The organism is Streptomyces sp. NPDC091292 (genome assembly GCF_044757265.1).
Lineage (GTDB): Bacteria > Actinomycetota > Actinomycetes > Streptomycetales > Streptomycetaceae > Streptomyces.
The window spans coordinates 1-113,558 of record NZ_JBIVUQ010000007.1 but is presented as its reverse complement, the minus strand read 5'-3'; the positions used below and the strand labels follow the sequence as shown (position 1 = coordinate 113,558).

100 protein-coding genes, 2 tRNA genes and 4 pseudogenes (1 of these 106 running past the window's edge) are annotated in these 113,558 nt (G+C 69.6%); 51 read left to right on the top strand and 55 right to left on the bottom strand.

The features are described from left to right. Window positions 1-117: the 5' portion of a hypothetical protein gene (locus ACIQNU_RS20820; RefSeq protein ID WP_401368316.1), read on the bottom strand. The gene continues 576 nt to the left of window position 1, outside the view; the window shows 117 of its 693 coding nt (coding positions 1-117); the start codon lies at window positions 115-117; its stop codon lies beyond the left edge, outside the window. A 173-nt stretch (window positions 118-290) separates the two neighbouring features. Between ACIQNU_RS20820 and ACIQNU_RS20815 the strand changes: the two genes are divergently transcribed. The 3 genes from ACIQNU_RS20815 (at window position 291) to ACIQNU_RS20805 (ending at window position 4,799) form a co-directional block, all read left to right on the top strand. Beyond that, entirely contained in the window at window positions 291-1,517 is a 1,227-nt protein-coding gene (locus ACIQNU_RS20815) for a HupE/UreJ family protein (protein ID WP_401368313.1), read from the top strand. 146 nt (window positions 1,518-1,663) lie between these two features. After that, window positions 1,664-3,646 carry a fibronectin type III domain-containing protein gene (locus ACIQNU_RS20810; RefSeq protein ID WP_401368311.1) on the top strand — a complete coding sequence of 661 codons (1,983 nt, stop codon included), beginning with the start codon at window positions 1,664-1,666 and terminating at the stop codon, window positions 3,644-3,646. A gap of 82 nt (window positions 3,647-3,728) precedes the next feature. Further along, window positions 3,729-4,799, top strand: coding sequence for a WxL protein peptidoglycan domain-containing protein (locus ACIQNU_RS20805; RefSeq protein ID WP_401368308.1), 1,071 nt, complete (start codon window positions 3,729-3,731; stop codon window positions 4,797-4,799). A 16-nt stretch (window positions 4,800-4,815) separates the two neighbouring features. On the opposite strand, the gene ACIQNU_RS20800 is transcribed toward ACIQNU_RS20805, so the two are convergent. The 7 genes from ACIQNU_RS20800 to ACIQNU_RS20770 all read right to left on the bottom strand — a co-directional run bounded on the left by ACIQNU_RS20800 (window position 4,816) and on the right by ACIQNU_RS20770 (window position 10,773). After that, complete coding sequence (locus tag ACIQNU_RS20800) at window positions 4,816-5,283, bottom strand: hypothetical protein (protein WP_401368305.1); 468 nt, start codon at window positions 5,281-5,283, stop codon at window positions 4,816-4,818. Window positions 5,284-5,404: 121 nt separating this feature from the next. After that, window positions 5,405-6,055, bottom strand: coding sequence for a hypothetical protein (locus tag ACIQNU_RS20795; protein WP_401368303.1), 651 nt, complete (start codon window positions 6,053-6,055; stop codon window positions 5,405-5,407). Then, window positions 6,052-6,753: a hypothetical protein gene (locus ACIQNU_RS20790; protein WP_401368300.1), complete on the bottom strand. Its 702-nt coding sequence runs from the start codon at window positions 6,751-6,753 to the stop codon at window positions 6,052-6,054. The genes ACIQNU_RS20795 and ACIQNU_RS20790 overlap by 4 nt, the downstream gene beginning before the upstream one ends. Next, window positions 6,743-7,111 (bottom strand): hypothetical protein, encoded by a 369-nt coding sequence (locus ACIQNU_RS20785; RefSeq protein WP_401368298.1) that lies wholly within the window; start codon window positions 7,109-7,111, stop codon window positions 6,743-6,745. The genes ACIQNU_RS20790 and ACIQNU_RS20785 overlap by 11 nt, the downstream gene beginning before the upstream one ends. Before the next feature lie 149 nt (window positions 7,112-7,260). Next, window positions 7,261-8,547, bottom strand: a complete 1,287-nt coding sequence (locus ACIQNU_RS20780; protein ID WP_401368295.1) for a putative T7SS-secreted protein — start codon at window positions 8,545-8,547, stop codon at window positions 7,261-7,263. Between the two features lie 47 nt (window positions 8,548-8,594). Further along, the gene (locus ACIQNU_RS20775; RefSeq protein WP_401368294.1) at window positions 8,595-8,912 is read right to left on the bottom strand and encodes a hypothetical protein; all 318 of its coding nucleotides are present in this window, start codon (window positions 8,910-8,912) and stop codon (window positions 8,595-8,597) included. A gap of 346 nt (window positions 8,913-9,258) precedes the next feature. Further along, window positions 9,259-10,773: an MFS transporter gene (locus ACIQNU_RS20770; RefSeq protein ID WP_401368291.1), complete on the bottom strand. Its 1,515-nt coding sequence runs from the start codon at window positions 10,771-10,773 to the stop codon at window positions 9,259-9,261. A gap of 480 nt (window positions 10,774-11,253) precedes the next feature. On the opposite strand from ACIQNU_RS20770, the gene ACIQNU_RS20765 reads away from it, so the two are divergent. After that, complete coding sequence (locus tag ACIQNU_RS20765; RefSeq protein ID WP_401368289.1) at window positions 11,254-12,168, top strand: DUF2382 domain-containing protein; 915 nt, start codon at window positions 11,254-11,256, stop codon at window positions 12,166-12,168. 85 nt (window positions 12,169-12,253) lie between these two features. On the opposite strand, the gene ACIQNU_RS20760 is transcribed toward ACIQNU_RS20765, so the two are convergent. After that, entirely contained in the window at window positions 12,254-13,342 is a 1,089-nt protein-coding gene (locus tag ACIQNU_RS20760; RefSeq protein ID WP_401368979.1) for a glycoside hydrolase family 19 protein, read from the bottom strand. Window positions 13,343-14,012: 670 nt separating this feature from the next. Here ACIQNU_RS20760 and ACIQNU_RS20755 point away from each other — a divergent pair. From ACIQNU_RS20755 to ACIQNU_RS20725, 7 genes are all read left to right on the top strand, one after another. Beyond that, a complete protein-coding gene (locus ACIQNU_RS20755) occupies window positions 14,013-14,243 on the top strand; it encodes a hypothetical protein (RefSeq protein ID WP_401368286.1) in 231 nt (76 codons plus the stop codon). Then, window positions 14,221-14,733, top strand: a complete 513-nt coding sequence (locus ACIQNU_RS20750) for a DUF6879 family protein (protein WP_401368283.1) — start codon at window positions 14,221-14,223, stop codon at window positions 14,731-14,733. Before ACIQNU_RS20755 ends, ACIQNU_RS20750 begins: the two co-directional genes overlap by 23 nt. Window positions 14,734-14,764: 31 nt before the next feature. After that, window positions 14,765-15,610, top strand: coding sequence for a helix-turn-helix domain-containing protein (locus ACIQNU_RS20745; protein WP_401368281.1), 846 nt, complete (start codon window positions 14,765-14,767; stop codon window positions 15,608-15,610). 212 nt (window positions 15,611-15,822) lie between these two features. Then, window positions 15,823-16,092, top strand: coding sequence for a hypothetical protein (locus ACIQNU_RS20740; RefSeq protein ID WP_401368279.1), 270 nt, complete (start codon window positions 15,823-15,825; stop codon window positions 16,090-16,092). Continuing rightward, window positions 16,089-16,358: a hypothetical protein gene (locus tag ACIQNU_RS20735; protein WP_401368277.1), complete on the top strand. Its 270-nt coding sequence runs from the start codon at window positions 16,089-16,091 to the stop codon at window positions 16,356-16,358. The genes ACIQNU_RS20740 and ACIQNU_RS20735 overlap by 4 nt, the downstream gene beginning before the upstream one ends. 140 nt (window positions 16,359-16,498) lie before the next feature. Next, window positions 16,499-16,687, top strand: a complete 189-nt coding sequence (locus ACIQNU_RS20730) for a hypothetical protein (protein WP_401368274.1) — start codon at window positions 16,499-16,501, stop codon at window positions 16,685-16,687. Window positions 16,688-16,747: 60 nt separating this feature from the next. Continuing rightward, complete coding sequence (locus tag ACIQNU_RS20725) at window positions 16,748-17,044, top strand: hypothetical protein (RefSeq protein WP_401368271.1); 297 nt, start codon at window positions 16,748-16,750, stop codon at window positions 17,042-17,044. Between the two features lie 354 nt (window positions 17,045-17,398). Here ACIQNU_RS20725 and ACIQNU_RS20720 read toward each other — a convergent pair whose 3' ends face one another. From ACIQNU_RS20720 to ACIQNU_RS20690, 7 genes and pseudogenes are all read right to left on the bottom strand, one after another. Further along, window positions 17,399-18,883: a UvrD-helicase domain-containing protein gene (locus tag ACIQNU_RS20720; protein ID WP_401368269.1), complete on the bottom strand. Its 1,485-nt coding sequence runs from the start codon at window positions 18,881-18,883 to the stop codon at window positions 17,399-17,401. Next, window positions 18,870-21,146, bottom strand: a complete 2,277-nt coding sequence (locus tag ACIQNU_RS20715) for an ATP-dependent nuclease (RefSeq protein ID WP_401368266.1) — start codon at window positions 21,144-21,146, stop codon at window positions 18,870-18,872. Before ACIQNU_RS20715 ends, ACIQNU_RS20720 begins: the two co-directional genes overlap by 14 nt. Window positions 21,147-21,235: 89 nt before the next feature. Beyond that, a pseudogene (locus ACIQNU_RS20710) lies at window positions 21,236-21,680 on the bottom strand (GNAT family N-acetyltransferase); the annotation flags it as partial. 172 nt (window positions 21,681-21,852) lie between these two features. Further along, complete coding sequence (locus ACIQNU_RS20705; protein WP_401368264.1) at window positions 21,853-23,196, bottom strand: hypothetical protein; 1,344 nt, start codon at window positions 23,194-23,196, stop codon at window positions 21,853-21,855. An 81-nt stretch (window positions 23,197-23,277) separates the two neighbouring features. After that, window positions 23,278-24,120 (bottom strand): hypothetical protein, encoded by an 843-nt coding sequence (locus tag ACIQNU_RS20700; RefSeq protein ID WP_401368261.1) that lies wholly within the window; start codon window positions 24,118-24,120, stop codon window positions 23,278-23,280. Continuing rightward, window positions 24,117-28,682, bottom strand: a complete 4,566-nt coding sequence (locus ACIQNU_RS20695) for an AAA domain-containing protein (protein ID WP_401368259.1) — start codon at window positions 28,680-28,682, stop codon at window positions 24,117-24,119. The genes ACIQNU_RS20700 and ACIQNU_RS20695 overlap by 4 nt, the downstream gene beginning before the upstream one ends. Window positions 28,683-29,447: 765 nt before the next feature. Then, window positions 29,448-30,044, bottom strand: a complete 597-nt coding sequence (locus tag ACIQNU_RS20690; RefSeq protein ID WP_401368256.1) for an IS3 family transposase — start codon at window positions 30,042-30,044, stop codon at window positions 29,448-29,450. Window positions 30,045-30,097: 53 nt separating this feature from the next. On the opposite strand from ACIQNU_RS20690, the gene ACIQNU_RS20685 reads away from it, so the two are divergent. Beyond that, window positions 30,098-30,415, top strand: a complete 318-nt coding sequence (locus ACIQNU_RS20685) for a tyrosine-type recombinase/integrase (protein ID WP_401368976.1) — start codon at window positions 30,098-30,100, stop codon at window positions 30,413-30,415. A gap of 190 nt (window positions 30,416-30,605) precedes the next feature. Here the strand turns inward: ACIQNU_RS20685 and ACIQNU_RS20680 are convergent. The 3 genes from ACIQNU_RS20680 to ACIQNU_RS20670 all read right to left on the bottom strand — a co-directional run bounded on the left by ACIQNU_RS20680 (window position 30,606) and on the right by ACIQNU_RS20670 (window position 31,488). Next, window positions 30,606-30,678, bottom strand: a tRNA-Arg gene (locus ACIQNU_RS20680). Between the two features lie 61 nt (window positions 30,679-30,739). After that, the gene (locus tag ACIQNU_RS20675) at window positions 30,740-31,354 is read right to left on the bottom strand and encodes a hypothetical protein (RefSeq protein WP_401368253.1); all 615 of its coding nucleotides are present in this window, start codon (window positions 31,352-31,354) and stop codon (window positions 30,740-30,742) included. Further along, window positions 31,351-31,488, bottom strand: a complete 138-nt coding sequence (locus ACIQNU_RS20670) for a hypothetical protein (RefSeq protein ID WP_401368250.1) — start codon at window positions 31,486-31,488, stop codon at window positions 31,351-31,353. The genes ACIQNU_RS20675 and ACIQNU_RS20670 overlap by 4 nt, the downstream gene beginning before the upstream one ends. Before the next feature lie 196 nt (window positions 31,489-31,684). Here ACIQNU_RS20670 and ACIQNU_RS20665 point away from each other — a divergent pair, with 196 nt between their 5' ends. Next, window positions 31,685-32,260: a response regulator gene (locus tag ACIQNU_RS20665; RefSeq protein ID WP_401368974.1), complete on the top strand. Its 576-nt coding sequence runs from the start codon at window positions 31,685-31,687 to the stop codon at window positions 32,258-32,260. 426 nt (window positions 32,261-32,686) lie between these two features. Here the strand turns inward: ACIQNU_RS20665 and ACIQNU_RS20660 are convergent. After that, window positions 32,687-32,974, bottom strand: a pseudogene (locus tag ACIQNU_RS20660) (histidine kinase); the annotation flags it as partial. A 754-nt stretch (window positions 32,975-33,728) separates the two neighbouring features. On the opposite strand from ACIQNU_RS20660, the gene ACIQNU_RS20655 reads away from it, so the two are divergent. From ACIQNU_RS20655 to ACIQNU_RS20645, 3 genes are all read left to right on the top strand, one after another. Further along, the gene (locus ACIQNU_RS20655) at window positions 33,729-40,022 is read left to right on the top strand and encodes a DNRLRE domain-containing protein (RefSeq protein WP_401368971.1); all 6,294 of its coding nucleotides are present in this window, start codon (window positions 33,729-33,731) and stop codon (window positions 40,020-40,022) included. Window positions 40,023-40,124: 102 nt separating this feature from the next. Further along, window positions 40,125-40,646, top strand: a complete 522-nt coding sequence (locus tag ACIQNU_RS20650; protein WP_401368247.1) for a hypothetical protein — start codon at window positions 40,125-40,127, stop codon at window positions 40,644-40,646. A gap of 17 nt (window positions 40,647-40,663) precedes the next feature. Continuing rightward, the gene (locus ACIQNU_RS20645) at window positions 40,664-41,182 is read left to right on the top strand and encodes a hypothetical protein (RefSeq protein ID WP_401368244.1); all 519 of its coding nucleotides are present in this window, start codon (window positions 40,664-40,666) and stop codon (window positions 41,180-41,182) included. Window positions 41,183-41,205: 23 nt separating this feature from the next. On the opposite strand, the gene ACIQNU_RS20640 is transcribed toward ACIQNU_RS20645, so the two are convergent. Next, a complete protein-coding gene (locus ACIQNU_RS20640; RefSeq protein ID WP_401368241.1) occupies window positions 41,206-41,979 on the bottom strand; it encodes an FHA domain-containing protein in 774 nt (257 codons plus the stop codon). Window positions 41,980-42,146: 167 nt separating this feature from the next. On the opposite strand from ACIQNU_RS20640, the gene ACIQNU_RS20635 reads away from it, so the two are divergent. Continuing rightward, window positions 42,147-42,596 carry a hypothetical protein gene (locus tag ACIQNU_RS20635; protein ID WP_401368238.1) on the top strand — a complete coding sequence of 150 codons (450 nt, stop codon included), beginning with the start codon at window positions 42,147-42,149 and terminating at the stop codon, window positions 42,594-42,596. Here ACIQNU_RS20635 and ACIQNU_RS20630 read toward each other — a convergent pair. From ACIQNU_RS20630 to ACIQNU_RS20620, 3 genes are all read right to left on the bottom strand, one after another. After that, window positions 42,593-44,551, bottom strand: a complete 1,959-nt coding sequence (locus ACIQNU_RS20630) for a protein kinase (RefSeq protein WP_401368235.1) — start codon at window positions 44,549-44,551, stop codon at window positions 42,593-42,595. The two genes, ACIQNU_RS20635 and ACIQNU_RS20630, sit on opposite strands and share 4 nt — an antisense overlap. Before the next feature lie 92 nt (window positions 44,552-44,643). Further along, on the bottom strand, window positions 44,644-45,414 hold the full coding sequence (locus tag ACIQNU_RS20625) for a hypothetical protein (protein ID WP_401368232.1): 771 nt from the start codon (window positions 45,412-45,414) through the stop codon (window positions 44,644-44,646). A gap of 104 nt (window positions 45,415-45,518) precedes the next feature. Beyond that, entirely contained in the window at window positions 45,519-45,971 is a 453-nt protein-coding gene (locus tag ACIQNU_RS20620) for an NUDIX hydrolase (RefSeq protein WP_401368229.1), read from the bottom strand. Between the two features lie 376 nt (window positions 45,972-46,347). On the opposite strand from ACIQNU_RS20620, the gene ACIQNU_RS20615 reads away from it, so the two are divergent. Both ACIQNU_RS20615 and ACIQNU_RS20610 read left to right on the top strand, forming a co-directional pair. Continuing rightward, entirely contained in the window at window positions 46,348-46,929 is a 582-nt protein-coding gene (locus tag ACIQNU_RS20615) for a TMEM165/GDT1 family protein (RefSeq protein ID WP_401368226.1), read from the top strand. Window positions 46,930-46,970: 41 nt separating this feature from the next. Beyond that, window positions 46,971-47,870, top strand: a complete 900-nt coding sequence (locus ACIQNU_RS20610; protein WP_401368223.1) for an alpha/beta fold hydrolase — start codon at window positions 46,971-46,973, stop codon at window positions 47,868-47,870. Between the two features lie 89 nt (window positions 47,871-47,959). Here the strand turns inward: ACIQNU_RS20610 and ACIQNU_RS20605 are convergent, their stop codons facing one another. The 9 genes from ACIQNU_RS20605 to ACIQNU_RS20565 form a co-directional block, all read right to left on the bottom strand. Next, window positions 47,960-48,940 (bottom strand): thiopeptide-type bacteriocin biosynthesis protein, encoded by a 981-nt coding sequence (locus ACIQNU_RS20605; protein WP_401368220.1) that lies wholly within the window; start codon window positions 48,938-48,940, stop codon window positions 47,960-47,962. Further along, the gene (locus tag ACIQNU_RS20600; RefSeq protein ID WP_401368969.1) at window positions 48,925-50,148 is read right to left on the bottom strand and encodes a lanthionine synthetase C family protein; all 1,224 of its coding nucleotides are present in this window, start codon (window positions 50,146-50,148) and stop codon (window positions 48,925-48,927) included. Before ACIQNU_RS20600 ends, ACIQNU_RS20605 begins: the two co-directional genes overlap by 16 nt. Before the next feature lie 8 nt (window positions 50,149-50,156). Next, window positions 50,157-53,177 carry a lantibiotic dehydratase gene (locus ACIQNU_RS20595; RefSeq protein WP_401368217.1) on the bottom strand — a complete coding sequence of 1,007 codons (3,021 nt, stop codon included), beginning with the start codon at window positions 53,175-53,177 and terminating at the stop codon, window positions 50,157-50,159. 131 nt (window positions 53,178-53,308) lie between these two features. After that, entirely contained in the window at window positions 53,309-53,500 is a 192-nt protein-coding gene (locus ACIQNU_RS20590; protein WP_401368214.1) for an FxLD family lanthipeptide, read from the bottom strand. Further along, window positions 53,497-54,780 (bottom strand): methyltransferase, FxLD system, encoded by a 1,284-nt coding sequence (gene fxlM / locus ACIQNU_RS20585; RefSeq protein WP_401368212.1) that lies wholly within the window; start codon window positions 54,778-54,780, stop codon window positions 53,497-53,499. Before fxlM ends, ACIQNU_RS20590 begins: the two co-directional genes overlap by 4 nt. Window positions 54,781-54,992: 212 nt before the next feature. Next, a complete protein-coding gene (locus ACIQNU_RS20580; RefSeq protein ID WP_401368210.1) occupies window positions 54,993-55,385 on the bottom strand; it encodes a hypothetical protein in 393 nt (130 codons plus the stop codon). Between the two features lie 315 nt (window positions 55,386-55,700). Beyond that, window positions 55,701-56,213, bottom strand: a complete 513-nt coding sequence (locus tag ACIQNU_RS20575; RefSeq protein WP_401368208.1) for a hypothetical protein — start codon at window positions 56,211-56,213, stop codon at window positions 55,701-55,703. 141 nt (window positions 56,214-56,354) lie between these two features. After that, window positions 56,355-56,525 (bottom strand): DUF5999 family protein, encoded by a 171-nt coding sequence (locus ACIQNU_RS20570; RefSeq protein ID WP_401368205.1) that lies wholly within the window; start codon window positions 56,523-56,525, stop codon window positions 56,355-56,357. 135 nt (window positions 56,526-56,660) lie between these two features. After that, the gene (locus ACIQNU_RS20565; RefSeq protein ID WP_401368202.1) at window positions 56,661-57,230 is read right to left on the bottom strand and encodes an ATP-binding protein; all 570 of its coding nucleotides are present in this window, start codon (window positions 57,228-57,230) and stop codon (window positions 56,661-56,663) included. 175 nt (window positions 57,231-57,405) lie between these two features. Between ACIQNU_RS20565 and ACIQNU_RS20560 the strand changes: the two genes are divergently transcribed. The 7 genes and pseudogenes from ACIQNU_RS20560 (at window position 57,406) to ACIQNU_RS20530 (ending at window position 62,408) form a co-directional block, all read left to right on the top strand. Then, window positions 57,406-58,896, top strand: coding sequence for a helix-turn-helix domain-containing protein (locus tag ACIQNU_RS20560; RefSeq protein WP_401368200.1), 1,491 nt, complete (start codon window positions 57,406-57,408; stop codon window positions 58,894-58,896). Then, the gene (locus ACIQNU_RS20555) at window positions 58,893-59,597 is read left to right on the top strand and encodes an HAD family hydrolase (RefSeq protein ID WP_401368198.1); all 705 of its coding nucleotides are present in this window, start codon (window positions 58,893-58,895) and stop codon (window positions 59,595-59,597) included. The genes ACIQNU_RS20560 and ACIQNU_RS20555 overlap by 4 nt, the downstream gene beginning before the upstream one ends. 15 nt (window positions 59,598-59,612) lie before the next feature. Further along, complete coding sequence (locus ACIQNU_RS20550; protein ID WP_401368195.1) at window positions 59,613-59,909, top strand: Scr1 family TA system antitoxin-like transcriptional regulator; 297 nt, start codon at window positions 59,613-59,615, stop codon at window positions 59,907-59,909. 32 nt (window positions 59,910-59,941) lie between these two features. Continuing rightward, window positions 59,942-60,148, top strand: a complete 207-nt coding sequence (locus ACIQNU_RS20545) for a DUF397 domain-containing protein (RefSeq protein ID WP_401368193.1) — start codon at window positions 59,942-59,944, stop codon at window positions 60,146-60,148. A 137-nt stretch (window positions 60,149-60,285) separates the two neighbouring features. Continuing rightward, window positions 60,286-60,411, top strand: a pseudogene (locus ACIQNU_RS20540) (DUF397 domain-containing protein); the annotation flags it as partial. 281 nt (window positions 60,412-60,692) lie between these two features. Then, window positions 60,693-61,478, top strand: coding sequence for an aminotransferase class IV family protein (locus ACIQNU_RS20535; protein WP_401368190.1), 786 nt, complete (start codon window positions 60,693-60,695; stop codon window positions 61,476-61,478). A 12-nt stretch (window positions 61,479-61,490) separates the two neighbouring features. After that, on the top strand, window positions 61,491-62,408 hold the full coding sequence (locus ACIQNU_RS20530) for a formylglycine-generating enzyme family protein (RefSeq protein WP_401368187.1): 918 nt from the start codon (window positions 61,491-61,493) through the stop codon (window positions 62,406-62,408). Between the two features lie 236 nt (window positions 62,409-62,644). On the opposite strand, the gene ACIQNU_RS20525 is transcribed toward ACIQNU_RS20530, so the two are convergent. Beyond that, complete coding sequence (locus ACIQNU_RS20525; RefSeq protein ID WP_401368184.1) at window positions 62,645-64,948, bottom strand: peptidoglycan recognition protein; 2,304 nt, start codon at window positions 64,946-64,948, stop codon at window positions 62,645-62,647. Between the two features lie 257 nt (window positions 64,949-65,205). After that, window positions 65,206-66,489 (bottom strand): M6 family metalloprotease domain-containing protein, encoded by a 1,284-nt coding sequence (locus tag ACIQNU_RS20520; protein ID WP_401368182.1) that lies wholly within the window; start codon window positions 66,487-66,489, stop codon window positions 65,206-65,208. 290 nt (window positions 66,490-66,779) lie between these two features. On the opposite strand from ACIQNU_RS20520, the gene ACIQNU_RS20515 reads away from it, so the two are divergent. Beyond that, window positions 66,780-67,424: a TetR/AcrR family transcriptional regulator gene (locus ACIQNU_RS20515; protein ID WP_401368180.1), complete on the top strand. Its 645-nt coding sequence runs from the start codon at window positions 66,780-66,782 to the stop codon at window positions 67,422-67,424. A 194-nt stretch (window positions 67,425-67,618) separates the two neighbouring features. After that, window positions 67,619-69,166 (top strand): MFS transporter, encoded by a 1,548-nt coding sequence (locus ACIQNU_RS20510; protein ID WP_401368177.1) that lies wholly within the window; start codon window positions 67,619-67,621, stop codon window positions 69,164-69,166. A gap of 264 nt (window positions 69,167-69,430) precedes the next feature. On the opposite strand, the gene ACIQNU_RS20505 is transcribed toward ACIQNU_RS20510, so the two are convergent. After that, the gene (locus ACIQNU_RS20505; protein ID WP_401368967.1) at window positions 69,431-69,928 is read right to left on the bottom strand and encodes a MarR family winged helix-turn-helix transcriptional regulator; all 498 of its coding nucleotides are present in this window, start codon (window positions 69,926-69,928) and stop codon (window positions 69,431-69,433) included. A gap of 112 nt (window positions 69,929-70,040) precedes the next feature. Between ACIQNU_RS20505 and ACIQNU_RS20500 the strand changes: the two genes are divergently transcribed. After that, complete coding sequence (locus ACIQNU_RS20500; protein ID WP_401368175.1) at window positions 70,041-70,829, top strand: dioxygenase; 789 nt, start codon at window positions 70,041-70,043, stop codon at window positions 70,827-70,829. Window positions 70,830-70,833: 4 nt separating this feature from the next. On the opposite strand, the gene ACIQNU_RS20495 is transcribed toward ACIQNU_RS20500, so the two are convergent. Beyond that, the gene (locus tag ACIQNU_RS20495; protein WP_401368172.1) at window positions 70,834-71,352 is read right to left on the bottom strand and encodes a GNAT family N-acetyltransferase; all 519 of its coding nucleotides are present in this window, start codon (window positions 71,350-71,352) and stop codon (window positions 70,834-70,836) included. A gap of 162 nt (window positions 71,353-71,514) precedes the next feature. Between ACIQNU_RS20495 and ACIQNU_RS20490 the strand changes: the two genes are divergently transcribed. Together ACIQNU_RS20490 and ACIQNU_RS20485 are read left to right on the top strand one after the other, a co-directional pair. Next, a complete protein-coding gene (locus tag ACIQNU_RS20490) occupies window positions 71,515-72,516 on the top strand; it encodes an RNA polymerase sigma factor RpoD/SigA (RefSeq protein WP_401368170.1) in 1,002 nt (333 codons plus the stop codon). 239 nt (window positions 72,517-72,755) lie between these two features. Next, a complete protein-coding gene (locus ACIQNU_RS20485) occupies window positions 72,756-73,829 on the top strand; it encodes a glycoside hydrolase family 5 protein (protein ID WP_401368168.1) in 1,074 nt (357 codons plus the stop codon). 41 nt (window positions 73,830-73,870) lie between these two features. Here the strand turns inward: ACIQNU_RS20485 and ACIQNU_RS20480 are convergent, their stop codons facing one another. Continuing rightward, complete coding sequence (locus ACIQNU_RS20480; protein WP_401368165.1) at window positions 73,871-74,854, bottom strand: helix-turn-helix transcriptional regulator; 984 nt, start codon at window positions 74,852-74,854, stop codon at window positions 73,871-73,873. Between the two features lie 63 nt (window positions 74,855-74,917). Here ACIQNU_RS20480 and ACIQNU_RS20475 point away from each other — a divergent pair, with 63 nt between their 5' ends. The 5 genes from ACIQNU_RS20475 to ACIQNU_RS20455 all read left to right on the top strand — a co-directional run bounded on the left by ACIQNU_RS20475 (window position 74,918) and on the right by ACIQNU_RS20455 (window position 81,255). After that, window positions 74,918-76,456 carry an MFS transporter gene (locus ACIQNU_RS20475; protein ID WP_401368163.1) on the top strand — a complete coding sequence of 513 codons (1,539 nt, stop codon included), beginning with the start codon at window positions 74,918-74,920 and terminating at the stop codon, window positions 76,454-76,456. Between the two features lie 134 nt (window positions 76,457-76,590). After that, the gene (locus tag ACIQNU_RS20470) at window positions 76,591-77,352 is read left to right on the top strand and encodes a DeoR/GlpR family DNA-binding transcription regulator (protein ID WP_401368160.1); all 762 of its coding nucleotides are present in this window, start codon (window positions 76,591-76,593) and stop codon (window positions 77,350-77,352) included. Between the two features lie 50 nt (window positions 77,353-77,402). Continuing rightward, window positions 77,403-78,374: a 1-phosphofructokinase gene (pfkB, locus tag ACIQNU_RS20465; protein WP_401368964.1), complete on the top strand. Its 972-nt coding sequence runs from the start codon at window positions 77,403-77,405 to the stop codon at window positions 78,372-78,374. Further along, on the top strand, window positions 78,371-80,863 hold the full coding sequence (locus ACIQNU_RS20460) for a fructose-specific PTS transporter subunit EIIC (RefSeq protein ID WP_401368158.1): 2,493 nt from the start codon (window positions 78,371-78,373) through the stop codon (window positions 80,861-80,863). The genes pfkB and ACIQNU_RS20460 overlap by 4 nt, the downstream gene beginning before the upstream one ends. A gap of 149 nt (window positions 80,864-81,012) precedes the next feature. After that, the gene (locus ACIQNU_RS20455; RefSeq protein ID WP_401368156.1) at window positions 81,013-81,255 is read left to right on the top strand and encodes a hypothetical protein; all 243 of its coding nucleotides are present in this window, start codon (window positions 81,013-81,015) and stop codon (window positions 81,253-81,255) included. Window positions 81,256-81,349: 94 nt separating this feature from the next. Here the strand turns inward: ACIQNU_RS20455 and ACIQNU_RS20450 are convergent, their stop codons facing one another. The 3 genes from ACIQNU_RS20450 to ACIQNU_RS20440 form a co-directional block, all read right to left on the bottom strand. Then, entirely contained in the window at window positions 81,350-82,099 is a 750-nt protein-coding gene (locus ACIQNU_RS20450) for a DUF6227 family protein (RefSeq protein ID WP_401368154.1), read from the bottom strand. A 234-nt stretch (window positions 82,100-82,333) separates the two neighbouring features. Continuing rightward, window positions 82,334-83,584, bottom strand: a complete 1,251-nt coding sequence (locus ACIQNU_RS20445; protein WP_401368962.1) for an Ig-like domain-containing protein — start codon at window positions 83,582-83,584, stop codon at window positions 82,334-82,336. Window positions 83,585-83,730: 146 nt separating this feature from the next. Continuing rightward, window positions 83,731-84,651: a DUF6891 domain-containing protein gene (locus ACIQNU_RS20440; protein WP_401368152.1), complete on the bottom strand. Its 921-nt coding sequence runs from the start codon at window positions 84,649-84,651 to the stop codon at window positions 83,731-83,733. 52 nt (window positions 84,652-84,703) lie between these two features. Here ACIQNU_RS20440 and ACIQNU_RS20435 point away from each other — a divergent pair. Beyond that, a pseudogene (locus ACIQNU_RS20435) lies at window positions 84,704-84,790 on the top strand (SAM-dependent methyltransferase); the annotation flags it as partial. A gap of 83 nt (window positions 84,791-84,873) precedes the next feature. Here ACIQNU_RS20435 and ACIQNU_RS20430 read toward each other — a convergent pair. The 3 genes from ACIQNU_RS20430 to ACIQNU_RS20420 all read right to left on the bottom strand — a co-directional run bounded on the left by ACIQNU_RS20430 (window position 84,874) and on the right by ACIQNU_RS20420 (window position 87,887). Then, complete coding sequence (locus tag ACIQNU_RS20430; protein WP_401368960.1) at window positions 84,874-85,959, bottom strand: P1 family peptidase; 1,086 nt, start codon at window positions 85,957-85,959, stop codon at window positions 84,874-84,876. A 180-nt stretch (window positions 85,960-86,139) separates the two neighbouring features. Next, a complete protein-coding gene (locus ACIQNU_RS20425) occupies window positions 86,140-86,514 on the bottom strand; it encodes a VOC family protein (RefSeq protein WP_401368150.1) in 375 nt (124 codons plus the stop codon). A 110-nt stretch (window positions 86,515-86,624) separates the two neighbouring features. Beyond that, complete coding sequence (locus ACIQNU_RS20420; protein ID WP_401368149.1) at window positions 86,625-87,887, bottom strand: low temperature requirement protein A; 1,263 nt, start codon at window positions 87,885-87,887, stop codon at window positions 86,625-86,627. A gap of 98 nt (window positions 87,888-87,985) precedes the next feature. On the opposite strand from ACIQNU_RS20420, the gene ACIQNU_RS20415 reads away from it, so the two are divergent. Next, window positions 87,986-88,168, top strand: a complete 183-nt coding sequence (locus ACIQNU_RS20415; RefSeq protein ID WP_401368147.1) for a hypothetical protein — start codon at window positions 87,986-87,988, stop codon at window positions 88,166-88,168. A 13-nt stretch (window positions 88,169-88,181) separates the two neighbouring features. On the opposite strand, the gene mscL is transcribed toward ACIQNU_RS20415, so the two are convergent. The 6 genes from mscL to ACIQNU_RS20385 form a co-directional block, all read right to left on the bottom strand. Further along, window positions 88,182-88,664 (bottom strand): large conductance mechanosensitive channel protein MscL, encoded by a 483-nt coding sequence (gene mscL, locus ACIQNU_RS20410; RefSeq protein WP_401368957.1) that lies wholly within the window; start codon window positions 88,662-88,664, stop codon window positions 88,182-88,184. 174 nt (window positions 88,665-88,838) lie between these two features. Next, window positions 88,839-89,204, bottom strand: coding sequence for an RcpC/CpaB family pilus assembly protein (locus tag ACIQNU_RS20405; protein ID WP_401368145.1), 366 nt, complete (start codon window positions 89,202-89,204; stop codon window positions 88,839-88,841). Between the two features lie 588 nt (window positions 89,205-89,792). Next, window positions 89,793-90,650, bottom strand: coding sequence for an S-methyl-5'-thioadenosine phosphorylase (locus ACIQNU_RS20400; protein ID WP_401368142.1), 858 nt, complete (start codon window positions 90,648-90,650; stop codon window positions 89,793-89,795). A 153-nt stretch (window positions 90,651-90,803) separates the two neighbouring features. Beyond that, a complete protein-coding gene (locus ACIQNU_RS20395; RefSeq protein ID WP_401368139.1) occupies window positions 90,804-91,184 on the bottom strand; it encodes an FmdB family zinc ribbon protein in 381 nt (126 codons plus the stop codon). Between the two features lie 67 nt (window positions 91,185-91,251). Then, a complete protein-coding gene (locus tag ACIQNU_RS20390) occupies window positions 91,252-92,532 on the bottom strand; it encodes an MFS transporter (protein WP_401368136.1) in 1,281 nt (426 codons plus the stop codon). A gap of 326 nt (window positions 92,533-92,858) precedes the next feature. Next, a complete protein-coding gene (locus tag ACIQNU_RS20385; protein ID WP_401368954.1) occupies window positions 92,859-94,361 on the bottom strand; it encodes a potassium/proton antiporter in 1,503 nt (500 codons plus the stop codon). A 224-nt stretch (window positions 94,362-94,585) separates the two neighbouring features. Here ACIQNU_RS20385 and ACIQNU_RS20380 point away from each other — a divergent pair, with 224 nt between their 5' ends. Continuing rightward, window positions 94,586-97,357, top strand: a complete 2,772-nt coding sequence (locus ACIQNU_RS20380; protein ID WP_401368133.1) for a penicillin acylase family protein — start codon at window positions 94,586-94,588, stop codon at window positions 97,355-97,357. A 114-nt stretch (window positions 97,358-97,471) separates the two neighbouring features. On the opposite strand, the gene ACIQNU_RS20375 is transcribed toward ACIQNU_RS20380, so the two are convergent. Next, a complete protein-coding gene (locus ACIQNU_RS20375) occupies window positions 97,472-97,711 on the bottom strand; it encodes a hypothetical protein (protein WP_401368131.1) in 240 nt (79 codons plus the stop codon). A 61-nt stretch (window positions 97,712-97,772) separates the two neighbouring features. Then, on the bottom strand, window positions 97,773-98,435 hold the full coding sequence (locus ACIQNU_RS20370; RefSeq protein WP_401368129.1) for a 5-formyltetrahydrofolate cyclo-ligase: 663 nt from the start codon (window positions 98,433-98,435) through the stop codon (window positions 97,773-97,775). Between the two features lie 92 nt (window positions 98,436-98,527). On the opposite strand from ACIQNU_RS20370, the gene galU reads away from it, so the two are divergent. From galU to ACIQNU_RS20330, 8 genes are all read left to right on the top strand, one after another. After that, the gene (gene galU / locus ACIQNU_RS20365) at window positions 98,528-99,442 is read left to right on the top strand and encodes a UTP--glucose-1-phosphate uridylyltransferase GalU (protein WP_401368126.1); all 915 of its coding nucleotides are present in this window, start codon (window positions 98,528-98,530) and stop codon (window positions 99,440-99,442) included. 4 nt (window positions 99,443-99,446) lie between these two features. Beyond that, window positions 99,447-100,793 (top strand): gephyrin-like molybdotransferase Glp, encoded by a 1,347-nt coding sequence (glp, locus tag ACIQNU_RS20360; protein ID WP_401368124.1) that lies wholly within the window; start codon window positions 99,447-99,449, stop codon window positions 100,791-100,793. Between the two features lie 155 nt (window positions 100,794-100,948). Then, window positions 100,949-101,497, top strand: a complete 549-nt coding sequence (gene moaC / locus ACIQNU_RS20355) for a cyclic pyranopterin monophosphate synthase MoaC (protein ID WP_401368121.1) — start codon at window positions 100,949-100,951, stop codon at window positions 101,495-101,497. Continuing rightward, entirely contained in the window at window positions 101,482-102,105 is a 624-nt protein-coding gene (locus tag ACIQNU_RS20350; RefSeq protein ID WP_401368951.1) for a molybdenum cofactor biosynthesis protein B, read from the top strand. The genes moaC and ACIQNU_RS20350 overlap by 16 nt, the downstream gene beginning before the upstream one ends. A gap of 26 nt (window positions 102,106-102,131) precedes the next feature. Further along, window positions 102,132-102,737, top strand: coding sequence for a GNAT family N-acetyltransferase (locus ACIQNU_RS20345; protein WP_401368119.1), 606 nt, complete (start codon window positions 102,132-102,134; stop codon window positions 102,735-102,737). Window positions 102,738-102,941: 204 nt separating this feature from the next. Beyond that, window positions 102,942-104,336: a gephyrin-like molybdotransferase receptor GlpR gene (gene glpR / locus ACIQNU_RS20340; RefSeq protein WP_401368117.1), complete on the top strand. Its 1,395-nt coding sequence runs from the start codon at window positions 102,942-102,944 to the stop codon at window positions 104,334-104,336. Window positions 104,337-104,474: 138 nt separating this feature from the next. Further along, window positions 104,475-104,548, top strand: a tRNA-Ala gene (locus ACIQNU_RS20335). 98 nt (window positions 104,549-104,646) lie between these two features. Beyond that, complete coding sequence (locus tag ACIQNU_RS20330) at window positions 104,647-105,405, top strand: GntR family transcriptional regulator (protein ID WP_401368114.1); 759 nt, start codon at window positions 104,647-104,649, stop codon at window positions 105,403-105,405. A 30-nt stretch (window positions 105,406-105,435) separates the two neighbouring features. Here the strand turns inward: ACIQNU_RS20330 and ACIQNU_RS20325 are convergent, their stop codons facing one another. After that, window positions 105,436-107,097, bottom strand: a complete 1,662-nt coding sequence (locus ACIQNU_RS20325; RefSeq protein ID WP_401368111.1) for a TauD/TfdA family dioxygenase — start codon at window positions 107,095-107,097, stop codon at window positions 105,436-105,438. Between the two features lie 327 nt (window positions 107,098-107,424). Then, window positions 107,425-107,934 (bottom strand): GNAT family N-acetyltransferase, encoded by a 510-nt coding sequence (locus ACIQNU_RS20320; RefSeq protein ID WP_401368109.1) that lies wholly within the window; start codon window positions 107,932-107,934, stop codon window positions 107,425-107,427. Window positions 107,935-108,016: 82 nt separating this feature from the next. On the opposite strand from ACIQNU_RS20320, the gene ACIQNU_RS20315 reads away from it, so the two are divergent. Further along, window positions 108,017-108,820, top strand: a complete 804-nt coding sequence (locus tag ACIQNU_RS20315; RefSeq protein ID WP_401368106.1) for an exodeoxyribonuclease III — start codon at window positions 108,017-108,019, stop codon at window positions 108,818-108,820. Here the strand turns inward: ACIQNU_RS20315 and ACIQNU_RS20310 are convergent. Then, on the bottom strand, window positions 108,808-109,491 hold the full coding sequence (locus ACIQNU_RS20310; protein WP_401368103.1) for a MerR family transcriptional regulator: 684 nt from the start codon (window positions 109,489-109,491) through the stop codon (window positions 108,808-108,810). The genes ACIQNU_RS20315 and ACIQNU_RS20310 overlap by 13 nt on opposite strands. A gap of 371 nt (window positions 109,492-109,862) precedes the next feature. Here ACIQNU_RS20310 and ACIQNU_RS20305 point away from each other — a divergent pair, with 371 nt between their 5' ends. Genes ACIQNU_RS20305 through ACIQNU_RS20295 form a run of 3 tightly spaced genes read left to right on the top strand, consistent with a single transcriptional unit; the run spans window position 109,863 to window position 113,238 of the window. Next, entirely contained in the window at window positions 109,863-111,404 is a 1,542-nt protein-coding gene (locus tag ACIQNU_RS20305; protein WP_401368100.1) for a flavin-containing monooxygenase, read from the top strand. Then, on the top strand, window positions 111,401-112,360 hold the full coding sequence (locus tag ACIQNU_RS20300) for an alpha/beta fold hydrolase (RefSeq protein WP_401368097.1): 960 nt from the start codon (window positions 111,401-111,403) through the stop codon (window positions 112,358-112,360). Before ACIQNU_RS20305 ends, ACIQNU_RS20300 begins: the two co-directional genes overlap by 4 nt. Then, window positions 112,357-113,238 (top strand): SDR family oxidoreductase, encoded by an 882-nt coding sequence (locus tag ACIQNU_RS20295; RefSeq protein ID WP_401368095.1) that lies wholly within the window; start codon window positions 112,357-112,359, stop codon window positions 113,236-113,238. The genes ACIQNU_RS20300 and ACIQNU_RS20295 overlap by 4 nt, the downstream gene beginning before the upstream one ends. Window positions 113,239-113,558 lie beyond the last annotated feature (320 nt).

Here is a 113,558-nt window from a genome sequence, read left to right as displayed (position 1 = left end):
CGCGGGGTGCTCCCCGGACCAGTCGTCGCCCGAACCGCATCCGGTGAGCAGGGTGGTGACCAGGGTGGTGGTCAGGGCAACGGCCAGGACGGCCGCGGCGCGGAGCGGGGGGCGCAAGGCGATCGACCTCCGGGTGGTAAGGGCACGTGCGTCCGAATTCTGCACGCCTGAATCCGGCCAAGGGGCCATGTGGCCGGGGTTCGCACGCTTGTTGTCCAACGGTTCGCCGACCGGCCGGGGACCGTTCACCCGTGACATGCACCGTGCACTCGCTACCCGAAGGAGTCACGATGTCCGCACAAGTCCGCCGCGTTCTCATAGGGATCACCGCGGCGGTGATCGCCGTTCTGGGCACCGCGCCCCAGGCGTCCGCCCACGGCTTCTCCTCGACCGTGTACGCCGAGGTCACCACAGGTGTCACCAAAGACGCCGGTGACGGAACCCGCGTACGGACCGCGCTGGAGCTGGAGTACGACCTCCTCGTCGTGTCCGCCGCCGACGCCGGCCGCGACGACGACCTCTTCGAAGCGGGGACCGCCGCGTTCGAGTCCGGCGACACCGCCGAGCAGGCCGCGGCGCTCAACTCCCACGTGGAGTCCGTCGTCCGGTACGTCACGAAACGTTTCTCCGTGACCTCCGACGGCGGAAAGGCCTGTACGCCCGAGCGGAGCGGCGACATCACGATGGGCCGGCGCCAGGACGTCCCGTACGCCGATCTCACGCTCGACTGGGCCTGCCCCGGGGCGGGCGACGAGGTGCGCGGCGGGCTGTTCCCCGACTCCGAGGGCTATGTCAAAGGCACCGAGACGATCGTCACGTACGACATCGACGGCCGCGCGGGCAGCGCCGTACTCGACGCCGGTCACCCGTCGTTCGCGATCGGTCAGGCGTGGTACGAGCGTTTCTGGGAGTTCTTCCGGCTGGGCGCCGAGCACCTGCTCGGCGGGATCGACCACATCCTGTTCCTGCTCGCGCTGATCGCCGGGTCGCGGCGGCTGCGGGAGATCGTGCTCGCGGCCACGAGCTTCACGCTGGCGCACTCGGTGACGTTCCTGCTCGCCGCGCTGGGCCTGGTCGAGGTGCCGGCCGCCGTCGTCGAGCCCGTCATCGCGCTGTCGATCGCGGTGGTCGCGGGGTGGTACCTGTGGCGAATCCGGCGGGGCGGGGGAGACCCCGCGGATGATGTCTCCCTGGAGGCGCGCGGGCACTTCGGCCTCGACCGGGCGGGTTGGCTGCGGCTCGTGGTCGTCTTCTGCTTCGGTCTCGTCCACGGCCTGGGCTTCGCGGGCGCGCTCGGCATCGACGAGTCCTGGTCGTGGACGCTGCTCTGGTCGCTCCTGGTGTTCAACGTCGGCATCGAGGCCGTGCAGTTGGCGATCATCGCCGTCGTCTTCCCGCTGCTCGCCCTCCTGCGCCGCCGCGCGCCGAGGGCCGGGCTCTGGGCGACGGGCCTGGTCTCGGCGGGCGTCGCGGCGATGGGCCTGATCTGGTTCGTCCAGCGCGTGGCCGGTGTCTGAAATCTCTCGGCGCCGGGTGTCTGAAACTCGCCCACGTCCCGGGAAGTTCAACCGGCCCGAAGATCACATTCGTGACCGGTTCACCAAGTGAAGAGACCGTGTGCATCTCCATTCGCGCACCTCTGTGCACAAAGGAAACGAAACAGATGAATCTGAGACCCTCCACGCAGGCCTCCGGGCCTGTGCGGCGCCGCGTGGCCCGGGGTGCCGCCGTGGCGTTCCTGGGCCTGGCCGTCGCCTTCGGCAGCGGCCTGTCGACCCCCGCGGGGGCCGCCGAGCCCACCGCGCTCACCGGCATCATCCTCGGTGTGGGCGCCAACGAGACCCAGCGCACGGTGACCTGGTACTCGTCGGACGACACCGCCCAGAAGATCCAGCTCGCCCCGACCGCGCAGCTCACGGACGGCGCGTTCCCGGCCGGCGCCGCCACCTTCGACGCCATCGGCGGCGCCAACATCGCGACGAGCGGTGGCTACAACCGCCACGCGACGATGACCGGCCTCAAGGAGCACACGGCGTACTCGTACCGTGTCGGCTCCGAAGGCAACTGGTCGGCGACGTACTCCTTCAAGACGCAGGACTTCGAAGGCGACTACGACTTCCTGTTCTACGGCGACCCGCAGATCGGCTCCTCCGGCAACATCCCGAAGGACCAGGCGGGCTGGCAGGACACCCTCGACGTCTCGCTCGCCGCCAACCCGAACGCCGAACTCCTGGTGTCCGGCGGCGACCAGGTCGAGACCGCGAACACCGAGTCGCAGTGGAACGCCTTCCTGGCGCCCGACAAGCTGCGCCAGTACCCGTGGGCCGCCACCATCGGCAACCACGACGTCGGCGGCAAGGCGTACGAGCAGCACCTCTACACGCCGAACACCGACCGCTCGGCGCCCCTGTACTCGAACGGCAACCCGGCGTCCAACACGTCGGGCGGCAACTACTGGTACATCTACAAGGACACGCTGTTCATCGACCTGAACAGCAACAGCTACGCCACCTCGCAGGGCGGCGGCGGTGACGCGGCGCACGTCAACTACGTGACCGACATCATCAACAAGCACGGCTCCGAGGCCAAGTGGAAGGTGCTGGTCTACCACCACGCCATCTACTCGCCGGCCGCGCACGCCAAGGACAGCGACGCCAAGGTGCGCCGCACGGACTTCCCGACGACCTTCTCCAAGCTGGGCGTCGACCTGGTCCTCCAGGGCCACGACCACAGCTACTCGCGCAGCTACCTGATCAAGAACGGTCAGAAGGCGAACGCGGCCGAGCAGCCCGGCGCGGCGGACGTGTACCCCGGCCCCGGTGGCGTGCTGTACGTGACGTCCAACTCGGCGTCCGGCTCGAAGTACTACGACATCTCCAAGCCGGACAGCACCGGCACCAGCGGCACGGGCAACGGCGCCGACCCGCTGAACCCGGAGAGCTACTGGTACAACTCGTCCCAGAACCAGGAGCACGTCCGCTCCTACGTCAAGGTCGGCGTCCGCAACGACAAGCTCGTCGTGGAGAACGTCCGCAGCGGCACCTGCGCGGCGCCCAACGCGGCCGTCGAGCTGGGCCAGGTCAACTGCGTCAACACCCCCGGTGGCCAGCCGGTCGGCTCGGTCACCGACAAGGTCACCGTGCACCCGTACCACGGTGACGGCCAGGACCTCGCGGTGAAGGTCCCGACCGCCGCGCCCGGCGAGTTCGGCTGGACGATCGACGGCTACAACGGCCTGGTGGACCTCGGTACCGCCAAGGAGCAGGGCAGCGGCGACTACTTCCAGGCGGCCGGCCAGATCAACCCGATCCTCGTGTCGGACAGCCGCCGTTCGCTCGCCCCGTGGTCGATATCGGCGAGCGTCGGTGACTTCCGGGACGCCGACAAGAAGTTCTCCGGCGCCTACCTCGGCTGGACGCCGCAGGTCCTCCAGGACGGCGCGGGCGCCAAGGCCAGCGGCACGGTCGCCTCGGCCTGGGACGACAACGGCGCCGGTCTCTCCGTCTCGCGCGGCCTCGGCTGGGCGGACCAGGGCCACGCCAAGGGCAAGGCCAAGCTCGGTGCCGACCTGGATCTGAAGATCCCGGGCAGCGCCGAGAAGGGTGACTACCGCGCCACCCTCACGATCACTGCGCTGAGCAGCTGACCGTACCTTTCCGGCGGGGTGGGCACCTCCGGGTGCCCACCCCGTAGCCCGTACCCGCTCTGCCCACCCCGAGGACCCCGAGATGCAAGCGCCCCTCGCACCCCGAAGAATCACGGTCACCGCCCTCGTCCGAACCGTCGTACTGGCCCTCCTGACGGCCCTCGCGCTGACCACGCTGCCCGCGGGCCCGGCCCACGCGGCGACGGGCGACGTCACCTGGACGGTGCGGACGGCCCCGAACGACTACGGCGCCGACCGTTCCAGCTTCAGCCACGCGGTGAACCCCGGCGGGCAGATCAAGGACGCGATGGTCGTCGCCAACCGCGGCAAGGACCCGCTGACGCTCGCGGTGTACGCGGCCGACGGCTACACGACCGGCACCGGCCAACTCGACCTGCTCACCCGGGACAAGAAGTCGGTCGGCGTGGGCGCCTGGCTGCACGCGGACCGTGCGAGCGTGGTGGTACGCCCCGGCAAGACCGTGACGGTCCCCTTCACGATCACGGTCCCCGACAACGCGACCCCCGGCGACCACGTGGGAGGCATCCTCACCTCCCTCAAGCAGCCGGACGACGAAAAGGGCATCAACGTCGACCGCCGCCTCGGCATCCGCGTCAAGCTGAGGGTGAGCGGCGAGGTGAAACCAAGCCTGAAGGTGGAGAACCTGAAGGTGGCCTACGAGGGCAAACTGACGCCCTTCGCGTCGGGCGACGCAACGCTGACATACACGATCCACAACACGGGAAATGTGGCCCTGTCGGCGACGCAGAAGGGTTCGGTGGCGGGCCCGTTCGGCTGGTTCGAGAAGGCGGCGGGCGCGATATCCCCACCACCGGAACTACTCCCGGGCGAATCCTGGAAAATGCGTGTCCCGGTGAAGGGGGTGACCCCGGCATTCACCCTCACAGCAACAACAACCCTGACCCCCGTCCTCACGGACGCCTCGGGCTCGACCTCGTCGCTCCCACCGGTCGAGGCAACGGCGACCGGCTGGGCCGTCCCCTGGACCCTGCTGGTCCTCGCCCTCCTACTGATAGCGGCAGCGACCACAACAACACTCCTAACCCGCCGCAACAGAAGGCGCCGCAAGGAGCGGGAGGACACACGGGTACGGGAGGCGGTGGAGGAGGCTTTGAGTACGGGGAAGTCGTAGGGGGTCGCGTCACCGCTCAGGGCCATGCGTGTTTGGGGCCCGTAGAACCTTCGCGGGCCCGCCAGTTCACGTACGAGACGCCCGCCTGGACCGCGATGCTGATCACCACCCCGGGCCAAAGCTGCCAGTAGCCGCCGAGCGTCGCTCCCAGGAGCGCCATCAGAAGGTAGATACCGCTGATGACCCTCAGGTCGAATTCGAGGGTGCCGCTCCGCTTCCAGATGTCCGGGCGCCGGAACCGGATCAGCACCACCAGAGGGCTGAGCGCGGCGGCGTCCAACCACCAGGAGGGCAGGGGCACTTGCGGTCCGGCCGTGTCCTGCCCCTGTAAGGCGAGGATGAACCAGTGGACCATGGCGAGCGCGATGGCGAGCAGTACGTAGCCCGCCATGGGCGCTCGCCGGAGTAACTTCTCGTCCGCCGGGGCGGATGCGGGTGCTCCGGATCCGGTGGCTTCGGTCAACAGGGTGAGTCTGCGGTTCATGGAGGGCTCCCGGTGGGGCGGGTGTGCCGGTGAGACTATCGGCAGATGCGACAGGGGCACCGGAGGATGGCCTGAATCTCCTGGGACGACGACATCCTGCTGGCCCGGGGCGTCCTCGCTTCTACCCGTTCCCCTCCGAGTCGGATTCCCAGACAGCCACGCTCAGCGTGTGGGCCAGTTCTTCGATGTCCTGTGCGGCCCGGATGACCTGGGCGGTGTCGTGGGTGGCGGTCCACAGGAGTACGTCGGCACCGGACTTCTCGTGGCGCCAGGCGTAGCGGAGGGCGGCGATCACCTCCGGGGTGTCGTCGTACCGCAAATAGCGGAAGGCCCGTAGTCCTTCGCCGAGGGCGTCGGTGTGGAAGGGTTCCACGACCGGAGGTTCCAGGGCGTCCGGGTCGTCGTCCGCTCCGACGAGGGTGCGCAGGGTCGCCTCGCAGTCACCTTCGGCGGGTCTGACCATCGTGCAGACCTGGAGGGGCATGGTCGTCGGCTCCCACATACGCAGTAGCACCCGCGTATCGAAGGGTTCCGGCGCGAAGGCTTCCGCGAAGTGCTTCAGTCTGCCCGCGAGGAAGGCGATACCCGAATCGTCGGGGTCCGACCGGTACGCCCGCCAGAACAACTCGGCACACGTGCCCGCCCACACGGAGATGTCCGGCCACTCCTCGGTGTCCCAGCGCGGCGGAAGCTCCAGCCATCGCAGGGGGTCGCACCCGATGTCGAGGCTGAACGGATGCTCCAGGTCGACCTCGAAGAGCGGTTCGGTCACGTCCAACTCCACCGGAAGGTCGTCATCAGCGCGTCGAACCACTCGACCATCGCATCGGCCAGATCGTCGCGCGGGTCCCCGGCTCCGACGGTGGAGAAGGCCACCACGAGCCACCGGCCGGCGTCACCGGGCACCGCCACAAGGTGCTCGACCCTGCGACTGGCCAGCTCCATCCCCCGCTCCGGATCGGCCGGCACGACCCGCTCCCGCCGCACCGCCAAAGCCCCGTCGATCTCGCCACTGCTCAACTCCACGTCCGCGGCCCCCGCCGCACCGTCGCCGGCCAGCAGTTGTACGGCGATCTCCGCGGAGTCGGACACCGGGCGGGTGCCACCTTCGGGGTCGGCGCCACCGCCGGGTCCGGTTGTGCGGGAGGGGATGCGTGCAGGGGAGACGGTGAACGATGCCCCCAGATTCACCTCGCCCGCCAGCTTGACCGGCAGATACATCTCCAGCGCCCCGGCCCCGCGAGCCTCGGCGACGGCCTTGCGCAGTCGGCGCTCCAACTCCAGCCGAAGCGGCGTCAGTCTGTCGCGCGGCACGTCGGAGGGCACCTGTGCGAACGCGGAGGCGACGAGGGACCGTACGGCACCGTCCGGATCCCCGTACCGGACCGGGATCCGCACCCAGTCCTCGGGGAGGAGGAAGGTGTATCCGGTCGGTGGGCCGTCGGGTGCGATTCCCGGATCAGCCGTCACGTTCGGCACGCCTGTTCAGGTACGAGAAGCCCGCGATCCCCGCGACGCCGAACGCTACCCCGAGCCACAGCTCCGGGTGTCCGGCGAGCGCTCCCAGGAGTGCCATCGCGAAATAGAGACCGCTGACGATCCTCACGTCCGAATCGAGCATGCCGCTCCGCTTCCAGACCTCAGGGCGCCGGAACCGGATCAGCACCACCAGAGGGCTGAGCGCGGCGATGTCCAACTGCCAGGTGGGCATGGGAGGGTCGATCCAGTTCTTGCTTCTCCCGTCCAGAGCGAAGATGAACCAGGCGGCCATGAGAAGGACGATGGCGATCAGGACAAGGTTCGACCAGGTCCATCGCGAGGAGAGCACTTCCTCTTCCGGGACGGACGCGGGCGTCTCGGATCCGGTGGCTTCGGACCCCGTACCCTCTGTCGCGCGGACACGTTCCTGAGCCCGACGTGCCTGCCGGGTGCGCGCGCTCCGGGGCAGTCCTGTTCTCCGCTTCTCCGAGCGAGACCTCACCATTGTGATCCGACTCCTGCGCCCGGTGCCGTCATGTTTCCCTTGGCGTTCACGTAGTCACTGGACAACATGTCCCCCAGCCTTCCGCCGGCGTCGAGTGCCGCACTCGTCCCCCAGTAGGCCTGTGAGATGCCCTTCTGGCGGGCCGCTTCCGAGGCGATCTCACCCAGCCGCGGGTCTTCCGGGTACCTTCCGCCCATACGCTTGATGTCCTTCACCTGCTCCGCCATGCGTTTGTTCCCGAGGGCCCGGACCTTCTCCATCCACGTCACCTGAGGCAGGGCCTCGTCCCGGGTCCGCACCCCAGCCGCACGCCCCTGCTGGTTGTCCGCGGTTCTGCGCAACCGCCCCAGCCGTCCGCCCCCGGTCCGGCCGTCAGCCACGCGGTTCCTGCGGGCCTGCTGCTTCGCCTCTCGCTCCGCGATGCCCTTGGCGACGGATCGCCCCTCCTTCTGCAACCCCTGGATCGCTTTCGCCGCTTTGATGCCGTTCTTGGCCATCTTGAACGCCGCGATGTCGGTCACCACGTCGAACCAGGAGCCGTTGCCGGTCAGCGCCATGAGGAGATGGATACCGACGATGACAGCGGTGAGGATTGCGGCCAGCACTCCGAGGGCGGGGAAGAAGATGGCGGCGATCGTGAGGATGCTGGTGACGTTGCTCAGCACATCGGCCAGCTCGCTCAGCCAGGCTGCGTCCCCCACCCAAGCCTTCACCTCATTCCACCAACTGTCCTCCAGGTCGTCGTCGATCGACGACCGGATCCTGTCGGCGTAGTGGTCGGCGCGTTCGCTGTAGAAGGTGACGGCCGAGTTCAGTCGGGTCCGGGCCTCCTCCAGGTCCTCCCTGGCTCGCCGTACGACGGGATCGTCGTCGTCCGTACCGCCCGTACCGGATTCCTGGCCCCCGCCCCTTCCGGAGCCCTCCGGCCGATGACGGTCGATGATCCGCTGGGCGTCCTTCGCGCTGTCAAGGGCCCGGTCCGCCCTCCCCTGGGCGGTCTCCATGTCGTCCGCCCATCCGTCGAGGTGCCCCTTCACCTCGCGGTACCGGTCCTCGGCGAGGTCCAGCCTCCGGCCGAGCCCGCGTGCCTTGTCGCCGAGTTCGTCCGCGTACTTGCCCTTCAGCCCGTCGCACTCGGCGATGGCCTGCATCGCCTTGGCCTGCGTGCGCAGCTTCTGGGCGATCCTCTTCATATGCGTGACCTCGCGCCGAATCCCTTCCGGATCACCCGGAACGGGATCGGTGTCCGCGAGCGGAGCCCAGTCGGTCGGCCGAGCCATGAACGTTCCCCCTGCGCAATGCCGTCGGTCCGCTTACGCCCAAGGCGCTACGTGCTCTTCCCCTGCTTCCCTTGCTTCCCCTGTATGGCGTCGGCGAGTTGACGGTCGAGTCCCTTGAAGGCGTGGCTGGTCGTCCTGACCATCGCCCCGACCTCCTCGATCTCCTTGACCAGCCGCTTCCGGTTCTTGTCCCAGTTGTCCACGAAGTCACCCATGGCACCCTGAACACGGCGGTCACCGAGCAGTGGTTGAAGGTCCTGCTTCCAGTTGTCCAAACCCCTGAACTCGCTGCGAATCTGCGCGAGTTGCTTGGCGCTCGTGGACAGAAGGTCGTGATCGACCTGGAGATCCGAACCCTTGGACATGCTCGCTCCTTGCACGCGGTACGTACGCTCGCCCGCGTGGTACGGAGGGCCGGACCGGTGCAGGGCGGCAGCAGGCATGGTTGGCATTGCGGCTGCGAACCAGGTCGGTCGGTGCCTCAGGATGGCTCCCGGTGGGGCGGGCGTATCGACACTATCGACGGGGTTTGCGTGGCACCAATCGTGTTTGCGTCAAGTACGGGTCCTATGCGGCGAGATCCTTGCGTCTGGTGGTCCGGCGCCTTTGTCGCTGTCGTGGCTGTCGTCGGTGTCGCACGACGGCCCGCGTCGCCGGAGAAGCAGGCGATGCGGGCCGTTCGTACGGACGGAGTGCCCCTTTACCCGTTGGCTACCGTGCTGACGGTGACGCGACCGCCGCCAAGTCGGTCGGTGATTCCGTTTCGGTGGCGGCGCCATGCCGGCCGAACAGCAGCACGCTCGCCAGGGAGACGAGCAGGGCCACCGCGAAGATGACGGTGGTGACGGTCAGACCCTGGCCGACCGCGACCGCCACATCGCCCCGGTGCTCCTGCAACGTACTGAAGTAGAGCGTCATCGCGAGCGGGACACCGATCGAGGAACCGACCCGGAGCCCGGTCTGGTAGACACCGGCGGCCGTGCCGCCCTCCCGGCGGGGGATCTCCGACATCACCATCGTCTGGTTCGGCGCGATGACGAACCCGGCGCCCAGCCCGGCAAGCAGCAGCGATCCCGCCAGCGGCAGCGTGGTGCCGTCGGTTCCGGATCCGGCCAGCATCGCGGTCAGGCCGAGGCCGACCGTGGTGACCAGCGCCCCTCCGACGATCAGCCAGCGGCCGAAGAGATGGACGATCCGGCCGCCGACGACGGCCGCGACGGCGGACCCGATCGCGTACGACATGGTCGCCATGGCCGCCTGGAGCGGCGAGTAGTGCAGCCCGCGCTGGAAGTAGATCTGACAGAGGATGAAGATGCTCGGCTGTGCGGCGAAGAAGCAGAAGCCGGTCAGCGCGCCGGCGGAGTAGGTACGGGTCTTGAGCAGGTTCAGCTTCACCAAGGGGTGCCGGCCGCCCAGTTCGAGCCGCCGCTCCCAGGCCAGGAACCCCGCGAGCCCCACGGCCGCGACCCCGAGCAGCCACCAACTCGGCTCCGTCTCCGCCTCTCCCGCCTGCGTCACCGGCAGCATGATCGCGACGACGACGACTCCGAGCAGCGCCGCGCCGACCAGGTCGAGCCGGGTCCGCTCACGGGCGACGTGCTGTTTGGGCAGCAGCCGAGTGGCGAGTACGAGGGTGGCGATGCCGATCGGAAGGCTCACGTAGAACACGTATCGCCAACCCGACGACGGACCGGCCAACTCCATGATGCCGCCGCCGATCAAGGGGCCGACCGCGGTCGAGATGCCGACGGTCGCGGCGTAGAAGCCGAACGCCTTGCCGCGCTCCTTCCCCGCGAACATCTGCTGGATCAGGCCGACGATCTGGGGGTTGAGCAGGCCGGCGGTGGCTCCCCTCGCGATCCGGGAGATCAGCAGCCAGGTGCCGTTCTGGGACGCGCCGCAGAATACCGAGCTGACCAGGAAGAGCACGAGGGCGATGAGGAACATCTTCCGGCGGCCGTGGTCGTCGCCGAGCCGGCCGGCCGTCACCAGGGTCAGGCCGAACGCCAGGATGTAGCCCGACACGGTCCAGGTCACCTGGGTGGGGGTGAGGTCGAGGCTGCGCTCCACCGATGGCAGCGCGACGTTGATCATGCTGCCGTCCAGCAGCACCATGAATCCCGCGGCGAGACAGACGGTGAACGCCAGCCAGCGCCGGGGGTCGGGTCCAGCTGATTCGGGCGGTTCGGGCGATCCGGGCGGGGATCCCTGAGCTGATGTCGTCATTGCCATCAACGTCCTTCACGTCGGGGTGGTTCCACGGATGGAGGTCGTTCCACGGGGAGTGGGGGGTGGGTGAGCGACTTGGAGCCGGCCGTTCCGCCGTTGCTGCCCATCAAGAAACCTTCTTAGTAGGTTTGTGTCAAGGTAGGTGGCGAGCTTTCCTTTGGTAAACCTACTAAGTAGGTGAAGTGGCGCCGACTGACTGGCTGGCGGACCGGCTGGGTGAACGAGTTGCGCGAGGGGCCGAACTGCGATGAGACGGCGGCCGGTGGCCCCGAATTCACCCGAATGGCGTATGGCCCCGAGGCTTCCGTAGCGGCGATGAGCGGTGGTGGAGCATGCCGTAGTGGCGTCGTCGTCGCAGGAGGGCGCTCCTCCCTGGTTGCTGCGACCGCCGTCCGGATGCGCGATGGAAACATGCGCGCCTGACAGTCGGGGGCCCGATCCCGTGGACGCGCTTCCCCATGCGAGGAGTGATCGCCGATGTCAGTCGAAGGTTCGTTCGACAACCCCAACGCTCTGAGCGGTCGGACCATGTACGACCAGGCGGGCGAGAAGATCGGTACGGTCAGCCGCGTCTACGTAGGCGACAACAGTGGCCGCGCCGAGTGGGTCACCGTGAAGACCGGCCTGTTCGGCATGAACGAGAGTCTTGTGCCGCTGGCCGGCGCCCGTCGCGTCGGCGACGACATGCACGTCCCGTACACCAAGGACACCGTCAAGGAGGCCCCGCGCGTCAACGCGGACGAGCGTCTCGACGCCAGCCAGGAGAAGCAACTCCACCGGCACTACGGCCTGACGGCTCCGGGCGGCACCCGTACGACAACGGGCACGACCGGCACCGGCACAAGGTCAGCGGCTGGTGCGGGTGCCGGTGCGGGCACGTCCGCCGGTATGGACCGGCCCACCGGACGCCCGGCCGCCGCCGCGTCGGGTACGGGTCGGCCCCTGGCCGGAGTGCGCGGCTCCGCGCCCACCGAGGGCAAGGACCTGCACACCGAGGAACTCATCAGGTCCGAGGAGCAACTGCACGTCACCACCGAGGAGCGCGAGGTGGGCCACGCCCGGCTGCGCAAGGTCGTCGTGACGGAGAACGTGACCACCTCGGTCCCCATCAGCCATGAGGAGGTGCACGTCATCCGCGAGGAGATCACGCCCGCGGAACGCGCCGGCATCCGCGACACCCGCATGGGCGACGCGCAGGCCGAAGTCACCCTCCACGCCGACCAGCCGGTCATCAACAAGGAATCGGTCCCGGTCGAACGCGTCCGCCTCGAAACGGAGAAGGTGACCGAACAGCGCGAGGTGTCCGCCGAGGTCCGCAAGGAACAGATCGAGTACGACACGGATCTGGGCGATCAGCGGGACCGCGGCAGGCGAGGCGGCCCCAACCGCTGATCCACGGCGGGCGGAACCACTCGTACCAGAGGCTGTCCCCGGCGGCGGAAGCACCGGGGACGGCCTCACTGGGTTCAGTCTGGGCTCAGCAGGTGAGGTTGCCCCCCGGGTCGGCGCCGAGGATCTGGGCGAAGCCCACGTAGGAGTCCACGCGGCTCTGCACCTGGGCGGGGTTCTTGCCGTCGCACTCCAGGGCGCCGTTGATGGAGCGGATGGTCTGGCCGAAACCGGCGTCGTTGGCCATGGCGTCGTGCGGTGTCATCGAACCCGGGCCGCCCTGGGTGTTCCAGTACCAGAGGCCGGTCTTCCAGGCGACGGAGGAGTCGCTTTCGACCAGACCCGGGTTGTTCAACAGGTCGATGCCGAGCGCGTCGCCCGCGGCCTTGTAGTTGTAGTTCCAGCTGAGCTGGATGGGGCCGCGGCCGTAGTAGGCCGCTTGGCCGGCCGGGCAGCCGTAGGGCTGGGAGGCATCGCAGTACGCGGGGTAGTTGGCGGTGTTCTGCTCGACGATGTGCAGGAGACCGCCGGTCTCGTGGCTGACGTTGGCGAGGAAGGCGGCGGCTTCCCGTTTCTTCACGGTGTCGTTGCCGGAGTTGGCGAAGGCGGAGTAGGCGCCGAGTGCGGCGCGCAGACCGTCGTACGTGTAGACGGAATTGCGGTTCGGGAACATTTGATTGAACTGGGCTTCGCTGACGACGAATCCGTCCGGGGACCCGCCGTCGCCCGGCGGGGCGGGAACGGGTTCGGTCCCGGGGATGGAGGGGGTCCCGCCCGTGGACACGTTCCACTTCTCGTTGGCGGCGCCCTGGCAGGGCCAGATCTGGAGGGGAGTGCGGTTGGCGCTGTTGTACGCCCGCACGTCCAGGCACTTGTCGGCGGCCGGGTTGACGATGTCCTTGGCCTCGGTGATCACCCACTGCTGGGCGGGAGTGCCGTTGCAGTCGTAGAGCTGGACGTCCGCCGCGTCGGCGATGCTGCCGTGCCGGACGTCCAGGCACTTGCCGAACGCCCGCAGGGTTCCGTCACCGGGGTTGGTCCACTGCTGGGCCGGTGTGCCGTTGCAGTCGTAGAGCTGCACCTGCGTGCCGCTCGCGCTGTTGCCGTCGGCCACGTCGACGCACTTGTCGGCCAGACCGGTGATCTGACCACTGACGGTGCCGCCCGCCGCCGACATCCCGGACGGCTGCGACAACACGACCCCAGCGGTGACCGCACCCAACACAAGCCCGATCGCCGCACCGAGCCCGAGGGAGCGGCGGGTCGCGCGCGCGGTGAGGCGGGGGATGGCGAAGACCATGTATGTCACTCCTTGACGGGCTGGGGTCGGGCTGCGGATGGGGCTGGGGCCGGTCGGCGGTCGGGCTGCGGATCGGGCTGGGATCGGGCTGCGATGGGGCTGGGCTGGGCGGGGCGGCGGTCTGCAGGCCGCCACGGATTCCGTCCCCGAGGCCAACGGGCCGGCTCCTCCCCGCCCCACCACGACCTCACACACACGTCCGCAAACATCGCAACGGACTCCGGGGAGGAACGGTTCAACGGTGGGGGAGGGGCGACGGGGTGCCTGACTCGGTATGGCGGGGGCGATGGGGCCGCTGAGGGCGGCAGTCTGACCTGGTGCACCGGCTTCCGGCCGGCCCCCTCTTGCTTTGCACGGTAGGTCGGCCGGCGATTCGTATCCGGTCAGCCCTGGAGGCCGAGAGCGATCCGACAGTCGCCGTGATCACTCCCGCGCCATAAGGTCACCTCGCCAATTCCGGGCAAGTTCCGGCAAGTTCCTCGCCCCTCAGCCCGACCGCAGGCAAGCTCTGGCATAGCGACCGTGACCGGCATCCGAGGAGGACATCATGTCCCTGATCAAGCTCGGCAAGGACCCGGAGAGCCCCAGCGGCGGCTCACCCACTGTCTACCTCGACGACGAGAAGGACAGCTACCTCGTGCAGGGGCTGAAGGTGGAAGACGCCGAGCGCCTCGGACAGATGGACATCCCCGACCACGAGTCCGTGGTGGAGATCCCCCGGCGCATGGTGCAGTTCTTCTTGGAGGTGAAGAACGATGATGAGGACCCCGACATTTGAGGAGCTGTTCCGCGACTGTCGGCGGACTGCGGTCCACCTGGAGATGCGCGACGCCTACATGAAGTCGGACCCCGCCTTCATCGACTGGAAGGCCGGTCGGGTCCTTGACCCCGCCGAGCGCTGGGCCGACTGGCACGCCATCGTCACGGAGGCCACCTCCCGAGGTGTCGAGGTCCGGCGGGCACGAATCGTCTCGACGCCCGTCAGCGAGTACATCCGCTTCGAGTACGACGTGACGGACGGGCTGAACATCGCCGCTGGCGAAGACGTGCGCTGGCTCCCGCGACGCAGCGCGACCGACCTCGCACTCCCGGGCAACGACTTCTGGCTGTTCGACTCCGGCCTCGTCCTCGTCAACCACTTCGACGGCGAGGGCGAGAACATGGCGCTGGAACTCACGGAAGACCCGGAAGTGGTGAAGCTCTGCGACGCGGCTTTCGAGGCCGTGTGGCAGCGGGCCACGCCGCACGCCGAGTTCGAGCCGGCCTGACCGCTCGAACGAACAGGACCGTCTTACCGACATGACATCGCCGTCTTCGAGCGTCCAGGAAGCCCGCAGGGCGCTCGGCCAACGCCTCGCCGAAATCCGGCGAACGGCCGGACTCACCAAGCGAGCGCTGGCCAACAGTCTGGGCTGGCACGAGTCGAAGGCTTCGCGCTTCGAGAGCGGCACCCGCTCGCCCTCGGAGCGCGACCTTCACGACTGGTGTTCCGCATGCGGCGCCGAGGGGGAGGCAGAAGATCTCATCTCGGCAGCCCGCGGAATTGAAGGCATGTATGTCGAGTGGCGGAAGATGGAGCGCCACGGGCTGAAGTGGGCCCAGGAGTCCGTTCTCCCTCTCTGGGAACGCACCCAGCGATTCCGTATATATTCACCGTGGCTCATTCCCGGCCCCGTGCAAACGGCCTCGTACATCACCGCGCTTCTGACCTCTCTTCGCGACCGCCGGGGACTCATCGACGATGTGCCGGCGGCCGTCCAGGTACGGGTGGAGAAACAGAAGGTCGTCTACGGGAGCCACAAGTTCGCCATCCTCTTGGAAGAGAGCGTCCTGCGCTACCGCATCGGTGGCACAGACGTGATGGCCGGCCAACTCGGGTATCTCCTCAGCGCCATGGCCCTTCCCCAGGTAAGCATCGGCATCATTCCCCAGGACGCCGACCGTTCAAGCCTGTGGCCCGTCGAGGGCTTCTTCCTGTATGACGACGAGTTGGTGAACGTCGAACTCATCTCGGCCCATCTGACCGTCGTCCAGAAGCACGAACTTGCCATGTACGCCTGGACATTCAGCGAGCTGACCGAACTTGCCGTTTACGGCCCCGCCGCCCGTGAAATCATCACCGCTGCCATCGAATCTCTAGGATGAAGGCCGGGCAAGTTCCGGCACATTCGTAGAGCCGTACCCTTCCCCTCTCCTAGCTTTATGGGCACGGCTGAAAGCGTGCTCCGGAGGGGCCAGTGATGAATATGGCAAGCACCGGCAAGGCATTAAGGACGGCAGAGGACACCGCGGCCGACAGTTCCCCCATCGACGTAGAAACAATCTCCTCGCAATCGGATACCGTCCTCGGTTTACGCATGGACACCACGACCCGCGCGGCCATGGACAGGCACTTACCGAAGATGGTCCTTCAACTGAACGGACTACTCGATGAGGACTTGGGCGCCCAGAAGGACGGCGACGTAAGGGATCTCCTCCGCAAGGGGGCCAGACTGGTCGACCTCACCAATCGACCGACCTCTGAGACTCCGACGTTCGGGGCTTTCCGGTACCTCCGCGACGTCGCCCTTCTGACGCGGCGGCTCCTCTGGATCTACGCCGAGCGGAACGGGCTGGATGCGCCGTGAGCGTCCGAGAGAACCAGATCGTCCGGGGACGTATGGACCCAGCCGGCGCCGACGACGGCCCGTTCCCTGTCGACGTGACCACGCCGGACCGGCACCGGTACGGACCCCGCCTGCGGGTCGGCATCCGCTACCTCTTCCGTGCCCCCTCGGGCGCGCTCTTCCCCTCGATGGTCGAGACGGGCGCGGCGGCCTGGGTGCCCCTCGGCGAGATCGACATCCCGCGTGTACGCAGTCGCGTTGAGCACCACCTGATCGGAACCCGATGAGTCCCCACAGCCAACAAGTCGCCTACGTCCTGAGCGTCTTGGCCCTCGGCGGCGCCATCGTTCTGGGCATCTGGATGAGCTGAATGTACGAGCGCAGGGCCAAGAAGTTGCCCTCCATATCTCCTCCGCCGATCGGAACGGTGGGATCCACCAGATGGCCGACCGATGTCCGCGTCGGCGACTTCATCCTCGTCGGGGGCACGTATCAGCGCGTCCGCGACATGAGGTCCGTCGGCGCCACCTCGGCGCGCATCCTGCACTTCGCCGGACGTGCCCCTTTGATCATGCGAGAAGCGCGGACCATCTACCGGCCCGCCGAGTACCGCTGACCACAGCCCCGCTCGGGCATCGCACCATCTCCCTCACCTCCCCATACGAGGAGCTTCGCCATGCGCTTCCGCAAGATCCACGGCGCGGGAAACGACTTCGTTCTGTTCTCCGATCTCGGACCGGACGGCGACGGGAAGGACTGGCCCAAGGACGCGGAGCGCCTGTGTGCCAGGCGCACCGGCATCGGCGCGGACGGGCTGATCGTCAGCAGGCTGGTCAGCGACAAACCCGCCGGCCTCGACGTCACCTGCTTCAACGCGGACGACTCGATCGCCACCATGCGGCTCGACGGGCTGGAGACCAGCTTCTGGAAGGCGATGGCGAACGTCGGGCTGTCGCCATGTGGCGCCGCGTAGACCTCATGAAGCGCGCGCCGGGAGATGATCTCCCGGAAATCCCCTAAACGATCACAGGAAGGCCCCGGACCAAGATCGGTCCGGGGCCTTCTGCCTGGTGCCCCCGGCAGGATTCGAACCTGCGACACCCGCTTAGGAGTGGGACGGAATCCGTGATCGGTGGTGCTTGTCCATGCCGCGCGGTGCTGTTCTTACTGGTCAACACCACGCGGCAGGTATGTCGATCCTGCGTGAGACCGCTTGTGGTTTGCCGTCCGCTCACGCATTGCTCACGCATGCGGGGACGTAGTCACCTGCGTTGAGCAGATGCTGCTGGGGTGGGAGACGACGACCAGATAGCGAAGTCACGAGCATTTACACCGCGAGGCTGAGGTGTCGCGCCCTGGTGAGTGCGACGTAGAGCGAGCGATGATCTTCGTTGCTAGGGTCGAGGCCGTCCCGCAGTGCCGCCGTGTCGGTTTCCGCCAGCCTCACGCCGACCTTGTCCCACTGCCGTCCCTTCGCCTGGTGGCACGTCAAGCCAGGGACTAGCCGTTCGCGGGCGACGTGCAGTCTTGCCCGCAGATTCTTGAGGCCGGTTAGAGGCGTTCGCTCGTGCTTTCCCGACGGTTTGGTGGGCATTTTGGTGATCAGTGTGTCGGCAAAGGTGCTCCAGATGCCGCCGAGATCGTGCTGGCCAGTCAGGCGCTCAAGGGTGGCCTGAAGATGCGGACGTAGCTCTGCCAAGGTGTTGCCGTCGTTGATGCCCAAGGTGGTTCGGGCCTCGTTGAGGAAGATGGCCTGCTGACCGAAGGTGCTTTGGACGAGTTCGTTGAGGAGCAACGTACAGGCGGCCTCCTGGAACTGGCCGGCCCGAGGCTTTATGGCGAGGGGAAGGACATGGGGGTCTGTATCCCACAGCATCTTCCACTGTCGGGCGAGGACGACGTTGACGTTCCGCGCGCTGCCTGTGGGAAGGACCGCCCGCTCCTTGCGGCGTAGTTGCAATGCCAGCAATTCTTGGGCGCTGTCGCACCATCGGAACGAGGTCCGAAGATTGCTGCGTTTGAAGCCTCGTCGGCTGATGAGCCGCGGTACGTCTTCAGGGCGGGCACCGCGAAAACCGTAGAGAGCCTGCCAGGGATCTCCCACCAGGGTGATGTTGAGGCCCGCATCTGCGGCGAGGCAGATGATCTCCAGGTCCAGGTCGTTTGCGTCGTAGATCTCGTCCACGAGCAGGGACCTGATCGTGGTGGAGAAGAATCTGACGACGGAGGCACTGACGCTCTCGATGCAGAGCGCGAGTTGCAGCACCTCTCGCACGTTGTCGTGCGTGCACCGCCCTTGGCCAACGGCCGTGGCGAAATCGTCTGCAGCAACTTGGCTTCCGGGCCTCGCTTCCCGTACGGAGCTCGTGATAACCCGCGTACCTTCCAAGGCGAGGACCGGCTTCCGACGTGTGGAAGTGGTGGGCAGGTGGGTCCGCCACGTGTCCAGCACCTCAAGTTCCTGGTGACTCCCCGGCCACTGGAGGAGCCCGGCCTGCAGGAGGTGGGTGAGTAGGTCATACAGCACCGTGTCGAGAGTGACGATGCGATGGGGCGACGCGAGTGCCGAGGGGCCCCATCGCCGCAGCACTCGGCTGCGTATCTCCTCGGTGGCCGAGCGAGTAAAACTGACCGCCACAACCGCCCGGTGATCGGTCGTGCGCGAGTAGCGGTGTAGCCCGAAGCGCTGGGTCGAGACGGTGGTCTTACCCGAGCCTGGGTCGGCTTCTATGTACAGGAGGCGGTGCGGACTTGCGACCGCGAGGAGCTGTTCGCGTGTGAGGCCGTTGACTCCAGGTTCAGAACTTCTCATGATCAGCCGAGTCCGCTTGCGGTGGGGCTGTTGGCCAGCGCACGGGCCGTCGTGCCCCCGCGACAGGCCAGGCGCCCCGTGCCGTGGCCGCCGACTGGAGGCCAGCGGCGGGCCGCTCAAGGTGCAGATCCTCCCAGGGGGGTGCGTCCGGATCCGGTACGTCTGGGTTCGCCTCGTATCCAGACTCTGCAGTGGGCGGTTCGAGGCTCCCCCAATCGTGCGGCCAGTGGAGGTCCCCCAACTCGACAGCAGGGAGGTCCATATCCCATCTGGTGTCTGCTATCAGCCAGGACGGAGGCTCAGGGAGGCCGTCATCGGGCTCGTCGCCGAGGTGGTCGATGCCCTGCTCAACGATGGTCTGCTCTGTCGGGGCTGACGGATACAGGAAGTCGAAGAGCTGCCGCAAGTGGTTGGGTACGGTTATGGAGCCATCGTTGTTCTTGTGGCCAGCTTCGTTGGCCTCCATGAGGCGACCCGCGAGAGCCAACGCGAATTCTGCCTTCTTACCGGCTCCCGGTCCGGCCTTGGTCCCAGTCTCACCTTGCTTGCCCGCGCGTTTGCTGCGGAACGTCTCATACACAGTCCGAGTTGTGACGTCTTGGACTTCCAAGTCGATGTCGCGGAGTGCTGCGGCGATCAGAGGTTCGTTGCCCTCGGTGATGGCCGGTTCCAGGGTCGGGTGGCTGATGAAGGCATCGACGACTGAGGGATCGTGGTCGGAGAGCCATGACGGCTTGCTGCGTTCTTCACTCTCGAAGGGCAGGTCACTGTCGACGAGGACTGCCAGTCTCGTGCACAGTTCGTTGTCCCGGGTTGCCAGGAGATGAACGGGCCACTGGCCGACCTTCCACCCCATCGGCACGATGCTTAGCGCATCGATGAAAGCCTGCTTGAGGTTATCCTTCCCGGCCCACGTTCGTCCGAACTCCCGCACAACGGCGGCATCGGTAATTCCCTCTACCAGTACGAGGCGTTCGGCGAAGAGGGCGGCCGACCGGCTCGCGTCCAGGTGAAGCCGAGCCTTCCGTAGAGCGGTCTCGCGCTCCTTGAGCGGCACAACGTTGGCGACAGTACGGCAGACCCTTCCCTGCGTCGTCTGGCGCACGACGACCAGTTCTTCCGGGGCACAGGATGTGATGACATCAGTTGCGTGGCTGGAGAGGATGACCTGCAACTCTGGCCGCTCTTTCACGGTCCTGCGTAGGTAACGGACAAGAGCGTGCTGCAACTGCGGATGAAGATGTGCCTCCGGCTCCTCGATGACGACGGTCGCGTGGAAGGGGGTTGTCGGGAAGAAGGAGTCCTCCTCCGACTCGGCGTCGGCTTGCGCCTGGACGAGGTTCTCAAGCGCCTGTTGTACCTGTTCTTCCTCCGTCGGGGGTGGGAAATCGGGGGCTGCCCGGTGAGGCTCAGTATCATCCTGCGCAAGCTCTACAGAGTCGGGTATCGCCGCAAGGGTCACGGCGATGTGGAGCAGGTTGACGTATCCCAGCCCGGAGACCTCCAGCGGTCGGGCATCTGTGCGTCCCTCCATGACGGCGAGCATCAGTTCCAGGACCCGGGCTAGATAGGTGTCGTTGATGACCTGACCGCGTATGTAGGGCCACTGGGGGCTCACCCCTGCCGACAGATCGGCAAGATAGCTGCGGATCCTGGCTTCGATGGCATCGATGAGGCTGTCCTTGGCCAGTTCCTCCAGTAGATGGGAGGCGCGTGCCCGCAATTCCACCAGGCTCCGGTTCCCGCGCTGGCGCTGCTGCTCGGCACGCAGCAGCTCCACGAGGATCCGGGCCTCGCGACGGGCTAGCTCGTCCAGCGGATGACGCCAGGCCGGCAAGTAGATCAGTTTGTACGGGTCGAGGTTCCGTGATACGCCGTGTACTGCGTTGACCTTCGCGGCGACGGTCCCGAGCTTGCGGCTCAGGGAGACGTTCCAGCTCTCGGCGACCTCGCCGAGGTGACGGTGTCTGGCCTCGTGCAGGTGCCGCCCAAGACGTCCTTCGGTGGCAAGGCTGTCGCCCAGTTTGTACGTCACCTCTATGGTGCGGTTGGCGTCCATGGGCGCGAGTGCCGAGGAGCCGTACCGTGGCAGGACCGGAAAACGGCTGCCAGGATGAGCCAGGTAGAGCGCGTCCGTGAGGGTGGTCTTTCCAGCGCCGTTCGCTCCAATCAGCACACTGAACCGTCCGGGCAGGTCACAGGCCATCGGGTTCTCCGCGCTCGCGCGGAACCCGCTCACCGTGACACGACTCAGATGCACCATGCCTCCCAGGGACCAAAGAGCACGTCAACCATCATCGCTCACAACGCGAACTGAACCGCCCCCGTGTCGAATGGAGATGTGGCGGCCGGTCAGCGGCTGGCGCGGATCACCACGGTGAGGACCGGCGAGGGCTGGCTCTGCCCGAGGTGCTCGTACTCCACGACTCGCAGAGGGCGCGGACCTTTCCGTCGCCCGCGGCCGGCTTGACAATGAGAGTGACGAACGGCTCTTCGCGTGTGCCGAGGAGGGCGTCATGCGGCGGGCGGTACCGGTCTTCCGCCAGTTCGGTCGGACGCCGATCTCCTTCAGGGCCGCGGCCGTGCGCTCGGTGTACTTCTCCGTCAGCGCCGGGCTGGTGCGCTGCCAGTAACGGTCGCCGTGCTCGGCGGTGTTGCCGTAGGCGTAGCCGACCAGATACCCGTCTGTGCACGCGAGGGTGGCCGTGAACCCCGGCTCGGCGTTGCGCCGTTCCAGGCGCTCACCCACCGCGATGACCGCGTAATTTGGTATGTGGATCAGCGGGGCGCGCACATCGACGGCGGGCGCCGAACTCTTGCTGCATGTGTGTTACCGGGTGTGCTGGGTAGCGGCATCGGTAAGGACCTTCATTGGGCCAGGGTTGAGGTCCGTTTCGGTGCTCGTGGGCCTGTTCCGCGTACCAGATCAGACCCGCGAGATGCGCCATGAAAGGGACGTACGACGTGGGCTAATCGCGCAGCAGGCGCATTGCCAGCACGGAACCGTCTGGATGTATTGAGATGGGACCGTTCCAGATGGGGGCCCAGGCGTCGCGTGGCCAGGTGGACCGGCGCGCGTAGATTTCGCGACGGTACTGCTCCACCCGCCCCTCCTCAAGGTGGCGGAAGAGATCCTCCGCGACTCCGGAAAATGCCTCGACTCGCTTCCGGTTAAGTCGGTAGACGTGGTCTGTGCCGACGAAGTCGATGCCGAAGAACCGGTGCCGTGCGTCCTGGACGCTGTCCGTGGCCGCGTGCGTAATGCCTGCGAAGTTCCGTTGTCCTTGTCGTTTCGTCAGGTACGGGGCGGTCGCCCTTGCGTCTCCGGCGAAAGCGGTAAGACCGGCTGCGGCTGTGCGGGAGAGTGCGTGTTGGAACCATGCGTAGAGGTCCGGGCCTACGTGATAGCCGGGTTCGGGCTCCACGGGCTGGTCGCCTTGCGTAGGTGGCTGGATACCGGGATAGACATTTTCATCCTCTAACGCGTGATCAAGAACGCGACCCGGAGCGTCCAGCCAACCTCCATTTCCGCCTGCCTCCAGGGTGTGGACCGTCAGAGGGCCGTCGAGAGGGAGCTCCGTGCTGAACAGTAGACACGGTGTCTCGCCCCACGCTCCGATGTGGACCGCCTCGACGTGGGCGGAAGCCGAGGCGAGTTGAATGTGCGAACTGGAACGTCCGCTGTGGTTGCCCTTGCACGCGATCGGGAAGACGCGAGAGGGCACGCCGGGCTTCCATACCTCGGCGAAGAACTGCGGACGGTACCGGTAGCCCGACCTCGGGCCGGAATCCCTACTGGTCAGGGCCCACCCTGCACGCAGGGCTGTGTCGGCGGGCACGATCGAGACGACGTGATCCGGGTAACGCCTGATCAGGAGTCGTGTGGCGAGCGCCAGTGCGACACCGGCGCCGAGTTCTCCCGACTGAAGTGCCTTGTAGTAGTCCGCGGTCTCCCGGCCCTCGGGTGAGAGGGCCATGAAGGCGTCAGAGTTCCCGGTCAGAGCTTGGTTGTACTTCAGGCAGCCCCAGTGCTCGGCGAGGCCGCGTCCCGCTCCGCGCCGGGCCAGGGCAATCGACCGTCCCAAGGTGTGCAGAACCTCCCAGGGAGTGAGTTGGGCGAGTTGGTTGAGGTCCGTCGCCGGTATGGGCTGCAGTTCCGGCTTTCGGCGGAGCGGGTCGAGCTCCTTCTCCTTTCTCTGCTTGTCGTCGTCCGCCGCCGAAGCGCTCACGTCCCCGGCCAGCTCTGAGTTCGAGTGGACTGCGATGTTCGACGGCTGCGCAAGGTCCCTCAGCACCTCTGCCGTGAGCTTCAACCTGCTCTCCCTCGTGATCTGTCGTCCCTGGTCTGACTGCGGGGCTCGGTAGGCATGCACTGGCTTTCGTAGGTGCCCGCTCTACGCGCTGGCTTCGGGCTGGCTGGCGGAGAGGTCGTTGAGGGCGCCGTTGACGACGTACCAGGACACGGTGAGCGTGTCGCGGTCGGGAGTGTGCGCCTCACGGAACTCACGTCGTGGGTGTACGAAATTGCGGTACTTGCAGACAGCCTGGCTGAAGCGTTCCATGTCGATGTCGATCCAGCCCGCCTGGTGGCAGATGTCGATCAGGGCCTTGAGGCCGATGAAGTTGGGGTCCTTGTTGCTCAGCAGGGAGGCGTCGCGTTCCTCGATCACCGTGAGCAGGACGCCTTCGAGGAGGCTGCCCAGCATGATGATGGCCGCGACATGAGCGCCGTTGGCATAGCAGGTACGGGCTTCGTCCAGGCGTCGCTGGAGCAGCGTGGCCATCTGCGGTTCACGGATGATTTCGGCCATGGTCGCCTTGAGCTCGACCGGTGCCTGCTGGCCCGGGTGCGCGATGGCTGGGTCGCAGACGACAACCCTGGGCCGGCCGCCAGGGTTCTCCAGGCGGAAGCCTTCGTGGACCAGGAAGGTGTTGACCGCGTTAACGACGGTCGGGAGGAGGCCGGGTTCTTCGAGGTACTCGCGCGCGTCGGCGAGCCTGAGGAGCACCTTTTCCAGCTCAGTGAGGTTCTCGCGTCTTTCCGTGAGTAGCTGGAATGTCCACTCGCCCCGGTACTCGCCGTCGTACTCGGGCACGTTGCGCCATCCGGCGTTCTCCAGGAACTGGGCGATCTCGAAGCCCCTGCGGTAGTAGAGGTGATCGTCGCCGCAGATTACGCGAGCCAACTCCTTCAACGTGTTGCCATCAAGCGGACTCAGAACGGTGTCCTGCATCATGCGGCGTCCTCCGTGGCGTCGTCGTCGGTCTGTTCATCCCCAGTGCCCTCGTCATCGGTGAGCTCGTCGTCCGAGGAGAGATCGAGTGGTTTCCACTCAGCGTCGGAGCCAACCAGCGTGGTGGCTGTTGTGGATCGCTTATAGTCCGCAGGCCGGATCCCCTGGCGGTCGAGTTCTTCCCACAGGCCGTCGAGTGCCGTGACGGGATCGAAGCGGAAGTCGCTATCTCGCACTCGCCAGAACGTCCAGCCCACGCGCTTCAGTTCGCGGTCCCGCCGTTGGTCGTTCTCGATCTGCTCCCGCGTGGCGTGGTGGAAGGCGTCGCCGTCGCACTCAACAGCGAGACGGCCGCGGGCCCCTATGACCACCAAGTCGATGCGTTTGCTGCCGGCCGGGAACTGGGGGACCACGTGGTAGCCCCGATCCTTGATCCTCAAGTACACCTGCTGTTCGAAGAGCGAGTCGAAGGGAGCTCTGCGGACATCAGTCAGCACCGGTCCGATGTCGGCGGCAGCCTCCAGCCCGGCGGGCGGGTTCTCCATATATGTCAGGAGATTGAGCCGCAGATCGTGTGGCTTGAGACGGTCCGGCGGGACCGAGTAGAAGAGCCGCATCTGGTCCTGGGCTCGGCTGGCGGCGACGTTGTACGCCTGCTGCTCACTCTTGTTCCCGCCCGCCGCGCGCGGCGGGTTCGTCACGACCATGGACAGCAAGATGACGTGGCGCTCGTCTCCCTGGAACGAGGCCGCGTTGCCGACGCGTATCTGGTGCTGCTCGCGCACGGTGACCGGCAGTCGATGCTCGATGAGGTTTTCCAGGAGCTTGATCTGCCCAAAGCCCTGGAGCACGATCACACCCATGGTCTTGTCCTGGTAGGCAGGGTCCTTGGCGAGGTGGGCCAGGCAGTCGACGATCGCCTCGGCTTCTTTGGGGTTGTGGACACGGCTGTCGCGGCCCGCGACAACGGCGCCTTCGACGAAGTGGGTACGCAACGGGTCCAGCCGTTCGGCGCCGTACTGGCGTAGGGGCAGAAGCTTGTTGTCGTAGAAGGTGCCGGAGGACCAGTTGATGATCTCGGGCACGCAGCGGAAGTGCTCTTCGAGGCGGATCACCTGTGGGAAGAAGGTGGACAGCAACTGGTAGAGGTTGGTATGCGGTGTGTAGAGCTGGCGCAGTCGGGTGGGCATGTCCGGCAGATGGGCGGCCAGCTTGTCTTGGATGGCCTGATGACGGCCCTTGCCCGTAACGGCGGGCGCGCATTGCTTGTCGTCACCGACAACGATCACGCGGGGAGCCAGCCACAGGAGAAACAGCGCGTCCATCCCCGCTTGGCTGGCCTCGTCCACGATCACCACGTCGAAGGCGTTCCGCTTCGCCTGCACCATCTCGGCGACCTGAGGGATGGGCATGACCCAAGCGGGAACAGCGTCCTGGGCCACGGACATCGCATCGCGCGCCGCAGCTTTGAAGAGTCCCGAGCTCCGCCCCTTGCCCTTGCCGAGGGACGCCACGTGCGTCCGGTATGCCTGGAGCGCCGAGCGCTGTTCCTGGGTCATCCGCTCCAGGCAGTGCAACCGTCCCCAGGCGGCGGCGAGTTCGCCGGTCACATGCTCCAGCCGGGCTTCATGCTCACTCAATTCGCCTTCGAGCTTGTGCTCCAGGCCAGGTGTGCGCTGCGTGTCCAGGAACAGCGAAGCCTTTCCCCACGCCCATGCCCGTTCCAGGGAGCCCAGACGCTCCTCCCAGCCGGGAGTACCCGCGCTGTCCACAAGGCGGCCTGCCAGCAGAGGATGCGCAGCGCGTAGGACACGCAGCAACTCGGCGCACCGACGCTTGTGATGCTCCCTCTGGTGCGCGGCGGCCAGTGCTTCCAGGGCCTCGCCATAAGCATCCACGTCCTGGTTACGGAGGGACTGGATGAGGGCCATGGACTCCGTAGATGGCTGCGTGCCATGCACGGGGATACGAAGGAGTTCGTCCCACGCGGCCAGCTGGCTGACCGCCTCGTCGGCGGCCCGTCGGCCATCGAGCGCGGCGACGCCGGCGTTGAAGTCCTGCCACGTCCGGCGAGAGACGATTGTCAGGCGTACACCGTGGCGCACGAGAAGCTCGTCGATGCGGTCCCTGGCCGAGCCGAATACCTGTACGTGCTCAAGACACTCAGCGCGTGCTGTCAGTTCGGCCAGCCGTACCTCCACGTCCCCTGGGGGGACCGTCACATTCACCCGCTGCCAGCGCGTGGCTGCGCCAGCGAGCGCTGCGTGGGCCCGGAGGTGCGCCAGCACGGCGTCCAGGTCCTCGGTCGTCTGCGGCGTACGGCCATTGACGGTGCAGGAGTCAAGCAACTCCCGTGCGTCCTTCTGCGCCCTGCTCGGAAACCGGGGTCGTAGGGACTTGCCTCTGGCCAGATGGGCTTGGAGCGCGGTGCCAGCGGTCGCCAACTGGCCGGCCTTCTGGGCGGTCAGGTCCTCAGGCACGATCACCAGGCACAGGCCAAGCGCGTCCACATCCCGCGCGACCTCACGGATATCGTCGGCGACGGCTGCTACGCGCTGCCACAGTCCAAGCTCGGACCGGGAGAGCCGGTCCGCCAACGCCCGGGTGACCCAAGAATCCGGATCCCAACGCGTTGCATCGGCTGGCACTCCGAGGTGGTGAAGAGCCATCTCGCAGGCATCGAGCAGCGAGGCCAGTTCGGCGGTCACCGATGCGTCGAGAGGGGCGAGTGCGTTCCGGAACTCAACGGCCTCCGCAGACAGACCCTCGTCGTTGAGGCGGCTGGCCGCGAGAACCTCCGCCACGAGCTGGGACGAAGGAAGCCCGTCAGGGATGGGAAGCGCGCCGCCCGCGCGCGGCTCTCCCGCGCCGTCGCGCAGCAGCAGGAGGAGTTCCTGGGCTTGCTCGGAGGTAAGCGGAGGAACGGCCTCGGCGGAATCCGGAAGGGGGCTGATCCACCCGAACTCCTGAGCGCCTGCGTGAACCCGCTCCACGATCTCGGCGAGCGTTCCCGCGTACCCCGGTGCCACGCTCCGATGCCGGTACTCGGCTTCTCGGAGCGAGATCACCTGCTCCGTGAGTGTCTCGATCCGTCCCCGCACCTCGTCTCGTTCGCCGACGAGGCGGCGGATCTCGGCACGAAGTTCATCGCGGTCGTTGGCGGCCACCTGATCGGTGAGCGCGTTGATGGTGCGTTCCAGCTCGCCCGCGCCATCGCGGCGAGTGGAACTGAGCAGCAGGACACACAAGTCTCTTACCGCAGGCGGAAGTTTGTCCCGAAGCACGGTCAGGGCCTGGTCGCGGGCGCTGGTGACGAGCACCCGCTGGCCCTGTGCGAGCAATGCGGAGACAAGGTTGGCGATCGTGTGGGTCTTGCCCGTGCCGGGCGGCCCCTGGACGACAACGCCGGTTTCGTGCTCCAGACGCCCCAGCACACTGCGCTGCTGTGCGTTCGTCTTGCCTGGGAAGAGAGGATCGTCACCGAAGAGCGGCGCCCTTTGAGTCCCGTCCCAGGTGGATCGGTCGCCAGCCTCGATCGTCATGGCCATTTGGGCCAGACCGAGCGGCGCGCGGCCCTCGGAGGCCACTGCTTCCGCGATCTGGTCGTAGAACCGCAGCAGAGAGTTGAGGTTCCGGGGGCGCATGACCAGGGCGGGGGCGTACGTGAGACGCGCACCTGACTCAGGTGCGCGGGGTGGCTCCCACGCCGCGCTGAAGCCCATGGGACGCGTGGTCGCCCGTTCCTGCCACTGCGCCAGCTGCTCCAGTGCCTCGGGCCCCAGAGGATCCATCCCGCGCGCGGTGATCTCTTCCGAGAGAGCGGCTCCGCGCTCGCGTACCCATCCGTCGTCACTGTCCAGGAAATCCTGGTCTTCGAGACGCAGGGCGCTCTCCGACGACAGCCGCACCGTCAACTTCGCCGTGCGCCGGTCCATCGAGGTGTCCACCCGATGGGTGAACAGATGGCGGTGCACCGTGTCCTCGCTTGGACCGGTCCAGGTCAACAGCCCCACGCCCAGGACGAGTTCGGTCTGGTCATCCTCCTGGGCCAGCTTCTGGTGCCACGCGTAGACCCGGTCGTAGAGTTCGCGGAGCGGCCGTTCCGCGCGCTCCTGCTCCGCCCACCTGCGCCAGCGGTCCAGCCAGGTACCGTAGGCCCGCAGCACGTCACCGGCCTCTTCACGGCGCAGGGTGCCGTCCTCCTCCAGCGGCTCTCTCCCGTCCGCGACGCGCACCAGCTCGCGCCCCGGACCCTCGTCCGCAAGAGGTGGATCACCCCCATCGGGGTCCAGGCAGCGTGTCGGCTCGACCCAGCCGTCGAGCGAGGCGGGGAGGTCGGGCGGCGCACTCTGCGGCACATGGTCGAGAGTCAGCAGGACGCCGTCATCGCGCGGCGTCGGCCTACGGACGGGCTCCGGCAGCCGACCCAGCCACAGACGGTCGCGACCTCGATCATCACGCTGTCGCTGGTGGCTGCTGTGGACCACGTCGCGGAGGAAGTTGACCAGCCCTGCTGTTTGCGCGATGACGTCGGGATCACTCGCATGGCTTCGCGGAACGTTCACCGTTCTCCTTCTCGGCTGCTGACGAACGTTCCAGGATGAGGGTCGACCAAGGTCACGACAACGGCTTCGCGCAGGATGACTGATTTCGCTTCATAGCCCGGCGCTCGGCACGCCGCCCGACGAGCCGGTCGCCCCGTGCCGATTGGACTGGCGAAACTCGCACGGCGGGCTTGCCTCAGACGCTTCCATGCAGGTGGAAGGGCACATAGTGAGATCGTCAGGAGAGTCCCCATCGCCAGCACATGTAGTGGGATCGAGTCCTTACTGGGTGGCACTCGCTGACGTTGGGTAGTGACGTCCTTGCAGGTCAGTGACCACATCGTGATATCTGGTCCCGGCCATGACGCTCGTCTTGATGGTGGCATTCTGGGCAGCGGTATGGCCGAATCTAGTCGGCAAAGTCGTACTCGACAGCGCCTCCGTCGGTGGGCGTTGGCTGTGGCGTACCGATCGATTCGTCAACGGTGATGATCAGCAGGGGCGGTGGCGATCGTCGCGGCCACGACGCACTTCGGGGGGCGGTTGAGCTCGCCACGGAGAACGGCATCCTCGCCGACCACCGTGATCATCTCGGGTTGTGGAGCAACGGCGCCTCGCTGGTGTCGCTGGGTGCGGTTACGACTCGGGGCAGGGGACCGGCGGCATCGGGAGCGGTGGAGAGAGGTACGAGTAGGAGGTAAGGACGGCTGGAAAGTTTCGGTGCAGGCGTAGGTGGAGTGGCCAGTTTGGGGTGTCTGGTGAACCGCCCCGGGTTCGGTAGAGATCTCAGGTTGGGGTTGTGACCTGGGGCTTCGTGGACTTCGTGTTGTAGTTGGTCTCGTACTCGACGGGTGGGACGTGGCCTGTCTCACCGTGGAGTCGGCGGTGGCAGTACCAGTCGATCCACTCGGCGGTGGCGAACTCGACCTGGGAGAGCGTCTTCCAGGGTCGGCGGGGTTTGATCAGCTCGGTTTTGAACAGGCCGATCATCGATTCCATCAGGGCGTCGTCGTAGGCGTCACCGACCGAGCCGATCGATGCCGCGATGCCTGCCTGGTCGAGATGCTCGGCGAGCGCGAACGATGTGTATGGCGACCCCGCGTCCGAGTGATGTGTCAATTGGCCCTGCGCGTGCGGGAATCCGTGCCGGTCGCGTTGCCGCAGCGCCATCTTCAGGGCGTCCAGGACGAGCTTGGACTCCTTGGTGGCAGCGGCGGACCAGCCGACGATGCGATGGGCGAAGGTGTCCACGACGAAGGCGACGTGGACGACTCCGTTCCAGGCGGCGACATGCGTGAAATCGGCGATCCAGCAGCGGATGGGGGCACTGGCGACGAAGTCGCGGTCGAGGAGGTCCGGGGCACGCTTGGCGGCACCGCGCACAGCAGGACAAGGACCGCGAGAAGTGGGAGAGCACTTGGGCGGAGACCGGAAGGATCTTCACCAGCGAGAACGGACAACTGCGTCAACCCGCCAGCGTCACAGGGCGGTTCATCGAGTTGTACGAGGAGGTCGGCCTTCCGCCGGTCCGGCTCCACGACCTCCGCCACGGTGCCGCGACCCTCGCCTACGCGGCCGGAGCCGACCTGAAGGACATCCAGGAGATGCTCGGCCACTCCTTGATCACCATCACGGCCGACACGCACACGAGCCTGCTCCCCGAAGCGGACCTGGGCGATCGCCGAGGCCGCAGCCCGGCTCGTACCGCGCGCCCACGTCACCTCCGAAAACACCGCCACCGAAGCGGAGGCTGAGCCCGACGGCGCGGAGCATCCTGGCCCGGAGTCCGTGCCGGATGATGCTGATCCGTTGGGAGGAATTTCGGAGATCAACTGTCCGTCCGCTCACGCACCGCTCACGCAAACGGCCCCGGACGAGTTGTCCCGGGGCCGAACAGAACTCCTCCCTGGGGAGAAAACCCCAGGTCAGAGCGGTAATGCGTCGTGCCCCCGGCAGGATTCGAACCTGCGACACCCGCTTTAGGAGAGCGGTGCTCTATCCCCTGAGCTACGAAGGCGGAGGTTGTGGTGGCAGGGATGGTGCCCAGCCGTGCCACCAGCCACAGTGTAGCGGCTGGGTCAGGGGTCGTAGATGGTCAGGGATCGGGCCAGGGATTCCAGGTCCTTCGCTGCCTGCATGATCCGGGTGACGTCCTCCGTGGCTGTCCAGATCACGACGTCGGCGCCGTACTCCTCGACCTGCCAGGCGTAGCGGACGCAGGCGAGGAGGTGGGGGGAGTCTGCTTGGGGGAGGTAGCGGAAGACGGTCAGGCCCTCGCCGAGGTGGTCGGACTTGAACCGCTTGACCACCGGAGGTTCCACCGAGGACGGGTCGTCCGCGAGGGTCAGGGCGCGCAGGGTCTCCTCGCGGGGACCGGCGGACCGGCCGATGGTCGCGCAGACGGGGAGCGGCAGGTCGGTGGGGTGGTCCTGGTGGAGGAAGAGCCAGTGGTCCGTGCCGGGCGGGGCGAACGCCTCGGCGCAGCGCAGGAGGGTGCCGGCGACGAAGTCGACGCCGTTCGGGCCCGGGTCCAGTTCGCGGTCGGCCCACAGGTCTTCGGCTTCTGAGCGGCACCAGGCCCCGATGTCGTCCCATTCCTCGAACTGGCCGAGGTCACTGGAGCGAGGGGGAAGTACAGCCCAGGGGTAGGGGTCGATGTACTCGATGTCGATCACTGCGAAGAAGTCGCTCATCCACGCCTCCACCGGAAGGTCGCCATCACGGCATCGAACCATTCGACGAGGGCATCGGCCAGGTCGTCCCTCGGGTCGCCGCCGCCCACGGTCGAGAAGGCGGCCACGAACCAGCGCCCCGGGTCGTCCGGCACCGACGCGGTGTTGCTCGGCGAGTCAGCGCTGTGCCGAGAGGCGCGGACGGCGGTCCGCCCTGGGCCCGCGCCAAGGCCGGGGAGATCCCGGTGGGCACGGCGGCTAGCCTGGCCCGTGTGGGATCCGCGTTCGGGAGTCCCCGTTTGGGCTGGTCAGGGGGTTGGTTTGGTGGTTCGGGTGGTGGTTGTGGAGGACATGCTTGTGGTGCGGGCCGGGGTTGTCGCTCTGCTTGACGGGGAGTTCGGGATCGACGTGGTCGGGCAGGCCGGGGATGCGCCGGAGGCGTTGGGGGTTCTTGAGCGGGTTCCGGTCGATGTCGCGCTTGTCGATATTGATCTGCCGGGGATGGACGGGCTTTCGCTCGGGCGGGAGCTGCGGCTACGGGCGCCTGGCTGCCGGGTTGTCATGCTGACCGCGCTTGATCGGCCCGGTCATGTTCGGCGGGCGCTCGACGCCGGTGCTTCCGGGTATCTGCTCAAGAGTGTTTCGCCTCGGGAGCTGGCGCAGGCCGTGCGTTCCGTCGCTGCCGGGGGGCGGGTCGTCCTGCCGTCCGAGCTGGTCGACTCCGCCGGTTCCGTCACGCCGCTCACCCACCGCGAGGCCGAGGTGCTGCGGCTCGCCGCCGGTGGTGCGCACGCCCGTGCCATCGCCGCCGAACTCTTCCTCGGCGTCGGCACCGTCCGCAACCGGCTCTCGGCCGCCGTCGCCAAACTCCACGCCCGCACCCTTGTCGACGCCATTCGCATCGCTCAGCGGGAGGGATGGATCTAGCGGGACGCTCGCGTGGAGTGTGAAGGTCGTTCCGTTCTTTATCGTTTCCAGCGTGCCCGACAGGGTCAGGAGTCTCAGGCGTAGGTTCGCCACGCCGTTTCCCGGGGGCACGGAGACACCCGGGGCCGCTGGGCCCGCCGCCGCCTCGTCGTTCGTGATCCTCAGATGGACGCTGTCCAGATGGACACTGTCCGCCCCCGCCCTCCCCTCCATCGTCAGCTCTATGTCACACCTCGTCGCCCTGCTGTGCCGCAGCACATTGCTCATGCCCTCCCGCAGCACCGCCCCCAGGCAGTGACTCACCGGCTCCGGTACCCGTAGCTGCGGCGGCAGTGTCGTACGCGTCGTGATGCCCGCCCGCGACAACAACGCCTGCGCGTACGTCAGTTCCGTGTGCAGGTGGGCGGTGACACGGTCGCCGACTATGCCCCGTACCTCCTGATGCGTACGCCGCGCCAGTTCCGCGATCTCCGTCAGGGCCCGATGCGCCCCGGCCGGCGGGTCGCGCAGTGCGCTCTCGCTCCGTACCGCTATCGACACCAGCGACGAGCCGACCAGATCGTGCAGGTCCTGGGCGATACGGGCCCGTTCGCGATGCCTGGCCAGGCGCGCCGCCTGGCTGTGCGACGCCTGTAGGCGGGCGGCGAGCAGGGAGAGATGGACGACCGCGTACACGCCACTGCCCGTCACCACCGTCGACACCAGCACACTCATCCCGCTGCGGTGCGTGTTCACCAGGCTGCTGTGTACCAGCAGCGGGCCGCTCGCCGCCACCGCCAGCGCGATCACGACCGACATCGGACGCGGCACCGTCAGCAGCACCGCCCCCGCCAGGAACCCCAGCAGGCTCAGCCACTTGTACTCGAAGACCAGGACGGGGAGGTAGGTGAGCAGCGCCTGGAGGGCCAGCAGGGCCCAGCGCCAGTGGTACGGGAGCCGGTACGGGGGTGGCGCGTACTGGCCCAGCAGGACCGCCGGGAGCAGGATCAGCAGGATCAGGCCCGTGATCAGCGTGCCCCGGGAGAGGGGCTGCGCCAGGACGTCCACCGCCAGCAGCGTCAGCGAGCCGATGACCAGCAGCGCGATCGACAGTGCCGCGACACCCGTGGCCTGCGTCGCCTCCGACATCCGGGTACGGCTCCGCCCCCACCACCCCGGTACCCACCCCGGTACCCCCACCGCACTCCCTCTCCCGACTCCCGACCGACCGTCACGCCGAGGAAAGATTCTGCACCGGATCGGTGAAGATCTCACTTTTACGGTGATCACATAAGTGATCGGATCGGGCGCCCGTATGTTCCGACCCGTTAGGGATGCCCGCTCGATGACCCACGCCAGACACCCCAAACGCACCAGACACCCCGAACACACCAGACACCCCGAACACACCAGACACCCCGAACGCACCAGACACCCCGAACACACCAAATACAGACGCGCCCTCCCCTCCATCGCCCTCGGCGCCGCCATGCTCCTCGCCGCCGAGGCCGCCCTCCTCGCCGCCGACTCCGGCGACGCCGTCGCCCTCGGCTTCGACAGCCGCGTCCGCCAGGACACCCCCGCCGAACCCAAGCCACCCAGCGCCCGCGAAGCCGCCGACATACCCTCGGCCCGCGTCGCCGCCCGGCTGAACGGACACCGCGTCGAGGCCCTCGGCGAACGCACCGAGACCTCCACGACCTGGGTCAACAAGGACGGCAGCCTCACCACCGAACTGGCCGCGGGACCCGTCCGGTTCCAGCGCGACGGGCAATGGGCCGACGTCGATGTCGACCTCCGCGAAGTCGACGGTGGCGTCGCACCCAAGGCCCACCCCGAAGGGCTCCGGCTGGCCGGGAGGACCGGTACACCGGCCGCCTCGCTGAAGGCCACCCGTACCGCCAAGGCCACCGACCTCGTCACGCTCGGCGAGGGCGATCAGCAGATCACGCTCCAGTGGAAGGGCGGCCTGCCGAAGCCGAAGCTCGACGGCGCCCGCGCCGCGTACGCCGACGCCGTCCCGGGAGCCGACGTCGTCATCGAAGCCACCCGCACCGGCTTCGAGCAGTACGTCGAAATCAAGCAGCGCCCCACCGGAACAGAAACCAACGGCACCGCCTACTCCTACACCCTCCCCCTCAAAACCAAGGGCCTCTCCGTCACCCAACTCCCCGACAACAGCGTCCAGTTCACCGACCGCAAAAACAACAAGCGGGCCGTCATGCCCGCCCCCGTGATGTGGGACGCCACCGTCGACCCCCGCTCCGGCGAACACACCCACCGCGCCGCCGTCGGCCTCAAGGTCGTCCGTAAGAGCCACGGCTCCGTCGATCTGGTCGTCACCCCGGACGCCGCCTTCCTCGCCGACCCGGCGACCCGGTACCCCGTCACCGTCGACCCCTCCACCTCCTCGCTCGGCAACGTCTTCGACACCTACGTCCAGCAGGGCGAGACCGTCGACTGGTCGAACGACACCGAGCTGGACTTCGGCAACCCGGGCACCACGAACGCGAACGGCACCCCCCGTACCGCCCGTTCCTTCATCTCGTGGAACACCACACCGATCCAGGACGCGCTCGTCCTCGACGCCAAGCTGAGTCTGTGGAACTTCCACTCGGGCAACACGGACTGCAAGGCGTACCCGTGGGAGGTGGGGGCGGCCGGCGCCGCGTCGACGTCCTCGCGCTGGACCGCGCAGCCCGCGTGGACCGCGACGAAGGCGACCTCGACGCAGACCACCGGCAACGCCGGGTGCGCGACCCAGCCCGACGGGTGGATCAGCGCGGACGTCACGACGCTGACGCAGGAGTGGGCGTCCGCGAAGGCGACCCGCGGCCACATGGGTCTGCGGGCCGCGAGCGAGAGCGTCGTGGCGCAGTGGAAGCGGGTCAACTCGGCCAACGCGGCCAAGAATCCGCCGAAGCTGGTCGTCACGTACAACTACCGGCCGCGCACCGGCACGAAGCAGGAGGCCGGGCCGCCGTACTTCTCCTACGGTGGCGCGTACATGGTGAACACCGTGACGCCGACGCTGCGGGACACCTTCGTCGACGCCGACGGTGACAAGGTCAACGGGACCTTCCAGATCTTCGACAGCGCCACCGACGCGCAGGTCGGCAATGTGCTCGTGTCGAAGTTCGTGCCGTCGGGGCAGGTCGCCTCGGTGACCGTGCCGGCCGGGGTGCTCGCCGACGGCAGGACGTACAAGTTCCGCACCTCGCCGTACGACGGGACGCACTACAACAACGGCTGGTCGGCGTGGAAGACGTTCACCGTCGACACGAAGGCGCCCTCCGCGCCCACGAAGATCACGTCCACGGACTATCCGGTGGGCAAGTGGGTCAAGGGCAGCGGGCAGTCCGGCACCTTCACGGTCACCCCGCCCGGCACCGACCACAACTGGCTGGAGTGGTCCCTCGACGGCGTGACCTGGACGAAGGTCGCGACCGGCGGGACCAGCGGTGACAAGGGCATCGCGGTCGCCCCGCCGAAGGACGGCACGCACACCCTTCAGGTACGGGCCGTGGACAAGGCGGACAACAAGTCCGAGGCGGTCGAGTACACCTTCCACGCGGGGCCCGGCGGTTTCGTCCAGCCGTCGGACGGTGAGCGCACCGCGCGCCGCCTGCCGCTGGTCGCCGAGGCCGAGGCGGGCAAGTACAACGCCGTGTCGTACTCCTGGCGGCGATCCGAGGCCGACGCCTGGGTGCGGATCCCGGTCGCCGACGTCACCGCGAGCGGGCAGCCGCTGACCGCGTGGCCGGTGCCGCTGACGGCGGGCCGCAACGCGCCGCTGGTGTGGGACGCGGCGAAGACCGTCGACCCCGACGGGACCGTCCAGATCAAGGCCGACTTCACCGGCACCGGCGGCGCGTCCGGCGCCACCGAACCCCTCACCGTCGTGGTCGACCGCAACGCCGACGGCGCCGCCACCGCCGAGGCGGGCCCCGGCACCGTGAACCTCCTCACCGGCGACTACACGCTCTCCGCCACCGACGCCTCCGCGTTCGACCTGTCGGTGTCGCGCACCGCGTCCTCGCGGGCCCCCGAGAAGGGCGCCCAGCAGGAAGGGCAGGCCCCGATCTTCGGCAAGGAGTGGGTCGCGGGCACCGCGGCCGAGATGACGGACTCCGACTTCAGCCATGTCCGCCGGATCTCCGACACCGCCGTGGCCGTCGTCGACGCCGAGGGCGAGGAGACCCACTTCACCGCCAACGCGGCGAAGTCGGCGTGGATCCCGGAGCCCGGCTCCGAGGACCTGACGCTCAGGGGCAGCGTGGGCGGCAGCTTCACGCTCGCGGACACCGAGGGCACGGTCACCGAGTTCAGCAAGCCCGACCCGGCGGCCACCACCTGGCAGGTCTCCAGCACCCTCCTCGACGGCCTCGCGAACTCGACCACCACCGTGATCTCCGAGACGGTCACGGTCGACGGCAAGAAGCTCGCCCGGCCCCGCCGGGTCATCGCCCCCACCTCGGCCGCCACCACCGCCGCCTGCACCGCCGACCCGGCGACGAAGGGCTGCCGGGTCCTGGAGTTCGTGTACGCGACGACCACCACGGCGGCGGGCAGCGCTTACGGGGACTTCTCCGGCCAGGTCAAGGAGGTCCGGCTCTGGTCCACCGCCCCCGGCGCGACCGCCGCCACCTCCAAGTCCGTACAGATGTACCTCTACGACACCTCCGGGCGGCTGCGGCAGGTGTGGAACCCGCAGATCAGCCCCTCGCTGAAGACCGAGTACGGCTACGACACGGCGGGCCGCGTCACCAAGTTCTCCACGGCCGGCGAACTGCCCTGGACCTTCAGCTACGGCAAGGCCGGCAACGCCGCGACCGCAGGTGACGGCATGCTCCTCAAGGCGTCCCGGCCCGGCCTCAAGCAGGGCACCGCCGACGTCGAGGAAGGCACAGCGGCGACCAGCGTCGTCTACGACGTGCCGCTGACCGGCGCCACCGCCCCGCACAAGATGGGCGCCGCGGACGTACGGGCCTGGGGCCAGCTCGACGCCCCGACCGACGCGACCGCCGTGTTCCCCGCCGACGCCGTACCGGCCGCCCACTCCGGCGGCTCCCTGGCCGCAGGCGCCTACCAGCGGGCCCAGGTGCACTACCTCGGTGTGTCCGCGCGCGAGGTCAACGCGGCCTCGCCCGGCGGGCATCTCACCACCACCGAGTACGACCGCTTCGGCAACACCGTCCGCGCACTGGGCGCCGCCAACCGGGCCGTCGCGCTCGGCCTCACCGCCGACGACCGGGCCACCCAGGCCGACCTCGGCATCGAGCGGCTGACCAGCGCCGAACGCGCCGACCTCCTCGCCACCCGCTCCGTGTACAACGACAACGGCACCCGGGAGCTGGAGGAGTTCGGGCCGCTGCGCCGTATCGACCTGACCGCCGACCTCAAGCAGGGCGCGACCACGCTGGTCCCCGCGGGCACCTCGGTCACGGCACGCACCTGGAAGGTCAGCGAGTACGACGCGGGGCGGCCGACCGACGGCACCGCGAAGGTCAAGGACCAGGTCACCCGCTCCACTGTGGGCGCCCAGGTCCGTGAACACCCGTCCGTGCACGGCGAGACCCGCGTGACGCAGACCGTCTTCGACTGGGCCAAGGGCCTCGCCACGAAGACCGTCGGCGACCCGTCGGGCCTGGCCCTGACGACCACCACCGAGTACGACGCGCAGGGCCGCACCGTCAAGCAACTGCTGCCCGGCGCCACCGGCACCGACGCGGGCACCCGCGTGACGGCGTACTGGTCCGCGACCGGCACCGGCGCCTGCGCGGGCCGCCCCGAGTGGGCGGACCTCGTCTGCTCCGTCTCGGCGGGCGGCGCGATCACCGGCGGCGGAGCGAACCCGGCCGGACTGCCCACGTCGACCACCGAGTACGACTGGTGGGGCAACCCGAACAAGGTCACCGAGACCGCGAACGGCACCACCCGCACCACGACCACCGGCTACGACGACGGCGGCCGGCAGACCAAGGTCGCCGTGACCGGCGGCGTCGGCCAGGCCGTCCCCGAGTCGACCACCGAGTACGACCCGGCCACCGGCCAGACCGTGAAGACGACGTCCCCGACCGGCGGCACCCTCAGCAAGAAGTACGACGCGCTGGGCCGCCTGACCTCCTACACGGACGCCGACAACGGCACCACCACCACCGAGTACGACCTGCTCGGCCGGCCCGTCAAGGTCACCGACAGCGTCCCGTCCACCGTCACCTACACCTACGACCACACCGCCGAACCCCGTGGCCTCGCCACCAGCACCACCGACTCGGTGGCCGGCACGTTCCGCGCCACCTACGACGCGGACGGCTCGGTGGCCACCGAGAAGCTGCCCGGCGGATACACGCTGCGGCAGTCCGAGGACACCACCGGATCGACCGTGGACCGCACCTACACGCGGGACAGCGACGGCGCGCTCGTCTACTCCGACACCGTCACCGAGTCCATCCACGGACAGGCCGCGAGCCACAGCGGCTGGTCGGACCAGACGTACCGCTACGACGCGACGGGACGCCTCACCACCGTCCTCGACACCTCGGAGACCCTCTGCACGCGCCGCTCGTACACCTTCGACGCGCGCGCCAACCGCAAGTCCCTGACCACCGCGGCCGGCACCCCCGGCGCCGACTGCCCCACCACCGGAGGCACCACCACCACGTCCACGTACGACAGCGGTGACCGGATCATCGACTCCGGCTACACGTACGACGGGTTCGGCCGCACCACCGCGCTGCCCGGCGGCACCACGCTCGCCTGGTACGCGAACGACCTGTCGTACCAGCAGACGGCGAACGGGCAGCGCCAGACCTGGCAGCTCGACGCCGCCCAGCGGTTCCGCTCCTGGAAGGTCGAGTCCGGCAGCGGCTCGACCTGGGCGCAGACCGCGGCCAAGCTCAACCACTACGACGGCGACGGCGACAACCCGCGCTGGATCGTCGAGGACACCGCGACGGGCGTCCTGACCCGCAACGTCGACTCGGCGTCCGGCGACCTCGCCGCCACCACCACGAAGACCGGCGACACCGTCCTGCACCTGTCGGGCATCCACGGCGACGTCGCCCTGCAACTCCCGCTGGACAGCGCCAAGGCGCCGGTCGCGCTGGACACCGACGAGTACGGCAACCCGCGCGCGGGCCGTACCGCCGCCCGCTACGGCTGGCTCGGCGCCAAACAGCGCTCCAGCGAGACCGTCACGGGCCTGACCCTGATGGGCGTCCGCGTCTACAACCCCGCCACCGGCCGCTTCCTCAGCCTGGACCCGGTCTACGGCGGCAGCGCCAACGCCTACGACTACGTGTACGGCGACCCGGTCAACCGCTTCGACCTCGACGGCAAGTGGTGGAGCTGGAAGAAGGTCAAGCGCGCGGCCCGCAAGGTCGGCCGCAATGTCCGCAGGAACTGGCGTACGTACGCCGGGTACGGGGCGACGGCCGCGTGCATTGTGGCGTCGGCCGGGGCGTGTGCGGTGGCGAGTGTGGCGGTGTTCGCGGCGACCGCGGCGGCCGACGGCCGGGGCGGCAAGTGGCGGACCAAGAGCTATTGGAGGTCCACCGCCAAGTCCGCCGCCTGGACCGCGGTCGGCGTCGGAGCGGGCCGCTTCGCCGCCGGATCGTGGTGGAAGTCCAGCCGTGGTTTCTCGGCCGGTGGGCGACATGCGGCGGGCCGGGGTCGGCACGCCCAGCGTTTCTCGTACCGGCGCACCGCGTGGAACTATGCGGGCAACGTCTGGACGGGCACGCTGACCTGCGGCATGAGCTGGAAGATGCGCTACTGCTAGGGCCTGTTCTCGTTCAGGCCGGGACGAGGTCGGGGTGCCGTGCTCACGGGTGCGGCACCCCGCCGTGCGGAGAATCGGTGTGTCATGCGGGACGAAGAAGCTGTGACCTTCTACAGGAACCGGCCGCTGTTCGCCGTATCGGTGGCCATGACGGTGCTCATGGTCGCCGTCGCGGTCTACTTCCTGTTCATCGACGCGGGCGTGGCGCGCGACCCGTGGGACGTGGTCCTCGCGCTTGCCCTCCCCGGTCTGGTGGCGTGGGTGGTGCTGCGGGTGGGGCTGATCCCGTCCGTGGAGTGGGGCGAGGGACGGCTCACCGTCCACAACCCGTTCCTGACCTGCACCGCGCCCCTGTCGGACGTCCGTCTGCTCGGCCGCGCGGACAAGGGGGGAGCCTTCGAGATCCGGGGCATCGGCCCCGTCACGCCCTTCGCGATGTCACGTTCCGTCTTCGACGGACGACGCGCGAACACCGCGCGCCGGGCCCTGCGGGACGCGGTACGCCAGACCCCGCCCCCGACGGAGGAGCCCCCTGCGACCGCCCGCCGCACCCCACGCATCGGCTGGTACGACCTCCTCCTCCTGCCGTTCGCCCTGTCCTCCGTGTGGGCTTTTCTGCCCTGACGGCCGGGGAGGACCACGTGCAGTACAGGAACCGCATGGTGTTCGCCGCGTCCCTGGCCGGGACGGTCGCCTTCCCGCTCGCGGCGGTCGGCATCCTGGTCACCGGTACCGGCTCCGCCGACCGGCTGGTCGACGCGGCGGCGATCGTGTCGCTGACCTCGTTCGTGGTGTGGGTCCTCGCCCGCGTCGGCGTACAGCCGCTGATCAGGTGCGAGGAGGGCGTCCTCACCGTCCACAACCCTTTCCTCACCTACCGCGCGCCCCTGTCCGAGGTCCGGTTCCTCGCCCGGGGAGGCGAGGTCGGGCTGCGGATCGAAGGGGTCGGTGCGGTGCGGCCGTGGGCGCTGTCCAAGTCGGTGTTCGACGGGAAGCGGGCGCGGGCGGCGCGTAAGGAGCTGCGGGAGCTGGTCGCCGGAGCGCGGGAGGCGGCGCCCGGACCCGGCGCCGCCCACCGCCGCCTCCGTTACGGCCTCACGGACCTCCTGCTCCTCCCCCCGCTGGCCTTCGCCGTCTGGAATGTCGTCGACATGTTCTGACGCGGGGCCCGGCGGGCGGGAGTTCAGGCCGGGGGCTCGTCGTCCAGGAGGTTCAGGTCCGGGGGGACCAGGGTCGTGGATTCGACCAGGCCGCGCAGCAGGTTGTGCAGGAGGCGGTTGTCCGTGGGGGCGCCCGCCTCCTTGTCGTGGAGGAGTGGGTACGGGAATCCGGCCTCCTTCAGCCGGTGCCGTACCGCCACGATCTTGTGCTCGATGCGGCGCTCGCTCCACTGGTCGTCCGGGCGGAGGTACGCGAGTTGGGCGGCGGCCCGCCGGTACGACAGGGGGCGCGGGCCCTCCTCGTACCACAGGTAGTGCTGGCCGATGACGACGAGGAGCAGGCGTTCGTCGTCGTCCAGGGGCCAGACCCTGGGCGGGAGGGTGGCCGCCTGGCGGCGCGGTACGAGGCCGGGCTCGTCGTGGCCCGTCACGTACAGCTCGACCAGGTGCCTGCGGTAGCCCGAGCCGGTCACGAACAGCGGGGTGTAGCCGGGGGACAGTGGGACCGGTTCGGAGGTGGTGTGCATCAGCAGACCGTGCGGCAGCCGGACGAGCTGCTGCCCGGTGTTCCGCAGCCACCACCGCTGTCCCCGGTACGTCAGTTCGCCGTGCCGCCGGCTCACCCGCAGGTCGTCCTCGCCGACCGCGAGATCCACGTCCGGCTCCTCGCCCCGGCCGAACCGGACCGTCGCACCGGGGCGGGGCGCCACCTTGACACCGCCGGTCACCGAGCGCGCGTGGAGCGTGCCCGGCCGGGCGGGGGCCACACCGCGCGCCAGACTGGCCGGGCCGGTCATCGTCCGCGCCCCCTCATCGACCGCGCCCGTCCCGTCATCGCCCCTGCCTCCCAGCCGCCTTCGGCTTCGCCGTCGTGTCGCCAGTGTGCTCCCGTGCGCCCGGGACCCGTCCCCGCTCCGGCCCGTTAAACAGGATGCACGCGTCGCCTACGGGACGGGATCTGCCCATGACCTCCACGAACGGCATCCGCCGCGCCGCCGCTCTGCTTCTCACCGTCGGACTGGGGGCCGGACTCGCCGGGTGCGAGTCGGGTGGGTCCGGGGGATCCGGTGGGTCCGACGACGGCTCGGGGCGGGCGGGAGCGAAACCCCCGTCCACGGTCTCGACCCCGGCTGTCACCCCCTCGCCCCACGGCCCCTGTTACGACGGGCGGTGCCGGATCACCGTGGAGTCGGGCACCCGTATCGCGATCGACCGGAGCTTCGGGCTCGGCGGTCTCAAGATCGTGGACGTCGGGCCGGGCGGCCTGGCCCTGGAGGCGACCGGCACCGAGGGCGTCTACCTCGGTACGGCGGTCAGCGAGGGCGGGACCGGCAGCCTCAACAAGCTCGGCTTCGAGGTCGTGTCGATCAGCGGCGGAAAGGCCGTACTCGACATCCACCCGGCGCGGTCCTAGCGGGCGCTCTGACGGACGGCGGTCGTCGCCGCCGTCGCCAGGTCCGTGGCCAGGCGGCGCAGCCCCTCCGCCGAACGGTCGCCGCCGACCGCGAGGTTGAGCGTCTCGACGATCGTGTCACCGGACTCGGTGCGGAACGAGCGGTGGACCACCCGGATCAGACAGCTCCGGTCGCCCTCGCCGTCCGGTTCGACGGCGGCGGTGCGGCCGGCGATCCGGGTCGGCGTGCCGTCCTCGGCGGACAGGGGCCGGCCCCGGTCGAAGCGCAGCTCGACCCAGAGATCGCCGGTGGTGCTCTCCCACTCGCAGTCCCAGTTGCCGAAGCCGATACGCGGATCGCGCGCGTCCACCCCGGGGACGGCGTCGAGCGCGTCCGCGTCCAGCAGCGCGCAGGCGTCCCGGTGGGCGAGCGAGTCGGCGGGTGGTGGGGGTGAACGGCGGTCGATACGGCCCGAGTTGAGCGTGCGCACCGCGTGGTCGGTGGCGGACCGCGCCATCGCGCACAGCGGCGCCGTGGCCTCGTCCTGCTTGGCGATGACCGTGATGTTCACGTCGGGGTCCCCGGCGGGCAGCAGCGTGTGGCCGCAGGTGCCGCTCTCGGCGGGCTCGTCCACGACGGCGACGTCTCCGACGGTCTGCCGGGGCGTCGACAGCTCCGAACGGCCACCGTCGCCGAAGTGGAACTCGACGTCCACCAGGCTGTCGCGGCCGGTGTCCACGAGGATGTCGCAGCGGTCGAAGTTGCCGTAGGCGCGGTCGAGTTCGGCGTCCCCGAAGCGGGCGAGTACGGCCGGGTCGGCGAGGGCGCAGGGGTCGGCGGTGCGGTGGTCGCCGAGGACGGAGGCCGAACCGCCGCCGTCACCGCCGCTGTCGCCGTCGCCGTCGCCGAGTTGGGTGACCGCCAGGACGACGGTGAGGACGAGGGCGAGTACGAGGGCGAGTCCCGTGGCGGTCGTCACCGCGACGGTGGCGGGGGAGCGGGCGTCCCACGCGTCCCTGGCCCGGTCCCACCGCTCACGCGACCAGGCGGGTCCACCGGCCTCTTGACCGCCTTCCGGTACGGGCTCCGGCTCCGCCGCCGTCACCGCCGGGGCGAAGGGTTCCTGCGGTCCCGCCATCTCCTCAAGGAGCCCGCGCGCCCGCGCCGCGTCGGGCCGTGTGCGCGGGTCGCGGTCCAGCATCGCGGCCAGCAACCCGCCCAACGGGCCCACGGCATCGGAGATCTCGATCTCACCGCGCGCCGCCTGCCGCTCCGCGAGGTACGGATCCGGGTCCTCGCCGGTCTGCGGGGATCCGTCGGCGAGGCCGGGGCGCGGGGGTCGTCCGGTGACCAGGGTGTGCAGCAGCGCACCGAGCGAGAACACGTCGGACGCAGGCTCGGGCCGCCCTCGTACCGCCTCGGGCGCCGCGTAGTCGGGCGTGTAACTCAGGGCGCCATTGGGCGTGATGGTCTCGGCGCCGCCGACGCGGTACGCGGCGCCGAAGTCCGCCAGCTTCGCGAGACCCTGCGGGGTGACGACGACGTTGCCCGGTTTGACGTCGCCGTGGACCAGGCCCTCCGTATGCAGGGCGGCGAGTGCGTCCGCGATCTGGGCGCCGACGCGGGCCGCGCGGGCGGGCGTCAGCGGCGCCCTGTCGGCGAGGCTGCCCCCGGACACGTACTCCATGACCAGCCAGAACGTGGCCCGTCCGCCCCGGCCCGCCTGTTCGACGCCGTACAGCGTCACCACGTGGGGGTGGCTGAACCGGGCGAGTGCGCGGGCCTCGGCGCGCAGCCGGTCGAAGGCGCGCTGCCGTTCACCCTGGTCGGTGGGGCCGTCGCCCGCCAGGACCCGCTTCAGCGCGACCTGCCGCCCGAGAGAGAGGTCACGGGCCGGCCAGACCTCACCCGTACCCCCGCGCAGCGGCCCCCGCAGCAGCCGGTACCGGCCCCCGACCGTCGTGCCCAGGCGCACCGCGCCTCCCCTCACCCACCGTCCGCGCCCCCGGCGACCACCGCGCGCGCGAAACCGAACCTATGGGGTACGGGGAAGGCGGTACGGGGCCTTCACGGGATGTCCGCGTTCCGGGTGCCGTGGGTGTCGCGGGAGCGGATGAGCAGGTACGTCATCGGGCACACCAGCAGCGGCACGACGAGGATCAGCATCGGGCTCAGGACGTCCCCGAGGACTCCGTCGACGTCGTCCAGGGCGCCGCTGAGCACCAGCGCGACGATGAGCAGGCCCGTGAGGACGGCCGAGCCGCCCGCGACCATGACACTGACGATCCAGGCGCGGGCGCGGTCCGAACGCCGGTGGGCGCGGGCGACCTTCGCCGCGACCTCCGGCAGCGGGGCCCAGTCGTCACCGCGCAACCGCTCCCACAGCTCCCGCAGTTGCCGTACCTCCTCCTCGACCGAGAACACCGTCTTGTCGTTGAGGTGCGGCAGCATGGTCGCGCGGCCCGTGCGGTCGTAGACGACGACGTACTCGCGTACGGCCTTGGCGTCGGCGACGCCCGCCGCGTTGGACACGACCTCGATGGCCTGGACGTCCTGCCACGCCGTCACGCGGTGGGCCAACGGCCCCTGGACCACGATGTTCTTGGGCCCGGTGAGGGTCGCGGTGCGCTTGGCGGCGAGCCACAGCCCGCCCAGCAGGACGGCGAGTACGACCGGCAGGCCGAGCAGGACCCACAGGGGCGCCCCGTTCCGGGCGAGTTGCGCCAGGCCGAAGGTGATGCCGACCAGGCCGATGCCGGGGGCGCCGAGGCCCATGGGGCTGCCAGCTTGGGCGCGGTATTCGGGGAAGTGCGGGTTGGGGTGGTCGGGGTCAGTCATGGGTCATCGCCTGCCAGCGTCCGCGTCGGAAGGGGGTGGTGCACCGAGGCGTCACGCTAGGGCGGGGGTCCCGGGACCCCTCCCGAGCCCATCAGCTCACGGACTCACGGGTTCTGGTGGGGCTCCGCGAGCCGATACCGATGTACGGGCGGAAGCTCCCCCACGCACCCCGGCCGCCAGGTCTCCAGGACGTGCGCGGACGGTGTGAACAGCGGGCGGGGCAGATTCTCGTACGGATGCCAGGCCCACTCCGCGATCACCTCGGGCTCGGTGACGCGGGGCGTGCCCTCGAAGGAGGTGACCTTCGCCGCAGCGGAGAGCCGGGGCACACCGCCCGTACCGTCCAGGAGTACGGCGAGCACCGCGACCCGGCCCGGGTCGGCGACGAGCCCGGTCTCCTCGTACAACTCGCGCACCGCCGTCCGCTCCAGCGACTCCCCGGCGTCGTTCTTGCCGCCGGGCAGCTCCCAGTGACCGTGATGATCGCGGCCGAGGAGAACGCGCCCTTGATCGGTGACGATGACGCCGACGCCGATCATGGCGTGCGGCACGGGCACCCGCCGCCCATCGGCCCCACTAACCCCATGCGCCCCATCAGTCCCGGTCACCCGTACTCCTCCCGCCGCCGCTGCCACCGCACTCACTCTCGCACCCCCCGGGGCCGCGACCGGGATGCCCGTTGGGGCGCCTGGTACCCTCGGCGGCAGCGAAGGGGAGTAGTCCTGCGAACCGCTGGTCGACATACTGAACGCCCTCCGGGGAGTTCCGGCCATCGGGTCGCCGTGCGAGACGCGGCGACGGACGAGACCTTCGGCCAAGGCATGACGCGGCCCACTCATTGTGGGCTGTTCCGTTGTGCCGGGCCGATTGGTTCTCCCGTCGCCTCCTGGGTGCCGCAGAGCTGAAGGCCCGGCCCCAGCAGAAAGCACAGCGATGACCCTGGACCCCCTGGCGATCCTCACCGCCTTCGGGCTGATCTTCCTCGCCGAACTCCCCGACAAGACCATGTTCGCGTCGCTGGCCATGGGCACGCGTATGCGCCCGCTGTATGTGTGGTTCGGCACGTCGACGGCGTTCATCGTGCACGTGGCGATCGCGGTGGGCGCCGGAAGTCTCCTCAGCCTGCTGCCCGCGATGGCGGTCAAACTCGTCTCCGCGGCCCTCTTCGCCTTCGGCGCCTTCGTGCTGCTGCGCGGCGGGGGCGATGACGACGAGGAGGGGGCGGCCCGTACGGTCACCGGGTTCTGGCCCGTCTACACCACTGCCTTCATGGCCGTCTTCATCAGCGAGTGGGGTGACCTCACGCAGATCACCACGGCGAATCTCGCCGCGACGAACGGCTGGCTGCCGACCGCGATCGGCTCCGCCGTCGCCCTGATGTCGGTTTCGGCCCTGGCACTGCTGGTGGGCCGCTTCATCGCGCAGCGCGTACCGCTCAAGAACGTGCAGCGTTTCGGGGCGCTGTGCATGGGGGGTCTGGCCATTTGGACGCTGATCGAGGCGTTCACCGCTTGATGAGCGGAGGGGGCGGCGGTGTTTCGGATACGGGAGGACACATGACCCACGACTACCGGCAGTACTTCCCGGCCTGGGCGCGGGCGGCCTCGGCGGGCCGGACGGAGTCGCAGTGGTGGCCCTGGCGCGGTATGGAGGTCCACCTGGAGCGGCTGGTGGACCCGGCCGCGCCGGTGAAGCTCGTGATCCTGCACGGGGCGGGCGGTCACGCCGGGATGCTGATGCCCTACGCGCAGCTCATGGGCGGGGTCGAGGCCGTGGCACCGGACCTGCCCGGATACGGGCGTACCCGGTGCGGCCGGCAGCCGGTCGACTACCCGCTGTGGGTGGACCTCGCGGCCGAGCTGATCGCACGGGAGCGGGAGCGGGACGCGCGGCCCGTCCTGGTGCTGGGGGCGAGCCTGGGCGGGATGCTCGCGTACAGCGCGGTGGCCCGTGCGGGTGCCGCCGGGCTGGCGGTGACGTGCCTGCTGGACGTCCGCCGCCCCGAGGTCCGCGAGGCCGCCGCGCGGATGGCCCTGCTGGGAAGGCACTCCGGCCCGGTCATGAACGCGCTGCGACCGCTGGACCGGGTCCGGGTGCCCGTCCGGTGGGTCGCCCGGTTGTCGGCGATGTCGCATCGGCCGGAGTTGAACGCGGCGGTGGCGCGGGACCGCATGGGTGGCGGCGGGCGGGTGTCTCTTCGGTTTCTGCGTACGTATCTGGCGTCGGCGCCGGAGGTCGAACCGGACCGGTTCGACGCGTGCCCGGTATTGATGGCGCATCCCGCGGAGGACCGGTGGACCCCGGCCGCCTTGAGCCTCCCGTTCTTCGAACGCCTGCCGGCGGACAGGGATCTGACGCTGCTGGAGGGGTGTGGACATATGCCGGTGGAGGATCCGGGGCTTGGTCAACTGGCGGGGGCGTTGCGGCGGTTCGCGGCTGGGGGGTTGAGCGGGTAGGTGCCTGCGCGTCGATACCGCGGTGGAAACTGGCGGCTCCTACGGCACTGGGGCGTACGAGGTTGTCGCTGCACGGGCCCGGCCAGGTGCTACACGTCGGGCGGCGGGTCGAGGATCGCTTCTCGGGCCGCCAGTGCCAGAGCGCTTTGGGCGCCGAGGGAGAGGCCGATCCGGTTCCAATGGAAGATGACGTGATAGGCGAGGACCCGGCGGAGTCCTCGTTCCAAGGCCCCTGTCCGAACGCTCTCCTGCAGCGCCTCGCCCGCTCGTCGGAATGCTTCGGCCCACTCCGCGACCGGGTGCAGTGGGGCGCCGTCGCCGAGGAGTTGACCGTTGGGCCTTGTGTCGCCGACCAGGAGCTGGCGGATCTGGCGGGTCAACGCTTCCAGGCGTCCTGCGGGGACCTTGCTCGTGTCGGAGCGGTGTTCCTCGTTGATCACCCGGTCCCAGACGTCGCCCTGCTCGTACCACTCAAGGCCCGCCGCGCGCATCATGGTCGTGCAGAGGACGACGGACAGTTCGCGGCGGCCGAGCGGGGTGCCGGTGTGGTTCAGAATGTGGTGGCTGTCCGCGGCGAAGAGGCGATGCGCGGTCTGCATGCCGGTGTCTCCGCCGAACGCGGCGGTCTCCGGTTCGTAGATGCCCGGCCACCAGCAGCGCAGGTGCCCTGCTTGGACCAGCTTGTTCAGCTCCGTGTGGATCAGGGCGTCGGGTGAGCCGTACAGGCGGAGGCGCCAGCACGGGTACTTGCGGATGAACCACCATGGCGGGGCTGTTTCAGCGCCTTCCGGCCGGTTCACCATGGGTACGAGGTGGGAGGCCGCGATCTGGTCGGCGGCTGTCCAGTCGGAGAACTCGACGTAGAACTGCGACCACCGGGTGGGCTGCTCATGGCGGGAGAGGGCGTCGTTTCCGGCCTGGGTGAAGACGTCGACCGCGTCCGTGAGGGCAGTGGGCTGCATGCCGATGCTGCGGGCGGCGTTGTCGACGGGGTCACCTGCCAGCACAGCCAGGACGGCCCGGCCGACTTCCTGGGAGGTGGGCGGCGCGGGGATCAGATCAGCAGACATGCGTCCCATTCCGTGGCCGGGGCCTGGTTGGCGGAAACGGTCATGAGGGAGAGCGCGCATCCGGCGGTGCCGTCCAGGAAGCCGGGGCTGAGGGGCGCGGTCGCACCGGCTTGCGCGATCAGGAACTTGGCCAGATCGGGGAGGTGCGTGGCCAAGTGCGGGCTGTGGGCCTCCTGGGCGGCGCGGTACACGGTCTGATACAGGCCCGCCCAGCCGTGGCACAGGCTTGTGTCGGTGACCCGGGAGAGTTGCACGGGGTCGTTCAGGCAGTGGTGCAGGGCGTCTTCGTAGATGTGCTGGAGTGCGGTGTCGCCGAGGGCGATTGCGGCGAGCTGTCCGGCGCGAGTGATGCCCGGGGTTCCGTAGCACCAGGAGGGCCGGGCGGGGCCGTGCTGGTGCGGTCGGCCTGTCTTGAGGTCGGTGTGCGTGAGGTGTTCGGGCCACCACGGGCCGGTGTCGGTGTCCTGCCGCCAGGTGTCGAGGTGGTCGCAGATGGTGCGGATTGCTTCGGTCTGGCCGTCGACCTGGATGCCCCGGCGTTCGGCTTGGGCGAGAAGCAGGAGTGGCCCGGTGATTCCGTGGGCGACGCCGAGGTTGCTGTGGCCGCCGGGCAGACCGTGCGTACGGCGCAGGTCGTGGTCGACCCACCACCCGGGCGTGGTGGGCCGGCGGCTGTCGAGGGGGTGGGTCAGCGAGACGAGGTAGCGCAGGACCCGTTCCATCGCGCTGCTGCCGGGGGCGTTGCGCAGCAGGTAGGCGCCGATGCCGGTGAGTCCGTAGAGGGTGTCGTACTCGGCGAAGGTGGCCTGCGCGCCACGGTGGATGCGGGCGAGGGCGGTGTCGACACGGCGGTGCGTCAGTTTCATGACGTGGTCGTGCAGGACGGTGTGTGCATGGCGGTAGAGGTGCTGCATGGAGTCCGGGGTCGTGTGGAGCACGTAGGCGATGGCTGGGGCTCCGAGGTACAGGCCGGTGTTGTCGTGGGCTGTGATGTCTCCGGTCGTGGCCTGGCTGATCCAGTGGTGCGCGCGGTGCCAGGTCGCCTGGCCGGTGGCGGCGTTCTCGATGTGGAGCAGTGCGATGCCGGCCGCGCCGGTGGCGAGGGACTGCCCGGCCCACGGTTCGTCGCTCGGGGGTGCGAAGGGCTGCGCGAGGGTGGTGGTGAAGGCCTGTACGAGTGCGCGGGCCTGTTCCCTCATACCAGTCATCGCGTCCGTCATCGGCGCGCCTTGATCGGCTGGTGGCGCAGGGCCACGGTGCGGGCGAGGTGCAGGGTGGCGGCCTCAGCTGTGGGGTCGACGCCCAAGGCTCGTACGTGGTGCTGGTGCAGCAGCGAGCGCAGCACCGTGTCCGGGGCGTGCTCCTTCGCGGCGAGGGTCTGCCGGTACGCGGCGAGGGTGCGGCCTCGCTTCGTCCATACATCGGCGAGGTCGGCGCCGCCTCCGGCTGCGTAGAGCTGGAGAGCTTGGGCGCGGTCGGTCCGGTCGGGGCGGCCATGGGCGGGTGCGTTCTGGATCAGCCATCGCCATCCATCCTCGGTGGAGGGCAGGAGACGGGTCGCGAGGTCGACCAGGCTGGCGCCTGTCACTGCTTGGGGTGCGATGCCGGTGCGGGAGGTGAGGCGGATCTGCGCGAGGGCTGCCGCGGAGTCCGCGGCGAAGGCGTCGTGCGCGGCGTCCATTGCGGTCCGCGTGCCGTAGCGGCCGGTCTGGGGCCGGTACGGCTCCAGGGTCATGCGGGCGATGAGGCGCTGGTGGTGCAGTTGGGTCGCCCAGCGGTTCACGGCGGCTGTCACGGTCGCGTGTTCGGCCGGCGCGACGTGCAGGCTCAGGGCGAGGTGGTGTCCGGTCTCGGGGCGGGCGAGGCGCCGGTGGCGGGTGAACCACCAGGAGGGCTCGGGGTCGAGCGGGGTCAGCAGCAGTGGGAGGTGGCGGTCGAGGATCTCGTCGAACCGGTCGGGGTGCGTGTGCAGGTGTATCCGGAGTACCGGGCCCGCTCCGGGTAACTGGACGGGCTCGACATCTTGGTGGGGGTGCAGCGTTGGCGGCTGTGGACTGGTGGGGGCGGTGCGGGCGAAGGACATGACGACCTCGTGCGCGCGGCCGATCCAGCCGTGAGCGTCCGGCTCTGCGGCCTGGCGAAGTTCCAGGCCGGGTCCCTCATACATCCGGGAGCGCACGAGGCGGCGGTGAACCGGGTGGTCGAGGTCGAGCGGGAGGCGCTGGTCGTACTCCACCAGGCAGACGTGGCGGGGGGCGTTCATGTGCTCACGCCAGGCCGCGAACGCCTTCTCCCACTTGTCGTGGGGTGCGGTGCGGCCGGGCATGCCCCGGTTGTCGAGGAGCCAGCGGGCGGCCACCAGGGTGGTGCGGCCGAAGCGCACGCGGGGCAGGTACGGCAGGCGGGAGGCGGCGCCGAAGTCGAACGGCTTGTAGACCGCGTGGCGGGCGCCTGCGACCTCGGACAGGAAACGTGCCAGGGGCGGGGTCTGGATACCGGCCTCCAAGGCGTGGACCACGCGCGCGTCGATCGGGCGGCCGGTGGAGAGCTGCACCAGGTGGAGGTTGCGGGCGTCGGCGGTGACACCGATGTCGTCCAGGGCAATCGAAGTGGCGCAATCGGCGGGGTGTTCGGCGAGCGGGATCACGGCGGACAGCAGCCGGGAGGCGCGGGAGACGTTCTCGTTGCGGCGGCGGCGCGGCGGGAAGGAGAGCTGCGCGGTGACGGCGTCGCGCCGAGTCGTGAAGGAGTCGGCGATCAGGCGCTGTTGTTCCGTGGGCAGCAGGTGGGCGAAGCGCCCGAGCATGCTGCTCCCAGGGCGGGGTACGCCGGTGATGCCGAGGCTGAACTCACCTCGGGCGAGGGCGTCGGTCGACGGAGAGTGGACCTCGAAGCCGAGTTCGCAGCGGTCCGCGTGCAGCGGCTCGTCGATGCCGGCGGCTTCGACGAGTTCGGTGATCGTGGCCTGGTCGAGGACGAGTTCATCGTGGCCGGTCTGCTGGATCAGCCGGAGGATCAGGGCGTCGCGGTCGGTGAACAGCCTGGGGGCTTTGCGGCGCTCCCCGCCGATGTATCCGGCGGGCCAGCCCAGGCCGCTGTCGGCGACAAGGTCAAGGACGGGCACGCTCGCGCCGACTCCGTACTGGGCACGGAACCGGCGGTGGTAGTCCCGCCAGTGGTGAGAGCCGTAGGGCAGCGGGCTGAGGCGGTGCATGACGGCGGCGGCGTTCTGCGCTTCGGTGACGACATCCGGAGGCAGGCGCACCAGCCCGTCCAGGGCGGTGTCCACAAGCAGCGGAACGGGCGCGACGGCCGATCGGGTGGCCATGCGGGTGGTGAGCGCTTGCAGGTCGGTGGAGGCGGCGGGCTCGTCGTGCGAGGCCAGGTCGTCGCGCAGGTCGTACAGGCCGCTCACATAAGCCCCGATGTCGGGCAGGGAGTGCGCGTCGGCTTTCTTCAGTTCGGCGCACATGTGGTCGAGTGCGTCGATGACTGTCATGGGTGGTCGCAGGCTGGTGATGAGGAGGTTCTGCGTGAGCAGTTCGCGCAGGACCCCGTCGATCTTCCCTCCGGCTCCGGCGGGGAACAGGTCTGCCAGGTGGTCGCGCACGTCCTTGTAGCGGATCGGTGTCCGGGCGGCGTCCATCGCTGCTTTCACCGGCCGGGTGAGCCGTACGGATATCTCGACGGGTGCCATGAGCAGGGCGTGGCCGTCGGCGGGCGGGCCGGGCGCGGTGAGACGGTCACCGCGGATGCAGGCGGTGTTGTTGGCGACGACCGGGAGGCGTTCGAGGAGTTCGGCGTCGTGCTCCAGGTGCTGGATGACGTCGCTGATCCACTCGCTGTCGGCACGCAGCCGGACACGGTGGTCGTTTCCCCACCGGGCATGGGGTGCGGTGCCGAAGGTGAGCGGGGCGGCGCCGGCGAACAGCCCGAAGGGGGTGGGTCGTTGCTGCCAGCGCAGGAGGTAGGAGACGACGGACATGGCTGCCCGGCGGATCTGCCGGGGCGGCGGGGGCATGCCGTGAACGGTGCTGTCCACGGTCCGGGCGAGAACGGGACTGGCGGTGGTCAGCGCGTTGCGTACGTCGGGCCGCTGCCAGATCTCCGTGAGCCACGAGCGGGTGCTCACCGCGTCGTCCAGGCTGAGGCCGTGGGGGATGTCGGCGGGGCTCGGGACGGTGGTCGCGCGGAGCATGGCTGCGCCCGTCCACTGGTACCTGACGGCGTCGGACATGTGGGCTCGGTCCTTCCGGCGGATGGTGGCGGCTGGGGCGGGGCCAGGGACGCGGGGGCGCCGACTGCTCGACGCCCCCGCTCGACGGGCCGTGGGTCAGGTCAGGCCAGGTCAGGTCGGGCCAGGTCGCGTCAGGCCGGGTCCTCGACGTAGCTGTTGCAGGCGGAGGCGTTGGTGGCGCAGGTCCCGCCGCAACCGTCGCCGGTGGTGCACATCAGCTTCCCGATGGAGTGGGTGGCGACGACCACCTTGACGTCCAGGGGTGCGAAGTCGTCGTCCATGGCCGCCTGGTGGGTTTCCAGAACGGCGGGGGTGGGGCTCATGTCGATCCTCCTTGTGTGACGGGTGGTGCCTGATGGACCCGGCTCGCGGAGGCTTGGGCCGCGGGCCAGGAGAGCGAGATCCGGCTGTGGACCTTGTCGATGACCCGGTCACCTGAGATCTGGTCATCGGGGGTGCCTGCCGGATAGACCCGGATGTCCGGGCCGGGGCCGCCGCGCCGGGTGGCTTCCCAGTCGCGCAGTACGTCGGCGATCTTGCGGGCGAACTGTTCCGCGTTGGGGCCCAGGGCGTGAACGCCGTACTCGACATGCTTGTTGTCCTGGGTGCGGCGGGTGACGAGGTAGGCGAACGTGTCGTCCTCGACGGCGGCGAGGGCGTGCCGCTTGTTCACCGGGGCGACCAGGCCGGTGTCCAGATCCTCGTCGACGGCCATCGTGCAGAAGCCCGGCAGGCTGATCGCAAGCTGCATCTGGAGGGTGTCGAGCAGTTCCCGGAGACCGACGGTGACGCCGGTCCACAGCTCGTGGCGCGGCGTCGTGACGGCGTTGTCGAGCTTGCCGGGCTCGGAGGGAAGGCCGTCGTCGAAGCGCAGGGCGATCTCCTCCGTGCCGTTGACCAGGAGGAGCTTTTCGTGGTGCTCGGTCGAACCCTGCATGGGAACGAAGCCGCAGATCTTCGCGGACTCCGATTCCAGGTGGTGACCGACGCGGGTGAAAGCGACCGAGCGGGTCAGGCCCCGCATGCGCAGTGGCACGACCAGGCGCCCGCCGGGCTTGAGCTGGTCGAGCCAGGCCGGCGGGATGTCCCAGGCGCCTGCGGTGACGAGGATGACGTCGACCTGGCCGAGGCCGGGGATCGGTTCGGCGGCGTCGGCGGTGACCACGCGGATCTGGCCGTAGCCCATCTCGCCGAGGAGGCGTTCGGTGCGGCCGGTGACCTCCGGGTCGATGTCGACCGTGGTCACCGACCCGCCCGGACCGACGAGCTTGAAGAGGTAAAGGGCGTTGAGGCCACCCGAGCCGACCTCCAGGACGTTCATACCGGGACGAAGCGTGGCCTGCTCCAGCATGAGGGCCTGGATCTGCGGGGCGGAGACACTGCTGAGCTGCACGCCGTACTCGTCGGTCTTGGTGATCACGGCGGAGTACGGGTCGTAGACCTGCTCCAGCGGTGTGTCGGCGGGAGTGAACAGATGACGGGGGACGTCCCGCATCACCTTCTCGACCTCGGGAGAGGCGATCCAGCCCTCGTCGCGCAACTGGTCGACAACCTTGTTGCGGAGCTGAGTGGCCCTGTCGGGGTCGGCCGGCACATCGTTCATAGCAGGGGTAGTCCTTTGCGAGTGGTCGCACAACTGAGCGGAAATAAAGGCGTGTTGGTGGGTCGGTCGCCTGTGACGCTAGCCAGGGCGCCGCCCCTTGAGTACGGCTACGCGCCGGGCTTCGGAGTTCGTCTGAAAAGGACTCCCGTGGCCCGTCACTGTTGTTCGTCCTCCTCTCGTTCAGGAGTTCACTTGGGTGCGGGCGGTCGCCGTCAGCCGAGTCTTGGGGTGGGGCAGGGTCCGGGGTGGCCGGTGTAGAGGGGGCAGGCGTGGTCGGGGGTGGTGGAGTGGGGGCAGTCGGTGAGGGGGAGGAGTTCGCTTTTGCTGTGGGGGTCGTGCCAGGTGATCCATAGGGCTGTGTTGTGGGTGAGGTAGTGGAGGAGGGCGTGGTGGGGGCCGGGGTGGTGGGGGTGGAGGAGGCACCAGGACCGGGGGGTGAGGTCTGGGTCGTCGGCGAGTAGGGCGGTGTGTTGCGGGGTGAGGTGGTAGTCCTGCCGGGCGCAGGTCGCGGGGATCTCGCCTGTTTCGATGAGGTGTGTGGCGAGGGTGGTCATGTAGGCGGGGTCTTTGAGTGCGCGCCGGATCATGTCGGTGGTGATGTCCATGTGCTGGGTTACCGGCCGGGGTGGGTGTGGGCGGCGAGGACGGCGGTGAGGAGGGAGGCGACGCTGAGGTAGGTGGCTAGTACGTGGATCAGTACGGGGTGTTGTTGGCGGTCGGGCGCTGCCGGTAACGGGTGCGGGGGCTGGGTTCCGTCTCCGTCCATGAGGATGTCGAGGAGGGTGTGGGGTTCGTGGTCGTGGCGGTGGGAGCGGTGGGTGCGGATGCGGTGGGCGGTCCAGAGGTGAGACATCGTCAGTCGGCTTTCCCGGTTGGAGGGGTGGGTTGGTGTGTGTCGGCGAGGGTTTCGTACGGGCCGGTCAGGTGGCGGGTCCGAGGTCGTCCAGGTGTACGGCGGTGAAGGATTGCAGCGTGCGTACGAGCTGGGAGGCGAGGAACCATCGCAGGGCGGGGTCTCCGTACGGCACCGGAATGTCGGTGCCCGCCAGGACTTGAAGGCCGCTGCCGGTGTACGCGTACGGGGTGCCGATGACCCCGTACAGAGGTGCGCTCTGTGCGAGCAGCGCGACGCTTCCGTGTTCGGCGAGGTAGGGACACCGCTTCGAGGCCACGCGGGCGTGGCGTCGGCAGACCGGGGGCTGAGCGGTGCGGACCGTGGTACCCGGCGTGGGCACGGCGCCCTTCCTGCCTTCCAGGAACAGGACTCCCTCGGGAGTCCTGGCGTCATCGACGCACACCTGGCACCGGAGTCTGAGCATGGTCTCGCGCTGCCGCGCGGGATGGACCAGCCGCCATTTCGGCTCACCGGCCGGCAACCGGTCGTCTCCGATCGACTGGGACACGCGGGACCACAGGACGCCACGCACGGTCACGGTCCTCCCTGGTCTCGTCCCAGTAGCCGAGGCGTGCGACACCGGTGACATCGAAGGTCGCGCGCAGGGAGAAGAACGAGTCGGCCTCCTCCCCCTCACGAGCGGTGATGTAGGGGATCAGGCGGCTTTGCTTCATCGCGGTCATGCGGCTGCTCCCGTCGTGCCGTCCGGCAGCAGCTCGCCGGTGTCCTCGAAGAGCAGGACGCCGTTACGGAGCGATGTCCAGCCCATGATGTGGTTCCGGGCCCTGGGCTTTGCCGCTTCGCGATCCGACTGATCCGCCGTCGGGCAGGGGGGTGTGCGCGGATACATGCGTATTGCTCATCCTCTCGGTCGCTCGGTGATTGCCGAGGAGGTCGTCAGGGGGCGCGGTGCACGGATGGCCCGTCGCCGTGGCCGCGAACAGGGATGGGCACGGCGGTCCGCTGGGGTTGTTGTCCGGACGCATCAGCCACTACCGGGAATCTGGAGGGCGCACCACAGCCGGGTGCGTTCGTCCGAGAGTCCCCAGGAGTCGGCAACCGCGTCGACCAGGCCCAGGCCCCGGCCGGTTTCGGCGAGACCGCCGTCACCCGGCGTCTTGATCTGACTCTCGTTGAGCTGGATGACAGAACTGCCGCCCACGACGAGCCAGAGGTGCGTGGCTGTACGCCACATGCGCACAGCGACCGGGCCTCTGCCGTGGGCAAACGCGTTGGTGACAAGCTCCGTGACCAGGAGATCAGCGGCTTCGATGAGGCTTTCGATTCCCCAGTGCCGAAGGTGCGCCCGTTCGATACGCCGAACCTGACGGGGCCGCGACCTGTCTTCGTCGGAGAGGGAGTCGCCCGGACCCGTGGTGCGATCGAGGATGATCTCGAAGCCCTTCACCGACAGATTGCGAAGGCCGGGACACATCTCATCCGGCCCGGTTGACTGCACAACTGCAGCCGGGGCAGCAGTGCGGACGGTTGGTGCAGCTTGCGCGTTGGCCAAGAGGGCGACGCGCTTCGAACGCTTCGACGTGCGTGCGGTCACTGAGTCTCCTCCGAACTCGCGATGCCGGACGGCCTGTGCCGAGGGCCGTGGGAGGAGTCTGTGGGTGACGCAAGCTCGGAGGGACCGCCGGAGCGATATCGCTACTGCGATACCGAAATGCCAATAGCCTTATGGAAGCCGAGGATTGAGATGGGGCAATGCGTCAGGGGCAGTTATGAAATCGTCGTCTCGGGAGTGCAGCAAGTGTGGGAACAGACTGAGTCAGTACAACTCTGAATCACTGTGCGCTCCGTGTTCCCGGGTCGGTGACGCACCACGCATCCCCGACCGGGCGTGGCGGGACGATCAGGTCCACAGGGCCCTGGCTGCTTGGGACTTCGGCGAGTTACTGCGCCTTCTGCGCCGCCGGTCCGGCCTCTCTCAGATGGCTGTTCGCTCCATGACGGGACTCACGCAGTCGTTCATCTCAGATCTGGAACGGGGCCGTAAGCAACTGGGCGGAGGCGATGCCATCATCGACGTCCTCAACGGGCTCGGACTGCCGGCAGACCTGAGCCCCTTGCTTCTGACGCCCTTCGGCGAAGCGGAGCGGGAGCCCTCTTTGGGGCACATCGACCCGGCCTTGCCGTGGAGTGCCGACCGTATGGTGACGTCACTGGACATGGCTATCGGAGGTGTCATGAAACGCCGTGGAGTGCTGACCTTGAGCGGGGCCGGCCTGATGCAGTACGTGCTGCAGTCCACCATTGCGTCCCCCGAAGCGATGGCTTCGACGTCTGCGGACGGCGCCAAGGTCACCGCCCCTCTGATCGCCTCCTTGCAGGCGACGACGGACGAACTCCGGATGGCGGACGCCAGCAGCGGCAGCGGCAGTCTGGCCAGCACGTCTCTGTCACACCTGAAGATCCTGCTCGGGCTGATGAAGCACGGCGCCTACGACGAGGCTCTGGGCCGTCGGCTGGCGGCGGTGACCGCAGACGCGGCTGCGCAGACGGGTTGGTACACGTTCGACGGCGGTGACCACGCGAAGGCTCAGAAGCTGTTCCTCGCCGCGCTGCGAGCGGCCCATGCTTCCGGAGACCCCCGGCTCACCGCAGGGGCTCTGTCGTACCTGGCCATCCACGGCTACTCCGTCGGAGACCCACGAGACGCGGTCACTGCGGCCCGCACCGCGCGGCAGACCATCAGCAACCAGGATGCTCCAGCCCTCCAAGCGATGCTTTTGACCCGGCAGGCCCGGGGCCATGCCCGTCTGCGCGAGGAACGAGCCGCCCGTGCAGCTCTTGAAGAGGCCCGGACGCTGTGTGCTCAAGGCAAGGGCGAAGACGACCCGTACTGGTTGTACTGGATCAAACCCGGTGAAATCCTCGGCCAGACGGCTAGCTGCTTCCTCGACCTGGGCCGCCCCGCAGAGGCCGCAGAAGCATTCGATGCCGCCCGCGGTGAGCTGAGCCGCGATGAAGTCCGGACCACCGCACAGTTCCTCTCCCGAGCGGCCACCGCCCACATGCAGACAGAGAATCCCGACGCCGGCTGGGCCACCGGGCAGGAAGTGCTCAGCCTGGTGAACGGTGTCCATTCCGCCCGCCTCGACGATCACCTCCGCTCCATGCTCAGGGAGGCCCGCCGATTCGAAGCCTCCCCATCCGCGCGTGCCCTCCTGGAACGAGGCGAAGCCGTCATGAAGAGGCGCGCGGCGGCATGATCCTGGTGCTGTGGGACATCGACCGGACGCTTCTCTACGTCGGCGACATCGACCGGCTCGTCTACCGCACGGTCTTCGAGGAAGTGGTCGGCCGCGCCCCGGAAAAGCTGCCTGCGAAGGGTACCGGGGTCACCATGCCGGTCGCCGTGAGGGAACTCCTCACCGCCAACGGCGTTCCCGCCGGTCGAATTGGGGAACTCGCGCGGCAGATCGTCACCCGCCTCCCGGACGAACTGGCGCGTCACCGCGCGGCAATGCTCACCGATGGGCAGTTGCTCCCCGGTGCTGTCGAGGCCCTTACCGCCGTACGGAGATCCCCGGGGCTTCTGCCGTCCATCGTCACCGGAAACCTTCGGGACAGCGCCATGATCAAGCTCTCGGTGTTTGATCTGATCAGCCTTGTCGATCCTGCGGTCGGCGGGTACGCATCGGACGACTCATATCGTCCGGCCCTGGTGGGTATCGCGCAGCGGCGAGCCGGAGCCGCGTACGGATACGCCTTCGACCGGAGCAACACCGTCATCGTGGGCGACTCGCTGGAGGATGTCCGCACGGGTCGCGAAGGCGGAGCCCGCGTTGTCGGAGTCGCCTCCGGAACGACGTCGGCCGCGGCCTTGACCGCCGCGGGCGCCGACGGCGTCATGGCCGACCTGACCGAGGTGTCCCGGCTTCTCCATCTGATCGAGCGAAAGCCTGCCTGAGCGGAGGGGGCAGGCTTGGTCGGGGGTGGTGGGCTCGCTGCGCTGGACCATGTCACGGTGCAGATATTGCCGGCGTCGTCGAGCGGCTACCGGGCCAGTCAGAACTTCGCCTTGCTGGAGCAGCACGATCCTCTGCCCAAGTTGCTACAAGCCGACCACGTGAACGGTCAGTGCTGGGTGACTGACAAGAAACCCGAGGTCGGAAAGTTCTCCCGCAGGTTTGAAGCCTTGCGGGCTGCGGCTCTCGGCCCGAACGAGACGTCGCGCGTCCTGAAGGAAGCTGAGAAATTCCAGAATGAACGGAAGTCGTAGCCATCAACACACAAGCGAACCAGTCCACTGACTTGGCGCCAGAAAGCGCCTGGTTCAAGTCGTCGTACAGCAGCGGTGCTGAAGGTAACTGCATCGAGGTCGCCGACCTGGATACCGAGATCGCCGTTCGGGACTCGAAGTGGAAGGAGGGACCAGCTCTCAAGGTTCCCCCCGCCTCGTTCTCCGCTTTCATCGGCATAGTGAAGAGTGGCGCAGCGCGCTTCGGTGGCATCGTCTGATCACCTGCAAGGTGATGGTGGTGCGGGTCCTCCCCGGGGTCTGCGGGGAGGACCGCCTCTGGTGATCCTGCCGGGCCCAAAAGCCCTCATACCGCGGAGGCGGCGAAGGGCAGCACTTCGAGTGCGCCGACGTCACCGGAACGCACTCCGGCGTCGCCGTGCGCGACTCCAAGAACCCAGACGGCCCCGCCCTGCTGCTCACCACCGAAGCGTTCCACGGATTCATCGGGGCCATGAACCGGAACGAGTTCGCCCGGCCCTGACCCGATCCTCGTACGAGAAGTGGCCTGTCTCTCCCGCCCGTAACAGGGGGAGACGGGCGACATTCGTCGGCTGCGTCAATGAGGCGGAGGGAGCTTCACGATCCTCGGCTCATGGAACGCCCGCGCTTCGACGCCACGCGCGACAGCGGCGGGCCCCGGCTCGGACACCGGAGTCCCTGCACCAACTGACACGAGAGTGGGCGCGTAGCCAACAACACCGACATCACAGCCCACGAAGTGGCCCCCGAGTCCAGCCGGACCGTCCTGACATGCTGGGCGGCATGGTGACTCTCGATGGAAAACCCGTGTCCGCAGAGGAATTGCTCCCCCTGGCCCTGACGAACACGGGCCACTTCACGTCCATGCGTGTCAGTGCCGACGGCAGCATTCGCGGCCTGGCGCTGCACATGGAACGCCTTGTGCGGGACAGCAAGGTCGTCTGGGGAGCCGACCTGGACACCGGGCGCGTCCGCGAGTACGTCCGCCAGGGGCTGGAAGGGCGGAGCGGCGGCCCGTGCGTGGTCCGCGTCACCCTCTACGACCCGCAGATCGACATGGGGCACCCGGCGGACGCCGACGACCCGCACATCCTCGTGTCCGTGCGCGACGCCGGCGCTCTGCCCCCGGAGCCACTGCGGGCCAAGAGCGTGACGTACGAGCGGGAGCTGCCCGAGGTGAAGCACGTCGGCCTCTTCGGCGCCCTGCGCGCGCGCCGCACGGCACAACTCGCCGGGTTCGGCGACGCCTTGTTCGTCGGCCATGACGGGCTGGTCAGCGAGGGCGGGACCTGGAACGTCGGGTTCGTGGACGACGAGGGCACCCTCGTGTGGCCGCAGGCCCCGGTCCTGCCGGGCGTCACCGTGGCACTGCTTCAGCAGCACACGGAGCACCGCACCGCCACGGTCACCCTGGAGCAGGCCAAGGACATGGCGGCGGCCTTCGCGACGAACACCAGTATCGGAGTCCGGCCCCTGGCAGCGATCGACGACACCGAGTTCCCCGTCGAGCACCCGGTTCTGCTCCACCTCCAGGAGACGTACCTGGCCATCCCCGGCGAGAGCCTGTAGGGCGACGCGACCATGACGGGGGTGACCAGGTGGACCGGCCGCGAAGCTGAGCTGCTGCGCCGGGCCATGCGGAAGAAGGGCAAGGAGTTCGCCGAACTGGTCGGCGTCAACCCCCGCCAGATCCCCCGCTGGAAGCTCCGGGGCGAGACCATCGAACTCGAACTCGACAACCAAGCCGCGCTGGATACGTTGCTCGCCCGCGCTGACCCTGCGGTGCAGCAGCGGTTCGCCGCGCTGCTCACCGAGCGGGCCGCCGTCGAGCACGACGAGCGGGCCGAGGAACTGCTGCGCACGGACCCGCGCACCCGCAGGCACCCCGTCGACGGGGCGGTGATGACCCTCGTGGAAGAGGGCATCTACCTCTCCGGCCCCGACAACCGTTCGGTGTGGCTGGAGCCGTACCTCATCGACGTCTACCCGACGACGAACGGGGACTACGCGCGGTTCGTACTGGCCACCGGACACCGGCCACCGCAGGACTGGCCCGCAGGCCGTTGTCCCGTCACCCTGGCCAACCATCCCGTGGTCTGGGTCACTTGGCACGACGCCACCGCTTACGCCCGCTGGGCGGGCAAGGCGTTGCCCACCGGGCAACAGTGGGAGAAAGCGGCGCGCGGCCCGCGCGGACGTGTCTACCCGTGGGGTTTCGAGCCGACCGCCGCGAAGGCCAACACGGCCGAGGCCGGCATAGATGCGACGACCCCCGTGTCCCGGTACCGGTCCGGTGTCAGCCCGTACGGCGTCTTCGACATGTGCGGCAACGTGTGGGAGTGGTGCTCGACCGAGGAAGCGCCAGGCAACGGCCGGTACGAGCTGAAGGGCAGCGCCTTCACTTCCCCGATCGAGCGTGCGGCCCCCTCCCTGCGGAACGCCGCCAACAGCGGGATGAAGGACAACGACACCGGATTCCGCTGCATCGCCCCCGCATAAGGCGCCCGCCGACATCCTTGCGCGACAGCTCCGTTCGTCGTGGTGTGGCACTTCGACCGGGCCTCGCCGGACGACGTCGAGTCATCAGCCCGTATGGCCCGGCGAGATGCTGACCGACTACTGGTCGGTCAAGGGCTGACCCGATCACGGAAAAGGGAACGCCCGGGGTGCCGGGAACCGTTCGTCCCCCGTACCCCGGGCTCAGCCCGCCTCAACCCCCCCCCGCGGGGCCCCGGCTACTTCAGATACACCAGGCCGTCCGTCGTCACCGTCGGACGACCACTCGTGCCGACCACCACGATCTTCACCGTGTGCTTCGCGCTCGACGACCACGTCTTCGTCCAGATCGCGTCGCGGTACTTCGTGGTCGTGGACTTGAGGTCCACCGTGGCCACCTTGGTGCCGTCGACGTACACGTACGCCTGGCCCGACGACGAGGCCCGGGAGACCACCCACGCGGCCGAGCGGCCCGTGAACGTCCACGTCAGGGACGCGTTCTTCGAGGACGACGAGTACGACTTGCCGCCCAGGTAGCTGGACGACGACTTCGTGGTCCAGGTGCCCGACTTGGTGGCCGAGGTCTCCTGGAGGATCGTCGGCGTGCCCGCGACGGACGCGGTGCCCTTGTTGCCCGCCTGGTCGTACGCGGTCATCGACCAGGTCGTGGCCGCGGCGGACTTGGCGGTGTGCGAGGCGCTCGTCGTGGTCGGGCCGTACGTCTTGGCGACGGGCGCCGTGAGCTTGACCTCCTTGAGGGCCGCCGTGTCGGTGGCCTTCCAGGACAGGGTCAGCGGGACCGCCGTCGTGTTCACCGTGCCCGTCTTCAGGGCCAGTGACGGCTTCGTCGTGAAGGTCGGAGCCGTCTTGTCCGCCACCACGGTCGCCGTCGCCGACACCGAGGTCTTGCCGGAGATGTGGGTGGCCCGGACCTGCACCTTGTGGGTGCCGACCGCGAGCGTCGCCTTCGCCGAGGTCGCCGTACCGGTCGCGGTCGCCGCCACCTTGCCGTCGACCAGCAGCTCGTACTTCGACACGAACGCGGACGGAGTCGTCGCCGACCAGCCCACCGTCACGTCGCCCGTGGTGTAGTACGTCGAGCCCGAAAGCCCTGCGCCCGTCACGGACTTGATGGCGAGTCCGGCCACCGGGCCCGCCGCGTACGACCGGATGGCGGGAAGCTGCGCGTACAGCTTGTCGCCGGGGCACTGGGTGTTGAAGCCGTCACGGTGCCCGGAGATCCGCTGGAACGGATAGACCGTGCCCGCCGTGAACTTCTTGCCGAAGAAGTTGTTGCCGGTGGCGCCGGCGAGGAGGTTCACCGTTCCGGCCGGGTCCGCCTTGTACTGGCCCAGCTTCCACGCGGCGACCCGCGCCACGGACTGCGTCGCCACAGTGGCCGCGGCGGCATCCGTGTACGTACCGATGACGGCGATACCCGTCGACTCCCGGTTGAAGCCGTAGGTGTGCGCGCCGAACACCGGCAGGTCCACACCGCCCTTACGGCCCTCGAAGATCGTGCCGCACTTGTCGACCACGAAGTTGTAGCCGATGTCGTTCCAGCCCTGGCTCTTGACGTGGTACGCGTACAGGCTGCGCACGATCTCCGGTGAGTCCGTGCACGCGTAATCGCTGGTCTGCGCGGTGTGGTGGACGAACACGGCCTTGATGTCGGTCAGGTAGTCCGACGGGTCCGGGCTCATCTTCTCGTCCGCGCCCCAGCCCGCGCGCGACGTGATCGGCGGCCGGGGAGCCGTCGACGGCGGCGCGGTGGGGATGGAGGTGGACGGGGACGGCGACGCCGTGGGGCTGGACGAGGAGGGGGCCGACGCGGTCGGTGACGTGGACGCCGGGGGCGTCGTCGGCGCGGAGCTGGTCGGCGCCGGGTCCTGCGACGGGCTCGCGGTGGTCGGGTCACCCGGCTCGGCCGGCGCGCCGGTGTCCGTGGCGCCCGGCTCCGGACTGTTGCTCGACTCCTCGGTGGCGTCCGGCTCCGCGGGCTCCGCCACGAACGCCGCCGGCTCCACATCCGCCGTACCAGACGTCGCGCCCTTGCCCGGGTCGATCATGTCGAGCCGCAGCCCGGCCGGCAGCTTCCCGCCGGTCGACGTGCCGTCGAGACGTACCTCGACACCGTTCGACGGGCCCACCCAGCGGGGCTCGGTGGCGCCTCGGACGCCCCCGCTCTCGCCTTCCATGCGGCTGTCGATCTCGGTGTCCAGGTCGAGCCAGTCCGACCACTGCCCGGTCTTCGCGGACCGCGTCCGCACCTCGACCTTCCCGGCCACCTTCGCGGCGGGATCGGTCCAGGTCACGCCGAGCATGCTGTACGGCTCGGTGTCGCGGCGCGGCAGCGCGGCCGTGCGGCCGTTGTCGGCGACCTTCAGTGCGGCCCTGTTGACGTCGGTCTCGACCGGACCCGACTTGGCGTCGGGTTTGCCGTCGCCCTGGTCGGAACCGGTCACTCCCTGGAACACCAGCACTCCGGCGACGGAGGCCGCCGCGACGGCGCCGCTGATCCAGATTCTTCGATGCGCTCTCAAGTTTTTTCCCCGCGTGTGAGGACGAAATCGCCGGTGGCGAGTGGTCTCGCGTGTCCGGCGAGTGCTGAGGACAGCCGTGGGGGGCGACCTGTGCGGGGTGATGATCTCAGGTGAACATGACAGCCGACTCACAGGGTGCAGAATTCACCGCCGCCCCAGCAACCGTAAACAGCCCCAGCAACCGTAAACAGCCCCAGAAACCACAAATAGCCCCAGCGACCGTAAGTAGCCCCCGCAGCCCCCGCAGCCCCCGACCTTCAGGGGCGGGTGACGCTCACCCGGTAGTTCCCCGACACGTCGATCCCGGTGACCGCGACCCTGGTCCGCGACTTCTCGTCCGTGAACGACTCACCCGGCGCGAACGGCGCGTCCGACAGTTCGGCGTGCACATTGGGCCGCCGCGTACAGCCCCCGCTGTCCTTGGTCGAGTCGTAGACCGTGACGGGCCCCCGGCCGGTGTCGACGTCGGCGTCGACGCGGTAGACGAGGACGCCCGGCTTGCACACGGCCTCGTCGTTGCCCTCATGGGTGCGGACCTCGACGGCGAGGCCCGTCCTGGTGTCGAGCGGGACGAACGCCAGCTTCTGGCCGCCCTTGCGGGCCAGCGGCGAGAGCGTGTAGTCGGTGGTGCCGCGCTTCGACGCGCAGGCGATCTGGTCGTCGTCGAGCCAGCCCAGTTTCCACTTGTGCCAGCCGAGCAGATCGTTGTTGGCGCCCCAGTCCTCGCTCATGATGTCCCAGTGCCCTACGGCCCCGCCGCCGTCCTGGGTGTAGAGGTCGGGCAGCCCGAAGACATGGCCGTTCTCGTGCGGCAGGACGCGGTAGCCGGTCTCGCCGTAGGAGCCGGAGCCGTCGTCCTGGCGGCTGTAGACGAACGAGGCGTTGGACACGGGCACGCCGTCGGCAACCGGTGCCTCATGGTTGCCCGCGAAGGTCACCGACAGGACGGTGTCGAGCGCGGAGGGGCCCGCGTTGGGCGTGGCCAGGACGTTCAGCAGGTCGTAGTCGCGGAAGTCGACGTCGGAGTCGGCGGCGGTCACGATGTCGTCGACGAGTTTGCGGTACCCCGGGTCGAAGGGGGCACCGCGCTCTATCCCGTACTCCTTGAACGGCTTGGGCATGCGCAGCCATTTTTTTACGGGGGTCTCGGGGCGGTAGTCGAGACGGCCGTACGAGCTGGTGCGGAACCAGTCCTGGGTCTGCGGGAAGAACTCGCCGTAGCGGTCGAGCGCCGTGCCCTCGCCGGGGGCGTCGGGGAAGTCGACCATCAGGTTGAGCGCGCGGACCACGCCGGTGGAGCGCGTGTATCCGGGCGCGGTCGGCACGCCTTCGGACATCTGCACCCCCATCGCGCCGCTGATCATGCAGGGGCCGAGGGTCGCGCTGCGGGCCGACAGGGAGGTCGGCCCCGCTGCGGTGCGCGAGCCGTGCGTCAGTCGTCCGGTACTGGCCGTCGTGGTGACCGCGAGGGTGAGGGCGGTGAGCGAGGCGAGGACCGTGCCGCGGCGCGGGCCGCGTATCCGACGGCTGGACGGCTGCATGCGGTGGCCTTCCGGTCCCGGCAGCCGCAGGTTCTGGCCGCCCCCTGGTGATCACCCTCCGCCGGGGGGTGGGGGAGCGCGCGCCGGGTACGGCCGATCGGGCAACGGCCCCCTTCCGGCGGGCGTGACTCAGGTCACAAGGGGAGGGGGAAATATCTGGGGAGTGGATCCCCGTTTGGAACTTGTGTCCGCGCGAAGCGGGGAAGTATTCCCCGCTTCAAGGGACGGTAAAGAGACAGGAAAGAGACACCGGTACCCATACCGGTGCCGACATCGCCCAGGAGGGCCCCGTGGAGACCGCAACCCCCGCGCAGCGCCGTGTCACCCGGCCGAGGGCCGATGCCCTGCGCAATCGGGAGCGGATCGTCGTCGCGGCACGCGAGATGTTCGTCGAGTACGGCCCCGAGGTGCCGCTCGACGAGATCGCGCGCCGCGCGGGCGTGGGCAACGCGACCCTCTACCGGAACTTCCCCGACCGGTCCGCGCTGGTGCACGAAGTGGTGTGCCACGTCATGGGCCGCGCCGCTTCGCAGGCCGAGGCGGCGCTCGCCGAGGGCGGCGACCCCTTCGAAGGGCTCCGCCGGTTCGTCCACCAGGCGGCCGAGGAGCGCATCGGCGCGCTCTGCCCGATGCTCTCCGGCGACTTCGACACCCACCACCCGGACCTCATGGCGGCCCGGGACCGGATCGAAGGGCTCGTCACGGCGCTCATGGAGCGGGCACGCGACGCGGGGCAGCTCCGCGACGACGTCGATGTCGGCGATCTGATGGTCGCCCTCTCGCAGCTCACCCGCCCGCTGCCGGGTACGGGCTGCCTCAACTTCGACCGCTTCGTGCACCGGCACCTTCAGGTGTTCGTCGACGGTCTGCGCGCACCGGCGCACTCCGTACTGCCGGGGAGCGCCGCCACCTTGGAGGACCTGCGACAGCACTGACCAGCACCGACCTGTACCACCAGCACTGACCAGCACATCGACCGGCACACCGTCCAGCACCGACCCTTACGCCGCCGTGGGCCGCACCACACCCACCACTCCATACCCGGCGTTTGTCCTCTTCTTCTCCTTCTTCACCTTCTTCATCCCTTTCGCACTTTTCGTTTTCTCGAAGTCCTGAGGTGGGTTCACGCATGTCCGAAACAGCTTCTCCGGCCCGTACGGCGCCGCCGCCGGCCGATCCCAAGCGGTGGAAGGCGCTCGTCTTCATCGCTCTGGCGCAGCTCATGGTGGTGCTCGACGCGACCATCGTGAACATCGCGCTGCCGTCCGCCCAGCAGGATCTCGGCATATCCGACGGCAACCGGCAGTGGGTCATCACGGCCTACGCCCTCGCCTTCGGCGGGCTGCTCCTGTTCGGCGGCCGGATTGCCGACCTGTGGGGCCGCAAGCGCACGTTCGTCACCGGTCTCATCGGCTTCGCGCTGGCCTCCGCGCTCGGCGGTGCCGCGCAGGGCGAGGCGATGATGCTCGGCGCCCGCGCCCTCCAGGGTGTGTTCGGCGCGCTGCTCGCGCCCGCCGCCCTGTCGCTGCTCGCGGTGATGTTCACCGACGGCAAGGAACGCGCCAAGGCGTTCGGCATCTACGGTGCGATCGCCGGTGGCGGTGGCGCCGTCGGACTGATCCTCGGCGGATTCCTCACCGAGTACCTGAACTGGCGCTGGACCTTCTTCGTCAACATCCCGTTCGCGATCATCGCGGCCGTCGGCGCGTACTTCGTGATCCGCGACCCGGCCGGCAGCCGCAACCGCTCCTCGCTGGACATCCCCGGTGTCGTCCTGTCGACCCTGGGTCTGGTCAGCCTCGTGTACGGGTTCACGCGCGCCGAGTCCGTCGGCTGGTCGGACGCCTCGACCGTCGGTCTGTTCGTGGCGTCGGCGGTCCTGCTCATCGCGTTCGTGGTCACCGAGTCGCGGGTGAAGTCGCCGCTGCTGCCGCTGCGCGTCCTGCTGGACCGCAACCGGGGCGGGGTGTACCTCTCGCTCGGGCTCGCCGTCATCTCGATGTTCGGCCTGTTCCTGTTCCTGACGTACTACCTCCAGATCGTGAAGGGCTACTCGCCGGTCAAGACCGGCTTCGCCTTCCTGCCGATGATCGCGGGCATGATCACGGGCTCCACGCAGATCGGTGCCCGGCTGATGACGCGCGTCCCGCCGCGGCTGCTGATGGGCCCCGGCTTCCTGGTCGCGGCGGTCGGCATGCTGATCCTGACGCAGCTGGAGATCGGTTCGTCGTACGCGGGTCTGCTGCTGCCCGGTCAGCTGCTGCTCGGCCTCGGCATGGGTACGGCGTTCATGCCGGCGATGTCCCTCGCCACGCACGGTGTCGAGCCGCGTGACTCCGGGGTCGCGTCCGCGATGGTCAACACCTCGCAGCAGGTGGGCGGTGCCATCGGTACGGCACTGCTGAACACGATCGCGGCGTCCGCGACGACGTCGTACCTGAAGGACCACCTGGGTTCGGCGACCTCCAAGCCGGCGCAGCAGCTCGTGCAGCTTCAGGGCATGGTCCAGGGCTACACCAGCGCGATCTGGTTCGCGGTCGGCATCCTGGTCCTCTCGGCCGCGATCGCCCTCGGCCTGATCACCACGGGGCGCCCCGGCGCCACGACGGTGACGGGTTCGACGGCGTCGGGCGAGGGGGCGGAGGAGGACGTGAAGATGCCGGTGATCGCCCACTAGTGCCTCCGGCGGTCGACCGGTGTTCTGCCTCCGGCGGTGCCGATCCCCCTGCGGGTGGGGTTGGCACCGCCGGTTTGGTGTGGGGTGGCTGAGCGCCGCTGCGGCGGACAGAAATGAAGGGCGAGCCCGCCCTTCGCGCGGCCCGAGGACCGGACCTTCAGGTCCGGAACTCTTTCCGCCGCAGCGGTGAGAAGGCCCGTGGAGGGTGTCCGGCGGTGTGGGGCGCATGCGTGTGGGTGGGTCCGGGCCGGAGGCCCGGTTCAGTTACCGGAGCCAAGGCAAATCCGCTCCCGCTTCCGAGGGCTGCAAGCCTTCCGCCACCACCCTCATGATCTCCCCGAGGGACTTCTGCTGTTCCGGGGTCAGACGGTCGAAGAGGGCTTGGCGTACCGCATTCACGTGGCCCGGGGCCGTGCGGCGCAGCACCTCGTAACCCTCGTCGGTCAGTACGGCGAACTGGCCCCGCTTGTCGGACGGGCAGTCCTCCCTGGTCACCCATCCGCTCTTCTCCAGCCGCGCCACGGCATGCGACAACCGCGACCGCGTGATCTTCGCGTCCATCGCCAGCTCGGTCATCCGCAGCCGCCGCCGAGGCGCCGCCGCGAGCTTCACGAGGAGGCCGTAGTAGATGTGCGGCATCCCCGCGTCGCGCTGAAGCTGCCGGTCGAGATGGTCGTCGAGGAGCGTGGTCGCGTGGAGATACGCCTGCCACGTGCGCTGTTCCTCGTCGTCGAGCCAGCGCGGCCCGGGTTCCGTCGTCATGTCGTCCACTCGTCCACTGTACGAACCTCCTCCTTGAATCTTAAACAAATCGGAGCTAAGGTCCAGTACCAAGAAAGCTTGAGGATTCAAGGAACTGTCGGGAGCCGCAGCCATGACCGCCACCGCCGCACCGGAGCGCATGCCCGCCCTCTACCTCAGTCACGGCGCCCCGCCGCTCGCCGACGACGCCCTCTGGCCCGGCCAGCTCGCCGCCTGGTCCGCGCGGCTCCCGCGCCCCAAGTCGATCCTGATGGTCTCGGCCCACTGGGAGGAGGCCCCCCTCGCCCTGGGCGCCACCGCGACGCTCCCCCTGGTCTACGACTTCTGGGGCTTCCCCGAGCACTACTACCAGGTGCGGTACGAGGCGCCCGGCGCCCCCGAACTCGCCGACTCCGTACGGAAGTTGCTCCGCGCCCCCGGCGTCCCCGTACAGGACGTCCCGGACCGGGGACTCGACCACGGCGCGTACGTCCCGCTCGTCGAGATGTACCCGGACGCCGACATCCCGGTCCTCCAGATCTCACTCCCGACACTCGACCCGCGCCGCCTGATGGACATCGGCCGCAAGCTCGCGCCCCTGCGGGACGAGGGTGTGCTGATCGTGGGCAGCGGATTCTTCACGCACAACCTCGCGGCGCTGCGCCACCAGGGGGTGCCCGGGTGGTCGGCGGAGTTCGACGACTGGGGCCACCGGGCCCTGGACGCTTCCGATGTCGACGCCCTCCTCGACTTCACCCACACCTCCCCGGCCGGCGCCCTGGCCCACCCCCGTACCGAACACTTCGCCCCCCTGTTCGTCACGCTGGGCGCGGCCGACGCGACCGGTGACCTCGGGGCGCAGCGGAGTGTGATCGACGGCTTCTGGATGGGCCTGGCCAAGCGATCGGTCCAGTTCGGCTGACGGCCTACATCGGGCGCTCGTACCAGGCGACATCCCAGTAACGGTCGAACTTCCTGCCGACCTCGCGATACGTGCCCACGTGCTGGAAGCCGAAGCGGGCGTGGAGGCGGGCCGACGCCTCGTTCGGCTGCGCGATCCCCGCGTACGCGCGGTGCAGGTCCTCGCCGGCCAGGGCCTCGAACAGGGCCTTGTAGAGGAGCGTGCCGATGCCCCGCCCGGCGGCCTCGGGGGCCAGGTAGATCGTGGTCTCGACCGAGGTGTCGTACGCGGTTTTCCACCGGAATGGGCTCGATGTCGTATATCCGAGTATCGTGGTGGATTCGGCTTCCTGAGCAACCAAGAGGCGGTACGGGCCGTCTTCCGGGTGGGAGAGCAGCCAGGGCCGGCGCTCCTCCGGGGTGAACGGGGCGGTGTCAAAGGTGATCGCCGTCTCACGGACATAGTGGTTGTAGAGGTCCGTGAGCGCCGTCAGATCACCCTCGGTACCCGGCCTGACCTGTACTTCTGTGGGATCCGACGACATCTGGCCTCCTTGTGGCCGGGCAGGATACTGCATGATCACAGAAATGGACGGGCGCGGTGGGAATTCTGTCCGGATTCCAGTCGTTGTTTCCTTCGGACGCCGGACATCCGGAAGGGTGCCCCGGCCCCACCCAGGACCCGCCCGAATCGTAAGGGAGCACGCATGGCAACCCGTGCCGTCGCCCGTCGTCAGTCCGCCACCGGCCGGACCGATACGGCAAGCGGTGTGCGCGCCGTAGGCGGCGAGGTCGCCGACCGCGACCTGGTCGGCATGTACCTCGACGAGATCGCGCGCACACCACTCCTCGACGCCGCCAAGGAAGTCGAGCTGTCACAGATCATCGAGGCCGGAGTCTTCGCCCGCCAGATACTCGACGGCGAGACGGAGACCACCAAGGTCGGTGACGCCTCACGCGAGGAGCTGGAAGCGCTCGTCGCCGAAGGCGAGCGGGCCAAGGACGTCTTCATACGGTCCAATCTGCGACTGGTCGTCGCCGTGGCCCGCCGTTATCCGCGCAGTGGTCTGCCCCTGCTCGACCTGATCCAGGAGGGCAACGCGGGGCTGGTCCGCGCGGTGGAGAAGTTCGACTACCGCAAGGGCTTCAAGTTCTCGACCTATGCCACCTGGTGGATCCGTCAGGCGATCACCCGCTCGATAGCCGACCAGTCCCGCACCATCCGCCTCCCCGTCCACCTGGTCGAGGAGCTGGGCCGGATCCGGCGCGTGCAGCGCGAGTTCAACCGCGAGCACGGCCGCGAGCCGGAGCACACGGAGATCGCCACCGAGCTGGGCTCGACCCCCGAGCGCGTCAGCGATGTCCTCGACTGGGCCCGCGACCCGGTCTCGCTCAACATGTCGGTCGACGACGAGGGAGAGACCCAGTTCGGCGACCTCCTGGAGGACACCTCGGCGGTCTCGCCCGAGCAGTCCGTCATGACCCTGCTGCGCAGCGAGGAGCTGGACGACCTGATCGGCCGCCTCGACCAGCGCACCGCGTCGATCATCAAGATGCGGTACGGCATAGACGACGGCCGGGAGCGTACGCTGACAGAGGTCGGCAAGGAGCACGGTCTGACGCGGGAGCGGATACGGCAGATCGAGAAGCACGCGCTGCTGGAGCTGAAGCGGTTGGCCCGGGACACCGGATTCGACGCGGTGGCTTAGCAGCCGACCCCACCGGGTAGGCGGGCCGCCAGACGGCGGCCCCCGCCCCCACATACGAGCCCCGGCGCCCATCCCCCCCCGGCGCCGGGGCTCCCCTTTGTCCACGGCGGGTTGTCCACGGGCGGGAAAACACTTGACCAACCCTTGACTGGGAACTGGAAACAAACCTAACTTTCAAGGACCACACCCCCCGTGGAGCGCGCCGCGCCCATGGAGCCTCGGTTTGTCATGCTCGCCTCATGAAGGGTATGTCTGTCATGTCCTTACGGCTCCTCCAACGACTGCGTCCCACCGCCGTCCTCACCCTGGCCCTGACGCTGTTCCTGACCCTGTTCCTGGGGTTCGGCACCAGGGCCGACGCCGCCCCGGACGCCGCGCCCCGCGCCGCCACCCCGGTCGGCGTCAACGGCAAGGTCCGCGTCTGCGGCACGAAACTCTGCAACGCCTCCGGCACCCCGATCCAACTGCGCGGCATGAGCACCCACGGCACCCAGTGGTACGCGCAGTGCGTGACCGACGGCTCGCTGGACGCCCTCGCGGGCGACTGGAACGGCGACATCCTCCGCGTGTCCACCTATGTGCAGGAGGGCGGCTACGAGACCGACCCGGCCAGGTTCACCGACCTCGCGAGCCGCATCGTCGACCAGGCCACCGCACGGGGCCTGTACGTGATCGTCGACTGGCACCAGCTCACCCCGGGCGACCCCAACGCCAACACCGCCCGAGCCCGTACCTTCTTCACCGAGATGGCCCGCCGGCACAAGGACAAGGTCAACGTCCTCTGGGAGATAGCCAACGAGCCGAACGGCGTCTCGTGGCCGAGGATCAAGAGCTACGCCGAGACCATCATCCCGGTCGTCCGGGCCCAGGACCCCGACGGCGTCGTCCTCGTCGGCACCCGCGCCTGGTCCTCGCTCGGTGTCTCCGACGGCGCCGACGAGACCGAGGTCGTCAACAATCCGGTGAAGGCCGACAACATCATGTACACGTTCCACTTCTACGCCGCGTCCCACAAGGCGGAGTACCTGAACACGCTGTCCCGGGCCGCCGACCGCATCCCCATGTTCGTCACGGAGTTCGGCACCCAGAACTACGCGGGTGAGGGCGCCAACGACTTCGCCCAGTCGCAGCGGTACATCGACCTGATGGCCCAGAAGAAGATCAGTTGGACCAACTGGAACTACTCGGACGACAACAGGTCGGGCGCCGTCTTCAAGTCGGGTACCTGCGCACGCGGCCAGTGGACCGGCACCTCGGTCCTCAAGGAGGCCGGAGTCTGGATCCGCGAACGGATCCGCAGCGGCGGCTTCTGAGGGGTGAAGCGTGGACGCCACGGCCCGCCGGGCCGTGGCGTCTATGGATGGCCGGCGGATGGTGCCGTCGCCCCGGTGAGCCGTTCGGCCAGCGTCCGCATCGCGGTGGCCAACTGCCGCGGCTCCTCCACCGTGAAGGGGTGGCCCAGGTCGGCCAGCCGGAAGGCCAGCCAGTTCAGCGGCGCGTCGGTCGTGGCGCGCAGCCGGCAGGACGTCTCCGTCAGTGGTTCCGGGGTGCCGAGGAACGACCCGAGCTTCCGGCCCACCACGTCGGCGGGCGCCGCGAACACCACCACCAGGTCGTACGCCTCCCGCCCCCGGCCGTACATCGACCGCCGCAGGAACTCGGCCGCACTCCCCTCCGGCATCTCCCGCGAATCGAACCGCGCCCCGGTCGCGAACGGCTCGGTCACCCGGTCGACGCGGAAGATCCGCCAGTCCTCGCGGCCGAGGTCGTACGCCACGAGGTACCAGCGGCGGCCGGTCGACACCAACTGGTACGGCTCCGTCAGCCGCCGGGACTCCGTGCCGTCCGCCGCCCGGTACGCGAACCGCAGCCGCTCCGTGCCCGCCACCGCCGACGCCATCACGGTCAGCGTCTCGGGCGCCACCAGCGCCCCGTCCCCGGAGGTCAACGGCACCGTCGCGGCCTGCAAGGTCGACACCCGGTGGCGCAGCCGCGCCGGCAACACCTGTTCCAGCTTCGCGAGCGCCCGTACGGACGCCTCCTCCACGCCCTCCACCGCGTGCCCGGCGCCCGCGCGCAGCCCCACCGCGATGGCCACCGCCTCCTCGTCGTCCAGGACGAGCGGCGGCATTGCCTTGCCCGCGACCAGCCGGTACCCGCCGTCCGCGCCGCGTGTCGCCCGTACCGGATAGCCCAGCTCACGCAGCCGGTCGATGTCCCGGCGCAGCGTGCGGCGCGAGACCCCGAGCCGCCCGGCCAGCTCGCCGCCCGGCCATTCGCGGGGGGTCTGGAGCAGGGAGAGGAGGTGGAGGAGCCGGGCCGGAGTGTCCGTCGTCATGCCTCACAGAGTGCCGTACACAGCGGTCAGGATCTGACCTAATGGGCTCCTAGAGTCTTCCTCATGACCTCACCGACACCTCAGGTCGCACCTGGGACACCCGACCGGCGCCGCTGGTTCGCGCTGGCCATCGTCATGACGGCGGCCTTCATGGACCTGGTCGATGTCACGATCGTGAACATCGCCATCCCGTCCATCCAGCGCGACGAGGGCGCCACCTTCAGCCAGATCCAGTGGATCACCGCGGGATACGCGCTCGCCTTCGCGGCCGGCCTGATCACCGGAGGCCGCCTCGGCGACATCCACGGCCGCAAGCGGATCTTCCTCATCGGCATAGGCGGCTTCACCCTCGCGTCCGCGCTCTGCGGCTTCGCCGCCAACCCCGAGATGCTCGTCGCCTCCCGCATCCTCCAGGGCGCGATGGCCGCCCTGATGGTGCCGCAGGTCCTGTCGATCGTGCACGCCACCTTCCCCGCGCACGAACGCGGCAAGGTCTTCGGTCTGTTCGGCGCGATCGTCGGACTCGGCGCCGTCTCCGGACCCCTTCTCGGCGCCCTGCTCACCGAGTGGAACCTGTTCGGCCTGGAGTGGCGGCCGATCTTCCTCATCAACCTGCCGGTGGGCATCGCCGGACTGATCCTCGGCCGCCGGTTCATCTCCGAGTCCCGCGCGCCGCGCGCCCTCAAACTTGACCTGGTGGGCGTCGCCCTGGTCACCCTCGGCCTGCTGATGCTGCTCTATCCGCTCACCCGGGGCCGCGAACTGGACTGGCCGGTCTGGGGTTTCGTGTCGATGGCGGGCGCGCTTCCCGTCTTCGGCGCCCTCATCGCGTACGAGCGGGCCAAGGCGCGCAAGGACGGGTCGCCGCTCCTGGAACTGTCCCTGTTCCGGGTGAAGAGCTTCGCCGCCGGTATCGCCGTACAGACCGTCTTCGGTATCGCCCTCGGCATCTTCTTCCTGGTCTGGACCCTCTACATGCAGGTCGGCCTCGGCTGGAGCATCCTGCGCGCCGGGCTCACCGGGGTGCCGTTCTCGATCGCCGTGTCGGTCGCGGCCGGTCTGTCCGTGCAGAAACTCGTCCCGCGCTTCGGCCGCAAGGTCCTCCAGGCGGGCGCCCTCACCATGGCGGCCGGCGTCCTCACCTACATCTGGGAGTCCGAGCGGTACGGCGCCGCGATCACGTCCTGGCAGATGGCGCTTCCGCTCGTGGTCATGGGCGTCGGCATGGGTCTGATCGTCGCGCCGCTGACGGACGCGGTGCTGTCCGACGTACCGAAGGAGCACGCCGGGTCGGCGTCCGGCCTGATCAACACGGTCCAGCAGATGGGCAACGCGCTCGGGCTCGGCCTGGTGTCCGTCGTCTTCTTCGGCGTCATCGACGAGAGGGTGGCGCCGGGGGCGATCGGGGCGGAGTTCGTGAACGGGTTCCAGCACGCGCTGTGGTGGGTGGCCGGGGTGCTCGTGGCGATCTTCCTGGTGATGTTCCTGCTGCCCCGGACGGCTTCGGGGGCGCGGGGCGCGGAGGCGGCGGAGGTGCCGGGACCGGGGCCGGAGGTTCCGGGATCGACGGCTCCCGAGCGCGAGAAGGTGCTGGTTCCCTGAGCCGCCATGCTTGAGTACTTCCGTTCATGTCTGCCCCGTGCCTGAATGTGTTTACTTTCCTCGAACGTCGCCGTAACATCCGACGGAAACCACACACTCGGGCATGGTCAGACATGAAGCGGAGGTACTCGGACATGTACGCGCCGGAGCGTCAGCAGGAGATCCTGCGGCTCGCCCGCGACGGCGGCCGGGTCGACGTCCTGTCGCTCGCCGACACCTTCCAGGTCACCGCCGAGACCATCCGCCGCGACCTGAAGGCCCTGGACCGCGCGGGCCTCGTCCGCCGCGTGCACGGCGGCGCCATCCCTTCCGGCCGCCTCGACTTCGAACCCGACCTCGCCGAACGCGAAGGCACCGCCGCCGACGAGAAGGACCGCATCGCCCGCGCCGCCCTCGCCGAACTCCCCACCGACGGCACCGTCATCCTCGACGCAGGCAGCACCGTCGCCCGCCTCGCCGCCGAACTGCCCCTGGAGTCGACACTCACCGTCGTCACCCACGCCCTGCCCATCGCCGCCCGCCTCGCCGACCACCCCGGCGTCCAGCTCCACCTGGTCGGCGGCCGGGTACGGCACCGTACGCGCGCCGCCGTCGACGCCTGGGCCCTGCGCGCGTACGCCGAGATCCGCGCCGACGTCCTCTTCCTCGCCGCGAACGGCTTCTCACCCGCGTACGGACTGACCACCCCCGACCTCGCCGAGGCCGCCGTGAAACGCGCCGCCGTCGCCGCCGCCCGCCGCGTCGTGCTGCTCGCCGACTCCGCCAAGTACGGTCAGGAGCACTTCGCCCGCTTCGGCGACCTCACGGACATCGACGTCCTCGTCACCGACAGCGGCCTCGGCGCCGACGACGCCGCCGCCATCGAACGCACCGGACCCGAGGTGGTCCGCGCATGACCCCCCACGGCCCCCGTACGACCCCCCACGGAAGCGACACCGGTACCCGCATGATCCTCACCGTCACGCCCAACCCGTCCCTGGACCGCACCTACGAGGTGCCGTCCCTGGACCGAGGTGAGGTTGTCCGCGCCACCACCGACCGCATGGACCCCGGCGGCAAGGGCGTCAACGTCTCCCGCGCGGTCGCCGCCGCCGGCCGCCGCACGGTCGCCGTCCTGCCCCTGGGCGGCGCGCCCGGCGCCCTCGTCGCCGAACTCCTCGACGCCCAGGGCATCGAGGTGGCGCCGGTCGCCGTGGCCGGACAGACCCGGTCCAACATCTCCCTCGCCGAACCCGACGGCACCCTCACGAAGATCAACGCCCCCGGGCCCGAACTCACCGCCGCCGAGGCCGAGGCGCTGCTCACCGCCGTCGGCGGACAGTCCGCGGGCGCCGACTGGATCGCCTGCTGCGGCAGCCTCCCGCGCGGCCTCGCCCCCTCCTGGTACGCCGCGCTCGTGGCCCGCGCCCACGCCGCCGGCGCCCGTATCGCCCTCGACACCTCGGGCCCCGCGCTCCTCGCCGCGCTGCGCGAACGCCCCGACGTCGTCAAACCGAACGCCGAAGAACTCGCCGAGGCCGTCGGCCGCCCCCTCGCCACCGTCGGCGACGCCGTCAAGGCCGCCGACGAGCTGCGCGCGCTCGGCGCCCGCGCCGTCCTCGCCAGCCTCGGCGCCGACGGGCAGCTCCTCGTGGACGACAGCGGTACGTACTTCGGCAGCGCCCCCGTCGACGCCGTACGCAGCGATGTGGGCGCCGGGGACTCCTCGCTCGCCGGTTTCCTGATCGCGGGCGGCACGGGACCGGGCGCCCTCGCCTCCGCCGTCGCCCACGGCGCCGCCGCCGTACGCCTGCCCGGCAGCGCCATGCCCGCCCCGTCCGACCTCGCACCCGACGCGGTGACCGTCACGGCGGACGTACCGCTGGACCGCGTACTGACCACAACCGTTATGACCGCTGCGCAAAGGAGCCCGCGATGAGCGACCTGATCACCGCGGACCTGGTCGATCTCGAACTCGACCTGTCCGCCGACACCAAGGAGGCGGCGGCCCGCGCCCTCGCCGAGCGGATGGTGGCCCTGGGCCGGGTGACCGACCTGGAGGGTTTCCTCGCCGATGTCGCGGCCCGCGAGGCCCAGATGCCGACCGGCCTCGACGGCGGCATCGGCATCCCGCACTGCCGCAGCGCCTACGTCACCGAGCCGACCCTCGCCTTCGGCCGCAGCGCCCGGGGCATCGACTTCGGCGCCCCGGACGGCCCGGCCGACCTGATCTTCCTGATAGCGGCCCCGTCAGGAGCCGACGACACCCACCTGACAATCCTGTCGTCCCTGGCCCGCCACTTGATGAACACCGAGTTCAAGACGTCCCTACGCGGGGCGACGAACCCGGGAACGGCAGCGGCACTGATCCGAGGCGAAACCCCCACGAAGCCTGCGGCGCCCGCATCCGGGACCCCTGCTGAGGGGGCTGCTCCGGCCACCCGCGCTGCGGAGGCCGCCCCCTCCGCCGCTGTTCCGGCAGAACCTGCTGCGGTCGCCGCTCCGGCTGACCCCGCTGCCACCGCTGCTGCGGCTGTTCCTGGTGCGTCCGCTGAGCCTGCTGCCGCCGGGGTTCCGGGTGCTCCGGCTGGCGCCGCTTCCGCTGAGCCTGCTGTTGCCGCGGTTCCGGGTGCCCCTGCTGCCGCTGCGTCTGCTGCCGCCGCCCCCGCCGACCCCGCTGCTTCTGCTGCCGCCGCCCCAGCCGAACCTGCTGCCACCGCCGCTGCCGCCGCTCCCGCCGACCCCGCTGCTGCCGCAGCCGACACGCACCCCGACCCTGCTGTGGGCAGCTGTTCCGCTGGGGCGATGGGGGTCCCCCCGGTCGAGCGAAGCCGAGACTGGGGGAGGGTGGGCACAGCCCCAAGTGCCGGGGACCCGGAAGACAACGGCACCCAAGCACCGCCCACCCCAGCACCCCGCTTCCGCATAGTCGCCGTAACCTCCTGCCCCACCGGAATCGCCCACACCTACATGGCCGCGGAAGCCCTCGAATCCGCAGGCCGCGAGGCCAACATCGACCTGGTCGTGGAACCCCAGGGCTCCGCCGGCTTCACCCGCATCCCCGCAGAAACCATCGCCGCCGCAGACGCCGTGATCTTCGCCCACGACGTCCCCGTAAGAGAAAAGTCCCGCTTCGCGGGCAAACCCACCATCGACGTCGGCGTCAAGGCCGGCATCAACCGCCCCGCCGCCCTCATCGCGGAGGCCCGCGAGAAGGCCGCCCGAGGCGACACGACGGCCACGGCCCCCACCACCCCGGTGGACTCCGCAGGCGAAACCACCGACGGATACGGCACAAAGCTCCGCAAATGGCTGATGTCGGGCGTCAGCTACATGGTCCCCTTCGTAGCCGCCGGAGGCCTCCTCATCGCCCTCGGCTTCGCGATCGGCGGCTACGAGATCAACAAGGCGCCGTCCGTCGCCGAACACTTCGCCTGGACCGACCACACCAGTTGGGCCGCCCTGATGTTCCAGGTCGGCGGCCTGGCCTTCAGCTTCCTCATCCCCGTACTCGCCGGCTACATCGCCTACGGCATGGCCGACCGCCCCGGCCTCGTCCCCGGCTTCGTCGGCGGCTCGGTCGCCGTCACCATCAACGCCGGCTTCCTCGGCGGCCTCGCCGCGGGCCTGATCGCGGGCGGAGTGGTCCTCGGAATCCAACGGTTCCGCATCCCCGCACCGCTGCGCGGGATCATGCCGGTGGTCGTGATCCCCCTCGTGTCGTCGGCGATCGTCGGCTTCCTGATGTTCCTGGTCGTCGGCAAACCCCTGGCCTCGCTCCAGAGCGCCCTCACCGACTGGCTGGAGGGCCTCAGCGGAGCCAACGCGATCATCCTCGGCGTCATCCTCGGCCTGATGATGTGTTTCGACCTCGGCGGCCCCCTCAACAAAGTGGCATATGCCTTCGCGGTCGGCGGCCTCGCCAACCCCACCGACGGCTCCCTCAAGGTCATGGCCGCCGTGATGGCCGCCGGCATGGTCCCGCCGCTGGCCATGGCGCTCGCGACGACCGTACGCGGCCGGCTCTTCACCCGCGCCGAACGCGAGAACGGCAAGGCCGCATGGTTCCTCGGCGCCTCCTTCATCACCGAGGGCGCCATCCCCTTCGCGGCGGCCGACCCGCTGCGCGTCATCCCCAGCGCGATGGCGGGCGGCGCGGTCACCGGCGCCCTGTCCATGGCCTTCGGCTGCACCCTGCGCGCCCCGCACGGCGGCATCTTCGTGGTCCCCCTCATCGGCCAGCCTCTCCTCTACCTGGTCGCGATCGCGGCCGGGGTGTGCGTGTCGACCGCACTGGTCGTGGCGCTGAAGGGCGCCCGGAAGACCACCCCGGGCAGCACTCCCGGCGCCGGGGCCGCGACGGAGGGCGCGGAGGCCGCCGACACCTCTGTCGCCGCCCAGTCGGCCAAGGAGCCGGCGGTCGCCTGACACCCGCGACACCCGCGACGCGCGCGCGGCGAGCGAGACCCGGGTCACCGTGAGGCGACCCGGGTCGCTGTGCGAGATACGTCACTTGAGGGGCTTAAGTCCGCTTCGGCCCTGTCGGACATGCCCCGGCATGGGGTCTACTGGGCCGCATGTCCGAGCACCTGTCGATCGTCCAGCAGCTGGGCGTGGCCGCCCTCGTCCTGGCGTCCGTCCTCTGGGTCGCCGGTCTGGCCAGGATGCTGCGCCGCGACCACGCCGCCCTGATGACCGACCCCCGGTCCCTGCGCGCCCTGCCCCGCCAGTCGCCCCCGCTCGTGGAGTGCGTGGAACTCTCCCCGCACGAACGCGACGCCTTCGCCGGTCTGGTACGCCAGTTCAGCAAGGGCCACTGAGCGGACACCGGCACCGGCACCGTCACCGATACCGGCATCGACACCGGCATCACCACTGGCACCACCGCCCGCTCACGGTCGCCCCGCGCACCGCCTACTGCGCCCGGGAAGCCCGCCGCCCCATCGCCTCACGAGCCGCGCCCTCACTCCCGTAGACCTCGCACATGTGGCGCCCGTCCGGCGTCGCCGTGTGCTCGACCTCCCACAGGCTGACCTCGCTGCCGTCGCCGAGCAGAAACGCGTGCTCGTACAGCGAGAAGCCGATATTGCTCTCCCCGCTCGGCAACGGCCGCCCGAACGCCTGCGTGATCTGATGCGCGCACGCCCCGCTCAACAGCAGCGCCGTCTCCGGGCCCGGCCCGTCCGCGTTCTCCGCGCGCCGCAGCAGTCTGCGCGCGTGATCCGCCGAATCGTCCGGCGTGTACGCGTGCCGGGGACGCGGCACCGGCGGCAACTGCACCGCCGGCGGCAGCTCGAAGTCCGGCGTCTCGGCCGGCAACGGCAGCCGCGACGTCGCGACCCGCAGCTCGTCCTCGTCCGTGTACACCTCGTGCAGCAGCCGCTCCGGGATGTCCGGGCCCGTGTTGTGCACCAGCTCCCACAGCGTCACCGCGCTGCCGTCGGCGAGCAGCCAGGTGTGCCGGTACGTCTCACGGTGCAGGCCCGCGCTGTGGTGCGCGGAGTGCAGCGAACTGTCGTGCGCCAGGGCGCAGTCGAGGAGCCGTATCGTCTCGTCCGGCAGTTCGAAGGAGTTCAGAGCACGCCCGAGGAGCCGGTCCAAGTGCTCTTCTGGAGACTCGGACGACTCGGGTGGCTCGTGCGCTGTCTCGTACGGAACGCTCAAGGCACCTCCCCGTGTTCGCTGCATGTCACTTCGTGGGTGCATACCGTAGCCCCTTGGCCGGACATCATGCCCGGGTTCCAGAAAAACGTACGGGCCGCGCGGAAGGTTCCCGCGCGGCCCTCGCCTCCACCAGGTCAACTGCCGTGTGACGGGTGGTGTTTGTGCGATTCCTTACACCCGTCCGACAGCCCCTGGGGCACCCTTCTCCGTGGCACCTCACATCTCAGTGGCACCTCACACGGCGCTGCCCGCCTGCCAGTCGCTCCACGAGAGGTTCCAGCCGTTGAGCCCGTTGTCCGGCGCGATGGTCTTGTCCGGCGAGTTCTTGACCGTCACGACGTCCCCGATCAGGGAGTTGTCGTAGAACCACTTCGCCGGTGTGTCCCCCTGCGCGCCCTGCACATCCGCAAGCCCCACACACCCGTGGCTCGTACCCGCCCGTCCGAACGGCGGATTCCCCCTCGGGTACCAGTAGTTGCCGTGGATGAACGTCCCCGACGACGACAACCGCATCGCGTGCGGCACATCCGGAATGTCGTACTCCCCGCCGAACCCGACCGTCGACCCGTTCATCCGCGTCTGCTTGAACTTCTCCGAGATCACCATCTGCCCGTTGTACGTGGTGTTCTGCGGGCTGCCCGCCGAGATCGGGATCGTCTTCACCGTCTGCCCGTCCCGGACGACCGTCATCGTCTGCGTCGCCGCATCCACCGTCGACACCTGCGACCGGCCGATCGTGAACGTCACCGTCTTGTCCTGCACCCCGAAGACACCGTTCGCCCCCTCGACACCGTCCAGGGCGATCCGCATCGTCACCTTCGACCCGGCCTTCCAGTACTCCTCGGGCCGGAAGTCCAACCGCTGCGCCCCGAACCAGTGCCCCACCACCTGCTGGCCACTGCTCGACGTCACCGTGATGCTCTTCTGCACGTCCTTCCGCGCGGTGATCGCCTTGTCGAACGTGAACGACACCGGCATCCCCACCCCCACCGTCGTCCCACCGTCCGGCGCGTACGTCCCGATGAAGCTGTTGTCGTTCGACACCGTCGTGAAGATGGAGTTCGCCGCCGACGTACGCCCCTCGGCATCCTTCGCCGTCGCCGATATCCGGTACTTCGTCCCGCGCTCCAACTGCTCCTTCGGCTTCCACCCCGAACCGTCCGCCGAGATCGCCCCCGCCACGGCCTTCCCCGAAGCGGACTCCGTCATCGTCACCTCGGTCAGCCGGCCGTCCTTGACCTTCACCCCGGTCGCGTTGATCGACGCCCCCGTCGAACCGTCCTTCGCCGAGATCGTGATCGCCGCCGTCGACGTGTCAGGGCCGCCCTTGTCATCCCCCTTGCCGCCCTTGTTGTCCGCCTTGGCGCTGCCCCCGCACGCCGACAGGGCGAGCGCACCCACCGCGAACGCCGCCGTCGCCACCAGCGCCCGCCGCGTCGCCCGCCGCCGGGACGGCCGGTGCGGTCCGTTCTGCTGCGCGACCATGTCCACCGTTGTCACGTGCTGCTCCAGGAAGTCGTCTCTGCTCAGATCTGCCCCGGCGGTGCACCCAGGCGTGAACAGAGAGCCCCCGCAACCTGGAGCCGTTCCTTCCGGTTCTGAACCGTGACGTGCCGCCCCCGAGCCAGGCCTCAGCCGATCAGCCGGCGGCGCCACTCCAGCGGCGTGACGGTGATGGCCCGACCGGGATCGCGGTCCCACTCGGCGCGCAGACCGACCGCTCCGAAGGCAGCCACGACCTCCTCACCGATGGCGGCGGTGGTCTCGTCCGACCCGTCGAAACCCCCGTAGAGCAGCGTCAGCCCCTGCCCGCGCGCGGCGGAGTCCACACACTGCGAGTGGAAATAGACAAAGCCACGAGCGCCAGGCCCGCCCTCGCCCCCGATCTCCGCATCGCCGCAACTACGGCAACAGGCGAAATTCTCCCGAGCGGTGACACCGGCCTCCCGCAGAGCGGCGAACGCGCGAGTGACCCGCTCCGGATCGGTCTCACCCCGCCAACCCGCCTGCTCCGCCACCCGCTCCTCCCACAACCGGTCGGCCAACACCACCGCCTGACCACGCGACACCGGACGACGCCCCGCCGTGACCAGATACTCCTCGGCGACCTCCGCCAGCTCGGCCCGCGACGCATAGCCCCCGACCAGCACCTCACGGACCCGCCCCTCCAACTCCTCCCGCTCACCCGCACCGAGATCGAGCGGCGGCACCTCGGGAAAGGGCCCCAAATCCAGCAACTCCCACACCGGACCCCCGCCACCCCCACCGGACTCCTGCCGCGCCCAGCCGGTCAGCACAGCGACCACGGCCTCGGGACCGTCGACCGTCGCCTCGAAATGCCGGTCGGCGGCCCCGTCACGACGCTCCAACGTGTAGTCCCCACCCGCCTCATGCCACACCTGTGCGAAGACATCAGGCAGATCAGGTATCCGCTGAACCACCAAAAACCGATCCCCCTCCCCACCAATACGCCGCACCAGCCCACCCAACTCCTCAACACCCACCCGCACATACCGCTGCCCAAGCTCGGTCCCCACCACAATCTCCAACATCCCCAAACCCTGACACACCCCACTGACACCGACCCCCGAACGCCAACCGGCCGTGTCACCGGTGATGATCGCCCTCGCCCGCGAGACCTACCCGGACCTGCGCTTCGAGATCGGTTCGATGGACGCCCTGGACCTGGCCACGCAACGGGGAACGCTTCCAAGGGAGCCAACCCAGGTGACCGTTCGCCCGTGAAGGGCCGCCTGGCAGTCCCCCGCCTCTCCTCACGCCCCGTACAGCTCCCCGTACGACGGAAACACCCCGCCCGGTCCCGCCACCGATTCCCCCGCCCGCACCGCCCGCACGATCGACCGCGTCACCATGTCCGCGCCCGCCGCCAGGATCTCGTTGAGCGCGAGCGGATCCCCCTGCGCCAACGGCACCGCCCCCGTCGCCAACGCGAACACCGTGTCCCCGTCGTTCAGCAGATGCACCGGCCGCACGGCACGGGCGATCCCGTCATGCGCGGTACCGGCCAGCTTCTGGGCCTGGGCCCGGGTGAGATCGGCGTCGGTGGCCACTACGGCGAGGGTGGTGTTCAAGGGGGTGTCCAAGGGGGAGGGGGCCCCTCCCCCTCCCCCCTCCCCACCCCTCCCCATCCCCGCCCCGCCCCCGCCCGCTGTCAGGGCTTCCGTCTCGGCCAGCCCTTCCAGCCGCGCCAGCGCAGCCTCGCGCACCCCCTCCTCCGGGTAACTCACCCGCCCTTCGAAGTACTCGCCGTACAGCACGCCCGTCTCCGGATCCACCGCCGAACCCGCGGCGTTCGCGACGACCAGGGCCGCCACCGTGATGCCCGACGCGAGACGGACGCTTGCCGTGCCGACGCCGCCCCTGAGCCGGCCGACCACGCTGCCCGTGCCCGCACCCACGGTGCCGGTCGCCACCGGCGCCCCGAGCGCGGTGGCCGCCGCCGCTTCCACGGCCGTCCGGCCCGTCGACGCGTCCGGCCTGGCCCGGAAGTCGCCGCCGCGCCCCAGGTCGAAGACGCACGCGGCCGGTACCACCGGAACGACATGAGCCGGATCGACGCCCACCCGGACTCCCCGCCGCTGCTCCTCCAGCCAGGCCATCACCCCCGTCGCCGCGTCGAGCCCGTACGCGCTGCCCCCGGTGAGGACGACCGCCTCGACCTTCTGGACCAGGTTCCGCGGGTCGAGCGCGTCCGTCTCCTTGGTGCCGGGGCCGCCACCCCGTACGTCGACCGCCGCCGTCACCCCGCCCTCCGGCGCCAGCACCACCGTCGTACCGGTGAGATGACCGCCTCCGGTGAGGGTGGCGTGCCCGACGCGCAGGCCGATGACGTCCGTCAGCGCGTCGACCAGTGCGGCGACCGGGGGAGCCGCACGGTCCTTGGTGCCGTCCTCGGTGTGGTCGTTCGCGTCGTGGCTCGTGTGGTCCTGTGCGTGATCCGTCATGGCAATGTGCGTATCACGTGCGGTGCCGTACCGGCATTGACGCGCTCGCCGCGGAATCTCCCTACTCGTCGAGACCTACTCCGGACCCGCCACGCCGATCAGATGTCCCTCCGGGTCGGTGAACTGGCCGACCACGAGGGTTCCGGGGGTGCCCTCGGGGCCCATCCGGCGTTTTCCGCCGAGGCTCTCCGCCTTCTGCAGGGCGGCTTCCACGTTGTCGACGCCGACGTAGAACAGGACACGGCCCGCGTAGCCTTCGCCGCCGCCGACCCCGCCGTTGATGCCGCCGGTGGTGTTCCCGTCCACGAATCCGTAGTTCCCGGGCGCGGAGACGGCTTCGCTGGCCGTGTCGCCCACGGCGTACTCCCATCCGAACAGCTCGCCGTAGTAGTCGCGGAGTTTCGCCGGGTCGCCTCCGATGATCTCGAAATGCACAACCGGTTGTCCCATCACATGACCTTTCCGATCCGATGCGACTGCTTTGCCATGGAGACTCCTGCGAACGGTGAATCTCATCGGGCGACGGCGGCTGCCGTGTCTCTGCGAGGTCCGGGTCCGCGTCATGCGGGGCGGGGCGCGGGCCGCCGAGCGGTCATCCGTGCCGTGAGGGTGACGCCCACCGCGATCGTCGCCGTCAGGACCAGGCCGGCCGCCAGGGCCGCCCACCGTCCGGCGAACGTGCACGCGAGCACCGCCAACGTCGACACCGGCAGCACCAGTTGCTGTGCGATCCCCACCTTGAAGTACCGCGCGTGCAACGCCCACACCATCAGCAGGTACAACGCCGTCGGAATCGTCACCGAGGCCGCCGCCGCGAGCTGCGAGATGTGCGCCGCGCCCACCGTCTGTTCCACGGCCACCTCGACCCCCGCACCGATCGCCGCCGCGGCACCGAGGATCAGATAGTGCCCGTATCCCCAGAGGAACGCCTGCCGGTTGCCGCGCAGCCGGCCGTGGATCGGTACCACGAAGTAGATCCACCAGGCGGCGAACACGATCAGCAGTCCGCCGACCGCGAGCGGTAGCAGCTCGCCGAGGGCGTCGTGTTCGACCACCGCCGACTTCACGGCCACCGTGGCCGCCGCGACCGACTCGCCCAGGACGATGATCGTGAACAGTCCGTACCGCTCCGAGATGTGGTGCGGGTGCCACGCAGTCGCGTAGTTCCTCTCCGCGAACGCCGGTACGGAGATCTCCACGAGCGCCATCACCAGGAACGCCCAGCCCCGGCCCGCCTCCGGCAGGAACAGCAGCGACAGCCATCCGACCTGGCACAGCGACACCCCGCCCGCATATCGCAGGGCCATCCGGCGTTCGGCCCCCGAGCACGACGCCGCCACGCGCAGCCACTGGCTTACCAGCGCCAGCCGCATGATCAGATAGCCGAGCCAGAGGACGAAGAAGTCGTGCTCGAACGCCTTCGAGATGCCTGCGGCGAGGACCAGCACTCCGGCGATCTGGATCAGTGTGACGACCCGGTACAGCACGTCGTCGTTGTCGTACGCCGAGGCGAACCAGCTGAAGTTGACCCAGGCCCAGTAGATCGCGAAGAAGACCATCGCGTAGTTGAGAAGGCCCGTCCCCGCGTGGTGTTCCGCGATGGAGTGCACCAGCTCCACGCCCGCCTGTGCCACCGCCACGACGAAGCAGAGGTCGAAGAACAGCTCCAGCGGCGAGGCGACCCGGTGCCCCTCCTCGCGCCCGCGGGCGACCAGCGGACGGATCGGGCGCCCGGCCCCACCGGGCGGCCCGGCAGACCCGGCGGTGGCGGTGGGGCGGGCGGGGTCGCCCGGACCGGGCGCGGGTGAAGGCGTGGGGGTCATGCCTCCAGCACAGCAGAAGCGCCCGCCGTACCAGGGTCGCCACGGGGATGTGTCGGGCGGCCGGGCCGCCGTGCGTCGCCGCTGCGTACCCTGGAGGCATGAGCACCGCACCCGCATCCGAGCCGCGCGATCCGAAGGACGCGCTGGTCTTCGACGATCCGCTGGCGCGGCAGTCGTCCGACGACACGGACCGTGGATGGGGCGAGCGGCCCGCCGGGACCGGCGACAGCGCCGCCGACCTCGCCCGTTTCCTCGACGAGAAGCCGCCCCACCACATCTGAGCCCGGCGGCCGGCTACCCCCGGTCGGGACCGGGGTTCGGGCCGCGCTGCGCCACCAGGGCGTCGCGGATCTCCTTGAGGACCTCCAGCTCCGACACCTCGATGACCTCCTGCGCGCCCTCCTTGGCCGCCTTCCGGTCGGCCTGGCGCGCCAGGTACTTCGACATCGGCAGGACCATCAGGAAGTACACGACGGCCGCTGTGATCAGGAAGGTCAGGGTGGCGCTCAGGACCGAGCCCCACATGATCGGGATACCGCTGGTGACCGTGCCGTCCTTGGCCACTGCGCACGGTGGCTTGAGACACGAGGTGTAGTGGTCCAGATCCTTCGTTCCGAAGGCTCCCACGAGCGGGTTGATCACGCCCTTCACCACCGAGTTCACGATGTTGGTGAAGGCGGCGCCGATGACCACCGCGACGGCCAGATCGACGACATTCCCTCGCATGAGGAAAGCCTTGAAGCCCTCCCATACGCTCGGCTTCTTCTTCTCGCTCACCACGAGGCCCTTCTTCACATGTACAGGTTGTGGAGTAATCAGCTCCGCAACCTACGACAGGGCGTGGCGGCCCTGTCCAATCGCGTCCCGCGATCGAGCGACTTGACAGTGAATCGCTGACGTCGCGGCCGGAGTGTGCCGAGTGTGACGCGGTGACATCTTGGGTCCCGGGCATCAACACAGAGTCACCACCAGTCGCGAAGTTGCGCCGGCACCCGCCAGCCGCGTGGCCGTCGCCCTGGGCACGGCCAGGACCACCAACGCCCCGCCCTCCGTGGCGATCCCGCCCGTCTCCGCGGGTCCCGTGCCGTCGAAAGGCTCGGGCACCTCCATGACCCGTACCCCCGACGCCACCACCCGGGCTGCCCCGCCGTCGGTCGCCGCACCGTCCGTGCTGTCGGTGCTGTCCACACCGCCCGCCGCCGCGACCACGTCGATCCGGTCGCCCGGCCGCAGTAACCGCACGGTCGCCGCATCGGCGATCCGCACCGGCGCGCCGACCAACTCGGGGGCGCGTCCGCCCTCTTCGTGCGCCGCCACCGTCTGCCCCCGCGCCTGCGCACGTGCCGTCTCAGGCGCCCCCGGTCCCGAATCCGCGCCAGGACCCGCCGCGGACCCCGGCTCCGGTCCCGGTGGCTCCCCGGACCTCGTGGTGATCAGCGCCACCGCCGTCGCCGCGAGGACCGCGGCCATGGCCCGCCGCCGGTGCCGCAGCAGCCATCGCGGTGCGAACCGCCGGCCGCGCACCCGCAGGGGAGGAAAGGGCGGGACTTCGCAGGTCGGTGGAGCCTCGCCCCGCGACGAGAGGGACGGGGCCGGGAAGGGAACCGAGCCGGACGCCGCAGCCGGGGAGCAAGGCGCCAGGAGGGGCGCCGGGGACAAGGTCGCCGGGGAAGGGGAAGGGGAAGAGGTCGGGAAGGGAGCAGGGAACGGGGCCGGGAATTCGGCCGGGAACTGTGTCATGGGAGACCACCGCCGTCGGTGAGGAGCCGCTGTGTCCTCCCACCTTGAGGCTTCCCGCCGAACCCCGCTGAGCCCTGTGGACCACCGCCGAATTGTGGACAACTCCCTCACCCGAAGGGGAAGTTCCGCCAAGTTCCGCCAAGTCGGGGCAGTGCCCACCTCACCTCACGGCAGCTCGATCCCCGTATCCATGCCCCCGAGCGCCCCCGCACACAAACAGTCCCGCTCCCCACTCTCCGGCAGCTCCGCCACCGCGTCGAACAGCACCGACCGCAGCCGGTCCACGTTGGAAGCGAAGACCTTCAGGACCTCTTCGTGGGAGACGCCCTCGCCGGTCTCGGCGCCCGCGTCGAGGTCGGTGACCAGGGTCAACGACGTGTAGCACAGCTCCAGTTCACGGGCGAGTACGGCCTCCGGGTGGCCCGTCATCCCGACCACCGACCAGCCCTGCGCGGCATGCCACTTCGACTCGGCGCGGGTCGAGAAGCGGGGCCCTTCGACCACGACGAGGGTGCCGCCGTCCACCGGCTCCCAGTCGCGTCCCCGGGCGGCCTTGACGGCGACCCGGCGTCCGACGGGGCAGTACGGGTCGGCGAAGGTCATGTGGACGACATGGGGCACCGTGCCGTCGGGCAGCGGGAACCCGTCGAAGTACGTCTGCGCGCGCGCCTTCGTACGGTCCACGAGCTGGTCGGGGACGAGCAGGGTGCCGGGTCCGTACTCGGGTCGCAGCCCGCCCACCGCACACGGGCCGAGGATCTGGCGCGCGCCGACGGAGCGCAGGGCCCACAGGTTGGCGCGGTAGTTGATGCGGTGCGGCGGCAGGTGGTGCCCGCGGCCGTGGCGGGGGAGGAAGGCGACCCGGCGGCCGGCGATCTCACCGAGGAACAGGGAGTCGCTCGGCGCTCCGTAGGGGGTGTCGACCTGGACCTCGGTCACATTGTCGAGGAAGGAGTAGAAGCCCGAGCCGCCGATGACACCGATCTCGGCCTTCGCCCGGGGCGCGTTCGTCGTATTCGCCATGACCAGCACAGTAGCCGGGCTGGTGCGTCCGCCGTGGCGTGGCCCGGGAACGCCGAAGACCCCGCCGTCGGGAAAACGGCAGGGTCTCCTGAGCCAGGATCTGGTGGCCCGCCTACGCGCCTGCGCGCGTATGTGCCTCTGCGCGCCAGGTACCTACGCGGCCGACGAACTGCTCTTGCCGGACGAGCCCGACGACGAGGAGGACGACGAAGACGAGGAAGAAGAGGAGGACGACGACGAAGACGAAGAAGACGTCGACGAGGAGTCCGATGAGGAGCAGCCCGACCCGGAGCCCGATCCCGAGCCGCCGGAGGATCCGGCCGCCGTCTTGGACGCCGGTGCGCTGCTCGACGACGACCCGCGGCTGTCGTTGCGGTAGAAGCCGGAGCCCTTGAAGACGATGCCGACCGCGGAGAACACCTTCTTGAGGCGTCCCTCGCAGCTCGGGCACTGCGTCAGGGCGTCATCGGTGAACTTCTGGACCGCTTCGAGGCCCTCGCCGCACTCGGTGCACTGGTACTGGTACGTCGGCACTTGCTTCCTCCTGGCACTCTCACTCGATGAGTGCTAACGACGATCCATAGTGACGTATTCCTCGGGATCAGTCCACCGCCACCGGCGCGCGGTGACCGATGCCACGCGCGACGGTGCGTGACGTGGGCGGCGGGGTGAGCCGTGACCGCAGGGCCAGGAGGGTCACCAGGGCGAGCGCCGTGCCGCCGAGGGGGACGAGGAATCCGGCGCCGTCCCACGCGCGGTCCTCCAGTTGCCCGGCGACCGTGACGGCGGTGGCCTGGCCGAGGGCGACCGCGCCGGTCAGCCAGGTGAACGCCTCGGTACGGCCGCCCTGCGGGACGAGCCGTTCGACGAGGGTGTAGCCGGTGATCAGCGCGGGTGCGATGCACATGCCGACGAGGAGGCCGACCCCGGCGAGCAGGACGGGCGTCTGGGCGGCCCACAGCCCTGAGGCGGTCAGGGTGAGGGCGGCGTACGAGAGGACGAGGCGGCGCTGCGGGGCGGCCTTCCAGGCGATGGCGCCGCACGCGATGCCGGAGAGCATGTTGCCGGCCGCGAAGACGCCGTACAGGACGCCGGTCAGGCCGGGCTCGCCCATCGACTCGGTGAACGCGGCGAGCGAGACCTGCATGCCGCCGAAGACCGCCCCGATGCCGAGGAACGTCACGATGAGGACCCTTACGCCGGGTACCCGCAGTGCGGAAACGTGCTCCACGCGTGCGTGGCCGTCGCCGTCCGCCCGCGTGGGCCGTGGCTGGGTGGCCTTCTGGGCGGCGAACAGGAGACCGCCCACGAGGGTCAGTGCGGCCTCGGTCACGAGTCCGGCCGCCGGGTCGACGGTGGTGCACAGGGCGGTCGCGAACAGGGGTCCCAGGACGAAGGTGAACTCGTCGGTGACGGACTCGAAGGCGGCGGCGGTCGTCTTCAGGGGCGAACCCTGGAGCTTGACGCCCCAGCGGGCGCGCACCATGGGCCCGATCTGGGGGACCGAGGCGCCGGTGGGTACAGCGGCTGCGAACAGCGCCCACAGGGGGGCGTCGGAGAGTGCCAGCGCGGTCAGGGCGAGGACGGACGCGGTGTGCACGAGGACACCGGGGAGCAGGACCGCGCGCTGCCCGAATCGGTCGGCGTACTTCCCGGTGAGGGGCGCGAACAGTGCCATGGAGACGCCCGTGACGGCGGACACGGCGCCGGCCGCCCCGTACGACCCGGTGGTGTGCTGGACCAGCAGGACGATCGAGATGGTGAGCATCGCGAAGGGCTGGCGTGCGGCGAAGCCGGGGAGCAGGAACGTCCAGGCGCCGCGGGTGCGCAGCAGTTGCCCGTAGCCGGGGCGGGACGGCTTCGTGGTGACCGTGGATGCCACGGCCCGTGCCTTTCTGCCGCCTGGTGGCGCGCCCGGGGTGCGGGGGTGCCGAGAGCTGTCCTCTTGCGCGGAACTGCGGTAGATACCGGGCCCCGTGCCGGGCACCACGGCCGCCATACGGTAGCGCCAGCTCTGCGTCAGGCAGAGTTGGTTCGATCAGGGTGTGCCTGCATCGTACAGGGGGATGAGCGACCTCACCTGCGCTTCGGTGAGGTGAGGTGCTCATCACCTGCGATCCCTGGGACCAGGGCACCCGCGGCACCCGAAATCGCGGCGCCCGGAATCACGGCACGCGGACAGGGGGCGCCCGGACCCGGGCCCCGCTGTCAGCGGCTCGCCGACGACCCCGACCCGAGCCACCCGGCGAGCTTGCCCCCGTGCCCCACGGCCCGCAGCCGCGCCTCGGCCGCGTCCCGTACCGGATCGGTCGCGACGACGAGGAGTTCGTCGCCGCGGCGCAGCACCGTCGAGGGCGCCGGTACGAAGGACTTGCCGTCGCGGACGACCAGGGTGACGGCGGCGCCCGGGGGCAGCCGCAGTTCGCCGACCTCCACGCCGTGCATCCGTGATCCCTTGGGGATGGCCACCGACAAAAGGTGGCCGCGCAGCCGCTCCAGGGGCGCCGACTCGATGCCGAGGTCGGCGGCCTCCGTGGCGTCGCCGAGGCGCAGTTTCCGGGCCAGCCAGGGCAGTGTGGGGCCCTGGATCAGGGTGTAGACGACGACCAGGACGAAGACGATGTTGAAGATGCGGCGGCTGTCCGGGACGCCGTTCACCATGGGGATCGTCGCCAGGATGATGGGGACGGCGCCGCGCAGTCCGGCCCAGGACATGAGGATCTTCTCGGGCCAGGGCACCCGGAACGGCAACAGACTGATCACGACTTCCAGGGGCCGTGCCACCGCCGTCAGGACCAGCCCGATGATCAGCGCGGGCAGCGCGTCGTCCAGGAGGTCGTGCGGGGTGACGAGCAGGCCGAGCAGGACGAACATGCCGATCTGCGCGATCCAGCCGAGGCCCTCCGCGAAGCCTCGGGTGGCGGGCCAGTGCGGCAGTTTGGCGTTGCCGAGGACCATCGCGGCGAGATAGACGGCGAGGAAGCCGCTGCCGTGGACGAGCGCACCGGCCGCGTACGCGGTCACGGCGATGGCCATCACGGCGATCGGGTAGAGGCCGGACGCGGGCAGGGCGACGTGCCGCAGTCCGTAGGCGCCGAGCCAGCCGACGGCGAGGCCGATCGCCGCACCGATCGCCAGCTCCAGGGCGATCTCGCCGACGAGGACGTACCAGTGCTCGATGGGGCCCGCGGTCGAGAAGGCGACCACCAGGATGACGACAGGGGCGTCGTTGAACCCGGACTCGGCCTCCAGAACACCCGTCACGCGCGCGGGCAGTGGCACTTTGCGCAGCACGGAGAAGACGGCCGCGGCGTCCGTCGACGACACCACCGCGCCGATGATGAGTGCCTGCCGCCACTCCAGCCCGACCAGGTAGTGCGCGCCTGCCGCCGTGATGCCGACGCTCACCGCGACGCCGACCGTCGACAGTGCGGCGGCTGCGGGCAGGGCGGGTTTGATCTCCTTCCACTTGGTGCCCAGGCCGCCTTCGGCCAGGATCACCACCAGGGCGGCGTAGCCGATCACCTGGGTCAACTCGGCGTTGTTGAAGGACAGGTTGCCGATGCCGTCCTGGCCCATGGCAACGCCGATGCCGAGGTAGACGAGCAGGCTCGGGAGCCCGCTGCGGGACGAGATACGAACCGCCGCCACTGCGATGAGCAGCACGAGCGAGCAGATGAGCAGAAGCTGGTTGAGGTGGTGGACAGTCAGGAGCCGAATCCTTCCTGCGCGCGCATCAGATATTACTTCGTTACCTTACCTAATCGTTAACGCTTTCTTGACGCGTCCGAACGTCCGTACGGAACTGGCCCCTTGCTTTCCTTACTCCGCGTCCGGCTCCCACAAGCCCTGCGCCTATGGTTGCTCCAGCGCTCCCGTGATCGCGCCTCCCGCTCAGACCGCCCTGCCGCTCGCGAAGGACAGCAAGGACAGCGATGCCCGCCAACACCACCGCCTCCTCCGGCCAGCAGCCCGCCACGTCCGGCAGGAAGAACGGCAGGAAGAAGGGGCGCAGAGCCCGTCTGTTCGTGATCGTCCTGGCTCTGGCCATCGTGGTCGGTGTGGGGTACGGCGCGTACTGGAGCATCAGCACCGTGCGGTCCTCCTTCCCGCAGACCAAGGGTTCGATCAAGCTCGACGGGCTGGCCGGTCCCGTCGACGTGAAGCGGGACGGGAACGGCATTCCGCAGATCTATGCCTCGTCGGACGAGGACCTGTTCATGGCGCAGGGCTATGTGCAGGCACAGGATCGCTTCTGGGAGATGGACGTCCGCCGGCACACGACGTCCGGGCGGCTGTCCGAGATGTTCGGCAAGAGCCAGGTCAAGACGGACGAGTTCCTGCGCACGCTGGGCTGGCAGCGGGTCGCGCAGGAGGAGTACGACAGCAAGCTCTCGTCGGACACGAAGAAGTACCTCCAGGCGTACGCCAAGGGTGTCAACGCTTATCTCGCGGGCAAGGACGCCGCCGACATCTCCGTCGAGTACGCGGCCCTCGGCTTCACCAACGACTACGCGCCGCAGGAGTGGTCCCCGGTCGACTCCGTCGCGTGGCTCAAGGCGATGGCGTGGGACCTGCGCGGCAACATGCAGGACGAGATCGACCGCTCCCTGCTGACCAGCCGCCTCGGCCCGTCGCAGATCGAGGACCTGTACCCCGAGTACCCGTACGACCGGAACAAGCCGATCGTGCAGGAGGGTGCCTACGACTCCGTCACGAAGTCGTACGAGCCCCAGGGCGCCACCGGGACGCAGTCGGGCGACGGAACGACGGGCGACGGCCTCACGGGCGCCACGGACGCCGCTGCGGGCTTCCAGAGCCAGCTTGCGGGCCTCTCCGATGCCCTCGACGCGATCCCGTCGGTGTTCGGCCCCAGCGGCAACGGCATCGGCTCCAACTCGTGGGTCGTCTCCGGCGCCCACACCATCACCGGCAAGCCGCTCCTCGCCAACGACCCGCACCTCGCGCCTCAGCTCCCGTCGCTGTGGTACCAGATGGGCCTGCACTGCCGTGACGTCACCGACAGCTGCCAGTACGACGTGTCCGGCTTCACGTTCTCCGGCATGCCCGGCGTGATCATCGGCCACAACCAGGACATCACCTGGGGCATGACGAACCTGGGCGCCGACGTCACCGACCTGTACCTGGAGAAGTTCACCGGGAACGGCTACCAGTTCGACGGCAAGGTGCTGCCGTTCAAGACCCGCAAGGAGGTCATCAAGGTCGCCGGGGGCAGCAGCAAGACGATCACCGTCCGCGAGACCAACAACGGCCCCCTGCTCTCCGACCGCGACAGTGAACTCGTCAAGGTCGGCAAGAAGGCCGGCGTCACCAGCGTCGCCCCCGACCGCGGCGACGGCTACGGAGTGGCCCTGCGCTGGACCGCCCTGGATCCCGGCCGCTCCATGGACGCCGTTTTCGAGATCAACAGGGCGAAGAACTGGACGGAGTTCCGCAAGGCCGCCACCCACTTCGAGGTGCCCTCGCAGAACCTCACCTACGCCGACGTCGAGGGCAACATCGGCTACCAGGCGCCCGGAAAGATCCCCACGCGCGCGAAGGGCCACGACGGCTCGCTGCCCGCGCCCGGCTGGGACGCCAAGTACCAGTGGACCGGTTTCATCGACCAGTCCGAGCTGCCCTACGAGTACAACCCGAAGCGCGGCTACATCGTGACCGCCAACCAGGCCGTCGTCGACAAGGACAAGTACCCCTACACGCTCACCACGGACTGGGGTTACGGCGCGCGCAGTCAGCGGATCACCGATCTCATCGAGTCGAAGCTCAAGGGCGGCGGCAAGATCTCCACCGAGGACATGCGGCAGATGCAGACGGACAACAGCAGCGAGATCGCCGAGCTGCTGACGCCCAAGCTGCTCAAGATCGACGTGTCCGACCCGCACGTACGGGAGGCGCAGAAGCTCCTGGAGGGCTGGAACTACACCCAGACCTCGGACTCGGCCGCCGCCGCGTACTTCAACGCCGTGTGGCGCAACATTCTCAAGCTCGCCTTTGGTAACAAGCTGCCCAAGGAACTGCGCGTCGAGGGGCAGTGCCTGAGCGTCGAACCCGCCGACAACACCGGGCCCGCGGACGAGGACCGGCGGGTGCGCGAGTGCGGTGAACGGGCCGCGGACTCGGCGCAGCCCGACGGCGGCGACCGCTGGTACGAGATCGTGCGCAAGATCCTCAATGACGAGAACAACGACTGGTGGAAGGCGCCGGCGACCCGTACCGACCCCGAGACGAAGACGCGTGACCAGCTCTTCGCGCGGGCCATGGAGGACGCCCGCTGGGAGCTGACCGCCAAGCTCGGCAAGGACATCGACACCTGGAGCTGGGGCCGCCTGCACCGGCTGACCCTGAAGAACCAGACCCTCGGCACCGAAGGCCCCGGCTTCCTCAAGTACGCGCTCAACCGCGGCCCGTGGAACCTGGGCGGCGGCGAGGCGGCGGTCGACGCCACCGGCTGGAACGCGGCCGGCGGCTACCAGGTGATCTGGGTGCCGTCGATGCGGATGGTCGTCAACCTCGCCGACCTCGACAAGTCCAAGTGGATCAACCTGACCGGCGCCTCCGGGCACGCGTACAACGCGCACTACACCGACCAGACGGACAAGTGGGTCAACGGCGAACTCCTCGACTGGTCGTACACCGAGAAGGCCGTCGACGGGACCACGCAGGACACGCTCGTCCTGCAGCCCTGAGCGCCGTCCCCGCCGTCCCTGTCGGCACGCCCTCGCGTGTCCTGTTCGTGAAAAGGCCCCGCACGCGCGCGTGCGGGGCCTTTCCGGGTGTGTCCGGCGGAGAGTTGCGTGGTGCTACCGGGAGAGCGAGCCGCTGGTGCAGTTCTGGACGACGGACGCGGGCTCCGAGACGGTCGGCAGGCCGCAGGTCCTGACGACCTCCAGACCGCCCCTGGCGGCGGTGGCAAGGCCGTCCGACGAGACGGGTCCCGCGCTCGCGAGCCCGTCGGCCAGAGCGGGAGCGGCACCGGTGGAGAGCAGCGCGCCCACGGCGAGCGCGGCGGCGGTGGAGAACGTACGGATCGTGTGAGTCATGCCCGGCCAACCGCGTACGGGGCCCCGGGGGCACGCGAACTCATCCGTCCGGGCGGGCCCGTCAACCCCGCTGAACGGGCCCGTCCGCCGCGCCGCGCCCGAACCGCCGTACCCCCGAAGGGGTCACCACCGCGTGCACCGGCCGGTCGTGCGCCGCGTCGGGCACCCGCGCGACGATCTCCGAGTCGTACAGGAGCACCACGCGCGCGGGATCCGCGCCCGCCCGCTCCAGGCGGGCCAGGACCCGGTCGTAGGAGCCGCCGCCGCGCCCCAGACGCATTCCGCGGCCGTCCACGGCGAGCCCCGGCAGCAGCACCGTGTCGGCCGTCAGGACCGCGTCGGGACCGAGCCGGGCGCCGCCCGGCTCCAGGAGCGTGAGCCGGCCCGCCCGCTCCACGCGCACCAGCGAGTCCGGCCCGTCGTACGCGCCCCAGTCCAGGTCGTCGTCCGGCAGCAGGACCGGCAGCAGAACGCGCACCCCGCGCGCGTGGAGGTCGTCGAGGAGCGGACGGGTGCCCGGTTCGGCGCCCACCGACACATACGCGGCGACCGTGCGGGCGCCCGACAGCTCCGGAAGCTCCCGCGCGCGCGTGGCCAGGACCTGCGATGTCTTGTGGACGTCATCCTCCGTCAACCCGTTTCTCACCCCGAGGAGCTGTCGCCGCAACATTCGCTTGGCAGACTCGGGACCGCTGTCCTTCGGGTTTCCGCTGGTCGGGCCCATGGTGGATACAAACTCCTCTCAATGCGCTCATATGTGAGCCAATTATCCGGAGCCACAGATTCCACACATAGGCACCGGTTAGGGTGACGGGCATGACTGAGTCGCACCCCAGGATCGCCCCCAGGATCACCAAGGCTGTCATCCCCGCAGCGGGACTCGGCACGCGATTCCTGCCCGCCACCAAGGCCACGCCCAAGGAAATGCTGCCGGTCGTCGACAAGCCGGCGATCCAGTACGTGGTCGAAGAGGCCGTCTCCGCGGGGCTCGACGACGTCCTCATGGTCACCGGCCGCAACAAGCGCCCCCTTGAGGACCACTTCGACCGCAACTACGAGCTGGAGTCCGCCCTCACCAAGAAGGGCGACCGGGCGCGGCTCGCCAAGGTCCAGGAGTCCAGCGACCTCGCGACCATGCACTACGTCCGCCAGGGCGACCCCAGGGGCCTCGGCCACGCCGTCCTGTGCGCGGCGCCGCACGTGGGCCACGAGCCCTTCGCCGTCCTCCTCGGCGACGACCTGATCGACCCCCGCGACCCGCTCCTCGCGCGCATGGTCGAGGTCCAGGAACAGCGCGGCGGCAGCGTCATCGCGCTCATGGAGGTCGAGCCCGAACAGATCCACCTCTACGGCTGCGCCGCCGTCGAACCCGCGGGCGACACCGACCTCGTCAAGGTGACCGGACTCGTCGAGAAGCCCGACCCGGCGGACGCCCCCAGCAACTTCGCCATCATCGGCCGCTATGTCCTCGACCCCCACGTCTTCGACATACTGCGTACGACCGAGCCCGGACGCGGCGGCGAGATCCAGCTCACCGACGCCCTCCAGCAGCTCGCCGCCGACGAGAAGGTGGGCGGCCCGGTGCACGGCGTCGTCTTCAAGGGCCGCCGCTATGACACCGGTGACAGGGGCGACTACCTGCGTGCCATTGTCAGACTCGCGTGCGAACGTGAAGACCTGGGCCCGGAGTTCCGGACCTGGCTTCGCCGTTACGTCACCGAGGAGATGTAGCCCTGTGAGCAGTTCCACCGTCCCCGTCGCCGGGCCGGAGCACGTCTGGTCGGTGACCGAGCACCTGGAGGACATCCTCGGCACCGTCCGCCCCCTGGAACCCATCGAACTGCAACTCCTCGACGCCCAGGGCTGCGTCCTCGTCGAAGACATCACCGTGCCGCTCTCCCTGCCGCCCTTCGACAACAGCTCCATGGACGGGTACGCGGTCCGGGCCGCCGACACCGTCGGCGCGAGCGAGGAGTTCCCGGCCGTCCTCACGGTCGTCGGCGACGTCGCCGCGGGCCAGGCCGACGCGCCCGAGGTCGGCCCCGGCGAGGCCGCCCGCATCATGACCGGCGCCCCGCTGCCGCCCGGCGCCGAGGCCGTCGTCCCCGTCGAGTGGACCGACGGAGGACTCGGCGGCGGACCCGTCTCCGGGATGCGCGCCCACAGCGCGGCCCCCGAAGGCGCCTCCGGACAGGTGCACGTCCACCGCGCGGCCGAGGCCGGGGCGCACGTCCGCACGCGTGGCAGCGACGTCCGGGCGGGCGACCGCGCCCTGGACGCGGGCGCGGTGCTCGGCGCCCCGCAGATCGCCCTGCTCGCCGCCGTCGGCCTCGGCAGCGTCCGGGTGCGCCCCCGCCCGCGCGTGGTGGTGCTCTCCACCGGCAGCGAACTCGTCCAGCCCGGCGAGCCCCTGGCCGACGGACAGATCTACGACTCCAACAGCTTCGCCCTCACCGCCGCCGTCCGCGACGCCGGCGCCATCGCCTACCGCGTGGGCGCCGTCGCCGACGACGCCGAGACCCTGCGCGCCACCATCGAGGACCAGCTCGTCCGCGCCGACCTCGTCGTCACCACGGGCGGAGTCAGCGTCGGCGCGTACGACGTCGTCAAGGAAGCCCTCTCCCACGTCGGCGACGAGGACGAGGCGGGCAGCGGCATCGAGTTCCGCAAACTCGCCATGCAGCCCGGCAAGCCCCAGGGCTTCGGCTCCATCGGCCCCGACCACACCCCGCTGCTCGCGCTCCCCGGCAACCCGGTGTCGTCGTACGTCTCCTTCGAGCTGTTCGTACGCCCCGCGATCCGCACCCTCATGGGCCTGCCCGACGTCCACCGGCCCACCGCGCGCGCGGTGCTGCGTACCGACAAGGCGCTCACCTCGCCCGCGGGCCGCCGCCAGTTCCTGCGCGCGCGCTACAGCGCGGCCGACGCCACCGTGGAGCCCGTCGGCGGCTCCGGATCGCACCTCGTCGCCGCGCTCGCGCACGCGGACGCGCTGATCGTCGTCCCCGAGGACGACACCTCCGTGGAGCCCGGCACCGAGGTCGAGGTCGTCGTCCTCGGCCGGCCCGGCCCGATCGGCTGAACCGGAAACGGCATCCCCGCGCGCGGGGACGTACCGGTGGGAGCCGCGCCCCTGCGGTCCTGCCAGGCCGGACGGCCCCCGCGCGCGGTACCGTGTCGCGCACACAGGTCCAGCGCGCCGCACCGCGCGGGGCCCGGACCGGGAGCGCCACAGCGATGACTGCGATTTCCCGGGGGGACACCCCCGGAACGCCCAAGCAGGACCCGAACCCTGAACAGGACGCGAGTCTTGAGGGGGGCCGGCTGACCCACATCGACGCGGCGGGCGCCGCCCGCATGGTCGACGTGACCGACAAGAACGTCACCGCGCGCACCGCACGCGCCAGCGGACGGGTCCTCGTCTCGCCCCGCGTGATCGAGCTGCTGCGCGGGGAAGGGGTCCCCAAGGGTGACGCCCTCGCCACCGCGCGTATCGCGGGCATCATGGGCGCCAAACGCACCCCCGACCTCATCCCGCTCTGCCACCCCCTGGCCGTCTCCGGCGTCACCGTCGACCTGGCCGTCGCCGACGACGCCGTCGAGATCGTCGCCACCGTCAGGACCACCGACCGCACGGGCGTCGAGATGGAAGCCCTCACCGCCGTCAGCGTGGCGGCGCTCACTGTCGTCGACATGGTGAAAGCCGTCGACAAAGGCGCGGTCGTCACGGACGTACGCGTCGAGGAGAAGACCGGCGGGAAGTCCGGCCACTGGAGCCGGGCGTGAGGGCCCATGACGTCGGGGGAGCACGCCACCCCCACGAGACACCGGCCCCAGAGGGCGCCGGCGGAGCCGCGCAGCCGGCGGGTCCGTACCGGGCTCTCGTCGTGACCGCGTCCAACCGTGCCGCGTCCGGCGTCTACGCCGACCAGGGCGGCCCCGTGATCGCCGAGGCGCTCACCGCGCTCGGCTTCGCCACCGACGGCCCTCGCGTCGTCCCCGACGGCGACCCCGTCGAACGGGCCCTGCGGGACGGCGTGGCCGCCGGGTACGACGTGATCCTCACCACCGGCGGTACCGGCATCTCACCCACCGACCGCACCCCCGAGGCGACCCGCCGCGTCATCGATTACGCGGTACCGGGCATTCCGGAGGCCATTCGCGCGTTCGGAAGGGAGAAGGTGCCGACAGCGGCGCTCTCCCGGGGCCTGGCGGGGGTCGCGGGACGCACGCTGATCGTCAACCTGCCGGGCTCCACCGGCGGCGTACGGGACGGAATCGCCGTACTGGAGCCCCTGTTGACCCATGCCGTGGACCAGCTCCGCGGCGGAGACCACCCCCGGCCCACCCCGGGAGCCCCGGGGAGCCCTGGATCCACGGGGAGCGCACGCTGAACAGACCCACCTGGCCGGTCGAGCTGGTGGACGGCGATGTCGTCCTCCGCCCGATAAAGCTGCGCGACCAGCGCACCTGGCGCGAGGTCAACCGGCGCAACCGCGACTGGCTGCGCCCCTGGGAAGCGACCATTCCGCCGCCCCCGCCGACCGGTCCCATCGCCCACCGGCCCACGTACCGTCAAATGGTGCGCCATCTGCGCGCGGAGGCGAACTCCGGCCGGATGCTGCCCTTCGTCATCGAGTACCAGGGGCGCCTGGTCGGGCAGTTGACGGTCGCCGGGATCACCTGGGGCTCGATGTGCTCGGGCCATGTCGGGTACTGGGTGGACGAGGCCGTCGCGGGCCGCGGAGTGATGCCGACCGCCGTCGCCCTCGCCGTCGACCACTGCTTCCGCACCGTCGGTCTGCACCGCATCGAAGTCTGCATTCGCCCCGAGAACGTGCCCAGCCGCAGAGTCGTCGAGAAACTCGGATTCCGTGAGGAAGGGCTGCGTCCACGTTATCTCCACATCGACGGCGGCTGGCGTGACCACCTGGTCTTCGCCCTCACCGCCGAAGAGGTACCGGAAGGGCTGCTGCGCCGCTGGCACCAGGCCCGCACCCGGAACACCCCGCGGAACACCGCCTGAGCCCCGGACACCCTCGAAAATAAAATAAATGTTCGAAATGGAGCCTGGAACGGTCAGCAAAGGACCTCTGAGGGTTAATTTCGTGCCCGGATCGACCCGCTGATCGCATCAGTCGCAAAAAAAGCTCGGAATATCAGCCAGATCGTGCGACACACCGGCTCAATTGGCAGATGGCCTCACGCAAACCCCTCTACCGTGTGAGGCGTGAGCAGCAGCGGCCTCATCTACGCAGTCATCGTCGGGGCCTGGGCCGCCTACTTGGTGCCGATGTGGCTCCGTAGGCAGGACGAGCTGAACGAGGCCCGTCCTACGGAACGTTTCAGCACCGCCATCCGGCTGCTGTCCGGACGGGCGGGCATGGAGCGCCGATACGCCAAGGACCTGCGGGCACGCTCGACCGACCAGGACGAGTCGCCCGCCGACCCGCACGGTGACCCGGACCACGGTCCGGACCGGACGCCGGACGTCATCACCGACTCGGTGGACGTCCGGTCCTTCGCCATGCCCCCGAACGCCCCGCGCGCGAACGCCCCACGCAAGGAGCAGGCCGCGGCGCGGGAACCGCAGCGGGGAGTGGTGCGGGCGCGCGTCCCGGCGAAGGCGCCGTCCCCGACGCCTCCCGCGCCCCCGTCCGCGCAGGAGCCGGGGCCGCAGGCGCGTAAGTCTCAGCCGGACGCATCCCCCCAGCCCCAGCGCCGGCGCCCGCAGCACCCGGGGCAGCCGCAGCCGCAGCCTCAGTCCAAGCTCCGGCCGAAGTCCGATGCCGCCGCGCCCTCCGTGCCTCCCGCGCGCGAGGAGTCGCCCGCGCGGCGCCGCGCGGCTGCCGAGGCTGCAGCACGCGCCCGGCGCTCGAAGGTGCTCGCGCGCCGGCGCCGCACCACCGTGCTGCTGTTCCTCGCCTTCACGCTGGGCGCGATCGTCGCGGCGGTCGGCGGGCTCGCGTTCCTCTGGGTGCCCGCGGTACCGGCGGTCCTGCTCAGCACGTACATCGCGTATCTGCGGAGCCAGGAGCGGCGCCGCTTCACGTACACGATGGACCGCCGCCGCGCCGAAGACGCGGCGCAGCGGCTGCGTGAGCGTGAGCGGCACCCGCGCCGGCGCCCGCAGGCTGAGGCGCCCGTCGCCGACGAGCCGGAGGAGGCCCCTGCGCCGACGACCGACACCGGCCTGTCGGCGCTGGCCGCCGACCGCCGCGCGCTCGTCGAGCAGACCGACCACGCCGAGTGGGTGGACCAGCAGCGCGAGCGCCAGCGCGGCCCCGGGCACGGCGACAGCTGGGACCCGGTGCCGGTGCCGCTGCCGACCTATGTGACGGCACCGGTCGCCCCGCGCGCGACGGGCGGCGTCGACCTCGGCGCACCGGACGCGTGGAGCGCGGCGCGGTCCAGCAGCGTGGAGCCCACCGCGAACCGGGATGAATCGGGCGTCGCTGCCGACCCGGACGCCGACAGTGACGGTGACCCTGACGCCGACGGCTGCCCCGACGAACGCAGTGACGCGCGTCGCGCCGCCTCCGCGCGGCGCTCGCGCGAGCGGGGGCGTACGCCGCTGTTCGACCAGTACGACGACGCCGACCGGCGCCGCGCCGCCAACGAATAGCGCACGCCACGGACGCGCACCGGAAGCACACCGGTCGCGCAGCGACGCGCCCCGGACCCCTCCGCCGACCAGGTCGGAGCGCCCTCCATCGGATTTCCGAGCACCGCGACGGGGATGCTAGAGTTTCACTCGTTGCAAGGGCCTGTGGCGCAGTCTGGTAGCGCACCTCGTTCGCATCGAGGGGGTCTGGGGTTCAAATCCCCACAGGTCCACGCACATACAAGATCCCGTCCGATCTCATTGATCGGGCGGGATCTTTGCGTGCGCGGAGCGCGTTGGAACTGTGGGGGAGCCGGACGGGGAGGAACGCGTGGTGGCGGTGAAAGGGCAGGCGCTGTATCGGAGAGTGGCGGCGGATCTGGGGCGCGAGATCGGGGACGGGCGCTACGGCTCCGGGGGACGGCTGCCCGCCGAAGGTGAACTCGCCGAGCGGTACGGCGTTTCCCGGGGTACGGTCCGTCAGGCCATGGCGGTGCTGCGGGCCGAGGGCCTGATCGCGTCCCGGCGCGGCACCCGGCGCGTCGTGATCGGCGTGCCACGGCCGCAGAGCTTCGGTGAACTGCTCAGCTTCACCCGCTGGGCACGCTCGACCGGCGAGGAACCCGGCGGCCGGATAGTCGCCGCCGCGACCGGCGCCGCCGACACCACCGAGCGCGCGTGGCTGCGCCTGCCCGAAGGCGCCGAGGTCTACCGCGTACGGCGGCTGCGCACCCTGTCGGGGCGCCCCGTGATGGTCGAACGCACCTCCTATCCGCCGGCCGTCGGCGAACTGGTCGCCGAGCTGCCGCCGGACACCGTGTCGTACACCCTGGGCCTTGAGGAGCGGGGGGTGCTGTTCGCGGACGCCCAGCACACCATCGACCTGTGCCGGGCCGACGCCGAGGACGCGCGGCTGCTCGGCTGCCGGCCGGGCGACCCGCTGCTGCGCGAGCTGCGGTGCAGTACGGATCCGGCGGGCGCCCCGATCGAATGGTCCGACGACCGGTACCTGCCGGAGACCGTGGCCTTCACCGCGCACAGCTCGGCTGCCACCGGATCGCTGGCCCGCCGCCCGGCCGGCGACATCTGACCCGGGAGCCGCGCCGAGCGCTCCCGCGGATCAGGTGGTTCGCAGCAGGGGGACCAGGAGGGACGTCAGCAGCGGCCGGAAGTGGGAGAAGTCCGGGGCCGACGCGTCGGGGTCCTTGCCCTCGTCGTCCCAGCGGCGCACCGCGACCCCGTCCGCCGCGTACGGATTCGCCTCGTACGCGGCGACCTCCGGCGCGGACATCGGACCGCCCTGCACCTTGAGCGTGTACACCGAGGCCGCCGAGAGCCGGTCGTAGTACGCCGGTTCGACCGCGCACAAATAGCGCTTGGCCGCCACGTGCAGGCGGATCGGCTCGGTGACCTCGGCGCCGAACCAGTCGGACAGCCGGTCCGCGCCGGTGTGGCTGTGCCGGTTGTCGGTGCCCGCCATCAGCTCCTCGCCGCCGACCGGACCCTCGAAGTGGCCGATGTCGTGCAGCAGCGCGGCGGCCACCAGCGCGTCGGGCGCGCCCGCCTCCTCGGCGCGCGCGGCGGCCTGGAGCATGTGCTGCGCCATCGTCACACGCTCACCCAGATAGGCGACCGCGCCCTCGCCCGCGAAGAGTTCGGCCAGCCCGTCCAGGAACTTCTCGCCCGCCGCCGCGCGTTCACGGTGCAGGACGGCGAGCGTGCCGGCCAGGGCGTCGATGTCGGCGTAGGCGCCCTGGAGATGGCGCGCGCCGCTCTCCTCGAAGGCGGTACGGGCGTGCAGCAGCCGGACGTTGTCGAAGATCAGGCAGTCTCCGGGGGAGAGCCGGAAGTCGAGTTGGAGACCGGGGCGGAGGGTGATGGCGGCGAAGGTGCGGTAGGCGCGGTAGAAGGCGTCCAGTTCGGCGGCGGGGAGCCGGAGGGTCGAGAGGGAGCGGTTGTTGAAGCGGACCTCGCGGATCCGGCCGTGCCCGTCCACGTCGATCAGCGGCCGGTCCGCCTCCAGGACGGTCCGGGCGTCACTGAAGCGGAACGGCACGGGGGTTCGCGTCAGCACCGCGAACGCCTCCGGATCCTCGGCCCGCAGCAGCGCGGCGGCCTGGAAGCCGTCCACCAGACCGGAATCGCCGCCGGACGCCGCGTTGGACAGACAGTGCAGCAGTTGGAGGGTGGGCACCGGGTCGCGGTACGGGTTGTCGGTGTGCGGGGTGATACGGGCGCCGGTGAAGGCCAGATTGTTGGGGTCCGGCTCGACGCGTACGTCGAAGAGCTGCCCGTAGTTGGTCTCGCGGACGTAGCCGAAGGTCCGCACGGCTTCGAGTACCTGGCCCTCGCGGCACGGTACGGCGCGCAGCAGGGCGAAGCCGAGGTCGACGACCGACTCCAGTACGTGAGCCTTGACCGCCGGGTCGGTCAGGTACTCCGTCCAGTCCGCCTCGGGGAGGCGGCCGTCCAGGTCGGCGGCGGTCCACAGGGTCTTGCCCGTCTCGCCGCGCCGGTCGCCGGGGTCCGTACCGGGCCGGTTGGCCGCCAGCCAGTGCGTGGAGTACGCCGACCTGTGGCCGTCGGGCGCCCAGTCGACCTCGACGCCGCCGGCGGTCCGCCGGACCGCGCCGAGCGCCAGACCGTCGGGCAGTTCGGTGATCTGGAACAGCTTCTGCCCGTTGCGCGGGTCCCGGCACCGGGGGCAGGGGCAGTTGTCGCGCAGCCACATGAGCGGCAGGCCGTGCAGGGGCTGGTCCTCTACGGAAGGTGACACCTTCATCACTCCCATTCCAAGTTGTATAGCCAACTTCTTCGATGGAGTGACGGTCTCAGGCGTGGGTGTGTGCGGAATGGCGTGCGGCTTGCGTGCCGATGAACCGGGTGGCCTGTGGATAACTCCGGCGATGTCAGGGCCGGCGTCTAAGGTCGTTACATGGGGGTCAACTTGGTGTCGTGGAGCCGGCGGGGCGTGGGGCGGGTTCCGGTGGTTCGTTCGAGGAGGTGACTGCCGTGTGCGGTGTGGAGCGTGTCCTCGGCGCTCGCTGCGGCAATCCCTCTCGGAGATACTCCCTCCGCGAAACCTGTCCCACGACCTGCATATGAGCGGTCAGGCCAGGGGCTTGGCGTAGCAGCGGCTCAGGTTGCTGTCCCGGTAGTGGCCGAACTTCTCGCAGAGGGTGTAGCCGCTGGAGGCGTACAGGGCCATGGCCTCCGGCTGCATGGTGCCGGTCTCCAGGACCATGCGGATACGGCCTGCCTCGCGGGCGTCGGACTCCAGGGCCGCCAGGATGCGGCGGGCCAGGCCCAGGCCGCGCGCCTCCGGGGTGACGTACATGCGCTTGATCTCGGCGTCGCCGTCCGTGAATCCCTCGGGGTTCGCGTCCTGGGAGCGCCAGCCGCCGGTGGCGAGCGGGGTGTCCTCGTCGTCGTACGCGATGAGGTACAGGCCCCGGGGTGGGACGAACATCGTCGGGTCGAGGGGGGTGGCGTCGCCGTCGTCCCCGTAGCGCTCGGCGTATTCGAGCTGGACGCGGTCGTTGAGCCGGACCGCGTCGGGGTGGCTGAAGGAGACGTTCCGGAGTATCGCGGGAGGAGGTGTCGTCGTCTGTATAGACATGCTGAGTATCGTACTTCTATGCGAAGGGCGGTGAGGGTGGCCGGTCGGCCGTCCCCCGACAGTGTGCCGGTATCGTGCCGGAATGCTCACCGTGACCTCCGTGAATGTGAACGGTCTGCGGGCCGCCGCGAAGAAGGGCTTCGTGGCGTGGCTCGCGGACACCTCCGCCGATGTGCTCTGCCTCCAGGAGGTCAGGGCCGAGCCCGGACAGCTCCCCGACGAGGTGCGGGAGCCCGACGGGTGGCATGTGGTGCACGCGCCGGCCGCCGCCAAGGGGCGGGCGGGCGTCTCCCTCTACACGCGGCGCGCGCCGGACGCGGTACGGATCGGCTTCGGCTGCGCCGAGTTCGACGGCAGCGGGCGGTATGCCGAGGTGGATCTGCCCGGGATCACCGTCGCCAGCCTGTATCTGCCGTCGGGTGAGGTCGGTACCGAGCGGCAGGACGAGAAGGACCGTTTCATGGGTGCGTTCCTGCCGTATCTCCAGGGGTTGCGGGAGCGGGCCGCCGCCGATGGGCGCGAGGTGCTGGTGTGCGGCGACTGGAACATCGCCCACCGCGAGGCCGACCTGAAGAACTGGAAGAGCAACCGCAAGAACTCCGGTTTCCTGCCGGAGGAACGGGAGTGGATCGGGCGGGTCCTCGACGCCGGGGACGGCGGTTACGTCGATGTCGTGCGCGCGCTGCATCCCGATGTCGAGGGGCCGTACTCGTGGTGGTCGTACCGGGGCAGGGCGTTCGACAACGACAGCGGCTGGCGTATCGACTACCAGATGGCCACGCCCCGGCTCGCCGGGAGGGCGCTCAAGGCGTACGTCGAGCGGGCGGCCAGTCATGATCTGCGGTGGTCGGATCATGCACCGGTCACTGTGACTTACGGGGCCTGACGCTGGTCTGCTTCTGGCGCGCCCTTCGCCAGTCGTCTGTCCAGGGCCAGGGACAGTTCCGCCTCGATCACGCTCTTCGCGAGCGGGCGCAACCGTTCCAGGTCGTCCGGTGACGCGTGTTCCAGGACGAGCCTGGCGAACAGGTCCGCCAGGGCGTCCGCGTGGTGGCGTACCCGGGCGCCCGTCTCCAGGACCGCCGCCAGCGGGATGCCCTCGTGGACCAGGGCGGCCGAGACGTCCAGGAGGCGGCGGCTGACGTGCACGATCTCGTCGCCGTCGGTGCCGAGGTAGCCCATGTCGAGGGCGGCGGCGAAGTTCGCCGGGGTGACCTCGCCGGCGAATCGGTCGGCGAGTGCTTCCGGGGTGAGGCGGACCGGGGTTTCCTCGGACGGGGGGCCGATGCCGAGGACGTCGGCGACGTCGCGGCCGTGGTCGAAGGCCTCGGCCAGTTCTGCGATGCCGTTGAGGGTGTGGCCTCGGTCGAGTAGGGCGGCGATGGTGCGGAGGCGGGCCAGGTGGTGGTCGTCGTACCAGGCGATGCGGCCTTCTTTTCTGGGGGGTGGGATGAGGCGGCGTTCGCGGTAGAAGCGGAGGGTGCGGACGGTGATGCCCGCCTCTTTGGCCAGCTCATCGACCCGGTACTCGCGGGGGTTTGCTTGATTTTCCGCCACGGGATCAGACTATGCGGTTCGTTTGTGGCGGGGTTTGCGCAGTTCCCCGCGCCCCTTATTGGGGTGGTGCGGATCGTTGTTTTCTGCGGGTTCGTTGGGGTTTGGTGCGCAGTTCCCCGCGCCCCTTGAGGGGGTGGGGGTGCGGGAGGAATCTTCGTGCGGGTTCGTTGTGGTGTTTTGCGCAGTTCCCCGCGCCCCTTGTGCACCGTTCCCCGCGCCCCTTGTGTGCAGTTCCCCGCGCCCCTTGAAGGTTCGGGGCGTACCGGCGGTAACTTTCTTTGTTCTTTGGCTACCCGTGAGTACGGGGCTGGTCTACTCTCGCCATTGTGCCAGTGGTTACTGGCAGGGTTCTGGGGCTCGGGAGGTATCGCGTGGTGGCGTACGAGCATGTCCGTGTCGTGGTGGTCGGGACCGGGTTCGGGGGGCTGGGGGCCGCTGTGCGGCTTCGGCGGGAAGGGGTGACCGACTTCGTCGTCCTGGAGCGGGCGGGGTCCGTCGGCGGGACCTGGCGTGACAACAGTTATCCGGGGTGCGCCTGTGACGTGCCGAGTCATCTGTACTCGTTCTCGTTCGCGCCCAACCCCGACTGGCCCCGTACCTTCTCCGGGCAGGAGCACATCCGGGCGTATCTGGAGCACGTCAGCGATGTGTTCCGGCTGCGCCCGCACATCCGCTTCGACTCCGAGGTGACGAAGATGCGGTGGGACACCGAGAACCTGTGGTGGGAGGTGGAGACCGTCAAGGGAACCCTCACCGCCGACTTCGTCGTTTCCGCCACCGGACCGCTCTCCGATCCGAAGATCCCTGCCATTCCCGGGATCGACACCTTTCCCGGTCAGGTTTTCCACTCCGCCCGTTGGGACCACGAAGCGGAATTGCGGGGCAAGCGCGTCGCCATGGTCGGTACCGGGGCCTCCGCCATCCAGATCGTGCCCGCCATCCAGCCCGACGTCGCGAAGCTCACCCTCTTCCAGCGCACCCCGCCCTGGGTGATGCCCCGCGTGGACCGCGCCATCAGCGGCGTCGAACGCCGGCTGCACCGGCAGCTTCCGTTCACCACGAAGGCGCGGCGTGGCGTGTTGTGGGGCATCCGGGAACTCCAGGTGCAGGCGTTCACCAAGCACCCCGGCGAACTCGGCCTCGTCGAGCGGCTCGCGAAGCGGAACATGGCCCGCGCGATCAAGGACCCCGCGCTGCGCGCCAAGCTCACCCCGGACTACCGCATCGGCTGCAAGCGGATCCTGCTCTCCAACGCCTACTATCCGGCGCTCGCCCGGCCCAATGTCGACGTCGTCGCCTCCGGGCTCGCGGAAGTGCGCGGTTCGACCGTGGTCGCCGCCGACGGGACCGAGTCCGAGGTCGACGTGATCATCTTCGGTACCGGCTTCCATGTCACCGACATGCCCATCGCCGACCGGGTCGTCGGCGCCGACGGGCGCACCCTCGCCGAGTCCTGGAAGGACGGCATGGCGGCGCTGCGCGGCGCGAGCGCGGCCGGCTTCCCCAACTGGATGACCGTCATCGGCCCCAACACCGGCCTCGGCAACTCCTCGATGATCCTCATGATCGAGTCCCAGTTGAACTACCTCGCCGACTACGTCCGGCAACTCGACGTCCTCGGTGGCAAGGTCGCCCTCTCCGCCCGCCCGGACGCCGTCCGCGCCTGGAACGACAAGGTCCAGGAGCGGATGGAGCGGACCGTGTGGAACACCGGCGGTTGCAGTAGTTGGTACCTCGACGCCGAGGGGCGCAATACGACCGTGTGGCCGGGGACCACCAGTGAGTTCCGGACGGCCACGCGGCGCGTCGACCTCGCCGAGTACGAGGTGATCCGGGTCCCCGAGGCCACGCCGAAGCCTCGGACACCGGCGCGTAAAGGCGCCCGTACCAAGAAGGTGGAGGCGGGGGCGTGAGCCGGCTGACGCATGTGGTGTCGGGGCCGTACGCGCCCCCCGCGCCCGCCCGTGAACTGACCGCCGTCTCCGCCGACGGCGCCCGGCTGCACGTCGAGACGCACGGGCCCGACGGCGCGCCCGCCGTGGTGCTCGCGCACGGCTGGACCTGCTCGACGGCGTTCTGGGCGCGGCAGGTGCGGGACCTCGCCGCCGACCACCGGGTCGTCGTCTACGACCAGCGCGGTCACGGCCGCAGCCCCGCGCCCACCGGGCCCGACGGCTACAGCACGCGCGCCCTCGCCGACGACCTCGTGGCCGTACTCGACGCGACCCTCGCGGCCGGGGAGAAGGCCGTGCTCGCGGGGCACTCGATGGGCGGGATGACGCTCATGGCTGCGGCCGGGAGGGAGGGGTTCCGAGCGCGGGCGGCGGCGGTGCTGCTGTGCAGTACGGGCAGTTCGCGGCTGGTCGCCGAGTCGCTGGTGCTGCCGCTGCGCGCGGGCGCCCTGCGGACCCGGCTGACCCGTTCCGTCCTCGGCTCCCGCGCCCCGCTCGGCCCGGTGACGCCCCTCGCCAAGCGGATCCTGCGCTACGGGACGATGGGCCCCGGATCGTCGCCGGACAAGGTCGAGGCGTGCGCCCGTATCGTGCACGCGTGTCCACGGGCCGTGCGGTACGGCTGGTCGCACGTCCTCGACGCGCTCGAACTCGACGGTGGGGTACGGGAGTTGGTGATGCCGACGGCTGTTCTCGCCGGTACGGCGGACCGGCTGACGCCGCCCGTGCACGCGCGGGGGATCGCCGCCGCGCTGCCGCACTGCGTGGGGCTGACGGAGCTGACCGGGATCGGTCATATGACGCCCGTCGAGGCGCCGGACGCGGTCGGCGCACTGATCCGCGAGCTGGTCTCCACGTATATCCAGGACACCCAGGACACCCAGGACATCCCGGCGAAGGGGGCGGCGTCCGCATGAGCAAGGTGAGCCTTGAAGGGCAGGTCGTGGTTGTCACCGGCGCCGCGCGGGGGGTCGGGGAACTCCTCGCGCGCAAGCTGTCGGCGCGCGGTGCGAAGATCGCGCTGGTCGGTCTGGAGCCGGACGCGCTGAAGCAGGTCGCCGAGCGGCTGCACACCGAGGGCGGCCACTGGTACGCCGATGTCACCGATCACGAGGCGATGGCGCGGGTCGCCGGGGAGGTCAAGGAGCGGTTCGGCAAGGTGGACGTCGTCGTCGCCAACGCGGGTGTCGCGAGCGGTGGTCCTTTCCTCGACTCGGATCCGGTGGCGTGGCGGCGGGTGATCGAGGTCAATCTGATCGGGTCGGCGGTGACCGCGCGGGCGTTTCTGCCGGTGCTGATGGAGAGCCGGGGGTATCTGCTCCAGATCGCCTCGCTCGCCGCGATGACGCCCGCGCCGATGATGACGGCGTACTGCGCGTCCAAGTCGGGGGTCGAGGCGTATGCGCACAGTCTGCGGGCCGAGGTCGGGTACAAGGGGGTGCGGGTCGGGGTCGGGTATCTGTCCTGGACCGATACGGACATGGTGCGCGGGGCGGATCAGGACGAGGTGATGCGGGAGTTGCGGCAGCGGTTGCCGTGGCCGGCGAACAAGACGTATCCGCTGGGGCCGGCGGTGGATCGGATCGTGGCGGGGATCGAGCGGCGGGGTGCGCATGTGTATGCGCAAGGGTGGTTGCGGGCGATGCAGGCCCTCCGGGGGTTTGTGCCGGGGGTTGTCGGGACTGTGGGGCGACGGGAGATGCGGAGGTTTGGGCCTCGGCTGGGGTCTGTCCGGACGGGGTTGGTGGGGGAGGGTGGGGCTGCGGACGAGAGGGAACGTGGGGGGCGGGGGTAGCGGGGTGCGGTGGGGTGGGGGGCGCAGGTACGCCTGGGGTGCCGTGGGATCGGGGGTGCCCGGCACTTTCGGCGCTGTGCCCACCCGTTCCGCCGTGCGGAACGCCTGCCCACAGCTAGGTGGGGGTGAGAGTGGGGCGGGGGCGTCGTGCGGAACGCCTGCCCACGGCTAGGTGGGGGTGCGGGTTGGGGGTGTCGTGTGGTGCGCCTGCCCACGGCTAGGTGGGGGTGTGGGTTGGGGGTGTCGTGTGGTGCGCCTGCCCACGGCTAGGTGGGGGTGTGGGTTGGGGGTGTCGTGTGGTGCGCCTGCCCACGGCTAGG

Bases quoted from the DNA above. Each gene is read 5' to 3' on its own strand.
- ACIQNU_RS20490 (WP_401368170.1), top strand. From the start codon at position 71,515: ATGGCAACCCGTGCCGTCGCCCGTCGTCAGTCCGCCACCGGCCGGACC.
- ACIQNU_RS20315 (WP_401368106.1), top strand. From the start codon at position 108,017: ATGCTCACCGTGACCTCCGTGAATGTGAACGGTCTGCGGGCCGCCGCG.
- ACIQNU_RS20470 (WP_401368160.1), top strand. From the start codon at position 76,591: ATGTACGCGCCGGAGCGTCAGCAGGAGATCCTGCGGCTCGCCCGCGAC.
- ACIQNU_RS20745 (WP_401368281.1), top strand. From the start codon at position 14,765: ATGACATCGCCGTCTTCGAGCGTCCAGGAAGCCCGCAGGGCGCTCGGC.
- ACIQNU_RS20325 (WP_401368111.1), bottom strand. From the start codon at position 107,097: ATGAAGGTGTCACCTTCCGTAGAGGACCAGCCCCTGCACGGCCTGCCG.
- ACIQNU_RS20375 (WP_401368131.1), bottom strand. From the start codon at position 97,711: ATGACTCACACGATCCGTACGTTCTCCACCGCCGCCGCGCTCGCCGTG.
- ACIQNU_RS20590 (WP_401368214.1), bottom strand. From the start codon at position 53,500: ATGAGCCCCACCCCCGCCGTTCTGGAAACCCACCAGGCGGCCATGGAC.
- ACIQNU_RS20595 (WP_401368217.1), bottom strand. From the start codon at position 53,177: ATGTCCGACGCCGTCAGGTACCAGTGGACGGGCGCAGCCATGCTCCGC.
- ACIQNU_RS20665 (WP_401368974.1), top strand. From the start codon at position 31,685: ATGCTTGTGGTGCGGGCCGGGGTTGTCGCTCTGCTTGACGGGGAGTTC.
- ACIQNU_RS20640 (WP_401368241.1), bottom strand. From the start codon at position 41,979: ATGACCGGCCCGGCCAGTCTGGCGCGCGGTGTGGCCCCCGCCCGGCCG.
- ACIQNU_RS20495 (WP_401368172.1), bottom strand. From the start codon at position 71,352: ATGTCGTCGGATCCCACAGAAGTACAGGTCAGGCCGGGTACCGAGGGT.
- ACIQNU_RS20610 (WP_401368223.1), top strand. From the start codon at position 46,971: ATGACCCACGACTACCGGCAGTACTTCCCGGCCTGGGCGCGGGCGGCC.
- ACIQNU_RS20760 (WP_401368979.1), bottom strand. From the start codon at position 13,342: ATGTCGGCGGCGGGCGGCACCGTCAGTGGTCAGATCACCGGTCTGGCC.
- ACIQNU_RS20800 (WP_401368305.1), bottom strand. From the start codon at position 5,283: ATGAACCGCAGACTCACCCTGTTGACCGAAGCCACCGGATCCGGAGCA.
- ACIQNU_RS20625 (WP_401368232.1), bottom strand. From the start codon at position 45,414: ATGACTGACCCCGACCACCCCAACCCGCACTTCCCCGAATACCGCGCC.
- ACIQNU_RS20560 (WP_401368200.1), top strand. From the start codon at position 57,406: ATGAAATCGTCGTCTCGGGAGTGCAGCAAGTGTGGGAACAGACTGAGT.
- ACIQNU_RS20600 (WP_401368969.1), bottom strand. From the start codon at position 50,148: ATGACTGGTATGAGGGAACAGGCCCGCGCACTCGTACAGGCCTTCACC.
- ACIQNU_RS20750 (WP_401368283.1), top strand. From the start codon at position 14,221: ATGATGAGGACCCCGACATTTGAGGAGCTGTTCCGCGACTGTCGGCGG.
- ACIQNU_RS20520 (WP_401368182.1), bottom strand. From the start codon at position 66,489: ATGCAGCCGTCCAGCCGTCGGATACGCGGCCCGCGCCGCGGCACGGTC.
- ACIQNU_RS20370 (WP_401368129.1), bottom strand. From the start codon at position 98,435: ATGGGCCCGACCAGCGGAAACCCGAAGGACAGCGGTCCCGAGTCTGCC.
- ACIQNU_RS20440 (WP_401368152.1), bottom strand. From the start codon at position 84,651: ATGTTGGAGATTGTGGTGGGGACCGAGCTTGGGCAGCGGTATGTGCGG.
- ACIQNU_RS20805 (WP_401368308.1), top strand. From the start codon at position 3,729: ATGCAAGCGCCCCTCGCACCCCGAAGAATCACGGTCACCGCCCTCGTC.
- ACIQNU_RS20755 (WP_401368286.1), top strand. From the start codon at position 14,013: ATGTCCCTGATCAAGCTCGGCAAGGACCCGGAGAGCCCCAGCGGCGGC.
- ACIQNU_RS20505 (WP_401368967.1), bottom strand. From the start codon at position 69,928: ATGACGACGGAACCCGGGCCGCGCTGGCTCGACGACGAGGAACAGCGC.
- fxlM (WP_401368212.1), bottom strand. From the start codon at position 54,780: ATGAACGATGTGCCGGCCGACCCCGACAGGGCCACTCAGCTCCGCAAC.
- ACIQNU_RS20425 (WP_401368150.1), bottom strand. From the start codon at position 86,514: ATGGGACAACCGGTTGTGCATTTCGAGATCATCGGAGGCGACCCGGCG.
- ACIQNU_RS20580 (WP_401368210.1), bottom strand. From the start codon at position 55,385: ATGGACATCACCACCGACATGATCCGGCGCGCACTCAAAGACCCCGCC.
- ACIQNU_RS20765 (WP_401368289.1), top strand. From the start codon at position 11,254: ATGTCAGTCGAAGGTTCGTTCGACAACCCCAACGCTCTGAGCGGTCGG.
- ACIQNU_RS20605 (WP_401368220.1), bottom strand. From the start codon at position 48,940: ATGTCTGCTGATCTGATCCCCGCGCCGCCCACCTCCCAGGAAGTCGGC.
- ACIQNU_RS20815 (WP_401368313.1), top strand. From the start codon at position 291: ATGTCCGCACAAGTCCGCCGCGTTCTCATAGGGATCACCGCGGCGGTG.
- ACIQNU_RS20615 (WP_401368226.1), top strand. From the start codon at position 46,348: ATGACCCTGGACCCCCTGGCGATCCTCACCGCCTTCGGGCTGATCTTC.
- pfkB (WP_401368964.1), top strand. From the start codon at position 77,403: ATGATCCTCACCGTCACGCCCAACCCGTCCCTGGACCGCACCTACGAG.
- ACIQNU_RS20810 (WP_401368311.1), top strand. From the start codon at position 1,664: ATGAATCTGAGACCCTCCACGCAGGCCTCCGGGCCTGTGCGGCGCCGC.
- ACIQNU_RS20675 (WP_401368253.1), bottom strand. From the start codon at position 31,354: ATGAGCGACTTCTTCGCAGTGATCGACATCGAGTACATCGACCCCTAC.
- ACIQNU_RS20500 (WP_401368175.1), top strand. From the start codon at position 70,041: ATGACCGCCACCGCCGCACCGGAGCGCATGCCCGCCCTCTACCTCAGT.
- ACIQNU_RS20420 (WP_401368149.1), bottom strand. From the start codon at position 87,887: ATGACCCCCACGCCTTCACCCGCGCCCGGTCCGGGCGACCCCGCCCGC.
- ACIQNU_RS20635 (WP_401368238.1), top strand. From the start codon at position 42,147: ATGACCTCCACGAACGGCATCCGCCGCGCCGCCGCTCTGCTTCTCACC.
- ACIQNU_RS20485 (WP_401368168.1), top strand. From the start codon at position 72,756: ATGAAGGGTATGTCTGTCATGTCCTTACGGCTCCTCCAACGACTGCGT.
- ACIQNU_RS20380 (WP_401368133.1), top strand. From the start codon at position 94,586: ATGCCCGCCAACACCACCGCCTCCTCCGGCCAGCAGCCCGCCACGTCC.
- ACIQNU_RS20530 (WP_401368187.1), top strand. From the start codon at position 61,491: ATGACGGGGGTGACCAGGTGGACCGGCCGCGAAGCTGAGCTGCTGCGC.
- ACIQNU_RS20480 (WP_401368165.1), bottom strand. From the start codon at position 74,854: ATGACGACGGACACTCCGGCCCGGCTCCTCCACCTCCTCTCCCTGCTC.
- ACIQNU_RS20415 (WP_401368147.1), top strand. From the start codon at position 87,986: ATGAGCACCGCACCCGCATCCGAGCCGCGCGATCCGAAGGACGCGCTG.
- ACIQNU_RS20400 (WP_401368142.1), bottom strand. From the start codon at position 90,650: ATGGCGAATACGACGAACGCGCCCCGGGCGAAGGCCGAGATCGGTGTC.
- ACIQNU_RS20725 (WP_401368271.1), top strand. From the start codon at position 16,748: ATGCGCTTCCGCAAGATCCACGGCGCGGGAAACGACTTCGTTCTGTTC.
- ACIQNU_RS20700 (WP_401368261.1), bottom strand. From the start codon at position 24,120: ATGATGCAGGACACCGTTCTGAGTCCGCTTGATGGCAACACGTTGAAG.
- ACIQNU_RS20720 (WP_401368269.1), bottom strand. From the start codon at position 18,883: ATGAGAAGTTCTGAACCTGGAGTCAACGGCCTCACACGCGAACAGCTC.
- ACIQNU_RS20455 (WP_401368156.1), top strand. From the start codon at position 81,013: ATGTCCGAGCACCTGTCGATCGTCCAGCAGCTGGGCGTGGCCGCCCTC.
- ACIQNU_RS20775 (WP_401368294.1), bottom strand. From the start codon at position 8,912: ATGTCCAAGGGTTCGGATCTCCAGGTCGATCACGACCTTCTGTCCACG.
- galU (WP_401368126.1), top strand. From the start codon at position 98,528: ATGACTGAGTCGCACCCCAGGATCGCCCCCAGGATCACCAAGGCTGTC.
- ACIQNU_RS20770 (WP_401368291.1), bottom strand. From the start codon at position 10,773: ATGACGACATCAGCTCAGGGATCCCCGCCCGGATCGCCCGAACCGCCC.
- ACIQNU_RS20295 (WP_401368095.1), top strand. From the start codon at position 112,357: ATGAGCAAGGTGAGCCTTGAAGGGCAGGTCGTGGTTGTCACCGGCGCC.
- ACIQNU_RS20475 (WP_401368163.1), top strand. From the start codon at position 74,918: ATGACCTCACCGACACCTCAGGTCGCACCTGGGACACCCGACCGGCGC.
- ACIQNU_RS20740 (WP_401368279.1), top strand. From the start codon at position 15,823: ATGGACACCACGACCCGCGCGGCCATGGACAGGCACTTACCGAAGATG.
- ACIQNU_RS20655 (WP_401368971.1), top strand. From the start codon at position 33,729: ATGCTCCTCGCCGCCGAGGCCGCCCTCCTCGCCGCCGACTCCGGCGAC.
- ACIQNU_RS20570 (WP_401368205.1), bottom strand. From the start codon at position 56,525: ATGTATCCGCGCACACCCCCCTGCCCGACGGCGGATCAGTCGGATCGC.
- moaC (WP_401368121.1), top strand. From the start codon at position 100,949: ATGACTGCGATTTCCCGGGGGGACACCCCCGGAACGCCCAAGCAGGAC.
- ACIQNU_RS20535 (WP_401368190.1), top strand. From the start codon at position 60,693: ATGGTGACTCTCGATGGAAAACCCGTGTCCGCAGAGGAATTGCTCCCC.
- ACIQNU_RS20780 (WP_401368295.1), bottom strand. From the start codon at position 8,547: ATGGCTCGGCCGACCGACTGGGCTCCGCTCGCGGACACCGATCCCGTT.
- ACIQNU_RS20320 (WP_401368109.1), bottom strand. From the start codon at position 107,934: ATGTCTATACAGACGACGACACCTCCTCCCGCGATACTCCGGAACGTC.
- ACIQNU_RS20445 (WP_401368962.1), bottom strand. From the start codon at position 83,584: ATGGTCGCGCAGCAGAACGGACCGCACCGGCCGTCCCGGCGGCGGGCG.
- ACIQNU_RS20555 (WP_401368198.1), top strand. From the start codon at position 58,893: ATGATCCTGGTGCTGTGGGACATCGACCGGACGCTTCTCTACGTCGGC.
- ACIQNU_RS20510 (WP_401368177.1), top strand. From the start codon at position 67,619: ATGTCCGAAACAGCTTCTCCGGCCCGTACGGCGCCGCCGCCGGCCGAT.
- ACIQNU_RS20460 (WP_401368158.1), top strand. From the start codon at position 78,371: ATGAGCGACCTGATCACCGCGGACCTGGTCGATCTCGAACTCGACCTG.
- ACIQNU_RS20715 (WP_401368266.1), bottom strand. From the start codon at position 21,146: ATGGTGCATCTGAGTCGTGTCACGGTGAGCGGGTTCCGCGCGAGCGCG.